We start from the raw sequence: 112549 nt of genomic DNA on the forward strand, positions 1-112549 counted from the left end.
GTTTTCCCTGCCCGGGTTTTTTTTTCGGCCCGTCTGCCCGCGGCGGGGGGCCGCCCCGCCCCCCCCCCCCCGCGGGGGCCCCCCCCCCCGGGGGGGGGGGGCCCCCCCCCCCCCCCGCCACCCTTCCCCTGCCGGCCGCCACTGGAGACCCGCCCATGCGCACCCGCACCCGTACGCCCCGCACCCTCCTCCACGGGCTGCTCCTCGGCCTCCTCGCCCTCCTGGGGCCGTGGGGACTCCTGCTCCCGGCCGCAGGGCCGGCCGCGGCCGCGGACAACGGCACCTGGGGGGTCTTCCCCACGCCCCCGGCCGGTGCGGCGATCACCGACCGCGGGTACTTCTTCCACCAGGGCGCGGCCGGCACCACGGTCAGCGACAGCGCGACGATCCTCAACTCCTCCGACCAGGAGCTGACCTTCCGGGTCTTCGCCACCGATGCCGTCAACACCCCGGCCGGGGGAGCCTTCGCGCTGCTCCCGGTGGAGACCGCGCCCAAGGACGTCGGCACCTGGATAGCGCTGCCGCCGGAGGCGGCGGACACCGTCACCGTGCCCGCCAAGGGCCGCAAGGACATCCCCTTCACCGTGAAGGTCCCTGCGGACGCGACGCCCGGCGACCACGTCGGCGGGATCGTCGCCCTCGGCACCGCTGTGGAGGGCGTGCAGCAGGAAGGCAAGGTCCGGGTCGGGGTGAAGCGCTCGGTGGGGGCCCGTATCCACTTCCGCGTACCGGGGCCGGTGACCCCGGGGCTGAGCGTGGAGGACGTGCGGGTCAGCCGGTCGGCTCCGCTGCTGCCCTGGGTCCGCGACGCCCGCGCGACCGTCTCGTACGCGCTGGTGAACCGCGGCAACGTGGTCGTCGAGCCCAAGGTGACGATCTCGGCCGAGGGGCTGTTCGGGCGCCGGGTCCTGGACCGGCCGGCCCGCGAGCTGAAGCTGGTGCTGCTGCCGGGCCAGCGCGTCGAGCTGACCGAACCGTGGCCGGACGCGCCGCAGCTGGACCGGGTCACCGTCGAGATCGGCGCCGGTGCGAACGCCCACCCCGACCTGGTCTCGCGGGCCGAGGCGGAGTTCGTCGCCGTGCCCTGGCCCGCGGCGGGGGCGGCCCTGGTCCTGGCGGGCGTCGCCCTCGCCCTCCGGGTGCTGCGCCGCAGGCGCCGGCGCACGCAGCAGGAGCCGCAGCCCGAACCGGACCTGGCCGGCGCCCGCTGAACCCCCTGCCTGCCCCGGCCGTCCCGCCCCGGACCGCCCAGCCCCGGCCCGCACGGGAGCCGCCCGGCCGGCCGGGACGGCGGGAACCCCCGGCCGGAGGGGATGGCCGGGGGTTCCGTGAGGGGGGCGCCAGGGCCGCCGGGGCGTCAGGGGCGGCGGCGGGCGCCGGTGGTGGCGGGGGGTGTCAGTGGTTGCGGGGGAAGCCCAGGTCCACGCCCGCCGGGGCGTCCGCGGGGTCGGGCCAGCGGGTCGTGACGACCTTGCCGCGCGTGTAGAAGTGGATGCCGTCGTTGCCGTAGATGTGGAGGTCGCCGAAGAGCGAGTCCTTCCAGCCACCGAAGGAGTGGTAGCCCACCGGCACCGGGATCGGCACGTTCACGCCGACCATGCCCGCCTCGATCTCCAGCTGGAAGCGGCGGGCGGCGCCGCCGTCGCGGGTGAAGATCGCGGTGCCGTTGCCGAACGGCGAGGCGTTGATGAGGGCCACGCCCTCCTCGTAGGTCTCGGCGCGCAGCACGCACAGCACCGGACCGAAGATCTCGTCGCGGTAGGCGTCGGAGTCGGTCTTCACGTGGTCGAGCAGTGACAGCCCGATCCAGTGGCCGTTCTCGTTGCCCTCGACGGTGTAGCCCGTGCCGTCCAGGACCACCTCGGCGCCCTGGGCGGCGGCGCCCTTGACGTACGAGGCGACCTTGTCGCGGTGCGCGGCCGTGATGAGCGGGCCCATCTCGGAGGCCGGGTCGTTGCCCGGGCCGATCTTGATCTTCTCGGCACGCTCGCGGATCTTCTCGACGAGGGTGTCGGCGACGGCTCCGACGGCCACGACGGCGGAGATCGCCATGCAGCGCTCGCCGGCCGAACCGTAGGCGGCGGAGACGGCCGCGTCGGCCGCCGCGTCCAGGTCGGCGTCCGGGAGCACCAGCATGTGGTTCTTGGCGCCGCCCAGGGCCTGCACGCGCTTGCCGTTGGCCGAGGCGGTGGTGTGGATGTGCCGGGCGATCGGGGTGGAGCCGACGAAGGAGACAGCCGCGACGTCGGGGTGGGCGAGCAGGGCGTCCACCGCGGCCTTGTCGCCGTGGACCACGTTCAGCACGCCCGCGGGCAGGCCGGCCTCGGTCATCAGCTCGGCCAGCTTGTTGGACGCCGACGGGTCCTTCTCGCTCGGCTTGAGGATGAACGTGTTTCCGCAGGCCACCGCCAGCGGGAACATCCACATCGGGACCATCGCCGGGAAGTTGAACGGGGTGATGCCCGCGACGACGCCCAGCGGCTGGCGGATGGAGGACACGTCGACCCGGTTGGAGACCGAGGTCGACAGTTCGCCCTTGAGCTGCGTGGTGATCCCGCAGGCCAGCTCGACGATCTCCAGGCCGCGTGCGACCTCGCCCAGCGCGTCCGAGTGGACCTTGCCGTGCTCGGCGGTGATCAGCTCGGCGATGGCGTCGCGGTTGGCGTCCAGCAGGGCGCGGTAGGCGAACAGCACCTTGGTCCGGGCGGCCAGCGAGGACTGCCCCCAGGTCTGGAAGGCCTCCTTCGCGACCTGTACGGCCGCGTCGACCTCGGCGGGCGAGGCGAGCGCGACCTGGGTGGTGACCTCGCCGGTCGCCGGGTCGGTGACCGGGCCGTAGTTGCCCGACGCGCCCTCGACGGTCTTGCCACCGATCCAGTGGTTGACGGTCTTCATGCCTTGCTCCTTCACAGATGGCGACGTCGCTGCGCGGCTTGCCGGTCGTACTCTTCCCGGGCCCGGACCGCAGCCTTGCGGGTCGCGGTCCCGGCGACAGGAACATCCCACCACGCCTGTGCCGGAGGCGGGCCCGACACAGTGTCGGGCGTTCGGGTCTGTACGTAGACACATGTGGGACCCGTCGCCGAACGGGCCTCGGCGAGAGCTTCCCGCAGGTCACGTACGGTGCGGGCGCGGATCACCGCCATCCCCAGGGAAGCCGCGTTCGCCGCGAGGTCCACCGGAAGGGGGTCCCCGCTGTACGAGGCGTCCGGCGCGCGGAAGCGGTACCCGGTGCCGAAGCCCTCGCCGCCCACCGCCCCGGAAAGGCCCCCGATCGAGGCGTACCCGTGGTTGTCGAGGACCACCGCCTTGACCGGGACGCCCTCCTGGACGGCCGTGACGATCTCCGTCGGGTTCATCAGGTACGTCCCGTCGCCGACCAGCGCCCACACCGGGCGGCCGGGCGCGGCCAGCGCCACCCCGAGCGCGGCCGGGATCTCGTAGCCCATGCAGGAGTACCCGTACTCGACGTGGTACTGGTCGGCCGAGCGGGTCCGCCACAGCTTGTGCAGGTCGCCGGGGAGGGATCCGGCGGCGTTGACGAGGATGTCGGTGCCGTCGGCCAGCGCGTCGAGCAGCCCGAGCACCTGGGTCTGGCTCGGGGGGCGCTCCTCGTCCGGGGCGGGGACGGCGTAGGCCCGGTCGACGCGCCGCTCCCAGTCCTGCTTGCGCTCCCGGTACGCGGCCTCGTACGCGGGGTCCACCCGGTACCCGGCGACCGCCTCGCGGAGTTCGTCGAGCCCCTCGCGGGCATCGGCCACCAGCGGCCCGGCGGCCAGTTTGTGGGCGTCGTACGGGTCGAGGTTGAGGCCGACGAAACGGACGGCCCGGTGCTGGAAGAGGGTCGCGGAGGCGGTGGTGAAGTCCGTCAGCCGGGTCCCGGCGGCGATGACGAGATCGGCCTCCCGGGCCAGTTCGCAGGCGGTGGCCGTGCCCGTGTGCCCGATCCCGCCGACGTCGGCGGGATGGTCGTACGGGAGCACCCCCTTGCCCGCCTGCGTCACGGCGACCGGGATCCCGGTGGCCTCCGCGAAGGCGGCCAGGGCCGCCTGGGCCGCGCTGTGCCGGATCCCGCCGCCCGCGACGATCAAGGGGCGCGCGGAACCCCGTACGGCCGCCGCCGCGGCGGCGAGCTCGGCGCGGTCGGGCCGGGGCCGGCGGATGCGCCACACCCGGTCGGCGAAGAACTCCTCGGGCCAGTCGTACGCCTCCGCCTGCACGTCCTGCGGAAGGGCGAGGGTGACGGCGCCGGTCTGCACCGGGTCGGTGAGCACCCGCACGGCCTGGAGGGCGGCGGGGACCAGCGCCTCGGGGCGGGTGATCCGGTCGAAGTGGCGGGAGACGGGCCGCAGGGCGTCGTTGACGGAGACGTCGCCCGCGTAGGGCACCTCCAGCTGCTGGAGGACGGGGTCGGCGGGACGGGTGGCGAAGGTGTCGCCGGGCAGCAGCAGCACCGGGATCCGGTTGACGGTGGCGAGGGCGGCGCCCGTGACGAGGTTGGTGGCGCCGGGCCCGATGGAGGTGGTGACGGCGTGCGCGGAGAGCCGCCCGCACTGGCGGGCGTAACCGACGGCGGCGTGCACCATGGCCTGCTCGTTGCGCCCCTGGAGGAAGGGCATCCCTTCCGGCCCGGTCTCCAGGAGGGCCTGGCCGAGGCCCGCCACGTTCCCGTGCCCGAAGATCCCCCAGGTGGCTGCGATCAGCCGGTGGCGCTGCCCGTCGCGCTCGGTGTACTGGTGGGCGAGGAAGCGTACGAGGGCCTGGGCGACGGTGAGCCTCATCGGTGGTCCTCCGCTCCGGGGAAGGGCAGCCGGGGGTCGACGGCCTGTCCGTCCCAGCTGTCCCGGATCCAGCCGTGGTCGGGGTGGTCCCGGATCAGCCACTCCCGGGTGCGGCCCGGTCCGGCCATCACGTTCAGGTAATACATGTCGTGCCCGGGGGCGGCGACGGACGGCCCGTGCCAGCCGTCCGGGACGAGCACGGCGTCCCCGGTCCGCACCTCGGCCAGGATGTCGGTCTTCCCCGCCGGGGAGGGGCTGACGCGCTGGTAGCCGAGGCCGGGGGTGTCGCCGTGCGGGGCGATCTCGAAGTAGTAGATCTCCTCCAGCCGGGACTCCTCGCCGGGGTGGTCCTCGTCGTGCTTGTGGGGCGGGTACGAGGACCAGTTCCCGCCGGGGGTGAGCACCTCCACGGCGATCAGCCGGTCGCAGTCGAAGCCGTCCGGGGAGGCGGCGGCGAAGTTGTTGACCTGGCGTGAACAGTGCCCGGCGCCCCGCAGTTCGACCGGGACGTCCCCGGCGGCCCCGTACCGGGCGGGCAGTCTCCGCTCGCACCTGGCCCCGGCGAGGGCGAACCGCCCGCCGGCGGCCGAGGTGACCTCCGCATGCCCGTCCCGGGGCAGGTACGCGAAGTCGGTGACAGCGTCGAACACCCCCGTCCGCCCGCGCAGTCGGAAGACCTCCGGTCCGCTGCCGGGGGCGGAGCCCCGGTCCTCGGGTCCCGCCGACGGGCGAGGACCGGGTCCGGGCAGAGCCCGCCGGCGGACCTCGCACCCGCCCGACAGCGGGAGCACGATCCACTCCGACTCCCCGCACGGGTGCGCGTACACCTCCCCCGGCGCCAGCTCCAGCACGAGCAGCCTCGTCCAGGACATCCCCCACTCAGACACCACCGGCATGCCCCAGCACCTCCTCGACCTCGTCGGAGAACGGCATCGCCGTCGAACACGCCAGCCGCGAAGCCACGATCGCGCCCGCCGCGTTGGCGTACCGCACGACCCGCTCCAGGTCCCACCCGGCCAGCAGCCCGTGACACAGCGCCCCGCCGAACGCGTCGCCCGCGCCCAGCCCGTTGACCACCTCGACCGCCACCGGCGGGACGTCCGCCACCGTCCCGTCGCGGTGGACCGCCAGCACACCCTCCGGGCCGCGTTTGACCACCGCCAGTTCCACCCCGGCGGCGAGCAGGGCGCGCGCCGCCGCGTACGGCTCGGACTCCCCCGTGGCGATCGCGCACTCCTCGGTGTTCCCGACGGCCACCGTCGCGCGCGCCAGCGCCCGTTCGTAGTGCGGGCCGGGGTCTTCGCGCCACAGCATCGGCCGCCAGTCCAGGTCGAACACCGTCGTCCCGGACCGGGCCCGCGCGTCGAGCGCGGCGAGGGTCGCCGTCCGCGAGGGATCCTCGCTCAGGCCCGTCCCCGTCATCCAGAACACGCGCGCCGCCCGTACGGCCTCCAGGTCCACCTCGTCCGGGGCGATCTCCAGGTCCGGGGCCTTCGGCAGCCGGTAGAAGTACAGGGGGAACCGGTCCGGCGGGAAGATCTCGCAGAAGGTGATCGGGGTGGGCGGGCCGGAGACCTCCGTCGCCCACCGGTCGTCCACGCCGAACCCGCGCAGTTCGGAGCGGAGATACCCGCCGAAGGGGTCCGCGCCGGTCCGGGTGATCAGCGCCACCCGCCGCCCCAGCCGGGCCGCCGCGACGGCCACGTTCGCCGGGGAGCCACCGAGGAACTTGCCGAAGGTCTCCGCCTCGGCCAGTGGTACGCCGGTCGTCAGCGGGTAGAGATCCACCCCGATCCGGCCCATCGTGATCAGGTCGAACGCGAACGGATCGCCGGTGCCGGTCACAGTCAGTCCTCCCACTCTCTCCCACCCTAAGGTGGCCGCTATGACGTCCTCCCCGCCCGCGTTGACCCGTATCCGCGTCGGTTCGGCTCCGGACTCCTGGGGTGTCTGGTTCCCCGACGATCCGCAGCAGACGCCCTGGGAACGCTTCCTCGACGAGGTCGCCGGGGCCGGGTACCGGTGGATCGAGCTCGGCCCCTACGGGTACCTGCCCACCGATCCCGCCCGGCTCACCGAGGAGACGGACAAGCGCGGGCTGCGGGTCTCGGCCGGGACCGTGTTCACCGGACTCCATCACGGGCCCGCCGTGTGGGAGGACACCTGGGCGCACGTGTCGCGGATCGCGGCGCTCACCCGGGCCATGGGCGCGGCCCATCTCGTCGTGATCCCCTCCTTCTGGCGGGACGACAGGACGGGGGAGGTGCGGGAGGACCGCACCCTCACCGCGGAACAGTGGCGTGAACTGACCACCCAGACCGAGCGGCTGGGCCGGGAGGTCCAGGACCGGTACGGACTGCGGATCGTCGTCCATCCGCACGCCGACACCCACATCGACACCCCGGAGAACGTGGCCCGCTTCCTGGACGCCACCGACCCCGGGCTCGTCTCCCTCTGTCTGGACACCGGGCACTACGCGTACTGCGGCGGCGACAGCGTCGAGGCGATCGAGACCTTCGCGGAGCGGATCGGCTACCTCCACCTCAAGCAGGTGGACCCGCGGATCCTCGCCGAAGTCGTGGCGCAGGAGCTGCCGTTCGGTCCGGCGGTGGGCCGGGGGGTGATGTGCGAGCCGCCGTCGGGGGTGCCCGCGCTGGAGCCCGTACTGGCGGCGGCCCAGCGGCTCGGGGTGGACCTCTTCGCCATCGTGGAGCAGGACATGTACCCGTGCCCGCCGGACCGGCCGCTGCCGATCGCCCGCCGTACCCGTGCCTACTTGCGCTCCTGCGGCGCCTGAAGGAGGAACCGACATGACCAGCACGCTCGGTATCGCCGTCATCGGCACCGGGAAGATGGGCGCCGACCACGTCCGCCGGATCGGCCGGACCGTGGGCGGGGCCCGGGTGGTGGCCGTGGCCGACCCGGACGGGGACCGGGTCAAGGAGGTCGCGGGCCGTCTCGACGGTGCGGGCGCGTACACCGACCCGGCGGCGGCGATAGCCGCGCCCGGGGTGCAGGCCGTACTGATCGCCTCGCCCGGGCCCGCGCACGAGGAGGCGCTCCTGCACGCCCTGGAGCGGGAACTGCCGGTGCTGTGCGAGAAGCCGCTGACGCCGGACCCGGAGGGTGCGCTGCGGGTGATGGAGGCGGAACGGCGGCTGGGGCGGCGCCTGGTGCAGGTGGGCTTCATGCGGCGGCACGACGCCGAGTACGAGCGCCTCAAGGAGCTGTTGGACGCGGGGGCGATCGGGCGGCCGCTCTTCCTGCACTGCCGCCACCGCAACGCCTCCTCGCCGTCCTTCTTCACCAGCGACATGCTGATCAGCGATTCGGTGGTGCACGAGGTGGACGCGGCGCGCTGGCTGCTGGGGCAGGAGGTCACTGCGGTGTCGGTGCTCTCGCCCCGTCCCGCGTCGGCGGCTCCGGAGGGTCTGCGCGATCCGCGGCTGGTGCTGCTGGAGACCTCCGGCGGGGCGGTCGTCGACGTGGAGATCTTCGTCAACTGCGGGTTCGGCTACCAGGTGCAGTGCGAGGCGGTCGGCGAGTCCGGGACGGCCCGGATCGGTGACGGCCACGCGATGGTGGTGCAGTCGGGGGGCCGGTGGGGCGGGGAGATCGACCAGGACTTCACGGTGCGCTTCGCCGATGCCTACGACCGTCAGCTGCGGCGCTGGGTGGCGGCCGCGGCGCGGGGCCGGGTGGCGGGACCGGACGCCTGGGACGGCTACGCGGCGGCGGCGGTCTCGGCGGCGGGGCTGGCGGCCTCGCGCAGCGGCGTACGGACCGTGGTGGAGCAGGTGGAGCGGCCGGCCCTGTACCGCTGAGCCGTTTCGTCCCTCGTTCGGTACATCAGGACCGGGCGACCCCTGTGACGCATCTGTCACAGGGGTCCCCTTCATGTCACGCATGTCCGTATGACGCGGGTTTTCCGTCACAGGCGTTCGACAGCCCCTCCCCTGTCCTGCACCGGCGTCGTTCCCTGGGCACAACCCGAGTGATCGTCACGGTCCACGCGCCGGCTCCCCCGACGGCCTCCCGGCCGGCCCTGCGGCGTGGACAAGGAGGTGTCGTGCATGAGCGACCGACAGCTGTGGTCCTACAAGGAGATTGCCGCCCACATCCGCGTCCAGCCGGACACCGTGCGCTCCTATCGCAAGCACGGTCTCCTGCCCCCTCCCGACCACGTGGAGGGCGGCAAGCCCTACTGGTACGCCGACACCGTCCGCGCATGGGTGGCCCGCCGCCCCGGCAACCGGGGCCGCCGCGAGGACTGACCCGCGGTCCGGCCGGCGGCGGGGCCGCAGCGGGCCCCGGGTCTGCGCCGTCGCCGCCCGGTCCGTTCACCAGGACCTGTCGTCGCCGGCCCGCGCCCTTCCGCCGCCGAGCAGCGCCTTCAAGTCGAACTCGATCCCGGTGACCACGTAGGACAGCGGTACCAGGAAGCCGAAGCCCATGGCTTCCACCGCAGCAGGGCGAGCGCGGCCGCCCAGGCCCACAGGGACCGGTTGAGGTGTCTCCCCTGACCTGGTCGAACTGGATCTCGTAGCCGGCCAGGAAGATCAGCATGGCGAGGCCGAGCCGGCTCAGTACGTCGATGACCTGCCCGCGCGAGGAGCGGTGCGAGAACGGCGGCGGCCGTGATCAGGACGAGGGTTCCCGGATGATCCATATGCGCCGTTTACGTACAGTTCAGAGTGATCTGCCATTCAGAGATCCCGGGCTCCAGATACTCGCTTCGATACCCCCTAGGGGTATAGTCTCTGAGTGTCGGGAGGACGGTGGAGGGATCCGCCGCCCCTCCGGTGCCCGGACACGCCCCTGAAGAGGAGAACGAGATGACCGCCGAGACGGACACCCAGACCACCACCGTCTACCGGGTGACCGGCATGACCTGCGGGCACTGCGAGGGCGCGGTGACCGCCGAGCTCGCCGCCCTGCCGGGCGTCAGCTCGGTCAAGGCCGTCGCCGCGACCGGCGAGGTCACCGTGGTCTCCACCGCCGCACTCGCCGACGAGGACGTCCGCGCCGCCGTGGACGAGGCCGGGTACGAGTTCGCCGGCCGGGCCTGAGCACCTTCCTCCTGCGGCAGCACCCCGCACAGCACGCAGCAGTACCCCGCCGGGCCGTGCCGGCCAGCTGATACTGGTTCCGTACGGCCCGGCCCTCCCCCCTGGAGCCGGAACATGACCAGCACAGTGCACGACGGGCCCATAGCAGCGGTCGAGCTCTCGATCGGCGGGATGACCTGCGCCTCCTGCGCGGCCCGCATCGAGAAGAAGCTCAACCGGATGGACGGCGTCGAGGCCACGGTGAACTACGCCACCGAGAAGGCCCACGTCTCCTACGGCGGGGACGTCCGGGTCGCCGACCTGATCGCGACCGTCGTCAGGACCGGGTACACCGCCGCGGAGCCCGAACCGCCGCAACCGGAACCCGCCGCCGGGGCCCGGGCCGCCGCACCCGACCCCGAACTCGCCGCACTGCGCGGCCGGCTGCTCGTCTCCGCCGCCCTGGCCCTGCCCGTCGTCCTGCTCGCGATGGTCCCCGCCCTCCAGTTCGACAACTGGCAGTGGCTCTCCCTGACCCTCGCCGCCCCGGTCGTCGTCTGGGGCGCGCTCCCCTTCCACCGGGCCGCCTGGACCAACGCCCGGCACGGCGCCGCCACCATGGACACCCTGGTCTCGGTCGGCACCCTGGCCGCCTTCGCCTGGTCCCTGTGGGCCCTGTTCTTCGGCCACGCGGGCATGCCGGGCATGCGGCACGGCTTCGACCTGACGATCTCCCGTACGGACGGCTCCTCCGCCATCTACCTGGAGGTGGCGGCCGGCGTCGTCAGCTTCATCCTCCTCGGCCGCTACCTGGAGGCCCGCTCCAAGCGGAAGGCCGGGGCGGCCCTGAAGGCCCTGATGGAACTGGGCGCCAAGGAGGTCGCCGTCCTGCGCGCGGGCCGCGAGGTGCGCATCCCGGCCGGTGCGCTCGCCGTCGGCGACCGCTTCGTCGTACGCCCCGGCGAGAAGATCGCCACCGACGGCACCGTCGTCGAGGGCCGCTCCGCCGTCGACGCCTCCATGCTGACCGGCGAGTCGGTCCCGGTCGAGGTCTCCGTCGGCGACGCGGTCACCGGGGCCACCGTCAATGCCTCCGGCCGCCTCGTCGTCGAAGCCACTCGCGTCGGCGCCGACACCCAGCTCGCCCGGATGGCCCGGCTCGTCGAGGAGGCCCAGAACGGCAAGGCCGAGGTGCAGCGCCTCGCCGACCGGGTCTCCGGGATCTTCGTTCCGGTCGTCCTGCTGCTCGCGCTCGGCACCTGGGTCACCTGGCTGCTGATCACCGACGACCCCACCGCCGCCTTCACCGCGGCCGTGGCCGTCCTGATCATCGCCTGCCCGTGCGCCCTGGGCCTGGCCACCCCGACCGCGCTCATGGTGGGCACCGGACGGGGCGCCCAGCTCGGGATCCTGATCAAGGGGCCGGAGGTGCTGGAGTCCACCCGCCGCGTGGACACCGTCGTCCTGGACAAGACCGGAACCGTCACCACCGGCCGGATGACCCTGACCGGCGTGCACCCCGCCCCGGGCGTCGCCGAGGACGAACTGCTGCGCCTCGCCGGGGCCCTGGAGCACGCCTCCGAGCACCCGATCGCCCGGGCCGTCGCCACCGGTGCGGCCGGCCGGGCGGGCGCACTGCCCGTCCCCGAGGGGTTCGAGAACCTCGCCGGACTGGGCGTGCAGGGCGTGGTCGAAGGGCACGCCGTCCTGGTGGGCCGGGAGCGGCTGCTGGCCGACCGGTCGATCGAGCTTCCCGCCGGGCTGGTGCGGGCCAAGGCGGCGGCCGAGGCCCAGGGCGCCACGGCCGTCCTGGTGGCCTGGGACGGGGAGGCGCGCGGGGTGCTGACCGTGGCCGACGCGGTGAAGGGGACCAGCGCCGAGGCGATCGTCCGGCTGCGGGCCCTCGGCCTCACCCCGGTGCTGCTGACCGGCGACAACAAGGCCGTGGCCGAGGCGGTGGCCCGCGAGGTGGGCATCGACGAGGTGATCGCCGAGGTGCTCCCGCAGGACAAGGCGGACGTCGTCCGCGGACTCCAGGCGCGGGGCCGTACGGTCGCCATGGTCGGCGACGGGGTCAACGACGCGGCCGCGCTGGCCCAGGCCGACCTCGGCCTGGCCATGGGTACCGGGACGGACGCCGCGATCGAGGCGGGCGACCTGACCCTGGTACGGGGCGACCTGAGGGTGGCCGCGGACGCGATCAGGCTGTCCCGCCGGACCCTGGCCGTCATCAAGGGCAACCTGTTCTGGGCCTTCGGCTACAACGTGGCCGCCCTGCCGCTGGCGGCCGCCGGACTGCTCAACCCCATGATCGCGGGAGCGGCGATGGCCTTCTCCTCGGTCTTCGTGGTGACGAACAGCCTCCGGCTGCGGTCCTTCCGCTAGGGGGTCCGCCGGCCTTCCGCCAGGGGTCCCCTGGACGGAGTCCGGAGGGCTCCCCTCCGCGGAGCGCACACACTTCCTTCACGGGAGACGCAGATCACAGTGATCGCAGCGTAACCATCCGGGGTCGACACGGGTCTAATGAGGCAGTGCCAGGAACGTCTTGGGGGCGTTCCACGGAGGTCTTGGGGGACGTCCGCGGCACCAGCCGGCCGGGACGCGTGCCCGCGGGAAGCTTTGAGCGGCCCTCCCGACCCGAAACGGGTCCCGGCAGACACCGACGCCCCGGTCCGGGTCCCGTGGGGGGAATCCGCTCCGGGGAAAGGAAAGCGCCCCGACCGTCGACCCGTGGGGGGATCGGCGGCGGGGCGCTTTTCGTGAACCTCGCGTGCGGCCTCGGCCGCGGGGGGGAGAGTGCCTCGGGTCAGCGGGCCTCGACCGGAACGAAGTCGCGCAGGACCTCGCCGGTGTAGATCTGGCGCGGGCGGCCGATGCGGGAACCCGGCTCCTTGATCATCTCGTGCCACTGGGCGATCCAGCCGGGCAGCCGGCCGATCGCGAAGAGCACGGTGAACATCTCGGTCGGGAAGCCCATGGCCCGGTAGATGAGACCGGTGTAGAAGTCCACGTTCGGGTAGAGGTTGCGCTCGACGAAGTAGTCGTCGGCCAGCGCGTGCTCCTCCAGCTTGAGCGCGATGTCCAGCAGCTCGTCGCTCTTGCCGAGCGCCGAGAGGACGTCGTGCGCCGCGGCCTTGATGATCTTCGCCCGGGGGTCGAAGCTCTTGTAGACGCGGTGCCCGAAGCCCATCAGGCGGACGCCGTCCTCCTTGTTCTTCACCTTGCGGATGAAGGCGTCGACGTCGCCGCCGTCGTTGGCGATGCCCTCGAGCATCTCCAGGACGGACTGGTTGGCGCCACCGTGCAGCGGACCCCACAGGGCCGAGATGCCGGCGGAGATCGAGGCGAACATGTTCGCCTGCGAGGAGCCGACCAGGCGCACGGTGGAGGTCGAACAGTTCTGCTCGTGGTCCGCGTGCAGGATCAGCAGCTTGTCGAGCGCCGAGACCACGACCGGGTCCAGGTCGTACTCCTGGGCCGGCACGGAGAAGGTCATGCGCAGGAAGTTCTCGACGTAGCCGAGGTCGTTGCGCGGGTAGACCACCGGGTGGCCGACCGACTTCTTGTACGCGTACGCCGCGATCGTCGGGAGCTTGGCCAGCAGCCGGATCGTCGAGAGGTGGCGCTGCTTCTCGTCGAAGGGGTTGTGGCTGTCCTGGTAGAACGTCGACAGCGCGCTGACCACGGAGGACAGCATCGCCATCGGGTGCGCGTCACGCGGGAAGCCGTCGTAGAAGCGCTTCACGTCCTCGTGCAGCAGCGTGTGCTGGGTGATCTCGTTGCGGAACGACGCGAGCTGGTCGACGGTCGGCAGCTCACCGTTGATCAGCAGGTAGGCGACCTCGATGAAGGTCGAACGCTCGGCCAGCTGCTCGATCGGGTAGCCGCGGTAGCGCAGGATGCCCTGCTCACCGTCGAGGTAGGTAATCGCGGACTTGTAGGCCGCGGTGTTGCCGTAGCCGCTGTCCAGAGTGACGAGCCCGGTCTGGGCCCTCAGCTTCGAGATGTCGAAGCCCTGGTCACCGACGGTGCTCTCGACCACCGGGTAGGTGTATTCACCGTCCGCGTACCGGAGTACTACAGAGTTGTCGCTCACGTCATCCCTCACCGACGTAGTGCCTCTTCTTCGAGGTGCCCTGACTGCCTCTACCTTCCCCCATTTGGCGCAGGAGAGTGCACTCGGGGTCGGCGTTTGGTGCTTTTGACGGCACTGAGTGCCGCCAAGCTGCTCATCCTGCCCCCTCCGCACCGGTGGTGGAACCCCAAATGATCGATCATCTAGGTGATGTTTCCCACCGGTATGCGGCCGGACAGTCTGGGCGCGACCGCCGTGTACCTCCTGCCTGCGGAAACCGTACGCACAGCCTGCCCGAGCGCTTTGCGGGACCCGACGAGGACGACCAGTTTCTTCGCCCTCGTCACCGCCGTGTACAGCAGGTTCCGCTGGAGCATCATCCAAGCTCCGGTGGTGACGGGGATCACCACCGCCGGATATTCACTCCCCTGGGAACGGTGGATGGTGACGGCGTACGCGTGGGCCAGTTCGTCGAGCTCCGCGAACTCGTAGCCGATCTCCTCGTCCTCCTCCGTCCGTACCGTCAGGCGCTGTTCGTCGGCGTCGAGGCCGGTGACCACGCCGACCGTGCCGTTGAAGACGCCGTTGGCGCCCTTCTCGTAGTTGTTCCGGATCTGGGTCACCTTGTCGCCCACCCGGAAGACCCGGCCGCCGAAGCGCTTCTCCGGCAGGTCCGGCCGGGCCGGGGTCATGGCCTGCTGCAGGAGGCCGTTGAGGTTCCCGGCGCCGGCCGGGCCCCGGTGCATCGGCGCGAGGACCTGGACGTCGCGGCGCGGGTCGAGTCCGAACCGTGCCGGGATGCGGCGGGCGGCGACGTCGACGGCGAGCCGCCCGGCCTCCTCGGTGTCCTCCTCGGGGAAGAGGAAGAAGTCCGGCAGCCCCTCGGTGACCGGCGGCAGGCCGGTGTTGATCCGGTGGGCGTTGGTGACCACGCCGGACTGCTGGGCCTGCCGGAAGATCCGGGTCAGCCGGACCGCGGGCACGGGGCCGCCCTCGGCCAGCAGGTCCCGCAGCACCTCCCCGGCGCCGACGGAGGGCAGCTGGTCCACGTCCCCGACCAGCAGCAGGTGCGCGCCCGGCGCCACGGCCTTGACCAGCTTGTTGGCCAGCAGCAGGTCCAGCATCGAGGCCTCGTCCACCACGACCAGGTCCGCGTCCAGCGGCCGTTCCCGGTCGTAGGCCGCGTCGCCGCCCGGCTTGAGCTCCAGCAGCCGGTGCACCGTGGAGGCCTCGGCCCCGGTCAGCTCGGCCAGCCGCTTCGCCGCCCGCCCGGTGGGTGCGGCGAGGACGACCTTGGCCTTCTTGGCACGGGCCAGCTCCACGATCGAGCGGACGGTGAAGGACTTGCCGCAGCCCGGTCCGCCGGTGAGGACGGCGACGCGGCGGGTGAGCGCGAGGCGGACCGCGTCCCGCTGCTCGGGCGCGAGTTCGGCCCCGGTCCGTCCCGCGAGCCAGCCCAGCGCCTTGTCCCAGTCCACGTCCTGGAAGGCGGGCATCCGGTCGTCCTCGGCGTGCAGGAGCCGGCGCACCTGCCCCACCAGCGACAGCTCGGCCCGGTGGAAGGGCACCAGGTAGACGGCGGTGAGCGGGTCCGGTCCGCCCTGCGGGTCGGGCACCCGTTCCCGTACGACCCCCTCCGGGTCGGCGGCGAGTTCGGCCAGGCAGTCGATGACCAGGCCCGTGTCCACCTGGAGCAGTTTCACCCCGTCGGCGATCAGCCGCTCCTCGGGCAGGAAGCAGTGGCCCTGGTCGGTGGACTGGGAAAGGGCGTACTGGAGCCCGGCCTTGACCCGCTCCGGGCTGTCGTGCGGGATGCCGACGGCCTGGGCGATCCGGTCGGCGGTGAGGAAGCCGATGCCCCAGACGTCGGCGGCGAGCCGGTAGGGCTGGTTCTTCACCACCGAGATGGAGGCGTCGGCGTACTTCTTGTAGATGCGGACCGCGATGGAGGTGGAGACGCCGACGCCCTGGAGGAAGACCATGACCTCCTTGATGGCCTTCTGCTCCTCCCAGGCGGCCCCGATCAGCTTCGTCCGCTTGGGGCCCAGACCCGGTACCTCCACCAGCCGCTTCGGCTCGGCCTCGATCACGTCGAGGGTGTCGGTGCCGAAGTGCTCCACGATGCGGTCGGCGATCTTCGGGCCGATCCCCTTGATCAGGCCGGAGCCGAGGTAGCGCCTGATGCCCTGGATGGTGGCGGGGAGCACGGTGCGGTAGTTCTCCACCGTGAACTGCTTGCCGTACTGCGGGTGGGAGCCCCAACGGCCTTCCATGCGCAGCGATTCACCGGGCTGCGCGCCCAGCAGGGCGCCGACGACGGTGAGGAGGTCGCCGCTGCCGCGGCCGGTGTCGACACGCGCGACCGTGTAGCCGCTCTCCTCGTTGGCGTAGGTGATGCGTTCGAGCACCCCCTCCAGCACTGCCCGTTGCACCGTCCCGTCGTCTGCCATGGCACGAAGTTACCCCGGGGCGCCGACAGTGCGGCGGGCCTGTGGACGAACCGGTGGCGGCGGGCTCCTGGAAGGACCAAAGGGGGTCCGGCCTCGCGGCCGGACCCCCTCACGGTTACCCCTCCCGTGCCGGACTTCCCGATCCCCCCGGATCCCCTCCCGGAAGTCCCGACGCACCATACGACCCCCGATGCGCGTGGAGGGTTGCACTCCGATCTACAGATTTACCTTTCCGTTACCAACCACCTACCCAAGGTGCTGGCGAATCGGCACGGAAGTAGCGTTTCGGACATGAGCGAATCTTCATTCCAGGACGACGTGCTGGGCGAGCTCGGCGACGACAAGCTGACCGAGATCGCGGGCCTGCTCGGCACGGACACCGACGGCGCCCGCGCGACCGTCGCGCAGACGGTCGGCGCCATGACCGGCGACCTCCAGCAGAAGGCCGGTGCCGACGACGACGACGGCGTGGCGGTGCGCCAGGCGTTCGCGGAGGTCACCGAGCCGCCGCTGCAGGGCGTGGCCACGCTCGGCGGCGTCGGGGGGATGCTCAGCGGCGGGATGATGGCCGGGGTGCTCGCGAAGCTGGCCAAGCCCGTGGCCGGCGCGGTGTCGAAGAAGACCGGCATTCCCGCCCCCACCATCAGCCGCGTCATCGAGATGCTGATCCCCGTCCTGCTGGCGGTCTTCGCCAGGCGCGCCGCCGCCGGCAAGGGTGCCGGCGCCCCGGCCGCGGGCGGCCCGGCCGCGGGCGGCCCGGCCAGGGCGGGCGGCGGCCTGGGCGACCTGCTCGGCCAGATCCTGGGCGGTGGCAGGAAGTAGCGCCTATCCTCGGGCGCCATGGACACGCCCGAGGCAGCATCGGTGCGGCTGCGCGATCCCGAGCCCGGCGACCTGGGCTGGATCGTGCAGCGGCACGGCGCGCTCTACGCCGCCGCGTACGGCTGGAACGCCGAGTTCGAGGGCCTGGTGGCCCGGGTCGTCGCCGATTTCGCCGAGGACCACGACCCGTATCTGGAACGGGTCTGGATCGCCGAGGCGGACGGCCGCCCGGTCGGCTCGGTGATGTGCGTGCGCGAGGGCGGGGCTCCCGGCACCGCCCGGCTGCGGCTCCTCCTAGTCGACCCGGCCGAACGGGGCCGGGGCGTCGGTACGCGCCTGGTCGGTGCGGTCGTCGCCTTCGCCCGTTCGGTGGGCTACCGCGAACTGGTGCTGTGGACGGACGAGGCGCTGCACGAGGCCCGTTCCCTGTACCTGCGGGCGGGCTTCACCCTGGTCGCCGAGCGCCCCCGCCGCTCGTACGGCGCCGCCCTCACGGCGCAGGACTGGCGGCTGCCGCTCCAGCAGGACTTCCCGCGCTGACGCCCGCACCGGGCCCCGTACGGTCCGGGACGCGCCGCGGGACACCCCCCAGCGAGGTGAGCGCCACCCCGCCGACCAGGAGCAGCGCCGCCAGCCAGCGCGTGCCCGAGACCGCTTCCCCCAGGACCAGCGCCGCCGAGGACATCCCGAACACCGGCACCAGCAGCGAGAACGGGGCCACGGCGGAGGCCGGGTAGCGGCGCAGCAGGTACCCCCAGGCGCCGAAGCCGAACACGGTGGAGACCCAGGCGACGTAGCCGATGACGGCGAGGCCGGCCCCGTCCAGGGCGCGCAGCGCGGCCAGGTCCCGCTCGGGCCCCTCCAGCAGCAGCGAGAGCGCGAGCAGCGGCAGCACCGGGACCGTGGACACCCACACCATGAAGTTCAGCGCGTCGGGCGGGGCGGCCCTGCGGGTCAGGACGCTGGAGACGCCCCAGCAGGCCGCGGCCCCGACGACCAGGGCGAAGCCGAGCACGGGTCCGGACGTGCCCCCGTCCGCCGCGGCCACGGCGATGCCCGCGAGTGCGACCCCCATGCCGAGCACCCGGAGCCGGCCGGGCCGTTCGCGCAGCAGCAGCGCCGCGAGGAGGGCGGTGAAGACGGCCTGCACCTGGAGCACCAGGGAGGACAGACCGGCCGGCATCCCGGCGTCCATGCCCGTGAAGAGGAGTCCGAACTTGGCGATGCCGAGGACCGCCCCCACCCCGAGGATCCACTTCCAGGCGACCTTGGGGCGCCCGACGAGGAAGACCGCGGGCAGGGCCGCGACGAGGAAGCGCAGGGCCGACAGCAGCAGCGGCGGGAAGTGGCCGAGTCCGATCTCGATGACGACGAAGTTGAAGCCCCAGACGGCGGCGACGAGTACGGCGAGTGCGGTGTGTACGGGACGCATGCTCCGAGCATCGACGCCCCGATCGTGTAGCACCAGCACGGATCTCTCCGGGATGGATGAAGCGTTGCTACCGGGTGGGGCGGGTGCCACGATGGATCCGTGCTCGATCTCTCCCGGCTGCGCGCCCTGCACGCCGTCTCCGTCCACGGATCGGTCGCGGGCGCGGCGGCCGCCCTCGGCTACACCCCCTCCGCGGTCTCCCAGCAGATCGCCAAGCTGGAGCGGGAGACCCGGACCACCCTGCTGGAGCGGCGGGGCCGGGGCGTCGCGCTGACCGAGGAGGCCCGGCACCTGGCGGGCGCGGCCCAGGAGCTGCTGGCCATCGTCGAGCGCGCCGAGACCACCCTGGAGGAGCGGCGCGGACAGCCGAGCGGGCTGCTGACGGTGGCCGCCTTCGCCTCGGCAGCGCGCGGGCTGCTCCCGGAGGTGCTGGCCGGCCTGGCCCGCCGTCATCCGGCGCTGGACGTACGCCTCACGGAGGTCGACCCCCACCTGTCCGTGGACCTGGTGGCCCGGGGCGTCACCGATCTGGCGGTGGCCCACGACTGGGACATCGCGCCCCTGCCGGCACCCGAGGGGGTCGAGCAGGCGGTGATCGGGGACGACCGGTGCGACCTGGTGGTCCCGGCCGGGCATCCCTTCACGGCCCGGCGGGCCGTGCGCCGGGCCGATCTCGGCGGGCAGCGGTGGGTGTGCCAGCCGCCCGGCCGGGTCTGCCACGACTGGCTGGTGCGGACCCTGCGCACGGCCGGTCTCGAACCCGACATCGCGCACGTGGCCGAGGAGAACCACACGATCGTCGCCCTGGTCGCGGCCGGGCTCGGCGTGGCGGTCGTCCCCCGGCTGGGCACCGGAGCGCTGCCGCCCGGAGCGGTGGCCGTCCGGCTGGAACCGGGCCCCGTACGGCGGCTGTACGCCCTGTGGCGGACGGGCGCGGCCCGCCGCCCCGCGATCACGGAAGCGGTGCGGGCCCTTCAGGAGCACTGGGCCGCCCGGCCGGAGCCGTCCCGGCCCACGTCCGGGGGACCTCCCGAGTGTCCCTGACGCCCCGGGCCCCGGCCCGGCGTAGGGTCCGGCGCGTGCCGTACGAAGCCTCCCGCCGGACCCTGCTCGCCGTGGCCGCCATGGCCGCCGTCACGGCCGCCGGGGTCGTCTCCGCCACCGTGGGGAACAGCCCCGCCCCCGACGACTCGCGCAACCCCGGCGGCGACCCCGCCGGGTCCCCGGGCAGCCGTCCCGACCGGGCGGGGCTGCGCCGCCTGGTGGAGGGGATGAGCCTGGCCGAGAAGGTCGGCCAGCTCTTCGTCTCCCGGGTGTACGGCCATTCGGCGGCCGATCCCGATCCGGCGGACGCCGACAAGAACCTGGAGCTCTTCGGGGTGCGCACCGGTGCCGAGCTGGTGTCCCGCTACCACCTGGGCGGGATCATCTACTTCGCCTGGGCGCACAACATTCGTGACCCGCACCAGATCGCCGGACTCTCGGCCGGACTCCAGGAGGCCGCCCGGGCCACGGGCGCGCGCGTCCCGCTGCTGCTCTCCACCGACCAGGAGCACGGGATCATCGCCCGGATCGGCCGGCCCGCCACCCTGTTCCCCGGGGCGATGGCCCTGGGCGCGCTGCACGGCGCGGCCGGTTCCACCGGGGAGGCCCGCCGGGCGGCGCGCATCGCGGGGGCCGAACTGGCCGCCATGGGCATCCGGCAGGACTACGCCCCCGTGGCCGACGTCAATGTCAATCCGGCCAATCCGGTCATCGGCGTACGGTCCTTCGGTTCGGACCCGCACGCGGTGGCCGCGCTCGTCGCCGCCCAGGTCCGCGGCTACCAGGGCGCCGGGGTGGCGGCGACCGCCAAGCACTTCCCGGGCCACGGGGACACCGAGACCGACAGCCACGTCGGCCTGCCCGTCATGCGGCACACCCGCGCGGTCTGGGAGGAGCTGGACGAGCCGCCCTTCCGGGCGGCGGTGGAGGCGGGCGTGGACGCCGTCATGACGGCGCACATCGTCTTCCCGGCCCTGGACCCCTCCGGGGACCCGGCGACCCTCTCCCGGCCGATCGTCACCGGCATCCTGCGCGAACGCCTGGGGTTCCGGGGGGTGGTGGTCACCGACGCCCTCGACATGGCCGGGGTCCGCCAGAAGTACGGGGACGACCGGGTTCCGGTGCTGGCGCTGAAGGCGGGCTGCGACCAGCTGCTGAACCCGCCGGACCTGGGGCTCGCGCACCGCAGCGTGCTGGCCGCCGTCGAGGCGGGCGAGCTGACGGAGGAGCGGATCGAGGAGTCGGTGCTGCGGATCCTGGAACTGAAGGCCCGCCGGGGCCTGTTCGAGGAGGAGCCGCCCACCGCGGAGCGGGTGGACCGGGTGGTGGGCATCCCGGAGCACCTGGCGGCGGCCGACGCGATCGCGGCCGGTACGACCACCCTGCTGGCGAACCCGGTGGGACTGCTCCCGCTGGACGCGACGGCCGCCCCCCGGCTGCTGGTCACCGGGACCGACCCGGTCTCCCCCAGCGGTACGACGGGACCCCCTACGGCCGTACTGGCCCGGGAGCTGACCGCCCTGGGCTGCCGGGCCACGGCGGCGCCCCCGGCCCGCGCGGTGGCCGGGGCGCCCGGCCACGCGGCGGTCCTGGTGTGCACGTACAACGTGCCCGAGGGGGAGGGTGCGCAGCGCACGCTGGTCACGGACCTCCTGGCCACCGGGGTGCCGGTGGTCGTGGTGGCGGTCCGCAACCCGTACGACCCCGCGCGGCTGCCGCGGTGTGCGGCCGAGCTGGCGACGTACGCGTGGACGGACGTGGAGATGCGGGCGGCGGCCCGGGTGCTGACCGGGGCGGTGCGGCCCTCCGGCCGCCTGCCGGTCCCGGTCCCGGGCCGCTACCCGCTGGGCCACGGGCTGACGTACTAGCCCGCGGCCCGGCGGGGGCCGGTCACGGCCGCAGCTGCGGCTCCCGCTCCGGGTCGGGCTGGTCGAGCCGGGCGTCGGGCGCGGCCAGCGGCGCCGCCTTCCCCGCGTCGGCGAGGGCGGCGGCCGGGGCGACCCCGGCCCACTGGAGGATCTTCGCGGTGGCGAGGGCCCGCTCGCCGTCGAGCAGCTTGGCGACGTTCGCCCCGTGGTTGGCGCCCGGCGCGGTCATCACGTAGCTGTCGCGCACCCCGTAGCCGAGGCGGAACGGTTCGGCGCTCCACGGGTCGTTCTGCCCGTTCACGAACAGCATCTGGTGGGCGTTGTTGCGCACCCAGGTGTCGACGTCCTTCATGGCTCCCGGCTGGAAGGTCATGGGGATGTCGCGGGGCACGAAGTTGCGCGGCGGCTGGTAGCCGTAGCGGCTGAGGCCCTTGAGGTGCGGCTGCTTGATGTCCGGGGAGCCGAGCTGGGTGCCCGCCTGGTAGTAGTACGGGGTGTAGGTCTCCAGGCCCTGGTCGGAGTAGGCGGAGAAGCCGGAGATCGCGTCGATCGTGTCCCAGATCTCCTGGTCGCTCGCGGTCGCGGCGGCCGGGACGGAGGCGCAGTCGGCGAGCAGGCTGTACTGCCAGAAGGCCCACACGTAGTCGAGGACGACGGCCTCGTAGGCCCGGTCGAGGTCCCCGACGGTGGTGAAGGTCCAGCCGTTCTCGGCGGCGGCGGCCGCGTACTTGGCCTCCAGCGGCTCGCGGCGTACGAGCGCCTCGCGCTGCACCGCGTTCAGCTTGTCGCGGCACTCCTTGGTGCCGACCTTGGCGAAGAACCGGTCGTAGGCCGAGTCCTCGCCGTTGGCGATGTCGTTGGGCGCGACGTAGGCGACGACGCCGTCCATGTCGCGCGGGTAGAAGCGCTCGTAGTACGTGGCCGTCATGCCGCCCTTGCTGCCGCCGGTGGCCAGCCACTTCTTGGCGTAGATCTTCTTCAGGGCGGTGAAGATGCGGTGCTGGTCGCTGGCGGCCTGCCAGATGTCCAGGTGGGCCCAGTTGGCCGGGTCGGGCCGGGAGGGCGTGAAGAATCGATACTCCATGGACACCTGGTTGCCGTCGACGATGGTCGTCGGCTCACTGCGGCGCGGGTTGGTGTTGACGTTGTAGCCGGAGGTGAAGAAGACCGTCGGCCGCGAGACGTCCTTGTGCAGCAGGGTCAGGCGCTGCTGGAAGGTGCCCTTCCACGGCTGCCGGTGGTCGACCGGCTGCTCGTAGTTCAGTACGAAGAAGCGGTAGCCGGGGTACGGCTTCTCCTCGATCAAACTCATCCCGGGGATGCCCAGGATCTGGTCCTTGATGTCCGTCGCGGCCGCCGGCCCTGCGGCGGTGGCCGCCTGTGCCGTGGAGCCGGCCGCACCCATGGTGCCGATCAGCACCATGAGCGACAGCAGCCATCCGAGCGTCTTGCGCATGCACCCTCCCCTTGAGTTCACTTCGGTCGCCGTGAACCTAGCGGGGCCAACGTGGCGCTGAACAGACCCAGTTGGGCCGCTCCGTCAGCACAGGATCCAGCCGGAATCAGCCGATCCGCCGCCCACTCCCCCCTTTACATACACACACCGGCTGATAGCGCCGACGGCGACAGGCCCGACATAACGGGTGAACCGCCCGGAGTCGCGTACGGGGACCCCGCCGCGCGGCTGGATGCTCACCGTCATGTGCCGCCGCTCCCCCGGCCCGCGGGCCACCGTCACGGCGCAGGCCTGGGTGCGGCTCTTGTAGACCCGCACCTCACCCGTCGCGAACGGCAGGGTCCTGGCCAGCCGCCCCGCGCAGCCCCCCGTCGCGGCCTGCGCGGGCGGCGCCGGGAACAGCCCGCCGGCGCCCAGCCACAGCGCCGCCCCGAACACCCCCACGGCCACGGCGGTTCGGCCGGGCCCCTTCCTCCCCTGCAACACCCTGTCCCCCGATCAGCCGTACGTACGACGAACGCACCCAGGTACGACGCCCGTACCTCCCCGAAGGTTGCAGCGGGCAAGGATCAGAGGGCGGCCGTCCGGTGGTCGAAGACCGCCTCGCGCGGCAGCAGACCGGTGGCGACCACGAGGGACTGGAGGTGCGTGGTCCGCACGGCGGGCTCGTTGGCCTCCCCGAAGAGGCCGCCGGTGGCGCCCGTACCGCCGTTGCACGGGAGCACGGGCAGGCAGCCGATGTGGGAGTCGTTGACCTTGAGCATGCCGCCGTTGGACACCTCCGCGCAGAACCGCTCGACGACCTGTTCGTCCTGCGTCCACAGGGAGTTGCGCAGCCCGTAGCGGTTGCCGTTCAGGAACCCGATGATCTCGTCGAGCGGGGCGGGCGGCTCGGGGACGACCACGCACAGCAGCGGGAAGAAGGTCTCCTCCCGGAACGCGCGCAGCCGGGCGGCGGCGGCCAGCCCGTCGACCCGGACGACCGCCGGGCGGATGAAGGGCCCGGCTCCCGCAGGGACGTCGTCCACGTCCACGAACTCCCCGCCGCACAGCAGCTCCCCGCCGGCCTCCAGGACCTCGCGGAGGAACGCGCTGAACTCCGCCCGCTTGACCACCGGGCTCAGCACGGTCTCCGGGTCCTCCGGCGGGCCGGGCCGGATGCCGCGGACCCGCTCGGTGACCTCCTTCAGCAGCCGGTCGGCCACCGCCGGGTGCACGACCGCGAACTTCGGCGTCATGCAGATCTGCCCGGAGCCGTAGTACCGCTCACACAGCGCCCGCGCCGCCAGATCGGTCTCGGCGTCGTGCCAGACCACCACCCCGTCGTTCCCGGAGAGCTCCAGTACGGGCTTCTTACCCGCGCCGACGCACTCCCGTTCCAGCTTCAGGCCCTGCTCCGAACCCCCGAAGAAGACGATGTCGTCGCAGTCCGGACTGTCCAGCCACTGCCGGAGCACGGCCCGGGCGTGCGTCGACAGGACGCTCAGGGTGCCGGGCGGGGCCCCCAGGCGCTCCAGGAGCGGGGCCACGATCTCCCGGTAGACGAAGCTGACGCCGAGCGGGGCGGTCGGCGGCGCGTTGACGACGAGGCTGTTCCCGGCGGCCAGCGCCATCACGCCGTAGAAGGAGTTCGAGGTCGGGGCGTTGCGCGGCGGGCTCAGGCACACCACCCCGTCCGCCTTGCGCACCTTGCGGATCCGGCGGCCGGCCACGGTCCGCTCGGGCTCCCGCAGCCGGGCGGCGAAATCGGCGACGGAGTCCGGGTGGAAGGCGCAGGCCACCGAGGCCAGCTCCCAGGCGGCCAGCCGTACCGGGTGCCCCTCGGCGACGAGCAGCGCGGACAGCTCCTCGTACCGCCCGGTGACGGCCCGGTGGACGCCGTGCAGCAGTTCCAGCCGCTCCTCCAGCGGGAACCGCGCCCAGCCGGGCTGGGCGGCGCGGGCGGCCGCGAGGGCGCGCAGGCCCTGCTCCGGGGAGGACAGGGCGACGCGCCCGGCGAGGAGGCGGTCGTCGTACGGCAGGTCCTCGCCGCGTTCCAGGCGCGCCTTGAGCCCGAGGACGGCGTACGGCTCGCGCAGCAGTTGACCGACCCTCGGCCAGTAGACCCAACGCGCTCCTGGCTCCTGCGCGCCGGCCACCCATACCTCGTAAGAGTGCATCCACAACTTCCTAGCGGGAGAACGGGAGTTCACGATCACCCAGGAGATTACGCTAGGTGATCGCAAGCCTGCTCACCGTAGTCTCGAAAGGCCACTCTCATGACGACCGACCTGCTCGACCGCAAGCTGGAGCGCGCCTTCACGCACCTGGACGCCGACGGGAGCGGGGTCATCGACGAGCACGACATCATCGCCCTCGGGTCCCGGCTGCTGTCGGCGCTGGCGGAGCCCGCCACCTCGCCGAAGGCCACCCAGGTGATGGCCGGGCTCGTCGACTTCTGGCAGGAGCTCTTCACCGAGCTGGACCTCGACCGGGACGGCAAGGTCACCCCGGAGGAGTACAAGCAGGGCATGACGCGGCTCTACGCGGACGGCGGCCCGGCCTACGACCGGTCCTTCCGGCCGATGGTGAAGGCCTTCCTGACGGTCGTGGACACCGACGGCGACGGGCGGATCAGCCAGGAGGAGTTCCACAAGGCCCAGGAGGCCTTCGACACGAAGCTGGGCACCGCCGACACGGAGGCGTTCTTCAAGCGGATCGACGCGGACGGGGACGGCACCCTGTCCGTGGACGAACTCCTCACCGCCGTCCGCGAGTACTACACGGGCACCGACGAGGACGCCCCGGGCAACCTGCTCTTCGGCGAGCTCTGACCGAAGGGCCGGGGACCGGGGAGCGGCGGCGGGAGGGCGGGGCGGCGGCCCGCAAGCCCGCCCCGCCGCCGCTCCCGTCAGGCCGCGGCCCGCTCGTCCTCCCCGGCGAAGGTCCGCCACAGCTCGGCGTACCGGCCGCCGCGGGCCAGGAGTTCGGTGTGGGTGCCGTCCTCGACGACCTGGCCGCGGTCCATGACGACGACCCGGTCGGCGCGGGCCGCGGTGGTCAGCCGGTGGGCGACCACCAGCGTGGTCCGCTTGCCCGCCAGCCGGTCGGTGGCCTGGTTGACCTGGGCCTCGGTGGCCAGGTCGAGGGCCGCGGTGGCCTCGTCGAGGAGCAGCACGTCCGGGTCGACGAGTTCGGCGCGGGCGAGCGCGATCAGCTGGCGCTGCCCGGCGGAGAGGTTGCGGCCGCGCTCGGCGACGGTGTGCAGGTACCCGCCGTCGAGGGTGGCGATCATGTCGTGGGCGCCCACCGCGCGGGCGGCGGCCTCCACCTCGGCGTCGCTCGCCGCGGGCCGTCCGTAGGCGATGGCGTCGCGGACGGTCCCCGGGAAGAGGAAGGACTCCTGGGGGACGACTCCCAGACGGTGGCGGTACGCCGTCAGGTCCAGCTCCCGCAGGTCGGCGCCGTCCGCGGTGACCCGGCCGGAGGTCGGGTCGTAGAACCGGGCCACCATCTTGACCAGCGTGGACTTGCCGGCGCCGGTTTCGCCGACGAAGGCGACGGTCTGCCCTGCGGGTATCCGCAGGCTGATGCCGGCGAGCGCCTCGCCCTTCTCGCCGCGCTGCTCGGCGGTGCCGTACTGGAAGCGGACGTCCTCGAAGGCGATCTCACCGCGCAGCTCCGCCACCGCGCGCGGGGCGGCGGGCCGCGGGGTGGTGGGCTCGCGCAGCAGGTCCTGGATGCGGCCGAGGGAGACGGTGGCCTGCTGGTAGCCGTCGAAGACCTGGGAGAGCTGCTGCACGGGGGCGAAGAACAGGTCGATGTAGAGCAGGTAGGCGACCAGCGCACCGGTGGTGAGGGTGCCGGCCTCCACCCGGCCCGCGCCGACGATCAGCACGGCGGCCGCGGCTCCCGAGGAGAGCAGCTGGACGAAGGGGAAGTAGACCGAGATCAGCCACTGGCCGCGGACGCGGGCCTGGCGGTAGGAGTCGCTGCGCTCCGCGAAGCGGGCGGCGCCCGAGCGCTCCCGGCGGAAGGCCTGCACGATGCGGAGCCCGGCGACGGACTCCTGGAGGTCGGCGTTGACGAGGCTGACCCGGTCGCGGGCGAGTTCGTAGGCGGCGACGGACTTGCGGCGGAACACGATCGTGCCGAGCACCAGCACCGGCAGGGTGGCGAAGACGATCAGCGCGAGTTCGACGTCGAGGACGAGCAGCGCGACGAGGATGCCGAAGAAGGTGAAGACGGAGACGACGGCGGTGACCAGTCCGGTCTGCAGGAAGGTGGACAGGGCGTCCACGTCGGTGGTCATCCGGGTCATGATCTTGCCGGTCAGCTCGCGCTCGTAGTAGTCGAGTCCGAGCCGCTGGAGCTGGGCGAAGATCTTGACGCGGAGCGCGTAGAGCACGCGCTCGCCCGTACGGCCCGTCATCCGGGTCTCGGCGAACTGCGCGGCCCACTGCCCGGCGACGACGGCGAGGGCGACGGCGGCCGCCACCCACACGGCGCCGAGGGCGGCCTGCTCCACGCCCTGGTCGATGCCGTACCGGATCAGGATCGGCAGGAGCAGCCCGGTGCCCGCGTCGGCGGCGACGAGGGCCAGACTGATGGCGAGCGGCGTCCAGAAGCCGCCGAGCAGCCGGCGCAGGCCGTAGCTCTCCTCGGCGGCCGCGGCCCGGGTCTCGTCGACCCCGGGCGCGTCGTCGGCGGGCGGCAGCGCGGCCACCTGCGCGAGCAGTTCGGGGCTGGCGGGCATCCCGGCGACGGCTCCGGCCATGGAGTGCCCGGGGCCGGGGGCGACGCCCCCGGCCGGGGCGGTGGCGGGAGCACCGGGACCGGCGGCGCCTGCGGGCTCGTCCTGACGCCGCCACAGCTCGGGGGTGATCCCGCCGGCGACCCTGCGCTTGGCGTTGACCGGCTCGGAGTCGATCTCGGCTTCGAGTTCGATGTCCCGCTCGAAGTCCTGGGCGCGCTTGCCCGCGACGTCCCGTTCGAACGCCTCCATCGCCGGCGCCTCGGGGGAACGCGGCGAGGCGACCCCGAGGGCGTCGGGGTCGGTGAGCAGCCTGCGGTACAGCGCGGAGCGGCGCTCCAGCTCCTCGTGGGTGCCGATGTCGGCGAGCCGCCCGCGGTCGAGTACGGCGATCCGGTCGGCCAGGGCGAGCGTGGAGCGGCGGTGGGCGATGAGGATGGTGGTCCGGCCCGCCATGACGGCCCGCAGCGCCTCGTGGATCTCGTGCTCCACGCGGGCGTCGACGGCGGAGGTGGCGTCGTCGAGGAGCAGCAGCCGCGGGTCGGTGAGCAGGGCACGGGCGAGCGCGAGGCGCTGGCGCTGGCCGCCGGAGAGGGTGAGCCCCTGCTCGCCGACCTCGGTGTCGTACCCGGCGGGCAGGGCCCGGATGAAGCCCTCCGCCTGGGCGGCGCGGGCGGCGGCCTCGATCTGGGCGTCGGTCGCACCGGGGTGTCCGTAGGCGATGTTCGCGCGGATGGTGTCGGAGAAGAGGAAGGAGTCCTCGGGGACCAGCCCGATGGCGGCGCGCAGCGAAGCGTAGGTCAGTTCGCGGACGTCGTGCCCGCCGACGCGGACGGCGCCTTGGTCGGCGTCGTAGAAGCGCGGCAGGAGCAGCGAGAGGGTGGACTTGCCGCTGCCGGAGGCGCCGACCACGGCGACGGTCTCGCCTGCCGCGACGGACAGCGAGAACCCGTCGAGGACCGGCCGCGCGGGGTCGTAGCCGAAGCCGACCCCGTCGAACTCGACGGTGGCGGGCGCGTCGGCGGGCAGGGTGTGCGTGCCCTCCTCGATGGCGGGCGCGGTGTCGATGAGCTCGACGACCCGCTCGACGCCCGCGCGGGCCTGCTGCGCGACGGTGAGGACCATGGCGAGCATGCGCACGGGTCCGACGAGCTGGGCGAGGTAGGTGGAGAAGGCGACGAAGGTACCGAGGGTGACCTGCCCGCGGGTGGCCATCCAGCCGCCGAGGGCCAGGATCGCGACCTGCCCGAGGGCGGGCACGGCCTGGAGCGCGGGGGTGTAGCGCGAGTTGAGGCGGATGGACCGCATCCGCCCGGCGAACAGCCGGCGGCCGGCGGCGCGCAGCTTGCCGGTCTCCTGCTCCTCCTGCCCGAAGCCCTTGACGACGCGGACCCCGGTCACGGCGCCGTCGACGACGCCCGCGACGGCGGCGGCCTGGCTCTGGGCGTACCAGGTGGCGGGGAAGAGCCGCTTGCGGCTGCGCTTGGCGATGAACCAGAGGGCGGGGGCCATGAGCAGGGCGACGACCGTCAGCAGCGGCGACAGCCACAGCATGATGCCCAGGGATATCCCGAAGAGCGCGAAGTTGCCGATGGTCATCGGCAGCATGAAGAGCAGGCCCTGGATCAGCTGGAGGTCGCTGGTCGCCCGTCCGACGACCTGCCCGGTGGACAGCTCGTCCTGCCGGCGCCCGTCGAGCCGGGCGATGGTGTCGTACATGTCGGAACGCAGGTCGTGCTGCACGTCGAGGGCGAGGCGCCCGCCGTAGTACCTGCGTATGTACGTGAGCACGTAGACGAGGAGGGCGGCGCCTATGAGCATCCCGGCCCACGGCCCCATGGGCTTGGTCCGGTCGCCGATGACGTCGTCGATGATGACCTTGGTGACGAGCGGTACGAGGGCCATGACGGCCATGCCGCCCAGCGAGGAGCCCAGTGCGAGCAGGACGTTCAGCTTGTACCGCCAGGTATAGGCGGCGAGCCTCCGGACCCAGCCCTGTTTCTCCCCAGCCGCTGTCTGCGCCGCCGCCACGTGGTGCCTCCCCGTTCGTCCAGTCCTGCCGCCTCCCCCAACGCGCCGACCGGCGGATTTCATCCCGGCGCAACCATCGAACGGGTTTACGCGCCGGTCCGCGACCGGAGGCGGCCCCTCTTCACCCGGTCGGCCCTGACCCCGAGGCGGCACCGGCTACGGTGCCCCCTCGGGGTATCCCGGGGCTCTGGAGTACGGCCGGCTACGCCGCGGGCAGGGGCTTCACCACCGGAGGCTGCGCGAGCGGCTCGTTCTCGCAGCCGAGGGCCTCGGTGACGCGGCGGGCCATGAGGTAGGTCAGGGTCATCCGCCGGTCCTTGGCCGCCTGGTCCGCGACCGTCCGGGAGGGGCTGGAGGTGAACGAGGTGTCCGCGGTGAGCCACACGTTCTGCGACTGCGCCCTGAGTTCACCAGGCATGTCGCACTGGACGAGCAGCGTCGTGCGGTCGCCGCTCGCTGTGCCGCGCGCACCGTTCAGCGAGTAGGAGACATCGTCGGGGAAGGAAGGCACCGCGGAGGTCCGGACGAACCACCCGGCCAGGAAGGTCATACGGACGTCACGTTGCTCGTCCTTCACGCTGTACCCGCAGGCGTTCGTGTAGAAGCTGTGCTTCTCGGGACGCATCACCGGCAACGCGCGCTCCATCTTGTCCACCAGCCAGCCCGTGTCGCCGTAGGCCTTCGTCGCGAAGTCCTCCGTACCGAGGACTTCGCGCACGAGCGCTTCCTCCTCCGAAGACGGACTGATCCCGCACGGGTTCGCGGTCTCCGTTCGGGAGCCGCCCGAGGTGCACGATGCCAGGACCAGCACACAGACGAACGCGGTCGTCGACCGTACGACGGCTTTGAGCACGTCAGGGTCGGAGGTGCGCACGGGCGGCCTCCCTTCCGGTCGAGTAGGCGTTGTTCGCTTCGTTCTGGGCGTGTACGGCCGCCGGGTCGTTGTCGTCGATCTGCCGCTGGTCCCTCCATGCGTCGAACAACATGTTGGTCCCCTGCACACCTGACGCGTAATTGGTGCTGGACTCCTTCTTGCTCTGCTCCTCGGCCGCGTCCTTGACGCCCTCGACCCAGTCGTACTTGGCCGCGTCGATCAACGCGCCTCCGACCGTGCCCACGACCGGGATCTCACCGATGAGTCCGTTCGCGCCGGCAGCCGAGTACTCGGCCGTGCCTTCCGCCCACTGGACCTTGTCGTCTTCCTTGTCCTTGTAGACGTCGGCACCGATGCCGTTGAGGGCGCCGGCAGCCACCCCGATGTCGTGCCCGCGGTTGTCCCAGTCAGCACTGACCGCGTGCGGGGAGTCGGCCTTGTAGGGGGCGGCGGTCGCGAGCTGCTCCGCCGAGTACGCCCGCTCCGCCTCGACCATCAGGGCGTAGGAGGGGCCGTCGTCCGCGATCCCGCGCATCACACGGATCAGGCTGCCCTGCCCGACCGCGATCTGGGCCTTGTCGCCCGAACCGTGGATGGAGTCTCTGCCCTCGACGGCGCCCAGGTCGGTGTTCTTGCCGCCGAGGATGTCGTGCGTGTCCTCGACGTAGTCGACCAGCGCCTTCGCCATCGGCTGGCGCAGGCCCTCCAGGTCCTTCGGGAACTCGTCGCCGCCCATCTCGTCGTCGAGGAGGCGGATCGCCTGGTGCATCACGCGGGCCTGACCCTCGGTGTGGGGGCCGGGCGGGCCCAGCTTCTCGCCGTCCGTGTGGCCGGTGGCCGCCGCCTGGAGGGCGGCGCCGAGGCCGGCCGTCCTGTCGCCGTGCATCTCGATCGGCGGGCCGTAGCCGGTCGAGATCCACGGGTCCGGCATGTCGCGGTCGCCGAGCACGTACTTCAGGTGGTCGTTCTTGTTGCCCGGCGCCTCGGGGTCGAGGAAGTACGTCGCAGCGTCCGGGTCCTTGGCCATGATGCCGAGCAGGCCGTCCAGCGGGTCGGAGACCAGGGTGGGGCGCTGGGAGTCGTAGGCGTGGTCGTACATGTGCGGCTTCGACTTCTCGGCCTCGATGATGCCGTTGCCGACGTCGTTGAGGAACTGCTTGCCGTAGCCGTCGCCGTGGCGCATCAGGGTCAGGAGCGACTGGTAGCCGTACGTCGGGCGCAGGCCCTTGGCGACCAGCTCCGGGCCCTCGGCCTTGAGGCCGGCCATGAAGGGCTTGTAGGCGTAGCCGTCCGGGTCCTTCGTGCCGGAGGCGATCGTCCCGGCGAGGCCGGAATTGATCGACTCGTAGAGCTTCTTCTCGGCTGCGGAGGCACCGCGGTCGTGGGCCGCCAGGTTCATCTGGTCGGCGAGGTGCAGGGTGTCCTTCGCGCCCAGCGCGTGCAGGTACGCCTCGCTGAAGTGCTTGTCCCCGGAGTTCTGCTTGAGGAGGTCGTTGTAGTGCTGCAGCTCCTCCGGGGAGGCGTCGCCCGAGCGGATCTTCGACGTGAGGGCGAGCGCCTCGACGGCCTCGACGTCGTCCACGGGCTTGGAGTTGAAGCCGAACACGGAGGTTCCGTCGGCCCCGGAGGCGTTCAGCAGGGCCGTCTTGACGTCCTGGTCGAACTCGGTGACCGCCTTGACCGTCTCCGCGATCCGGCGCGTCCAGGACCGCTCGACCTCCGGGAGGTCGGGGTCGTGGCGGATCGCGTTCACGGAGGCCGGGTCGGCCTTGCTGAAGTCGTAGCTCGCGGTGCCGGATTCCGAGACCTTCATGCCGGCCTTGACGGCGTCCGCGACGGCGGAGGTCACGCGTCCCTTGAGGTTCGTGAACTGGGCGTGCGCATCGCGCAGGAGCGACTCCATGGCCAGAGCCTCCTTCTGGGCCGCGTCGAACTCCCCGCGCGTGATGGCGGAGTTGCTGCTCGCGGTCTGCGCGCTGCTGCCCAGCCAGCCGTTGCCCGTGGAGACGCTCTGGACCTCCTTCTCGTAGACGTCTTCGAGCGTCTTGAACTTCGCCGCCATCGACTTCCAGCCCTCGGCGGCCGTGGTGAGCGCGGAGAGGTCCGTCTGCATGATCTCTTGGTACGTCGGCATGTCCGTCTCCCCTACATTCCCGCGACCTTGGACTGCACCGGCTGGAAGCTGCGCCCCGTCAGCTGGTCGTTGCCGGTGAACAGGTTCGAGGCCCCGCGCAGGGCCGTCTTCTCCGAGCTGAGCCGCCCCATCAGGCGCTTGACCTGGTCGTCCCAGTGGGTGTGGGCCTTCGTCAGGCCCGTCGCCGTCTCCCAGCCGGTGAAGGCCTTGACGGCCCCCCGGATCGACTCGTCGGCGGCGTCGGCGGCCTTGACCGTGCCGGGTTCCAGGACGTTCTCGATGGTGTTGGCGGCCTTCTTCTTCTGCGGCGGGGCCGTCGCCAGGACGCCCGTACCGCCGGCGCCGGGTTCGGCGGGGACCTGGTTGAGCCGCATCTGCGGCGACGGGCCCTCGGCCGTGGCCTGCTTCTGCTGGGCCCACTCCTGCTCGAACGACACTGCTCCCCCTACGGACGAAGCCGGACCTGACCGCAGCCACCCTACGAGGGGCGCACGGGCGGGCCCTAAACGTGCGTGGGGGCGAACATCCTGAGGGTGGCCGGAAGTACCAGCACCGAGGGCCCGGGAGCGGCGAGGGCCCGCTTCAGGTCGTCCTTCAGCGACTGGGGGGTGGTGGTGGCCGCCGGGACGCCGAAGGACTCGGCCAGCGCGACGAAGTCGGGGCGGGCGAGTTCCGTGCCCGTGGCGCGGCCGAAGGAGTCCGTCATGTACGCGCGCAGGATGCCGTAGCCGCCGTCGTCCACGATCAGCCAGGTGACGTCCAGGTCGTGCTGGCGGGCCGTGGCCAGCTCCGCGACGGAGTACATCGCGCCGCCGTCGCCGGAGACCGCGAGGACCGGGGTGCCCGGTTCCGCGACGCACGCGCCGAGGGCCGCCGGGAAGGCGTAGCCGAGGCCGCCCGCGCCCTGGGCCGAGTGCATGGTGTTGGGGTGCTTCGCGTCGAAGGCCGACCACGCCCAGTAGGACAGGATCGTCATGTCCCAGAAGGACGGGGAGCGGGCGGGCAGGGCCGCGCGGATCGAGGTCAGGAGCTGCTGCTCCAGGCCCACGTCCTGGCCGGCCAGCCGCTCCGCGACCGCGGACAGGACCATCTTCACCCGGTCGGGGGCGTACGGGTCCTCGCGTTCGGGGACCGTCTCCAGCAGGGCCTGGAGCGCCAGACGGGCGTCGGCGTGGATGCCCAGGCCCGGGTGGTTGGACTCCAGCTTGCCGAGGTCGGCCTCGATCTGGACGACCCGGCCGGTGGGGAAGAAGGTGTGGTAGTTCGAGGACAGCTCGCCCAGGCCGGAGCCGACGACCAGCAGGACGTCGGCGTCCTCCAGGAAGTCGGTCATGTGGCGGTCCTCCAGCCAGGACTGGAGGGAGAGCGGGTGGGTCCAGGGGAAGGCGCCCTTGCCGCCGAAGGTGGTGACCACGGGCGCGTTCAGCCGTTCGGCGAGCTGCCGGAGCTTGCCCGCGGCGTCGGAGCGGACGACCCCGCCGCCCGCGACGATCACCGGGCGCGCGGCCTTCGCCAGCCAGTGCGCGGCCACCGCCGTCAGCTCCGGGCGCGGAGCCAACTCGTGCGGGGTCGCGTCCATGCCGGTGACCTGCGGGATGAAGGTCTCGGCGCGCAGGACGTCCTCGGGGATCTCCACCCAGACGGGGCCGTGCGGGGCGGTCAGGGCCGACTCCCAGGCCTCGGCGACGACGGAGGGGATCTGGGAGGGGGTGCGGGCCACGTGCACGGACTTGACCACGTCCCGGAAGGAGGCCGCCTGGTCGCGCAGCTCGTGCAGATGGCCGCGGCGGCCACCGCCCAGGCCCGCGACCGGGACCTGGGAGGCGATGGCGAGGACCGGGGCGGAGGCGGCCGCCGCCTCGGCCAGGGCCGGCAGGGCCATCAGGGCGCCCGGGCCGGTCGACAGCAGCAGGGGCACGGCCTCGCCGGTGATGCGGCCGTACGCGTCGGCGGCGAAACCGGCGTTGTTCTCCGTACGGAGGCCGATGAGCCGCAGGTCGGAGCGGCCGACGGCGTCGAACACGCCGAGCGCGTGCTGGCCGGGCAGGCCGAAGACGGTGGTCGCGCCGAGCGAGCGCAGCGTCTCCACGACCAGGTCCCCGCCCGTGCGGCCCGGCGGCGGCGCGAGGGCGGCCGCCGTCTGGGCCTCGGTGGGACGGAGTACCAGGTCGTGGTCGTGCGTCACAGTGCTCAGTTGCCCTTCGCCTTCGCCGCCGCGATCTGGCGGCTCATGATCGTGGTGAGCTCGTACGCGGTGTGCGAGGCCGCGACCGAGGTGATCTCGGCGTGATCGTACGCCGGGGCGACCTCGACCACGTCGGCGGAAACGAGGTTGCAGGAGGACAGACCGCGGATGATCTCCAGCAGCTCGCGGGAGGTCATGCCGCCGGCCTCGGGGGTGCCGGTGCCGGGCGCGTGGGCCGGGTCCAGGACGTCGATGTCGATGGAGATGTACAGCGGGCGGTCGCCGATGCGCTGGCGCAGCTGGTCCGCGACCTCGTCGGCGCCGCGCCGGTAGACGTCCGCGGAGGTGACGATGCCGAAGCCCATCTTGGCGTCGTCGTCCAGGTCCTGCTTGCCGTAGAGCGGGCCGCGGGTGCCGACGTGGGAGAGCGCCTCGGTGTCGAGGATGCCCTCCTCGACGGCGCGGCGGAACGGGGTGCCGTGGGTGTACTCGGCGCCGAAGTAGGTGTCCCAGGTGTCCAGGTGGGCGTCGAAGTGCAGCAGGGCGACCGGGCCGTGCTTCTTGGCGACCGAGCGCAGCAGCGGCAGGGCGATGGTGTGGTCGCCGCCGAGGGTCATCAGGCGGGAGCCGTTGCCGAGCAGCTCGTCGGCGGCGGCCTCGACCGTCTCGACGGCCTCGTTGATGTTGAAGGGGTTCACGGCGATGTCACCGGCGTCCGCGACCTGCGCGAGGGCGAAGGGGGAGGCGTCCTGCGCGGGGTTGTACGGGCGCAGCAGGCGGGAGGCCTCGCGGATGGCGTTGCCGCCGAAACGGGCGCCGGGGCGGTAGGAGACGCCGGAGTCGAAGGGCACGCCCACGACGGCGACGTCGGCGGAGCCGACCTCGTCCAGGCGCGGCAGCCGGGCGAAGGTCGCCGGGCCCGCGTAGCGCGGGATGCGGGAGGAGTCGACGGGTCCGCGCGGCTGCGTGCTCATGGGGGGTGCCCTTCTGGTGGTCCTGCGGTGCGGTCCTTCGAGCGTAAGCGGGTGCCCCGGGTGCGCGAAGTGTACGTTTCATCCATCGACCTTCCCCGATGTGTACGGAGTAGCCATGGAGGCCCCGCTCACCCCGCCGGTTCCGCTCGGCGCGCTGCTGCCGGACCGGGAGCTGGGGCTGCGCCACCTCGCGGGGCCCGCCGGGGCCGACGTGCACGGGGTGCACGCCTCCGAGATGGCGGATCCGTCCCCGTACCTGCTGGGCGGTGAGCTGCTGCTGACGGCCGGGGCGGAGCTGGCCGGGGCGGATGCCGAGGCGTACGTCGCCCGGCTGTGCGGGGCCGGGGTGGCGGCGCTCGGCTTCGGCGTGGCGCCCGTGCACGAGGCGGTGCCGCCTGGCCTCGCCGAGGCCTGCGACCGGTACGGGCTGCCCTTGCTGGAGATCCCGCCCGGCACCCCCTTCACCGCCGTGGCCCGGGCGGTCTGGCGGCTGATGGCGGGGGCCCGTACGCGGGAGCTGCGCCGGGTCACCGAGGCCCAGCAGTCCCTCGCGGCGGCGGCCGCCCGCCCCGATCCGGTCCCGGCGGTGCTGTCCCGCCTCGCGGCGAGCCTCGGCGGCTGGGCGGCGCTGCTCCCCGCGGCGGCCGAAGCCGCGGCCCCGGTGCCCGCTCCGGCGGCGGGGGCTCCCGCACCGCCCGCCCCCGCGCCGGGGGGCCCGGCAGACGCCCCGGCTGCGGGCGCCCCGGCTGCGGCACCGCCACCGGGGCCGGGGCCGGCAGCGGGGCCGGCACCGGGGTCGGGGCCGGCGCCCGGGGCCGCTTCCGCGCGCCCGCCCGTGCAGGCCGCCGCCGGGCCCGCCCCCGGGGAGGCGGTGCTCGCGGCGGCAGCGGGACTGGCCCGCCGGGTGGCCCCCGGTTCCGCGGCGACCGCCACGGACACCGCGGGCGGGCTGCACCTGGCCGCCTACGCCGTGGGCGTAGGCCGGGTGCTCGTCCTCGCGGCCCCCTCCCGCGCCCCCGGCGACCACACCATCGCCTCCGTCGCCGCGGTCCTGCTGACCCTGCTCACCGCGCACCGCCCGGCCGGGACGGAGGCCGCGGCCCTGACCCGGCTGCTCCTCGACGGGGACCCCTCCACGGCCCTGGCCCCCGGACCCTGGTACGTGGTGCACGCCCGCGGCTCCGGCGACCCGCAGGCCCTGGCGGCGGCGCTGGGCACCGTACTGCTGGACCCGCGCGGGGACCCCGTACGCCTGCTCGCCGAGAGGGAGCCGGATCCGCGGCCGGGCTGGCGCCTCGGGGTGAGCGCCCCGGCCGCGCCCGATGCGCTGCCCGCCGCCGACGCGCAGGCCCGGCGGGCCCTGGAGCGCGCGGAGGCGGCCCGGACCCCGCTGGCCTGGCACGCCGCCCCCGGCTTCGCGGGGCTGGTCGGCGAGGCGGAGGCCCGGGCGCACGCGGCGGCGCTGCTGGCGCCGCTCTCCCCCGTCCTGCGGGACACCCTGCGCGGCTGGCTGGCGCACCACGGCGGTTGGGACCGCAGCGCCGCCGCCCTGGGGGTGCACCGCAACACGGTCCGCCAGCGCGTGGCCCGCTGCGCGGAGCTGCTGGGGCGGGACCTGGACGACCCCGACATCCGGATGGAGCTGTGGTTCGCACTGCGCCGGGAGGAGCCCCCGGCGGGCGGGCCCGGTCCGGACCCGGGGAGCGGGGCCCGGCCGGGCGGCTGACGGCCGGCGCGCCCTCCGTGAGCGTGTCGCGCCGCCGCCCGGCTGGTGGTGCGCGCCGCGGTGCCCTGGTACGCGTGCGTGCGGCTCGGTACGAGCGCGGACCCGGTGCCCGCGGCGCTGCCGGCCGTCCTGATCCTGCGCGGGGACGTGTTCGCCGCGCCCGGCCGGCCCTGGAACGGCTGCCGGCGGTGGCCGTGGGGGTGCTGCTGAGCGCGCCCGTCCTGCACCGGCTGCCGACCGGGGCGATGTCGTTCCCGGTCGTGCTGGTGTGTGGCTGCGCCGGGATGTACCTGCTGGACCAGGGGGGCTCCCCCGACCAGCAGGTGCTGATCACCGCCCTGGTGATCTGCACGACGCCGGCGCCCGGGTCCCCGCCGGCCCGGACGCGTACCGCACCGGGCTGCGCGTGCGCAGGGAGCGGGCCGCCGCCCTGGCCGCGGTCGGCGGGCAGCCGGCGGACGCCGGTCCCGCCGCCGACCTCTTCACCCTGGCGGCACCGCCCGCACGAGTTGTCCGCCACCCTGGAGCGCAGGACGGGCCGCACCCTGCTCCTGCCGCCCCGGCGGCCTCCGGCAGGGGCGGCGGACACCGTGCGCCCCCGCCCGCTGCCGGCCGCGCGGACCGCGCCCGCGCCGCTGCTCCTCACGCGGGAGCTGGAGACCCGGGCGGCCGGGCGGGAGCGGGCACCGGGCGCCCCGGCCGGTCCCGAGGAAGCGGTGCGGACCGTGGCCGCGCCGGCCGACGCGACGGCGGTCGCCCTGGACGCCGTCCTGCGGGCCGGACTGCACCTCACGCACGAGGCGCCGGCCGATGACGCGGGCGCATCGGCGCGCTGACGGCGCCCGGTCGCCCCGCACGGTTCGGCCACCCGCTCTGGACAGGCGGGACAACTCGCCGGTAACTTAATCTGAGCAAGCGCTTAGGCATGAGCGGCGTACCGCCGCGACCGAAGGGAGCCGGCCGTGCGCCGTACCGTTTTCAACGAGGACCACGAGGCGTTCCGCGAGACCATCCGCGCCTTCATCGAGGCCGAGGTCGTCCCGGTCTACGACGAGTGGTTCCAGGCCGGTCAGGCGCCGCGCGACTTCTACTACAAGCTCGGCGAGCTGGGCGTCTTCGGCATCAACGTCCCCGAGGAGTTCGGCGGCGCGGGCCTGGACACGCACAAGTTCGAGGCCGTGCTGTACGAGGAGACCTCGCGCGCGGGCGTGAACTTCGGCGGTTCCGGCGTGCACGTGCTGCTCGCCCTCCCCTACATCAAGATGCTCGCCGACGACGAGCAGAAGAAGCGTTACCTCCCGAAGTTCGTCTCCGGCGAGGAGATGTGGGCCCTGGCGATGACCGAGCCGGGCACCGGCTCCGACGTCGCGGGCATGAAGACCACCGCCAAGCTCTCCGAGGACGGCACCCACTACGTCCTCAACGGCGCCAAGACCTTCATCACCGGCGGTGTCCACGCCGACCGCGTGATCGTCTGCGCCCGCACCTCCGCCCCGCGCGAGGACGACCGCCGCTTCGGCATCTCCCTCTTCGCCGTGGACACCAAGTCCGAGGGCTACTCCATCGGCCGCAAGCTGGACAAGCTCGGCCTGCGCACCTCCGACACCGCCGAGCTGGCGTTCGTCGACGTGAAGGTCCCGGTCGAGGACCTGCTCGGCGAGGAGAACAAGGGCTTCTACTACCTCGGCGCCAACCTGCCGTCCGAGCGCTGGGGCATCGCCTTCGGCGCCTACGCGCAGGCCAAGGCGGCCATCCGGTTCGCCCAGCAGTACGTCACCGAGCGCACCGTCTTCGGCAAGCCGGTCGCGCACTTCCAGAACACCAAGTTCGAACTGGCCGCCTGCCAGGCCGAGGTGGACGCCGCCGAGGCGGTCGCCGACCGCGCGCTGGAAGCCCTGGACGCCGGCGAGCTGACCGCGGCCGAGGCCGCCTCCGCGAAGCTGTTCTGCACCGAGGTCGCCCACCGCGTCATCGACAAGTGCCTCCAGCTGCACGGCGGTTACGGCTACATGAACGAGTACCCGATCGCCCGCCTGTACGCCGACAACCGCGTGAACCGCATCTACGGCGGCACCAGCGAGGTCATGAAGTCCATCATCGCCAAGTCGATGGGGCTGTAAGGCATCTGACCTCCGCTCATGAACGAGGCACTGACGACGCTCCTCGATCTGCTCGACCTGGAGCAGATCGAGGAGAACATCTTCCGCGGTACCAGCCGTTCGGCGCTGGTACCGCGCGTCTTCGGCGGCCAGGTGGCGGCGCAGGCCCTGGTCGCGGCCGGGCGGACCGTCCCCGCGGACCGCACCGCGCACTCGCTGCACTCGTACTTCCTGCGCGCCGGCGACCCGGGCGCGCCCATCGTGTACTCCGTCGACCGGATCCGCGACGGGCGCTCCTTCACCACGCGCCGCGTCGTCGCGGTCCAGCACGGCCAACCAATCTTCCACCTCTCCGCGTCCTTCCAGACCTACGAGGAGGGGCTCGACCACCAGGCCTCCATGCCCCCGGCCCCCGACCCGGAGACCCTGCCCACCGCGGCCGAGTCCCTGCCCGCGTACCGGGAGACCTTCCGCGACCCGGGCACCGTGGAGCGGCTGATCGAGGCGCGCGGCGCGGTCGACCTGCGGTACGCCACGACCCCGCCCTGGGGCAGCGTCGGCGAGCCGGTGGAACCGCGCTGCCAGGTGTGGTTCCGCACCGCCGGGAAGCTGGAGCGCGACGACGCCCTGCTGCACACCTGCCTGGCCACGTACGTCTCCGACATGACCCTGCTGGACTCGGTGCTGCTCGCGCACGGCCGGGGCGGCTGGGCGGTCGGCGACGTGGTCGGCGCCTCGCTGGACCACGCCATGTGGTTCCACCGGCCGTTCCGCGCGGACGAGTGGCTGCTGTACGACCAGGAGTCGCCTTCGGCGGCGGCGGGCCGGGGCCTGGGCCAGGCCCGCATCTGGACCCAGGACGGCCGGCTGGCCGTGACCGTCATCCAGGAGGGTGTCGTACGCGTCCCGCGCGCCTGACCGGGCACCGCCGTCTGCGGGGGCTCATGAGGGCACCGTCCCGGATCAGCTCGCCGGCGCGTTCACCGGCCGCCGGCTCCGGGTGGGGCGACCGTAGCCGCCGCTGACAGCACCGGCCCGGCCCGGCCGGCGGGGCGCCGCCTACGCGAGCAGCCCCGCCTCGGAGAGCAGGTAGGCGACCATCGGGTCGTAGTGGCGCGGGTCGCGGACGTGGTCGTCCAGCGGGACCGCCACCTGGAGCGTGCCCTCGGCCTCGCCGAGGAAGAGCGCCGGGTCGTTGCAGTCCGCGTAGCCCACCGCGTCCAGGCCCCGCTGCGCCGCGCAGCCGGCCCAGCCGTGGTCGGCGACGACCAGGTCGGGCTGGGGGCGGCCCGCCGCGGCCAGTGCGTCCAGGATCGCGGCCATCGGTTCCGGCGAATGGGTGTGCCACAGCGTCGCGCCCCGCTCCAGCACGGCGACGTCCGCGAACTGCCACACCGAGCCCTCGTCGGCCGTCAGTCCGCCCGGGATCACCACGATCCCGCAGCCGACGGCGCGCAGGGCCGCCGCCGTGGCCCGGTGGACGTCCAGCAGGCCGCCGGGGTGCCCGGTGGCGAAGAGCACGCTCTGACGGTCCACCGCGGCCTTGTGCAGCCGCGCCGCCAGCCGGTCCAGGCCGGCCACGGTGAGTTCGGGGTCGATGGTGTCCTGGCCGTACCGGTACGCGGGGTCGTCCACGACCCCGCAGCGCTCCGCCATCACGGCGAGCACGTCCTGCTCGTCGCTCCAGCGGTCGCCCAGTTCCAGGCCGAGCCAGTAGTGCCGGTCGCCGTTGGCGAGCTTGCGGTAGTGGGAGAGGTTGTTCTCGCGCGGGGTGGCGACCTGCCCCGCGATCCGCGTGCGGACCAGGTGGTCGATGAGTTCGGCGCGGCTGGGTACGGGCGTCTCTATCGGCTTCGGCATGGGGGCCATTCTGCCGCCGCCCGGCCGGAGCCGTCCTGCCCGTTTCGCCCAGCGGACGAGCCGCCTCACCCCGACAGCGCCCCGAAGGCCCCGTTGGCGAGGCGGCGCAGCAGCGACTCCGTCGCCTCCCGGCCCAGGGCCGCCAGGTGCGGGGTGGAGTTCAGCAGGCCGAAGACGGCGTGCACCGAGACCCGTACCTCCGCCTCGCCCACCTCGGGGTGCAGCTGCCGTACGACGTCCACCCACAGCTCCACGTACTGGCGCTGGAGCTGCCGGACGAGCTTGCGGTCGGCCTCCCGCAGCCGGTCGAGCTCCCGGTCGTGCAGGGTGATCAGCGCCCGGTCGTCCAGCGCGAAGTCGATGTGCCCGTCGATGAGCGAGGCCAGGACCCCGGCCGGGTCCCCCGCCGCCTCCGCCGCGCGGTGCCGGCCGCCGGTCAGCAGCCGCTCGCTGATGCCGACCAGGAGCTCGGCGAGCATGGCGTCCTTGCCCGCGAAGTGCCGGTACAGGCCGGGGCCGCTGATGCCCACGGCGGCCCCTATCTCGTCCACGCCGACACCGTGGAACCCGCGCGCGGCGAAGAGGCGGGCGGCCTCACTGAGGATCTGCTCGCGACGGGTGGGGGCGGCCGCTCTGGTGCTCATGGGAAACCATTCTAGACAGGGCCGTTAGCGGTCGTTAACCTAAGTCCCACACACGTTAACGACCATTAACAGCGTGCACCGAGCAGGTGGAACGAGCAAGGGAGCTCGACCGATGCAGCAGGCACCAGTGCTGACGAGCGCCGCGGACCCGGCGTCCGAGGCCTGGCGGACCAATGAGGCCGCCCACCGCGAGCTGGCCGAGGGCCTGCGCGCCCGGCTCGACGCGGCCCGCCTCGGCGGCGGTGAGAAGGCCCGCGCCCGCCACACCGCCCGCGGGAAGCTCCTCCCCCGCGACCGCGTGGACGCCCTCCTGGACCCCGGATCCCCCTTCCTGGAGCTGGCCCCGCTGGCCGCCGAGGGCATGTACGGGGGCGCGGCCCCCGCCGCCGGGGTCATCGCGGGCATCGGCCGGGTCAGCGGCCGCGAATGCGTGATCGTCGCGAACGACGCCACCGTCAAGGGCGGCACGTACTACCCGATGACCGTCAAGAAGCACCTCCGCGCCCAGGAGGTGGCCCTGGAGAACCGTCTCCCCTGCCTCTACCTGGTCGACTCCGGCGGCGCCTTCCTGCCCCTGCAGGACGAGGTCTTCCCGGACCGCGACCACTTCGGCCGCATCTTCTACAACCAGGCGCGCATGTCGGGCGCCGGCATCCCGCAGATCGCCGCCGTGCTCGGCTCCTGCACCGCGGGCGGCGCGTACGTCCCGGCGATGAGCGACGAGGCCGTGATCGTCCGCAACCAGGGCACGATCTTCCTGGGCGGGCCGCCGCTGGTGAAGGCCGCCACCGGCGAGGTGGTCACGGCGGAGGAGCTGGGCGGCGGCGAGGTCCACTCCCGGACCTCGGGCGTGACCGACCACCTCGCGGAGGACGACGCGCACGCGCTGCGGATCGTCCGGAACATCGTGGCGACCCTGCCGGAGCGCGGGGCCCTGCCCTGGTCGGTGGAGGCTCCCGAGGAGCCCGAGGTGGACCCGTACGGCCTGTACGGCGCGGTCTCCGCCGACTCCCGCACGCCCTACGACGCCCGCGAGATCATCGCGCGGATCGTGGACGGCTCCCGCTTCCAGGAGTTCAAGGCGGAGTTCGGCCAGACCCTGGTCACCGGCTTCGCCCGGATCCACGGGCACCCGGTCGGGATCGTCGCCAACAACGGCATCCTGTTCTCCGAATCCGCCCAGAAGGGCGCCCACTTCATCGAGCTGTGCGACCAGCGCGGCATCCCGCTGCTCTTCCTCCAGAACATCTCCGGGTTCATGGTCGGCCGGGACTACGAGGCGGGCGGCATCGCCAAGCACGGCGCCAAGATGGTGACGGCGGTGGCCTGCACCCGGGTGCCGAAGCTGACGGTGGTGGTCGGCGGCTCGTACGGAGCGGGCAACTACTCGATGTGCGGGCGTGCGTACTCGCCCCGGTTCCTGTGGATGTGGCCCAACGCCAAGATCTCCGTCATGGGCGGCGAGCAGGCCGCCTCGGTGCTGGCCACGGTCAAGCGCGACCAGATCGAGGGCGCGGGCCAGGAATGGCCGGCCGAGGACGAGGAGGCCTTCAAGGCTCCCGTCCGGGCGCAGTACGAGGAGCAGGGCAGCGCCTACTACGCCACGGCCCGGCTGTGGGACGACGGGGTCATCGACCCGATGGAGACCCGGCAGGTGCTGGGACTGGCCCTGACCGCGTGCGCGAACGCTCCGCTGGGCGATCGCGGCTTCGGCATCTTCCGTATGTGACGTGAGGACCTCACTGATGTTCAGCACTGTTCTGGTCGCGAACCGGGGCGAGATCGCGGTACGGGTCATCCGCACGCTGCGGCAGCTCGGCATCCGCTCCGTGGCCGTCTTCAGCGACGCGGACGCCGACGCCCGGCACGTGCGGGAGGCCGACACGGCCGTCCGGATCGGCCCGGCCGCGGCCGCCGAGAGCTACCTGTCGGTGGAGCGGCTCCTGGACGCCGCCCGCCGCACCGGCGCCGAGGCGGTCCACCCCGGTTACGGCTTCCTCGCCGAGAACGCGGCCTTCGCACAGGCCTGCGCCGACGCCGGGCTGGCCTTCATCGGGCCGCCGGCGGGCGCGATCTCCCTGATGGGCGACAAGATCCGCGCGAAGGAGACGGTGAAGGCGGCGGGCGTGCCCGTGGTCCCCGGCTCCTCCGGCAGCGGCCTGTCGGACGCCGAACTGGCCGCGGCGGCCGGGGAGATCGGCATGCCGGTGCTGCTCAAGCCCTCGGCGGGCGGCGGTGGCAAGGGAATGCGGCTGGTGCGCGACGCGGCCGTGCTGGCCGAGGAGATCGCGGCGGCCCGCCGGGAGGCGCGCTCCTCGTTCGGCGACGACACGCTCCTGGTGGAGCGCTGGATCGACCGGCCCCGGCACATCGAGATCCAGGTGCTCGCCGACTCCCACGGGAACGTGGTCCACCTGGGCGAGCGCGAGTGCTCGCTGCAGCGCCGCCACCAGAAGGTGATCGAGGAGGCCCCCTCGGTCCTGCTCGACGAGAAGACCCGTGCGGCGATGGGTGAGGCGGCGGTCGAGGCGGCCCGCTCGTGCGGGTACGTGGGCGCGGGCACGGTGGAGTTCATCGTCCCCGGCGAGGACCCCTCGTCCTACTACTTCATGGAGATGAACACCCGCCTCCAGGTCGAGCACCCGGTGACCGAGCTGATCACCGGCCTGGACCTGGTGGAGCAGCAGGTGCGGGTGGCCGCGGGCGCCTCCCTCGGTTTCACGCAGCCGGAGGTCCGCCTGACCGGCCACGCGATCGAGGCCCGGGTCTGCGCGGAGGACCCGGCGCGGGGCTTCCTGCCGTCCGGCGGTACGGTGCTGGCCCTGTCGGAGCCGGACGGCGGGGCGGTGCGCACCGACTCCGGCCTGACCGCGGGCGTGCCGGTGGGCTCGGCGTACGACCCGATGCTGTCCAAGGTCATCGCGTACGGCCCGGACCGGGCGGCGGCCCTGCGGGTGCTGCGGGGTGCTCTGGCGGACACCGTGATCCTGGGCGTCCAGACGAACACGGGCTTCCTGCGGAGGCTGCTGGCCCACCCGGACGTCGTCTCCGGCGACCTGGACACGGGCCTGGTCGAGCGCGACCTCGCCGAGCTCCTGCCGGAGGGGGTCCCGGACGAGGTGTACGCGGCGGCCGCCCTGCTGGCGCAGCCGGGATCCCCGGCGGGTCCGGCGGGCTGGGCCGACCCGTTCGACGCCGCCGACGGCTGGCGGCTGGGCGGCACCCCGGCCTGGACCGTGCACCACCTGCGGCTGCCCGGCCAGGACCCGGTGGAGGTCCGCATCCGGCCTCACGGTGCCGCATCCGAGCTGCTCGTCCCCGCCTCCGCGGGAGCCGATGCCGCCGCTCCGGCCGCACCGGCCCGCGGACGGGTCGTCAGCCGTACGCACGACACCGTCACCGTCGAACTCGACGGTGTCACCCACCGGTTCAGCCATGCCGCCTCCCCGGAGGGGACCTGGCTCGGCCGCGACGGGGACTCCTGGCACGTCCAGCGGCACGACCCCGTCGCCGCGTCCCTGAGCGGGGCCGGGCACGCCGGCGCGGACACCCTGGCCGCCCCGATGCCCGGAACCGTCACCGTCGTCAAGGTCGCGGTCGGCGACCACGTCACGGCCGGGCAGAGCCTCCTCGTCGTCGAGGCCATGAAGATGGAGCACGTCATCTCGGCCCCCCACTCCGGCACCGTCACCGAACTCGACGTCTCGCCCGGCAGCACCGTCGCCATGGACCAGGTCCTGGCGGTCGTCACGCCGCAGGAGGAGGGCGCATGAACCGCCTGCCCATGACGGTCCCGGCCCCCGGGCTCCCGGCCCGGGTCCGGATCCACGAGGTCGGCGCCCGCGACGGGCTGCAGAACGAGAAGGCCACCGTCCCCACCGCGACCAAGGCGGAGTTCGTCCGCCGGCTCGCGGCCGCCGGGCTGGGCACGATCGAGGCCACCAGCTTCGTGCACCCCAAGTGGGTGCCGCAGCTCGCGGACGCGGAGCAGCTCTTCCCGCTGCTCGGCGACGTGCGGGCGGAGCTGCCCGTGCTCGTCCCCAACGAGCGCGGCCTCGACCGCGCGCTGGCCCTCGGGGCCACCCGGATCGCCGTCTTCGGCTCGGCCACCGAGACCTTCGCCGCCCGCAACCTCAACCGAACCGTGGCCGAGTCGCTGTCCATGTTCGAGCCCGTCGTGACCCGCGCCCGGCAGGAGAAGGTGCACATCCGCGGCTATCTCTCCATGTGCTTCGGCGACCCCTGGGAGGGCCCGGTCCCGGTCCACCAGGTCGTCCGGATCGCGAAGGCCCTGCTCGACCTCGGCTGTGACGAGCTGAGCCTCGGCGACACCATCGGCGTCGCCACCCCGGGGCACGTCCAGGCCCTGCTCTCCGCGCTGAACGAGGAGGGCGTGGGCACCGACCGGATCGGCGTCCACTTCCACGACACCTACGGACAGGCCCTGTCCAACACCCTCGCCGCGCTCCAGCACGGCGTGACCACGGTCGACGCGTCCGCGGGCGGCCTCGGCGGATGCCCGTACGCGAAGAGCGCCACCGGCAACCTCGCCACCGAGGACCTGGTGTGGATGCTCGACGGCCTCGGCATCGAGACCGGGGTCGACCTGGCCGCCCTCACCGCCACGAGCGTGTGGATGGCCGAACAGCTGGGACGCCCCAGCCCCTCCCGTACCGTCCGCGCCCTCTCCCACAAGGAGTAAGACACTCATGCCGCTCGACCACCGGCTCACCCCCGAGCACGAGGAACTCCGCCGCACCGTCGAGGCGTTCGCGCACGACGTGATCGCGCCGAAGATCGGCGACCTGTACGAGCGCCACGAGTTCCCGTACGAGATCGTCGCCGAGATGGGCCGCATGGGCCTGTTCGGCCTGCCCTTCCCGGAGGAGTACGGCGGCATGGGCGGCGACTACCTCGCCCTCGGCATCGCCCTGGAGGAGCTGGCCCGCGTCGACTCCTCGGTCGCCATCACCCTGGAGGCGGGGGTCTCCCTCGGCGCCATGCCCCTCTACCTCTTCGGCTCCGAGGAGCAGAAGAGGCAGTGGCTGCCGAAGATGTGCTCCGGCGAGGTCCTGGGCGCCTTCGGCCTGACCGAGCCGGGCGCGGGCAGCGATGCCGGCGGCACCCGCACCACCGCCGTCCGCGAGGGCGACGAGTGGGTGATCAACGGTTCGAAGTGCTTCATCACCAACTCCGGCACGGACATCACGGCCCTGGTCACGGTCACCGCCGTGACGGGCCGCAAGGCGGACGGCCGCCCGGAGATCTCCTCGATCATCGTCCCGTCCGGCACCCCGGGCTTCACGGTGGCCGCCCCCTACTCCAAGGTCGGCTGGAACGCCTCGGACACCCGCGAGCTGTCCTTCGACGGGGTACGGGTCCCGCTGGCCAACCTGGTCGGTGAGGAGGGCCGCGGCTACGCGCAGTTCCTCCGCATCCTGGACGAGGGCCGGATCGCCATCTCCGCGCTGGCCACCGGCCTCGCGCAGGGCTGCGTGGACGAGTCGGTGAAGTACGCCAAGGAGCGCCACGCCTTCGGCCGGGCGATCGGCGACAACCAGGCGGTCCAGTTCAAGCTGGCGGACATGGAGATGCGCGCCCACATGGCCCGCATCGGCTGGCGCGACGCGGCGTCCCGGCTGGTGGCCGGCGAGCCCTTCAAGAAGGAGGCGGCGATCGCCAAGCTGTACTCCTCGACGGTGGCCGTGGACAACGCCCGCGAGGCCACGCAGATCCACGGCGGCTACGGCTTCATGAACGAGTACCCCGTGGCCCGCATGTGGCGGGACTCCAAGATCCTGGAGATCGGCGAGGGCACCAGCGAGGTGCAGCGCATGCTCATCGCGCGGGAGCTGGGGTTCACCGCCTGACGGACGCCGCACGGCCGGAGGGGACCCTGCCTGACAGGGTCCCCTTCACGTTTTCATGGAAGGTTAGGCTAACCTTCCTTTCCGAACGGCCCAGTGGCCCCCGGATCGCACGAAAACGGACACCGACATGCCCACGCCCCGCACCTCCCCCCTCTCCCGCCGCAGCCTGATCGCGGCCGGCGGCGCCCTCGGACTCCTCGCGGCACTCACCGCGTGCGGCACCACCGGGGCGGGGAAGGCCGGCACGGGCAAGGAGACGGACGCGAGCGCCGCGGAGGCGTGGACCTTCAAGGACGACCTGGGCACCGAGATCAGCCTCAGGTCCAAGCCGAAGAACGTCGTCGCCTACACCGGCACGGCCGCCGCGCTCCACGACTACGGCGTGCAGGTCAAGGGCGTGTTCGGCCCCACCAGGACCGCCGACGGCAAGGCCGACCCGAACGCCGGCTCGCTGGACATATCCAAGGTCGAGGTCCTCGGCAACGTCTACGACGAGTTCAACGTCGAGAAGTACGCGGCCCTCCAGCCCGACCTGCTGGTCACCAACACCTGGGACGGGAGCCTCTGGTACGTCCCGACGGCCTCCAAGGACAAGATCACGAAGCTGGCCCCGGCCGCCGCGATCGGCGTGGGCGGCAACGTCTCCCTCGACCGGGCGCTGGAGCGCACCGCGGACCTCGCCAAGGCACTCGGCGCCGACCTGAACACCGAGAAGACGGCCGACGCCAAGGCCCGCTTCGAGGCCGCCGCGGCCAAGGTCCGCGAGGCCGTCAAGGCCAACCCGGGCATCAAGGTGCTCGTCGGCTCCGGCTCCGCCGACCTCTTCTACGTCTCCACCCCGAAGACCTCGGCCGACCTGAAGTACTTCGAGACCCTGGGCGTCGAGTTCGTCACCCCGGAGCCGGGCACGCTCGACGCGGGCAACTTCTACGAGAGCCTCAGCTGGGAGAACGCGGGCAAGTACCAGGCCGACCTGGTCCTCCTCGACAACCGCACCGGCACCCTCCAGCAGGAGGAGCTGAAGGCCAAGCCCACCTGGACCGAGCTGCCCGCGGTGAAGGCCGGCCAGGTCGCCCCGCGCGTGACCGAGCCGATCTACTCGTACGACAAGTGCGCCCAGATCCTGGAGGACCTCGCCAAGGCCCTCCAGGGCGCCAAGAAGCTCGGCTGACCCCCGGTTCCCGCACCGCACGGCACCGCGCCCGCGCACCGGGAGCACACGGTGGCGCCCTCCACCGACGAGGACACCAGGTTGGCCGGCGAGGAACAGCTCCTCGCCGAGGCCCGCGCGGGGCAGGCCCCCAGCAAGGAGCCGGCCTCCGGGCTGTGACCGCCGTAGCGGGTGTCCGGCCCGGCCGGACACCCGCTACGTCCACGGCACGTCCGGGGCCCGGTAGTAGGTGATGCCCTGGGCGTCCAGGCGGGGTGCCTGGGCCGCGAGCCGTTCCCGGTAGGCGGCCCAGTCCAGCGCCCCGGCCGGGGACCAGCCGAGCTCGGCGAGGCCGAGGACCCGCGGGAAGGCCATGAGCTCCAGGTCCCCCCGGGTCGCGACGGTCTCCGTCCACAGCGGTGCCTCGACGCCGAGCACCGAGGACTCCGGGAGGCCGGACAGGTAGGAGCCCGGGTCCCAGGAGTAGGACCGCTGCACCGGGACGTAACCCGCCCACGCCAGGCCCGGCTTGGTCTGCGCGTCGTACTTCATGTCCAGGTAGAGCCGGTCCGCCGGGGACAGGATCACCGGGTGGCCGGCCTTCGCCGCCGCCACGACCGCCGCCTTCTCCGCCGCCGGGGTCCTGTCGTGCCCCCAGTACTGGAGCACCGCGCCCTCGGCCGGGCGGGCCGCCGCCAGCTGGTGCCAGGCCACCACCTTCTTGCCGTGCCGGCCCACCACCGCCTGCGCCCGGTCCATGAAGGCCGCGTAGTCCGCCGCCGGGGTCGAGTGCGCCTCGTCGCCGCCGATGTGGAGGTAGCGGCCCGGCGTCAGCTCCGCGAGTTCGCCGAGCACGTCCTCGACGAACTCGTAGGTCCGTTCCTTGCCGACGCACAGCGAACTGAACCCCACCTTGGTCCCGGTGTAGCGGGCGGGGGCCTTCCCGTCGCAGTTCAGTTCGGCGTACGAGGCCAGCGCCGCGTTCACGTGCCCGGGCATGTCGATCTCGGGGACCACGTCCACGTACCGCTCGCCCGCGTAGGCCACCAGGTCGCGGTACTCGTCCTTGGTCCAGTACCCGCCCGGGCCGCCGCCGACCTCGCCGGCGCCGCCGTACTCGGCCAGCCGCGGCCAGGAGTCGACCGCCAGGCGCCAGCCCTGGTCGTCGGTCAGGTGCACGTGCAGGGTGTTGACCTTGTACTGGGCCAGCTGGTCGACGTACCTCTTCACCTGCTCGACCGTGAAGTAGTGCCGCGCGACGTCGAGCATCGCCCCGCGGTAGGCGAAGCGCGGCCGGTCGGTGACCGTGCCGCCGGGAACCGTCCCGGGCCCCGCCGCCGGCACCAGCTGCCGCAGCGTCTGCCCGGCGTGGAAGAGCCCCGCCGGGGTCCGCGCGGTGAGGGTGACCCCGGACGGGCCGGACTCCAGCCGGTACCCCTCCTCCCCCAGCCCGTCGCCCGCCCCGCCCTGGTCGAGCCGGAGCCGGATCCCGTCCCCCGCCACCCCGTCGACCACCGGCAGCGGCAGCCCGCTCGGCCCGCGCAGCTGCTCGGCGAGGAGCTCGCCGACCTGGCGGACCTCCTCCCGCGCGCCGGGGCCCGTACGGATGACCGTGCCCGCCCCGAACGCGTACCCGGGGCCCCCGGCGTTCACGGAGGCAGGCACCGGCAGGAGCCGTTCGAAGGGGGCGAGGGCGGCGGGGCGCCGGTCGCCGGGTCTGGCGTCGTCGCCGTGGGCGGCGGTGCAGGCGGTGGCCAGGAGCGGGGCCAGACCGAGAGCGAGGGGGCCGAGGAGGGTGCCGAGCGTGCGTCGCAGGACTCTCATGCGCCCAGGTATAGGCCACATGACCCGTTCAGGGCGGTGCGAGAATCGTCGGATGGCGGAAATCATCCAGAAGGACGGCACATGGACCTTCGACGGAGACACGGTGCGCATCGTGCCGGGCCGCGACAAGGGGGTCGGACTGCTGCGCCAGAACCTCGGCGAAGTGGCGGTCCCGCTGCGGGCGGTGGCGGGGATCAGTTACGAACCGGGCCGCAAGGCCGGGCGGCTGCGGCTGCGGCTGCGGGACGGCGCCGACCCGCTGCTCCAGGTGACCGGCGGGCGGCTGGGGGAATCCTCCGACCCCTACCGGCTCACCGTGGAGCCGGACCGGACCGGGGTGGCGGAGTACTTCGTGGACGAGGTGCGCAACGCCCTGCTGCTGGACGAGGTGGAGAGCGGGCCGGCGGACGCGTACCTGCTGCCGGGTCCCGCGGTGCCGATCACGGTGAGCGCGGGCGACGGCACGGTGGCCTTCGACGGGGACCGGCTGGTGCTGGAGTGGAACTGGAAGACGGAGGACGCCAAGAGCTCCGGCGGGGCGCGCTCGTTCCGGGTGGCGGACGTGAAGGCGGTGGAGTGGTTCCCGGCGGCGGGACTGGAGAACGGCTGGCTCCGCTTCGGCCTGGCCGGTGCGACGGCGCAGGCACCCGCCCCCAAGTACGACCCCCACGCGGTGGAGCTGTTCGGTTTCAAGAAGGACCCCCTGATGGCGCTGGTCGCGGCGGCGGTGGCGGCACGGCTGCCCCACCCGGCGGCCCCTCCGGCCGATGCGGCGCCCGAGCCCGTCGCGGCCCTGGCGGCGGCCGGGGCGGCCCGGTCCGCGGAGGAGCCCGCCGACCACGACGCCCTGCTGCGCCGGCTGCGCGAGCTGGGTGAGCTGCACCAGTCGGGCATCCTCACGGCCGACGAGTTCGCGGCGGCCAAGCAGGCCGTTTTGCGCCGCTTCTGACCGGATCCATCCATTCCGCTGGTCCAGACCTAAGAGATCCTGCCCGCAATCGGGCAGGATCTTTGCATTCAGCGGATGAAGCCGCCACTATCTACGGGTGCTCGATCGCCGCCCGTCGCATGACGACCTCGTCGACCACCTGGTGCGCAGCACCGCGCTGCAGCGCGGCGAGGCCGCCCGGGTGGTGCTCGACGTGCTGGCGTACTTCGACGAGACGACCGAGGAGTTCGTCCGCCGCCGCCACCGGGAACTGCAGTCCGGCGGAGCGGTCAACGCGGAGATCTTCGAGCGGATCGCGGCCGAGCTGCCGCACCGCGCCGTAGCGCCTCCGGAGCTGTCGCTCCGGCAGCTGCGCCGCATCGTCTACGGCTGAGCCCGTGGCCGCCCCGGCGGCCGCGAGCGGGTACACGAACCGAACTTCAGGAGGGGCAGAACCGTATGTGTGGAATCGTCGGTTACATCGGCAAGCGTGACGTGGCACCACTGCTGCTGGAAGGCCTCCAGCGACTGGAGTACCGCGGATACGACTCCGCGGGCATCGTCGTCAACAGCCCCAAGGCCAGCGCCCTGAAGGTCGTCAAGGCCAAGGGCCGGGTCCGCGAGCTGGAGAGCCGCGTCCCCAAGCGCTTCGCCGGCACCACCGGCATCGCCCACACCCGCTGGGCCACCCACGGCGCCCCGAGCGACCTCAACTCGCACCCGCACCTCGACCCCGAGAACAAGGTCGCCGTCGTCCACAACGGCATCGTCGACAACGCCTCCGAGCTGCGCGCCAAGCTGGAGGGCGAAGGCGTGGTCTTCGCCTCGGAGACCGACACCGAGGTCATCACCCACCTGATCGCCCGCTCCGCCGCCGCCTCCCTGGAGGAGAAGGTCCGCGAGGCGCTCAAGCTGGTCGAGGGCACGTACGGCATCGCCGTCATGCACGCCGACTTCGCCGACCGCATCGTCGTCGCCCGCAACGGCTCCCCGGTGGTCCTCGGCATCGGCGAGAAGGAGATGTTCGTCGCCTCGGACGTCGCCGCCCTCGTCGCCCACACCCGCCAGGTCGTGACCCTCGGCGACGGCGAGATGGCCACCCTCAAGGCCGACGACTTCCGCACCTACACCACCAGCGGTACGACGACCACCGCCACGCCGGAGACCGTGGAGTGGGAGGCCGCCTCCTACGACATGGGCGGCCACGACACGTACATGCACAAGGAGATCTCCGAGCAGCCCGACGCGGTCGACCGCGTGCTGCGCGGCCGGATCGACGACCGCTTCAACACCGTGCACCTGGGCGGCCTGAACCTGGACCCGCGCGAGGCGCGCGGCATCCGCCGGGTCAAGATCCTGGGCTGCGGCACCTCGTACCACGCGGGCCTCATCGGTGCGGGCCTGATCGAGAGCCTCGCCCGGATCCCCGCCGACGCCGAGCCGGCCTCCGAGTTCCGCTACCGCAACCCGGTCGTGGACCCCGACACCCTCTACATCGCGGTCTCCCAGTCCGGCGAGACCTACGACGTGCTCGCAGCCGTGCAGGAGCTCAAGCGCAAGGGCGCCCGCGTCCTCGGCGTGGTCAACGTGGTGGGTTCCGCCATCGCCCGCGAGGCCGACGGCGGCGTGTACGTGCACGCCGGCCCGGAGGTCTGCGTCGTCTCCACCAAGTGCTTCACCAACACGGTGGTGGCCTTCGCGCTGCTCGCCGTGCACCTGGGCCGGATCCGGGACCTGTCGGTCACCGACGGCAAGCGGATCATCGAGGGCCTGCGCAAGCTGCCCGCGCAGATCCAGGAGATCCTCGAGGGCGAAGAGGACATCAAGAAGCTGGCGGCCGAGTACGCCGAGGCCAAGTCCATGATGTTCATCGGCCGCGTGCGGGGCTACCCGGTGGCCCTGGAGGCCTCCCTGAAGCTCAAGGAGATCTCCTACATCCACGCCGAGGCCTACCCGGCCTCCGAGCTCAAGCACGGCCCGCTCGCCCTCATCGAGCCGGCGATGCCGACGGTAGCGATCGTCCCGGACGACTCCCTGCTGGAGAAGAACCGCGCGGCGCTGGAGGAGATCAAGGCCCGCAGCGGCCGGATCCTCGCGGTCGCCCACCGGGAGCAGGAGAAGGCGGACCACACCCTCCTCGTGCCCAAGAACGAGGACGAGCTGGACCCGATCCTGATGGGCATCCCGCTCCAGCTGCTGGCGTACCACACCGCCCTGGCCCTGGGCCGGGACATCGACAAGCCGCGCAACCTGGCCAAGTCGGTCACGGTCGAGTAGGCACACCCGCGTACGCGGGAACGGCCCCCGGGACCCCCGGGGGCCGTTCCCCTTTCCGCTTCCGCACTCCTCTTGCGCACTCGTGCTTCCGGCACGGCCCCGCTTCCGGTGCCGCCCGCGCGGCTCAGCCCGCGGCGACCGCCCCGCGGCGCGAGGCCCTGCCCACCGCCATGGGCCAGTGCGCCAGTGCGGCGGTGGCTCCGTACCAGGCCAGCAGCCCGCAGACCGCGGCCACCCAGCCGGCCGCCTTGCCCAGGAAGCCGCTGTCGGCGAAGGAACCTATCGCCAGCAGCACCAGGGAAAGGGTGAACAGGCCGTACACGACCTGTCCGAACAGTCCGCTCGACGCCCCCATCGTGAGGGTGAGTCCGAGCAGGGCGAAGAGGACGAGGAACATTCCGGCGGCGTCTGCCGAAACCTTTCCGTCGGCCCCCGCGGCCCAGGTGAACCAGAAGGCGCCGAGTCCCGCGAACGCCGTCCCGTTGAAGCCGTTGCCGCCGCGGAATTCGAGGACTCCGAGGACGAACAGGGCGAGACCGCCGACGTAGGTCGCGAGCGACACGGAGTGGGCCGCGGTCACACCGTCGATGATGCCGGTGTGGCCGATACCGAACGCGAGAAGGGTGAGACCCAGGGCGATGTGCCCGAGGGTCGAAGTCGAGGCCGTGCTTCCCGCAGAGACACCATTGTCCACGGCGGGCTCCCTTCGATCTGCAGTTGTTTGCTGCGTCCCAGCAGCATTTATCTACCCTTTACACGAGGGCACAACCGCACAATCGACTTGACGGAGTGTTACGGAATGACAACGACGGGTCGCTGGGCGCGTTTCGCCAGCCGTCCCGCGACCGAACCGAATATCCGGCCCACGAACCCGTGCGTCGAGCCGACCACGATGGCGTCGGCCGAGTACTCGCGGCCGACCTCCTCCAGCTCGTGGCAGATGTCCCCGCCCCGCTCGACCAGGATCCACGGCACTTCGGCCAGGTAGTCCGCGCAGGCCAGCTCCAGACCCAGCACCTCGGTGCGGTGGTCCGGGACGTCCACGAAGACGGGGGGCTCGCAGCCGGCCCACACCGTGGTCGGCAGCCGGTTGGCGACGTGCACGATGATCAGACCGGATCCGGAGCGGCGGGCCATCCCGATCGCGTACGCGAGGGCGCGCTCGCTGGAGGTGGATCCGTCGAATCCCACAACGACTCCGTGCCGGAAGGCCGGATCACAGGGAAGGCGTGGCTGTTCCACCGCACGCACATCGGCGGCCGACGCGGGGTCGGCGAGCCGTTTGCGCTTGCGGTCCGCGGGTTCTGGGGATTCGTGACCGGCCATGGGTGTCTCGGCGAAGAGGTCCTTGGAGGAAGCAACAACGGGGGCGAAATTCAGCGACACCGGGTGACGGAAGCTCTGCCCGGGAAGCATCTTCCCAAGCCATCCCTACCAGGGTACGGCGACACTCCTGTCCTGCACAGGGCTTGCCGCCCTTGGAGAGCGTCCCAGGGAGCATGCCGGAGGGAGCGCGCCTTGGCAATGGCCGCTGCCCCCTACAGCCAGTGACGAGCGGGGGCCGTGCCACCCGTGCGCGCAGTGACCGAGGCCCGCCGCGGGACGTTGAACAGGCGTCCGACCGTCCAGGAAGAGCCCGCAGGGAGCACGCCGTGCCCGGCCATCCGGTACACCCCGTCCACCCCACCCAGCCGACTCGAGGCCTCCGGTCCGCCCGGTCCGCGCACACGACCCCGCACTTCGGCCCGCCCCCTCTTCACCCGTCCGTGCGCCCCGCGAGAGGACCCCAGGACGACCCCGCGGGTGACGTGGTGCGCTGGGCGGCCTTCAGCTGCCTGCTCGTCCCGGTGGTCCTCGTCGTCTACGGAACCTCCTTCGGCGGGGCGGCGGTCGCGACCCTCGGCCTGTTCGCCGTCACGGCCGCCTGCCGGATCCTGCTGCGCCACTCGGAGAGGACGGAGCGCGCCGCGTCGCTCGTCCGCGTGCAGGACGGGCAGCCGTCCGCTCCGCGCGGGCGGCACTCGCGCGGCGGGGCCGCCCCCCAGCGGGGATGCCCGGGCGGCACCGTCGAGTACGCGCCCCCTCAGGACTGACCGGTTCGCACACCCACACCCGCACGTTTTCAGCCAACTTCCCGGCAAGGTGCCCCCCTTGCCGGAATGTCCCCCCAACCCCCCTACCACCAGCGACGACACGGCTCGGGGGATGCCGGGACCCTATGGGTACTGGCCACGGCCGGGTCGCACGCTTCCCACCCCGGTAGCGGAGTGGAACGCTTCCTGATCGAATGCTTTTCGCCAAGTTGCCAAGTCGACATAGCGCTGCGTGCTGAACTTGTCACGCCGACACCACGGGACGCAGTAGATTCGATCATGTATTTACAGCGGGGGATCCACGTGCAAGGCCGAGGGGAAACGTGCAGGTGCGACCAGACCAAGGAGTCGCGACACCCAAGGGGGGCTTAGCGCCATGAGCCAGGATTCCACCGCCGTCGTCGCGGACGCCGGCCGGAAGCTCGCGGGGCGTCGCCGCAGGGAGATCGTCGCGGTGCTGCTCTTCAGCGGCGGACCGATCTTCGAGAGCTCCATTCCACTTTCCGTGTTCGGCATCGACCGGCAGGACGCGGGAGTTCCACGCTATCGACTGCTCGTGTGCGCCGGTGAGGACGGTCCGCTCAGGACCACCGGCGGACTCGAACTGACCGCGCCGTACGGGTTGGAGGCGATCGCCCGGGCAGGCACGGTCGTCGTTCCCGCATGGCGTTCCATCACCTCCCCGCCACCGCCGGAAGCGCTCGAGGCGCTGCGTCTGGCGCACGAGGAGGGAGCCCGGATCGTCGGACTGTGCACGGGGGCCTTCGTGCTCGCCGCCGCCGGTCTGCTCGACGGCCGGCCCGCGACGACGCACTGGATGTACGCGCCGACGCTGGCGAAGCGGTACCCGTCCGTCCATGTCGATCCGCGGGAACTCTTCGTCGACGACGGCGACGTGCTCACCTCCGCCGGTACGGCGGCCGGAATCGACCTGTGCCTGCACATCGTGCGCACGGACCACGGCAGCGAGGCGGCCGGGGCCCTGGCCCGCAGGCTCGTCGTCCCGCCGCGTCGCACGGGCGGTCAGGAGCGCTACCTCGACCGGTCGCTGCCGGAGGAGATCGGCGCCGACCCGCTGGCCGAGGTCGTCGCCTGGGCGCTGGAACACCTCCACGAGCAGTTCGACGTGGAGACGCTGGCGGCGCGCGCCTACATGAGCAGGCGCACCTTCGACCGGCGGTTCCGCTCGCTGACCGGCAGCGCGCCGCTCCAGTGGCTGATCACCCAGCGGGTGCTCCAGGCACAGCGTCTGCTGGAGACCTCCGACTACTCGGTGGACGAGGTCGCCGGACGCTGCGGGTTCCGCTCGCCGGTGGCCCTGCGCGGGCACTTCCGGCGGCAACTGGGCTCCTCCCCGGCCGCCTACCGCTCCGCCTACCGGGCGCGCCGGCCCCAGGCCGAGGTGGCGCAGGTCTCCCAGCTCTCGGAGAGCCCCGTTCCGCACCAGCGCACTCCGCAGCCCCAGCGGGCGGCGGCGGCCCTGGCCGCGGCGGGCTCGACCGTGACGGAGCTGTACGCCCCGGGACGGGTGCTGCGCGAGCACGCGTAGCCTCACCGCGGACACCGTGCCGCGCGGGTCCCCCCGGCCACCGCCGGGGGGACCCGCGCGCGTAAGCTCCCGTTGCCGCCCGTGCCCGCCTCGGCCGCGGCCGGTCCCGGAGGCCGCGTGCCCGGCCCGATCCCGTGGGGACCGCATAAGGTGGGACGCATGAACGATCGCATGGTGTGGATCGACTGCGAGATGACCGGGCTCTCGTTGACGGACGACGCACTTATCGAGGTGGCCGCACTGGTCACCGACTCGGAGCTCAACGTGCTCGGCGAAGGCGTGGACATCGTGATCCGCCCGCCGGACGCGGCCCTGGAGACCATGCCCGACGTGGTGCGCGAGATGCACACCGCCTCCGGGCTGCTCGACGAGCTGGCCGGCGGGACCACCCTCGCGGATGCCGAGGCCCAGGTCCTGGCGTACGTACGGGAACACGTCAAGGAGCCCCGCAAGGCGCCGCTCTGCGGGAACTCGGTCGGCACCGACCGCGGGTTCCTGCTGCGCGACATGGCCGCACTGGAGAGCTACCTGCACTACCGGATCGTGGACGTGTCCTCGGTCAAGGAGCTGGCGCGCCGCTGGTATCCGCGGGCCTACTTCAACAGCCCGCCGAAGAACGGCAACCACCGGGCGCTCGCGGACATCAAGGAGTCCATCGCCGAGCTGCGCTACTACCGCGAGGCGGTCTTCGTGCCGCAGCCCGGGCCCGACTCGGACACCGCCCGGACCATCGCCGCCAAGCACGTCGTGCCGGGCGCGTAGGACCGTACGGCGCCCGCCGGAGAGGGGTGCGGAAAACGGGGGAGCGAGCACCCTCCCGGACCCTGTACCCTTTTCTTCGGCCGGTCGGTTTTCCGACCGGACATGGTGGGTGTAGCTCAGCTGGTAGAGCACCTGGTTGTGGTCCAGGTGGCCGCGGGTTCAAGTCCCGTCACTCACCCTGCAGGAGGGCCCCGGTCCGCGGAAGCGGACCGGGGCCCTCTGCGTTGTCCGGCTCAGGAGGACTCCCGGACCACCAGCTCGGTGGGCAGGACCACCGCCGGCCGGGCCGGCTCCCCCGCCGCACCGGGGCTGCCCGGGTCCTTGCGGTGCGCCGCGATGTGCTCCAGCAGCACCCGCGCCATGGTCCGGCCCATCTCCTCGATCGGCTGCCGGACGCTGGTCAGCGGCGGGTCCATGTGCCGGGCCACCACCGAGTCGTCGAAGCCGACGAGCGCCACGTCCTGCGGCAGCCGGCGGCCGGCCGCGCGCAGCTCCCGGCGGGCGCCGGCGGCCATGACGTCGGAGCCGGCGAAGACGGCGTCGAGCGCGGGCCGGCGCTCCAGCAGCTCGCGCATCGCCCGGCGTCCGCCCTCTTCGGTGAAGTCGCCGGCCGCGACCAGCTCCTCGTCCACCCGGTGTCCGGCCGCGGCCAGGGCCTGCCGGTAGCCGTCGAGGCGGCACTGGGCCCCGTACACGTCCAGCGGCCCGGTGATCGTGGCGATGGCGCGGCGGCCCCGTCCGAGGAGGTGGCGCACGGCCTCGGCGGCGCCGGCCAGGTTGTCGGAGTCCACGTACGGCAGCGTCTCGGCGGCCGAGCGGCGGCCGCTGATCACCGCCGGGATGCCGAGTTCGGCCAGCATCTCGGGCAGCGGGTCGTCGGCGTGCACGGAGACCAGCAGGACCCCGTCGACGCGGTGGCCGGACAGGTACTGGGCCAGGCGGCGGCGCTCGCGCTCACCGCCCGCCAGGGTGAGGACGAGCTGGACGTCGGTCTCGGCGAGCGTGGCGCCGACGCCCCGGACCACGTCGGAGAAGTACGGCTCGGCGAAGAAGCGGGCCTCGGGCTCGGGGATCACCAGCGCGACCGCGTCCGTACGGTTGGCGGCGAGTGCGCGCGCCGCCCGGTTGGGGACGTACCCCAGCTCGGCGACGGCGGCCTCGACCGCGGTCCTGGTGTGCTCGCTGACCTTGGAGGATCCGTTGATCACCCGGGAGACCGTGCCGCGCCCCACCCCGGCGCGCGCCGCGACCTCCTCCAGGGTCGGCCGTCCCCCACTGCGCCCCTGCCCGTTCATTGGCTTCCTCCCGATTGCGAATCTACCTCTTGACGACTGTGGGAGCGCTCCCACAGTGTGTCTCACGACACCCGGCACGTCCCGTCCTTCAGGGAGGATGCACATGCGAGCCCCATCCCGAGCCCGAAGAACCCTCGTCACGGCAGGGGCTGCGGTGGCCACCGCAGCCCTGCTGCTCGCGGGCTGCGCCCAGGATCCGGCCGAGCGGCCCGAGCCGGGCGGCTCCGGCGGCAAGGCGGACGGCAAGGCACGGACGACGCTCACCGTCGGCGTGTTCGGGGCCTTCGGCCTCCAGGAAGCCGGCCTGTACGACGAGTACATGGCGCAGAATCCCGGCATCCGCATCGAGCAGACGTCCATCGAGCGGAACGAGAACTACTACCCGCAGCTCCTCACCCACCTCGGCACCGGCAGCGGGCTCGCCGACATCCAGGCCGTCGAGGTCAACAACATCGCCGAGATCACGGCCACCCAGGCCGACAAGCTGGTGGACCTCGGCAAGGCGCCGGGCGTGGACAAGGCCGCGTACCTGCCCTGGAAGTGGGCGCAGGGCACGGCGAAGGGCGGAGCCACCGTCGGCCTCGGCACCGACGTGGGCCCGCAGGGCATCTGCTACCGCAAGGACCTGTTCGAGGCGGCCGGGCTGCCGTCCGACCGGGCGGCGGTCGGGGCGCTGTGGGCCGGCGACTGGAACAAGTACCTGGAGACGGGCAAGGCGTACAAGGCGAAGGCCGGGGAGGGGAAGGCCTTCGTGGACTCGGCGTCGGGGGTGATGGCCGCTGTGACGGGGAGCAGCGCGCAGCGCTTCTACGACGACCAGGGGAAGGTCGTCTACAAGACCAACCCGGCGGTGCGCGGCGCCTTCGACCTGGCGGCTTCCTTCGCCACCGAGAAGCTGAGCGCCAAGCTCCAGCAGTTCACCCCGGGCTGGGACCAGGGCTTCGCCAACGGTGCCTTCGCGACGGTGTCCTGCCCGGCCTGGATGCTCGGCTACATCCAGGACAAGGCGGGTCCGGCGGGCAAGGACAAGTGGGACGTGGCGCAGGCGCCGAAGCCGAGCAACTGGGGCGGCTCCTTCCTGGTGGTGCCGAAGGCGGGCAAGCACACCGAGGAGGCGGCCAGGCTGGCTGCCTGGCTGACGGCCCCGGCGCAGCAGGCGAAGCTCTTCGAGAAGCGGGGCAGCTTCCCGAGCGCGAGCGCCGCGTACGCGCTGCCGTCGGTGTCGGGCGCCCGGCACGCGTACTTCGGCGGCGCACCGATCGGCGAGATCTTCGCGCGGGCGGCGGAGGGCGTGCCGGTGGCTGCGGTCGGCCCGAAGGACCTGGTGATCGCGCAGAACCTGGCGGACATCGGGATGCTCCAGGTGGACCAGAAGGGCCGCTCGCCGCAGGAGGGCTGGGAGGCCGCGGTGAAGGCGATCGACAACGCCCTGGACCGGTGAGGCACCGGTGACGGACGAGACGGCCGTCCTCTCCCCTTCCTCGTCCTCGGCCCCCTCGGCTTCCCGTCCCCGCCGCGCGCGGGGCGGGGAGGGGGCGCGGGGCGGCAAGGGGAGCGGGCGGGGCCAGGCGTGGCGCTCGCGCCGCTACCGGTGGGACCTGCGCTGGAGCCCGTACGCCTTCGTGGCGCCCTTCTTCCTCTTCTTCGCCGCCTTCGGGCTGTTCCCGCTGCTGTACACGGGCTGGGCGGCGCTGCACCAGGTGGAGCTGACCGACCCGGACAGCATGACCTGGGTGGGGATGCGGAACTTCACGCGGCTGTGGGGGGACGAGTTCTTCTGGAACGCGCTGCGCAACACCGTCACCATCGGGCTGCTGTCGACGGTGCCGCAGCTGGCGATCGCGCTCGGGCTCGCCCACCTGCTCCACTACAAGCTGCGCGGTTCCGCGTTCTTCCGGGTCGCGGTGCTGACCCCGTACGCGACCTCGGTGGCCGCCGCCACGCTCGTCTTCGTGCTTCTCTTCGGCCGGGACTACGGGATGGTCAACTGGGCCCTGTCGGCGGTCGGTTTCGAGGCGGTGGACTGGCAGAACGGCACCTTCGCGTCCCAGCTGGCGGTCTCCACGATCGTGGTCTGGCGGTGGACGGGCTACAACGCGCTGATCTACCTGGCGGCGATGCAGGCGGTGCCCGGGGAGCTGTACGAGTCGGCCGCGCTGGACGGGGCCTCGCGCTGGCAGCAGTTCGTGCACGTCACGGTGCCCTCGCTGCGTCCGACGATCTTCTTCACCTGTGTGGTGTCGACGATCGGGGCGACCCAGCTGTTCGGCGAGCCGCTGCTCTTCAACGGCGGCGCGGGCGCCACGGGCGGCTCGGACCACCAGTTCCAGACGCTGGGGCTGTACCTGTACGAGCAGGGCTGGGTGAACCTGCACCTCGGCCGGGCCTCGGCCATCGCCTGGGCGATGTTCCTGATCCTGCTGGTCATCGCGGGCGCGGCGCGGCTGCTGCGCGGACGGGAGGATTCCTGATGGGTTCCCTGCGCGCGGGCAGGTTCACCTACGTGGTGCTCGCCCTGTTCACCGCCGGATCGCTCTTCCCGCTGGTGTGGACGGCGATCGCGGCCTCCCGCAGCAACACGCGGCTGGCCCAGACCCCTCCGCCGTTCTGGTTCGGGGGGAACCTGGGCCGCAACCTCCAGGTCGCGTGGACCGACGCCAACATGGGCGTCGCCCTGCTGAACACGGTGGTCGTGGCGAGCACGGTCGCCGTCGGGACGGTGCTGTTCTCCACCCTGGCCGGCTTCGCCTTCGCCAAACTCCGCTTCCGGGGCCGGCGGCTGCTGATGTCCCTGGTGGTCGCCACGATGCTGATCCCGCCGCAGCTGAGCGTGGTCCCGCTGTACATGCTGATCGCCGAGCTGTCCTGGACGGACCGGCTCCAGGCGGTGATCCTGCCGACCCTGGTCTCCGCCTTCGGGGTGTTCTTCATGCGGCAGTACCTGGCGCAGGCGCTGCCGACGGAGCTGGTGGAGGCGGCCCGCTCGGACGGGGCGAGCTCGCTGCGGGTCGTGTGGCACGTGGTGTTCCCCGCGGCCCGGCCGGCGATGGCGGTGCTGGCCATGCTGACCTTCGTCATGGCCTGGAACGACTTCTTCTGGCCGATCGTCGCGCTGACCCAGAACGGCAGCCCGACGGTGCAGGTGGCCCTGACGGGGCTGGGCCGGGGCTACGTCCCCGATCAGTCCGTGATCATGGCGGGCGCGCTGCTGGGCACGCTCCCGCTGCTGCTGGTGTTCCTCGTCTTCGGCCGCCAGATCGTCGGCGGCATCATGCAGGGAGCGGTGAAGGGTTGAAGAACACGCCGATGGACACGACGCGGGCCAGGGGCCAACTCCGCTTCCCCGAGAGGTTCTTGTGGGGTGCGGCCACGGCGGCCTTCCAGATCGAGGGCGCGGCCGCGCTGCGGGGGCCGTCGATCTGGGACACCTTCTGCCGGACACCCGGCAAGGTGCACGGCGGCGACACGGGCGACGTGGCGGTGGACCACCACCGGCTGTGGCGCGAGGACGTCCGGCTGATGGCCGCGCTGGGGCTGCGGGCCTACCGGTTCTCGGTGTCCTGGCCGCGGGTGCTCGCCGGCGGGATCGGCTTCTACGACGCGCTCGTGGACGAGCTGCTCTCGTACGGGATCCGGCCCTGCGTGACCCTGTACCACTGGGACCTGCCGCAGGAACTGGAGACCGGCTCGCGCAGCGGCTCCGGGGGCGGCTGGCCCGAACGGGAGACGGCCTACGCCTTCGCGGCGTACGCGGCGACCGTCGCGGAGGCACTGGGCGACCGGGTGGAGCTGTGGACCACGCTCAACGAGCCCTGGTGCAGCGCCTTCCTGGGCTACGCCTCCGGGGTCCACGCCCCCGGCCGCACCTCCCCGGCCGACTCCCTGCGCGCCGCCCACCACCTCAACCTGGCCCACGGTCTGGCCGCGGCGGTCCTGCCCGCCTCGGCGCGGACCGGCATCGCCCTCAACCCGAGCGCCGTACGGCCGTTGACGGACTCGGCGGCCGACCTGGACGCGCGCCGCCGCATCGACGCCCTCGCCAACCGCGTCTTCACCGGCCCCCTGCTGCACGGGGCGTACCCGGAGGACCTGCTGGAGGACACCGCCGCGGTGACGGACTGGTCCTTCGTCCGCCCCGGTGACGAGGCGCTGATCCACCAGCCGCTCGGCTTCCTCGGCGTGAACTACTACACCCCGGCGGTGGTCTCGGCGGCCCCCGCCGGAGCCGGCCCCCGCGCCGACGGTCACGGGGCCACGGGCCACTCCCCCTGGCCCGGTGCGGACGCGGTGGCCTTCCACCAGCCCCCCGGTGAACTGACCGACATGAACTGGTCCGTCGACCCGTCGGGCCTCTACGACCTGCTCATGCGCTTCACCCGGGAAGCGCCGGGACTGCCGCTGATGGTCACCGAGAACGGCGCCGCGTACGCCCCTGACCTGCACGATCCCCAGCGGATCGGCTACCTGGAGAAGCATCTGGCCGTCCTCCACCGGGCGATGGCGGACGGCGCCCCCGTGGAGGGGTACTTCCTCTGGTCGCTGCTGGACAACTTCGAGTGGTCCTACGGCTACAGCAAGCGCTTCGGCATCGTCCACGTCGACTACGCGACCCAGGCCCGCACACCGCGCTCCAGCGCCCACTGGTACGCCCGGCTGGCCCGGACGGGGGCCTTGTAGATTCACCCCCATGACCAGCACGACCCGCACGACCCGCACGACGCCCCCGCGCCCGCTGGACGCGGAAGCCCTCTTCCCCGGCCTGTCGGCCCACCGCCGCACGACGACCCGGCTGCATCCCCGCGCCGGATCACCGGGGGTGGCCGACAGCCACGTCGGCGGGCCGCTGCTGTGGCCCGCCGACGAGCCGTGGCCGGTGTGCGAGGGCCCGCACGGAGGCCCGGACGCCCCCCTCCTGCAACCGCCCCTGCCCCTGACGGCGGTGGCCCAGCTGTACGGCCGGGACGTCCCGGACCTCCCCGCGGGCCCCGCCGGCCACGACCTGCTCCAGGTGTTCTGGTGCCCCTTCGACGCCCACGGGCCGACGGGGTACGGCATGTACGTGCACCTGCGCCGGCGCCGGGCCGCCGATGTGGGCGAGGTCCTGGCGCCGCAGCCGCAGCCCGGGGCGGTGGGCTTCACCGGATACCTGGCCCGGCCCTGCGTACTGCACCCGGAGCGGGTGACCGAGTACCCCTGGATCGAGGCGCTCCCGGGGGAGCTGGGGGAACGCGTCGCGGCGTGGGAGGACGCCCAGGAGGAGGCCTCGTACGAGGCCGAGGAGGAGGACGGTGAGGAGGACGGTGAGGAGGACGGTGAGGAGGACGGTGAGGAAGCCGTAGCCCTGCCGACCTACCTGGGCGACCTGTCCGTGGCCCCGGGCTGGAAGGTGGGCGGCCACGCCAGGTGGAACCTCACCGGGCCCGCGGTCCTGGACTGCCGCACCTGCGGATCGGCGACGGAACTGCTGCTGACGATCGCCACCCGCGAGTGGGAAACCGACGGCACGAGCTGGATCCCGCTGGCGGACGGCCGGCCGGACGACCGCGACGCCTCCCCGACCGGTGTGGTGGTCGGCAACCACGGCAGTCTCAACATCTTCGCCTGCCCCCGGGACCCGTCCCATCCGCACCACCTCAGCGTCCAGTAGGGACCGGGTCCGGGGCAGGAGCCTTGGCAGCGGGGGCCCCGGCGGTTACGGTCCGGGCAGAGGGCAACGGCGCACGCCGGAGAAACGGGAGGGTCGGCGTGCGGCTGGAGGTTGTCCGTGTCCGTGCCCCGTCCCCCTTCCGCACCCGTGCCCGGCCCCGCCCCCGCACCGCCCGCGCCGACGCCTGCGCCGTCGGCCGGCGGTTTCCGCGGCGTGCTCGCGCTCGGCGGCGGCGCCCTGCTCCTGTACGCGTTCCTCGCCCGGCTCCCGGCCGCCCTGTGCCCCATCGGGACGCTCCTGCTCATCAACGAGCGTGACGGCATCGGCGACGCCGGTGCCGTCGCCGCCGCCCTCTGGCTCGGCCAGGCGGTCGGCGGCCCGGTCATCGGCCGGCTCGCCGACCGGCGCGGCCACCGTCCCGTCCTGCTCGTCGCCTGCGGCGCGAACGCCGCCGTCCTCGCCGGCCTGGTCGCCGCCGTCCTCGGCGGTCTGCCGCTGGTCCCCCGGATGCTCCTCGCCGTGGCCGCCGGGCTCACCGTCCCGCAGGTGGGCCCGCTGGCCAGGGCCCGGTGGGCGCGGCTGGCCGGTGCGGACAAGCGGCTGCTCGGGTCCGCGCTCTCCTTCGACACCACCCTGGACGAGGTCGGGTTCGTGGTCGGGCCCGCGCTGGCCGGGGTCCTGGCCGTGACGGTGCATCCCGCGTCGGCGCTCGTGCTCGCGGCCCTGCTGATCCTGGTGGCCGGGACCCTGTTCGCCCTGCATCCGACCGTCCCCGGCCCGGCCGCGCCCCCGCAGGCGGGCGGGCGGCCCGCCGTACGGCTGTGGTCGCCCGGGCTGGTCCTGCTGTTCGCGCTGGCCGTGCTGCAGGGCGCCGCCTGGAGCGGGGCCAACACCGGGGTCAACGCGCTCGCCGAGTCCCTGGGCGAGGCGGGCGCGGCCGGTCCGGTGTGGGCGGCCATGGCCGTGACCAGCTCGATCGCCGGGTTCGTGACGGTGGCCCGGCCCGGCTCGGCGGATCCGGCCGTACGGCTGCGGTGGACCGCCGCGGCCCAGGCGGTGCTGACGCTCCCGCTGCTGGCGGTGTCGGGGCTGCCGGGCGCCGCCCTCGCCCTCGCGGGGATCGGCCTGGCCGTGGCCCCGCACCTGATCGCCCTGTTCGGGCTGGTGGAACGGGCCGGGCCGGCCGTCCGGATGGGCGAGGCCATGACCGTGACCGGAAGCGGGCTGATCCTCGGTCAGGCGGCGGCCGCGGCCGTCGCGGGCCCGCTGGCGGCGGCGTACGGGTACCGGGCGGCCTTCGCCGTGGCGTGCGCGGCCGCCGTGGGCTCCGGCCTGCTGGCGGTGGGCGCGTCGGGGCGGATCCGCTTCGGCGCAGCCGGAGCGGATCCGGCGGCTAGGACGAGGGGGACGAAGCCATCGCCGCCAGGCCCTTCGCCAGGTCCTCGGCGTTCATGACGGGACCGACCTCGACCTCGGCGTTGAACTGCAGGAACAGGTCCTCCACCAGCGCCGGCAGGTGCGAGCTCTCCTGGAGGTCGAAGACGATCCAGCAGGAGCGCACGCCCTCGTGCAGCCCGAAGTAGGCGGCCTCCGGCTTCACCTTGCCCATCAAGGTCTTGATCGTCTCGGGCAGGGTGCCGGACTTGATGGCCTCGTTGCTGGCGGCCGTGTCCATGTGGGCCCTGAGCATGACTCTCATGCGTGACTCCTTCCGTCCTCCCCACCCTCGGCGCGGCCCCCGGGCGCGGCAACATCTGCACCCCCGTACGTGCGGGGCGCGGCGGGGGCGGGGGGCGTCGGCTAGCCCAGGATCCCGACGTCGTAGAAGAACCGGTACCGGTCCGGGTCGTCCGGCAGGAACCAGTGGAAGCCCTCTTCGAAGAAGACCGCGACGACGTTGACGGCGAGGACCAGGCCCAGGAACCAGAGGGCGGACGTCCCCACCGTCCGGTACGGCCCCGGCCGCACCGCCGGGACGCTGCGGTCCGCCGTCGAGTGCGCGAAGGCCAGGGCGATGCCGATGGCGACCACCGAGGCCTGGAAGAGGATCCAGGCCCACACGTACAGGTGCAGGCCGAACACCTCGCTCCCGTACCCCTTGTCCCCCGGCAGGACGTGCAGCATCGTCTGCCGCCAGGAGGCGAAGGAGCCCGCCATGACGGCGACCAGGGACAGGCCCCAGCCCGTCATGTAGTCGCGGGCCGCCACGGCTCCGTGCGTCAGCGCCGTACGGATGACGTACCCCGCGCCCATCGCCGCCAGCAGCATGAACATCCGCTGCACGATGCACAGCGGGCAGGGGTGTTCCCACAGCCCGAACTGGTAGAAGAGGCCCCCGCAGACGACCGCCGTCCAGCCGACGGCGAAGAAGCAGGCGAACCAGTACTGGGCCCGCCCCAGCAGCCCGCCTTCCGGCGGGGCCTCCGGGAGGAGGCTGTTCAGCGCGGCCACGGGTCAGTAGCTCAGGGTCAGCGCGAGGCTGCTGGTGATGTGGTGCGCCATCAGCAGGACGACGGCGACCAGCATGACCCACCACGCCGCGAGCACGACCGTCCGGGACGAGTCCCGGTACATGGCGATCAGCGTGGCGAGGAGCCCGCCGAAGATGAGGGTGTCCATGGCGCGGACCGTACCGACAGGGGGACGGACCGCCTGCTAGGCGCGCCCCCGGGTACGTCGGTTGCCTCGCCGGACCCCGCGCCGGACCCGCGCACCGCCCGCGCCGCCCCGGGTGCGCCCGTCCAGCCCGATCCAGACCCGGACCTCGGTCCCGCCGAGGACCGAGCGGCCCAGGCGCACGTCGCCGCCGGTCGACTCCGCGACCCGGCGCACGATGTCCAGGCCCAGCCCCGTCGACCCGTCGCGGTCGCCGTCGTTGCCCCTGCGCAGCGCGGCGTCCGGGTCGGCGATGCCCGGTCCCGCGTCCGAGACGAGCACGATGACCGCGTCCGAGGCGTCGTGGACGTCCACCGCGAAGGGGGTGCCCTCGGGGGTGTGCCGGAAGACGTTGCCCAGCATGGCGTCCAGGGCGGCCGCGAGCTCGGGCCGGGCCACGGGGATGCGGACCGTGCGGTCGACGCCCGCGAGCCGCACCTCCCTGCCCTCGTCCTCCGCCAGCGCGGACCAGAAGGCCATCCGGTCGCGGATCACTTCCGAGGCGTCGCAGCCCGCGCCCGCACCGGGGCCGGCGAGACCGGTGGCGGGGCGCTGTTCGCGGGCCGTACGGATGATCGTGTCGACCTCGCGTTCCAGCTGTTCCACCGCCGCCCGGGTCTGCTCGGCCGCCGGTCCGTCCCCGAGCGAGGCCGTGTTGAGGCGCAGGACCGTCAGCGGTGTCCGCAGCCGGTGCGAGAGGTCGGCGGCCAGCTCCCGCTCGTTGGCCAGGAGTTCCACGACCTGGTCCGCCATCGCGTTGAACGCGACGGCCGCCGAGCGGAGTTCCTTGGGCCCCTCCTCCGCCACCCGCGCCCCGAGCCGGCCCTCGCCCAGCTGGTGCGCCGCGTCCGCGAGCCGTTCGGCGGGCCGGACGAGCCGGGCGCCGAGCCGGTCGGCGACCCCGACCGAGCCCACGATCAGGGCCAGTCCGACGCCGGCGAGCACCAGCCAGGCGGTCGTGACGCCGTTGCTGACTTCGCTCTCCGGTACGAAGACCTCCACCACGGCGATGTCCCCGGTGCCGAGCGCGGTCGGCTGGAGCAGCGCCGAGCCCCCGCCCGGGACCGAGGCGGTCGTGGCCCGCCCCATCCGCCGGGTCTCGGCCACGGCCCGCTCCCCCGCCCGGCCCTCCCCGATGTCCACGGCCGGGCTGTCGCCGATCGCGGGGACGTGGACGGCCATCCGGCGGGCGGCGCCCATCTGCGTGGACTCCACCGCCTTGCGCAGCTGCGCGGGGTCGGTGGTGATGGACAGGGTCGGCCCGATGGTGGCGGCCTGCCGCTCGGCGTTGGAGAAGGCCCGGTCGCTGGCCATCTCCTGGACGACGAGCCCGAGCGGCACCGCGAAGGCCACGACCACCATCGCCGTGACCGCGAGGCACACCTTGACCAGCGCCCACCTCACAGCGGCGGCTCCAGCTTGACCCCGACCCCCCGCAGCGTGTGCAGGTAGCGGGGCCGGGCGGCGGTCTCGCCGAGTTTGCGGCGCAGCCAGGACAGGTGCACGTCGATGGTCTGGTCGTCCCCGTACGACTGCTGCCAGACCTCGGCGAGCAGTTCGCGCCGGGCCACGACCACGCCGGGCCGCCCGGCGAGGAAGGCCAGCAGGTCGAACTCGCGGCGGGTGAGGTCCAGGGCCGCCCCGTCGAGCTGGGCCTGGCGGCGCAGCGGGTCGATGGCGAGGCCGCCGACGCGCAGGACGCGCGAGGGCGGCTCGGCGGCCGACGCCTGGGAGCGGCGCAGTACGGCGGCCATCCGGGCGGAGAGGTGTTCCACGGAGAAGGGTTTGGTCAGGTAGTCGTCGGCGCCGTCGTTGAGCAGCCGGACGATCTCCGCCTCGTCGTCGCGGGCGGTCGCGATGATCACGGGTACGTCGGTGATGCCGCGCAGCATCTTGAGCGCCTCCGACCCGTCCAGGTCGGGCAGGCCGAGGTCGAGGATGACCACGTCGAAGCGGTGGTGGGCGACCTCGCGCAGGGCCTCCAGGGCCGTGCCGACGCTCCGCACGGTGTGCGAGGCCTCCGTCAGGTGCCGGATGAGGGCGGATCGTACGAACTGGTCGTCCTCGACCACGAGCACACTTGCCATGGCCCGCACCGTAGCCCATTCGGGGGACCGGCCGGGGTGTCGGGACACTCTTGTGGCGGGTGGTGCAGTATGTGCCCTGATGCGACGAGGACTTGTACATGCCATGGCGTGGCTGCTGGCGACCGGGGCGGCGGTGACGCTGTCCTGGTGGGGCGTGCACACGGTCATGTCGGGCACCGCCTACGATCCGCCGCTCGCGGTGCCGCTGGCCACGCAGCCGCTGTCCTCCTCGACGCAGCGGGCACAGCCCTCCGCCCCGCCGGCTTCCCCGTCCCCGTCCCCGTCCCCGTCCGCTCCCGCGTCCCCCTCCCCGAGTCCGGAGGGGTCCGCGTCGCCGTCCGCCGGCACCTCCCCGGCGAAGCCTGCGGAGAAGGGCTCGCCGTCCGGGCAGCGCCCGGCCCGTCAGCCCGACGAGGGCGGCGCCGGGCAGGTGAAGGCCTATCCGGTGTCGGGCGGCCGGGTCGTCTTCGACCTGGGGGAGTCCTCGGCCGAGCTGGTCTCCGCGACCCCGTCGGCCGGCTGGCGCATGCAGGTGTGGAAGCAGGACTACTGGATCCGCGTCACCTTCACCCGGGACGGGCGCGAGGTCTCGGTCTTCTGCACCTGGCACAACCATCCTCCGGCCGTGGAGATCGTCGACCCCTGACCTCCGGTGGACCGCGTCAGCGGAAGACCGAGGGCGGCGGCTGCGGCGAGGCCACCGCCGAGGCGTCCGCGACCGGCGCGGCCCCGCCCGCGAAGTCCGCGAGGGCCCGGCCGTGCTCGACCCGGCCCGGGTGCGGGTCGCTCGCCACCCGGCGGGTGAACTCGGCGACGGGCAGCTCCCGGTCGGCAGCCACCAGCACGGCGTTGCCGAAGCGCTTCCCCCGCCACACCACGGGGTCGGCGGCCAGCGCCAGCTCCGTGAACCGGGACGCGGCCGTGGCGATCTGGCTCCGCAGGTGGTGCAGCGGCGGGCCGTCGGCCAGGTTGGCCACGTACCAGCCGGTGGGCGCCAGGGCCCGGCGCACCTCGTCCAGGAACTCGGTGCTCGTCAGGTGGGCGGGGGTGCGCGCCCCGCTGAACACGTCCGCGATGACCAGGTCCGCCCAGCCGTCCGCGATCTTGGCCAGGCCCGCCCGCGCGTCCACCGTCCGGACCCGCAGCCGCGCCTGCGGGTCCAGCGGCAGGTGTTCCCGTACGAAGGCCACCAGCGCGGCGTCGATCTCCACGACCTGCTGGTTGGAGCGGGGGCGGGAGGCGGCCGTGTACCGGGCGAGGGTGAAGGCGCCGCCGCCCAGGTGCAGCACGTTCAAGGGCCGGCGGGCGGGCGCGGCGAGGTCGATCAGGTGGCCGATCCGGCGCTGGTACGCGAAGTCCAGGTACCCGGGATCGCCGAGGTCCACGTGCGACTGCGGGGCCCCGTCGATCAGGAGGGTCCAGGCGTCGGCGCGCTCGCGGTCGGGTGCGAGCGCGGCCCGGCCGCCGTCCACCTGTCCGGTGACCGCCTCCGCGCCGCCGCGCCCGCGCTGCTTGCCCTTGCCTCTGTCCTTGCTCGCCACACACCCATTGTCGCCGGTCAGCGGCAGTTGTCCGCGGCCTCGATCAGCCGGGCCGCCTCGCCGAGGGCCGCGCGCAGGACCTGGGGGTCGGTGACCGGTTCCACGGCCTCGGGGGGCAGCAGCCAGCCGGTGCCGGCCGGGGCGGGGGCGGCGGCCTCACCGAAGCACATCCCGCGGCCGTCGGTCTGCGTGCAGGCACTGCCCGGCAGGTCCCAGGCGTCGGCGGTGCCCGGCGGGACGAGGAAGCCGAGGGTGTCGCAGGAGCCGTCGTGCAGGACGGGGCCGACGCCGCCGGCCTGCCGGGCGGCGCGGCGGATGATGTCCACGGCCTCGAGCCCCTGCCGGGTGGGCACGGTCACCAGGTCCGGTGCGTCGAAGGGGGCCGCACCGGGCCGGGGCGCGGTGTCCGTTCCAGTGCTCTCCATGCCGGCCTCCACCAAGGGAACCCCTCCTCGATCCGCGTACGAGCCGGGAGCGGGCAGTCGCCTCCCGCTCCGCATGCGTTCAACGCACGGAAACGTCAACAGGTGCGGTGGCAAGACGCTGCAAAGGATGGCAGTTCATGGCGGATGGGGGGTGAGATATCCCTTTTGTAGCCAAACACCGCATGAACACCCCGCCGCTGGCGGTACGTTCATGCGCGCCGGGCCCCGGCCAGCGGCCCCGGCACCGGCGTGTGTTCCTTGCCAGAGAGGTCACATCCATGGCGGCGTCCCCCCACTCACCCAACTCCACGTTCCGGCGGATGCGCGCTCAGCAGTCCCCGGCCGAGTTCGCGGCCCTGGTGCGCAGGGCGGCCAAGGAGATCGGCGAAACGGTTTCCTGCGACGCCCGGTACATCGGCCGGGTCGAGTCGGGCGAGATCCGCTGCCCCAACTACGCGTACGAGCGCGTCTTCCTCCACATGTTCCCCGGTCTCACCCTGGCCGACCTCGGGTTCTCCCCGCGTGAGGCCGTCCGCGGGCGCTCCGCCCAGCGCGCCCCCGCCCCCTTCTCGGCCCTCACCCACCGGCCGGGTACCGATTCCGGTACCGGCACCAGTCCCAAGGAGAGCGACGTGCTGCGTCGCGCGTTCATGGCGGGGGGCTCCGCGACCGTGGCGGCCGCGACGCTCGGCCTGACCCTGCTCGGGGACAGCCGCCGGCTGCCCTCCCGGGCCGGCGAGTCCGAGGCGGCCGCCGTCGAGGACGCCGTACGGCAGATCCGGCTGCTGGACGACCGGCACGGGGCCGACGCCCTGTACCGCAAGGCCGCCGAGCCGCTGCGCACCGCCTACGCCCTGCTCGACGCGGGGGCCCGGCGGCAGTCCACCGAGGACCGGCTGCACGCGGGCGCCGGTGAACTGGCCGTCTCCGTGGGCTGGCTGGCGCACGACTCCGGCCGCTTCGACGACGCCCGCTCCCACTACGCGGAGGCCCTGGCGACGGCCCGGGTCTCGGGCGACGCCGGGCTGGAGGCGCACGCCTTCAGCAACATGGCCTTCCTGGCGAGGGACTGCGGCCGCGCCCGCGAGGCGGTACGGGCCGCCCAGGCGGGCCGCCGCGCCGCCCGCCCCCTCGGCTCCCCCCGGCTGCTGTCGCTGCTCGCGCTCCGCGAGGCGGGCGGCTGGGCCGGGCTGGCCGACCGCAAGGCCTGCGAGGAGGCGCTGACACGCGCCCACACCGAGTTCGCCAAGGGCGGGACGGGCTCCGACCCCGAGTGGATGTCCTTCTTCGGCGAGGCCGAGCTGGAGTACTTGGAGGCGCGGTGCTGGTCGGCCCTCGGGGAACACTCCCGCGCGGCCCGGCACGCCCGCCGGGCCGCGGACCTCCAGGATCCGCACTTCGCCCGGAACGTGGCCCTCTACACCGCGGAACTGGCCGGTGACCTGGCCCGCGCGGGCGCGCCCGACGAGGCCGCCTGGGCCGGCGGGCGCGTGCTCGACCTGCTCACCGAGGTCCAGTCGACCCGGATCCGGTCCATGCTCTCGGACACCGCCCGCACCCTGGTCCCCCACCAGCGCTCCCCGCGCGTGGGCGCCTTCCTCACCCGGCACGCGGCGGTCTGACCGCTCCGGGGCTGCACGGACGGGGCTACGCGTCCAGGTGCCCCGTGTCGTTCCAGCGCTCCAGTGCGGGGGCCCCGTAGGCCCACCCGAGGACCGAGAGGGAGGTGGGCTCCAGGCGGATGCGGGCGCCGAAGGAGGCGTCGAAGCCGAGCCAGCGGGCGGCCAGCGTGCGCAGGACGTGGCCGTGGGCGAAGACCAGCACGTCGCGCTCCGCCGAGCGGGCCCAGCCGACCACCTCGTCCGCGCGGGCCGCGACATCGGCGACGGATTCGCCGCCCGGGACGCCGTCGCGCCAGATCAGCCAGCCCGGGCGGACCGCCTGGATCTCCGCCGGGGTCATGCCCTCGTAGTCGCCGTAGTCCCACTCCATCAGCGCGTCCCACGGATCCGCGCGCACGCCGAAGCCCGCCAGCTCGCAGCTCTCGCTCGCGCGGACCAGCGGGCTGGTGCGGACCTCCACCCCGGGCAGCCCCTTCCACGGGTCGCGGGCCAGCCGCTCGCCGAGCAGTTTCGCGCCCTGCCTGCCCTCCTCCAGCAGGGGCACGTCGGTGCGTCCGGTGTGCTTGCCGAGCTGGGACCACGCCGTCTGGCCGTGCCGGGCCAGCAGGATGCGGGGGGCCATATCTTTTTTCTCCCGGTCCAAATGGATATGCAGGGATGTGCGCGGTTTGGCGCAGTTCCGTCGTCCGTCCATCATCCATCACACGAACGACCGGCCACGGCACCCGCTGCGAGCAGCTGGTTTCCGCGGTAAGTCCACGATTGTCAGTGGCGGATGGGACACTTCCGCGGGTGAGCTCCTACCCGCCCAGCGGCCCTCCCCGGCGAACCGCGCAGCAGACCCCGCAGCCCCCGACGCTGCGGCAGCGGCTCGCCGGCCTGCGGGGCCCGGCCGTGCCGCCCCGCCCGCTCGACGCCCGGGCACTGGCGGCCCTCGCCGCCAACCCCGGCTGCGGCAGACGCGCGCTGCTCGACGGCGCCGGCGTGGACAAGTCCGCGCTCGCCTCGGCCCTCGGCTCGCCGGCCCCCTTCGGGCAGTCGCAGTTCGCGATCGTCCGCGGGAACTCCTTCGAGGCCAAGGTCAAGGGGGACGGCGGCGGCGAACTGCTGCGCCTGGTCCACGAGCACCTCGGCTCCACCGCCGCCCCGCCGGGGCCGGGCGCCCGCGTCCCCGACCTCACCGCCGCCGGCCCCGAGGGCCGGGCCGCCCGCACCGCGCTCGCGCTGCGCGAGGCCACCGCCGCGGGACGGACCGAGGGGGCCTGGTCCCTGCTCGACCATCCGATGCTGGCCCTGGAGGTGGCCGGCACCCCCGCCTACCTGGAGCCGGACGCCGTCGTGGTGCATCCCGACGGCCGCTGGACCGTCGTGGAGATCAAGTCCTTCCCGATGATCGACGGGGCCGCCGATCCCGCGAAGGTGGGCGCCGCCGCCCGCCAGGCCGCCGTCTACGTCCTGGCCCTGGAGAAGACCGCCGAGAAGCTCGACGGCGCCGAGGTCGGGCACGCGGTGCTGCTCGTCTGCCCCAAGGACTTCTCGAACCTGCCCACCGCCGCCCCCGTCGACGTCCGCCGGGAGCGTGCCGTGACCCGGCGCCAGCTGCAGCGGCTGACCCGGGTCGAGGAGCTGGCCGCGGCGCTGCCCGAGGGGCTCAGCTTCGACCCGTCCCGGCCCGCCGAGGAGCTGACCGAGGCGGTCTCCGCGGTGGACGCCTCCTACGCCCCCGAGTGCCTGGCCGCCTGCGAGCTGGCCTTCCACTGCCGCGAATCGGCCCGGGCGGCCGGCCAGGTCACCGCGCTGGGCCGTTCGGTACGGGGCGAGCTGGGCGCGCTGACCACGGTCGGGCAGGCCCTCGCCGCCGCCGGCGGGCCGGAGCCCTGCGGTGACCCCACCGCCGACGCCCTGCGCCACGCGGCCCGGCTGCGCGCCGAGGCGCTGGTACTCGCCACGGAGGCAGCCTCGTGCCCCTGCTGAACACCCTGGCCCGGCTGGAGGCCCTACGGGCGGGCCGCGCCCAGGCGCTGGCGACCGTACGGCACCGGCACCTGAGCGAGCGCCCGCTGGTCCTCGTCCCGCTGACGACCGCGGGTGAGGCGGGGGCCCCGCTGGGCGCGCTGGTGGGCACCGATCCTGCGCAGCCCAGGCTGCTGGTCGTGGCGCAGCCGCGCGACCGCGACCTGCGCTGGGCCTTCCTCGCGGACCTGGCGGACGAGGTGCTGCCGTACGTGGACGCGTACGGGGACGAGGTCGAGCTCGTGGAGCGCAACGAGACCGACCCGGAGACCGGCAAGCGGACCAAGGTCGAGGCGGAGCTGTGCCTGGACGCGCCGCAGCTGATCGTGCCGAGCCGGGCGGGCATCGAGTACCTGCGGCTGCTGGGGCGCTCGATGCGGTTCCGCCGCACCGCCGAGGAGGATCCGGAGAACCCGTACCCGGCTCCGGCGCGGGTCCCGCTGCTGGGGCGCTGGTTCACCCACCTCGCCGAGCGTTCCCGGGTGCCGGGCTCGTCGATGCTGCTGTCGGCCACCGACCTGCTGTCACGGCACTGGGCCACCGGCCAGTCGAACCTGGAGGACCAGCACCTGGGGGCCCTGCTCGCCTGGATAGCCCCGCCGGAAGGGGAGTCCGGGGCCGAGGCGGCGCTGCGGGCGGAGCTGGCCCGGGACGCGGCCGGGCAGCTGCTGTACCCGCCGGCCGGTCCGGCCACCGACCCGGCCTTCGACAACAAGCTGCTGGCTCCCGTGATGGCCCGGTACGACGCGGCGCGCTCGGCGCAGCCGCAGGACGAGCGGGGCGTCGCACGCGCCGTGGAGGAGGTGCGGTCCCTCGTCGAGACGCAGACGCGGCCGGCCTGGGACGCGGTGTGGCGCTCGGTGGAGCTGCTGCGCGCGCTGCCGGCCGGCGAGCTGGCGGAGGAGCGCTGGACCCGCGACCGCTGGTCGTACACGGGCCACCGGGACCGCGTACGGGCGGGCGAGCCCCCGCAGCCGCGCCGCGACGACGCGGTGACGGCCGCTCAGAAGCTGGCCACCCGGGAGACCGAGCAGGTGCGGCTCGACGCCCAGGAGGCCCTGGACGACCCCCTGGTGATGGCGGGCCGGCGCCTCGCGGGCGAGGCCTTCGCCGGCGAGGTGACCGAGGTGGTCATGGAGTGGACGGACTCCAAGCGGCCCAGCCCCCGCCCGCTGGTGACGGTGGCGACGGAGGACCGGCCGCAGCTCGCCGAGGACGGCGGCACGAAGGTGTTCCGCTCTCTGGACGGCCGCCCTCAGTCGGCACGGTTCGTGCGCTTCGAGGAGGACGGCGGCATCGTGCTGCGGCTGCTGGACAAGATGGGGCGCGGCCGGGGTCCGGAGCCCGGTTCGGTGCCGGAGAAGGGCGACCGGGTGTGCTGGACGCTCTTCGAGCACGACGCGCGCGGCGGCCCGAAGCTCCCGGACCCCGAGCGGACCCCGTGGACGCACGGCGGGCCGCCCGGCGCCGCGGGCGCCGTCGTCCACCCCGACACCGTGACCGACGAGGACGTGCTGTGACCGCGACCGCCTCCTTCGATCCGGCCGCGGCCGCCGCGCGGGCGACCGCCGCCATCCTCCACGACACGCTGCACGGGGCCGAGCGGGGCGTCGTCGTCGACTCCCCGCCCGGAGCGGGCAAGTCGACGCTCGTCGTCCGGGCCGCCCGCGAGCTGGCCGCGGCAGGGCGCCGGCTCATGGTGGTCGCGCAGACCAACGCCCAGGTCGACGACCTGGTGCTGCGGCTCGCCGAGAAGGATCCGGGGCTGCGGGTGGGCCGGCTGCACAGCAGTGACGGGGACGCGTACGACCCGGCGCTGCGGGAACTGCCGTCGGTGACGCTCTCCGCCAAGCCGGGAGACCTCGCCGAGCTGCCGGTCACCCTCTCGACGGCGGCGAAGTGGGCCTTCGTCAAGGACGTCGAGCCCTGGGAGCACGCCATCGTCGACGAGGCGTACCAGATGCGCTCCGACGCGCTGCTGGCCGTCGCCGGGCTGTTCGAGCGGGCGCTGTTCGTGGGCGACCCGGGGCAGCTGGACCCGTTCAGCGTGGTGGGGGCGGAGCAGTGGGCGGGCCTGTCCTACGACCCTTCCGCCTCGGCGGTGTCCACGCTGCTGGCGCACAATCCGCAGCTGCCGCAGCACCGGCTGCCCGTCTCGTGGCGCCTCCCGGCGACGGCCGCGCCGCTGGTCTCCCGCGCCTTCTACCCGTACACGCAGTTCCGCAGCGGTACGGGCCCGGGCGAGCGGCGGCTGGCGTACGGGGTCCCCTCGGACGGGTCGGGGCCCGACCGGGTCCTGGACGAGGCCGCCGAGTCCGGCTGGGGCCTGCTGGAGCTGCCGGCGCGGCACACCCCGCGGACGGACCCGGAGGCGGTGCGGGCGGTGGCCCTGGTCGTCCGCCGGGCCCTGGACCGCGGGGCGGTGACCTCGGACGAACGTGCCCAGGCGCCGGCGCCGCTCACCGCCGACCGGATCGCCGTGGGCACGGCCCACCGCGACCAGGCGGCCGCGGTCCGCGCGGCCCTGGCGGCGCTCGGGGTCGCAGGGGTCACGGTGGACACCGCGAACCGGCTCCAGGGCCGGGAGTACGACCTCACGGTGGTCCTGCACCCGCTGTCGGGCCGCCCGGACGCGACGGCCTTCCACCTGGAGACGGGCCGTCTGTGCGTCCTGGCCTCCCGGCACCGGCACGCCTGCGTGGTGGTGGCCCGGGCGGGCATAGCGGAGCTGCTGGACGACCATCCCTCGACGGAACCGGTGCAGCTGGGCGTGACGGTGAAGTTCCCGGACGGCTGGGAAGCGATGATGTCCACGTGGGATTTCTGGTCCAACCATCGCGTCTTGTGGCGGCCGTAAGGCACAGGTGGCCTCAGGGCCCGGCCACTTCGTCCATGAGCATCCGCAGCGTCAGGGAGTGCTTCTCGGGTGGCATGGCAGCCAAGGCAGCCCGCGCATGCGCTACTCCGCCTGCTCGATCACCGGACCGAGCCGGCATCAGGCCCCGGTGCATCTCCACGTGGGTACGGAAGCGAGGAAGCGTTTCGGGGAGTTCCCGAAGCACGTCCTCCTGTGCGCTGACAGCAATGAGGGATCGTTCGAACTCCGTCATGGCTCCTACCACCTGAAGCATGAATCGGCCGTCCGCAGTCCGGAGTCGATGTTGACCAGAGCTCCAGTGAGCACCGTGCAACCAATGCCGGTTGGCTGACTCCGTCCACCAGGGTCACGAGGTCGATGAGGGACCGTGCGAAGCGGTCCAGCTTCCACACACAGGGGATCCGGATTTCAGTCAAGAGGTACCGACCCGCAGCTGGCCGATCTCCCCATCCAGGACTTCCTTGAAGATTTTTAAGGCTTCAAGATTCCAAGCTTCTTCGTCACTCGGCTCAACGGATCCAGTCAAAGCACCACTTGCTCTCTCGGCGACATCATTCGGAGAGACGACGTAGACAGCCATGTCTCGCCCCTTCACCTTGGGGTGCCCCCAGACGAACAGCCGAAAGTCAGCTTCACGGAGGAAGGGGCCCTGCTCCTTCCAGCCTCGCATGGTGGACCATTTCTCGGCACAGGTCTGACCCGTGCTGGTGACCTCCCACCGCCCTGGCACGAAGGGCTGAGCCATCACCTCACGGCATATAGCTGATCCTGAGGCCAGGATACGGACAATTCACAAGCCTTGCCGTTGGACCAGGAGGAACAGCGGAAGTACTTGTGGGACCGAATCTCTCCCGTGTTCAGCTTGCCGACCGAGCTGTTCTCGTACATCTTCCTTCCGCACGGACGGTGGAGAACGCCCGCCATGGGAGATGCGTTGGACTTGATGCCCGGACGATGTCGGCCGAGTGCGATAACCGCCACCTGCAACTTGGCAAATTCCTCATCGCTCAGGATTGGGTCTGCCCATCGCACAGGAATGCCGCCACGAAGAAGTGGCTCACCTTTGTGCATGGCGATTCCTTGCAGGATCGGCTTCTTCAGAATCTTCCCCAAGGTGGCAGTGGTCCACCGAGTCCCCTTGATGTCCGTCTTGGTGCCAGCCTTCTTCTCGCCTGCATTCACACTCCGCTGGTAATCCTGTGACGTGAGGACACCCCGCTTGTTCCAGTCGTCACAAAGGCGGCTCATGCTCCACCCCTGGACACCGATCCGCTCGTAGGCCTCACGGATCAGGGGCCCCGTTACGGGGTCGACAACCAGCTTGTAGCGCTGCCTGCCCTGGTACTCCGTGAGCACCGGGCGGTAGCCGAAGGGCCAAGTCCCACCACCCCAAAGGGATTCGTCACGGTAGTACTGAGTCTGATTCCGACGTTTCTGCACAATGGCTTCCCGGCACTCCTGTGCTTGCGTCGCCTTGATGTAGGCGATCATCCGGCCGTTGCCGGGGGTGATGTCCAAGGAAGGGTCATCGAGACAGATGACGTCCTTTCCTCCCCTTTAGCGCTTATCGGCGAACATCTCCCAGTGGGTCTGATTCCGAGTGATTCGATCAAGGGAAGTGACCATGATCGCGTCCCACTCGTACCAGAGCGGCTCACGCATCCACCTGCCGAGGCTGGGCCGCTCCTCAGGGCTGACCGCACCCGACACGAACGAATCCTCCACGTCCCCCACGACGTCGTACCGGCCTTCGGCAACCACACCAAGCAACATGGTGATCATGTTCTCCGAGGCTGGGAGGCGAATCATTCGGTCCTGGCGCATCGTGCCGAACACCGGGTGGCCTGGCGGCCGTGACGGGAGCGCTGCCCGGTCGGGCACCTGCTCGACTCCCCCGTCGCGGGCGCCGCCGGGCGTCTCCCGTGCCCCGGCGCCCGTACGGACGTTCCAGCTCGTGGCCGTGCAGCCGTGTACGCCCTTGCGCGGCGTTGGACAATGGACGGTGGCCCGGAAGCATTTCGCACGCGCAGCAGGAGGACAGGCATGGCAGAGCCCGAGCGGACCGAGCGGAGGCTGCGGCCCGCGCCGCTGCTCTTCGAGCCCTCGGAGGCCGTCACGGACCCGGAGCACTTCTTCGACCTGGAGTCCATCGACGACCCGCGCGAACTCCTGACCCGGGCCACCGAGCTGACGCTCGCCTTCCGGGCGGCCCAGGAACGGGCGGTGGAGTTCCAGGCCCTGGCCGCGGCCCAGCTGGCGGACCCGCGGCGCTTCGACCGTCTCTCGCCCGCCGCGATCGCCGCCCGGGCGGAATGGACCGAGGACTACGCCCGCAAGATGATCGAGTTCGGCGAATCCCTCCAGCGCGAGTCGGGCCCGGAACAGGCGTAGCCGGCCCCCGCCGCGCGGGCCCTGGGCTCCGCCGCAGCCGCAGGGCAGATTCAGCCCCTCCGGCGTTCGAGGAGCGGGGGTCCCGGGGCGGAGCCCCCGGCAGTGACGGCAACGGAAGGCGGGGGACCGGATCCCGGCGCGGCCCGGCCACGGACCCGCACGGCCCAGCACAGCGGACTGGCATATGCGGGGCGCAACATACCCCAGCACACCCCGGCCCGTCCCGGTTTTCCGTAACTGCGGGAAGCCGGAACGTCACAGCCGGTAGATCTGTGGACATGACGACGCTGACGACGGCTCCCGGACGCCCCGCCCTCGACACCCGTACCGCGCCCGCCACCCACGTCACCCCGCAGGGCGCAGCCTGGCTCTCCTCCGCCTCCGCCCACCCGCGGAGCACGCTCGCGATCTGGGAGACCCGGCCCGACTCACCGGCCGCGCTGCCCTGCGGGACCGTCTTCGACGCCGTCAACGTCCCCCTCGTCCTCGGACGCCGCGTGCTGGACCTGCTCTGGGCCGAGGGCCCCGGCTCGGGGCCGGTCGCCGTGCACCGCGGCCGGATGCTGCTCTTCGCCGCCCCGGGCACCGCCCACCGGCTCCCCGCCCTGCTGCGGTGGGAGGAGTGGGGCGGCGCGCGGACCGCACCGGCGCCGCTGTGCCACGGGGTCGGCGACGCCGTCACCGTGCCGCCGCTGTCCGGCACGTCCGGCGCCGCCTCGCGCTGGCTCGTGGCCCCGGACACGCGCCGCCCCTGGCTGCCCGGGCCCGAGGCGCTGCTCTGGGCCTTCGTCCGGGCGGCCCGCACCCCGGCGCCCACCGGACCTGCGGATATCGATTTTTCGTTCCGCGGGTCCGCCTGCTAATGTCTACGACGTCAGCAGGCGCCGCTAGCTCAGTTGGTTAGAGCAGCTGACTCTTAATCAGCGGGTCCGGGGTTCGAGTCCCTGGCGGCGCACAGACGGAAGAAGGCCTCCACGCGAGTGGGGGCCTTCTTCGTGTGCCGCGTACGGGCCGCCGGTCTCAGGTGGTGATCTTCACCGTGTACGCGCCCGACTGGGTGCGGTCGGCCACCTCGATCCTGATGCGTTCGCCGGGCACCGTGTACGCCTCCCCGACCTCCAGCGGTGCGTCCGCCAGCGGCGGGTACACCGAGCGGTCCCAGCAGGCCTCCGTGTCCGGGTGCCCGTCCAGCACTTCGATGGGGCCGCCGCCCGGGGCCGCCTCGTTGCGCACCCGGTAGACCAGGACCCCTTCGGTGCAGGTGTCCCCGTCGTTGCCGGTGGAGCCCCGCGCCTCGACGGCGATGGCGCTGCCGGGCCCCGTACGGACCACCGCGAGCCGGGTCCCGCCCGTGCCGCCCTGCGGCGGGGCCTGGGCGAGCGGCTGGAGGGTGTGCAGTGAGGAGCCGGACTGCACGCAGTCCACCTGGGAGGCGTCGAGCCAGCCCAGCTTCCACTTGTGCCAGGCGAAGAGGTCCGGGGCCATCCCGAACTGGCTGCCCATGACGTCCCAGTCGCCGACGTAGGTGTCCCAGTCGCCCTTGCCGTCCGTGGGCCGGTGGTAGAGGTCGGGCAGGTCGAAGACGTGGCCGGTCTCGTGGGCCAGCACGTTGCGGTCGGGCGGGTGCTGCTCGAAGACGGTGACGATCCGCCGCAGCTCGGCGCCGTCCGCGACGATCGGGCGGTCGAAGTTGACGACCTTCGTGGCATCGGAGTCCACGCCGGGCGCTTGCGGGTCGGCGACGAAGTACACGACGTCGTACCGGGAGAAGTCCACCTCGGCGTCGGCGGTGGCGACCGCGTCCCGCAGGTAGGAGGCCCGGTCCTCCGGGGCCCAGTCACGCCGTATCCCGTACGCGGCCGAGGGCTTGGGCATCCGGATCCAGTGCTTCTGCGGGTGCGGCACCAGGCGGAAGCGCCCGTAGGAGGCGCGCTCGAAGTAGTCGCTGGTGGCGGGGAAGTAGTCGGCGGTCAGTTCCTCCGGCGTGAGGGTGGTCCGGTGGTCGGGGAAGGAGAGGAAGACCATCACCGCGTTGAGCGTGCGTTCGGGCCGGGGGTAGGCGCCGTTCCAGGTGTCCAGGCCCAGGGAGTGGTGTGCCGCCGTACGGGTCAGCGCGCAGGGGCCGGCCCCGGAGTCGGCCACGGCGGGACCCGCGACCAGGGACATGGAGGCGAGGGCGGCAAGGGAAGTGAGCGCTGCCGCCGTACTTCGCATGCGGGAGCAGTCCACTCCCCCGGGTGTCTCCTGTCGCGGCACATCGACCTCCGGTGGTGGATTCGTACCCTCTGCTCCACCTTGAGGCGATTGTCTGACTAGTGCCCTGTTCCGCTGCCCCACACGAGTGAGGAGCAGGCAAGCCGGTGACCCCCCGGCTTCACGCGATTGCCTACAGAACGTCACGAGCGATCAGCAGGTGGCTCCGCATGCTCAGAGCCGCGCAGAAACGATCGCCCGGGGTCATGCGGACGGTCCGTCAGCACGGCGTCACCCTGGCGCCAATTCGTCAAAGGACCGCGCTCCGACCGGCGACGCCGCTGGATAGGGCCTCCCGGCTGCCTCTATGATCGGCACACTTTCCTGCACGGACACTCACGAACACTGCGGGAGCCAACGGTGAGCGGAACCTCAGAGGGAACCGGTTCGGCGGCCGACAGCATTCGACCGGCCATTACGCAGCGTCACGAAGCGGTGCCTGCCGTGCCCTCGGCATCAGCCGGCCCGGCGCCGCTGTCCCGAGCCGATACCGCACGGAACGACTACCGGGCCGCCTTCAACGCGGCCCACCTCCCCATGGCCGTCGTGGACCGCGACGGCTACGTGGTCGCGGCCAACACGGCCCTCGCCGGGCTGCTCGGCACCGAGCCGCACGCGCTGACCCACCAGTGCGCCGCCGACCTGGTGGACCTGGCTTCGGAGGCCCGCACCTGGGCCGCGTACCAGGAGGTGCTGCGGGGCCGTCAGGCGCGGCTGCGCTGCACGCGCCGCCTCAAGCACCCCGACGGGCATTCGCTGTGGACCGAGGTCACCCTCGGGCCCGTGCCCGGGACGGGGGACGTCCTGCTGTCCGTCGCCGACATCAGCGACCGGCGCGACCTCCAGGCCCGGCTGCGCCACCTCCAGATGCACGACCCGGTCACCCGGCTGCCCAACCGGGCGCTGTTCTTCGAGCGGCTCTCCGCCGCCCTGGAGGCCTCCGGGTACGAACACGGCGGCGGCACCGGCCGGATCGGGCTCTGCTACCTGGACCTCGACGGCTTCAAGGCGGTCAACGACACCCTCGGCCACCGGGTCGGCGACCGCCTGCTGGCCGCCGTGGCCGCCCGGCTGACGCAGTGCGCCGACCAGTCCGGGTACGGGCGCACGGGCGGGCACCTGGTGGCGCGGCTCGGCGGCGACGAGTTCGCCCTGCTCGTGGAGGAGTCCACCGGCACCGAGCAGCTCGCGGACCTGGCACGGAGCGTCCTGGCCGCCGTACAGGAGCCGTTCGACCTGGCCGGGCAGCGGCTGTCGGTCTCCGCGTCGATCGGTGTGGTGGAGCGCGCCGCGTCCGGGACCTCGGCGACGGGCCTGATGCAGGCCGCCGACACGACCCTGTACTGGGCCAAGGCGGACGGCAAGGCCCGCTGGACCCTCTTCGACCCGGAGCGCAACGCGCACCGCATGACCCGGCAGGCCCTCTCCTCGACGCTGCGTCCGGCCGTGGAGCAGGGGGAGTTCGTGCTGGAGTACCAGCCGCTGGTCGACCTGGAGAGCGGGGTGGTGCGCGGGGTGGAGGCCCTCGTGCGCTGGAACCACCCGCAGTTCGGCACGCTGACGCCGAATCGGTTCATCGGGATCGCCGAAGAGGACGGCTCCATCGTCCAGTTGGGGCAGTGGGTCCTGCGGACCGCGTGCCGGCAGGCGCGGCGCTGGCAGATCGAGCAGCCCAGCGACTCCCCCGTCTTCGTGTCCGTCAACGTCGCGGTGCGGCAGGTGTGGGACTCGGACCTGGTGGGCGACGTCGCGGAGATCCTCGCCGAGACGGGTCTGGCCCCGCAGCTGCTGCAGCTGGAGCTGACCGAGTCGGCGGTGATGGGCTCGGCGGGCCGGCCGCTGCAGGCCCTCCAGGCGCTCAGCGACATGGGCGTGCGGATCGCCATCGACGACTTCGGCACGGGCTACTCGAACCTGGCCTACCTCAGCCGGCTGCCGGTGTCGGTGCTCAAGCTGGACGGCTCCTTCGTACGGGGCTTCCGCTACGAGGAGGGCACGCACCCGAACCCGGCCGACGAGACCATCGTCGAGGCTCTGGTGCAGCTCGCCCACCGGCTGGGTCTGACGGTCACCGCGGAGTGCGTGGAGACGGCGGGCCAGGCGGCCCGGCTGCGGCGCGTGGGCTGCGACACGGGCCAGGGCTGGCTGTACTCGCGCGCGGTGGCCCCGGAGCGGATCGCGGAGATGATCGGCTCCCGCCCGGGCGTCGGCGGTCCGGCCTAGATGTATTGCCTCGTCAGGTTGGGGACGCGGCTTGCGGGTGGTTTGCCTGCGAGTGCGGTGTGTCCGCGGTGGTGATTGCAGGAGTGGAGCCGGCCGGGGAACGCTTCGCGGCGTTCGATGTCTGACCGGTAGGGGCGGGCGTAGGCCCATTCGTCGAGCAGGGTGCGGTCGTAGCGTTCGACCTTGCCGTTGGTCTGGGGCCGGTAGGGCCGGGTTCGTTTGTGGGTGATCCCGGCCGCCGCCAGGCTGTAGCGCCAGTCGCGTGAGCGGTAGCAGGAGCCGTTGTCGGTCAGAACCCGTTCGACGGTGATCCCAGCGCCGGTGAAGAAGGCGTGGGCCCGTTGCCAGAAGGCGGTGGCGGTCTCCTTCTTCTCGTCCGCGTGGATCTCGCTGCGGGCGAGGCGGGAGTGGTCGTCGACGGCGGTGCGCAGGTAGCTGTAGCCGGCGTTCCTGCGGGTCTTGCGGCCCGCTTGCCGGCCCAGGACCCTGTGTCCGCCGCCGTCGGCGGATGTTGCCGAGCTTCTTGATGTCGACGTGCACGAGCTCGCCGGGTTTCTCGCGTTCGTAGCGGCGTATGACGTGCCCGGTCGCGCGGTCGAGGTGGGTCAGGCGGGCCAGCCGGCAGCGGGTCAGGACGCGGTGGACGGTCAAGGGGGACCAGGCCGAGCAGGTGGGCGATACGGGCCGGTCCCCAGCAGCGCAGGAGGCGGACCTTGATGATCCGGCGTTCGGTCCGGGCCGGTGTCCGGCGCGGCGTGTGACGGGGACGGCTGGAGCGGTCACCCATGCCCGCTTCGCCCAGGGCGCGGTACCGGTCCGCCCATCGCTGGGCGGTTGTCGGTGAGACCTGGAAGCGTTCGGCGGCCCGGCGCAGGGGCCGGCCGTCCTCGACCACACAGCGGGCCGGAGGCAGATCTCGGGCGGCACGATGCGGCGCGGGTGCCTGGAACGTCGTTGGCTGCCGGATCTTGCGGGGCGTGGGGATGACTTCGATCGAGCGGACTGCGCATCCGCGTTTCAAGCGGCTGGTCAGTGCGCATGAGCTGCATCCGTTCTTCGCGCCGACGCGGGAGGCGGCGGGGGCGGCGGGGGCGGCGGGCTGGTCTGCTTGCCGGGAATCGGATCGCCATCAACGGGGTTGGTGGGGATGAGCCGTTATTGGAGGGCCATGCGAGCGATTCAGGTGTACGAAGTGGGCGGTCCCGAGGTGCTGCAGGAGGCCGAGGTGGACCAGCCGCGGCCGGGTCCGGGCGAGGCGATCGTGGAGGTCGCCGCATCCGGGGTCAACTTCCTCGACGTCTACCACCGCGAAGGCCGGTACAGCCTCCCGCTGCCCTTCACCCCGGGCGCTGAGGGCGCCGGCACGGTCGTCGAAGTTGGACCCGGCGTCGCTGACGTCGCAGTCGGGGACCGGGTCGGTTGGGTGGAGATTCCCGGCACGTATGCCGAGCGGGCCGTCGTGGACTCCTCCCGGCTGGTGCCGCTGCCCGACGACATCGGCTTCGAGACAGCCGCCGCCGTGCTCCTCCAAGGCAGGACCGCGCACTATCTCGTCAAGGACGCCTACCCGGTGCAGGGGGGCGACACGGTGCTCGTGCATGCGGCTGCTGGTGGCATGGGGCTGCTTTTGACCCAGCTCATCACCCATCTCGGCGGCAGGGTGATCGGCACGACGTCGACCACGGCGAAGGCGGAGCTGGCGAAGCGTGCCGGGGCCGCTGAGGTGATCCTTTCCTCCGCAGTCGACGATCTCGCAGCCGAGGTGAGACGGCTCAACGGCGGTCAGGGACTGCCGGTTGTCTTCGACGGCGTCGGCGCGCACACCTTCGATGCGAGCCTCGCCAGCCTGCGAACCCGCGGCCATCTCGTGCTCTTCGGCGCGGCAAGTGGTGCCGTGCCGCCGTTTGATCCGATTCGGCTCGCCCAAGGCGGTTCGCTGACCCTGATCCGGCCCAGCCTCGGGGACTTCATCGCCGATCGGTCCGAACTGCTCCGACGGGCCGCCGATGTGTTCGAGTGGGTGCGCTCCAAGGCGCTCGAGGTCACCGTAACGGGCCGCTACGCATTGTCCGAGGCCGCCCAGGCCCACAGCGATCTGGAGGCTCGGCGTACCACCGGCAAGCTGCTCGTCGTACCCGATGCGGCCGCTGTTGGACGCCGCGAGGAGACGCAGAGCTGATCGCGGGTGACGAGGTCGGGGATCTTGGAGACTGAGATGTCGAGGGCATGGCCGACCGTCCTCGCCAAGATCCCCGACACCGTCAGGCACTCAGCAGGCCAAGATCAAGTTCTGGCGGGTTTCTGGCGCATCCGGGTCACACCCCTTCAAGATCCCTCAGCCGAGACCTGGCTCACCCGTCCACAACCTCCCGGGACAGAACACCTGTACGGGGGCCGCACGGTGTGGGCGCCCAGCACGGTCCCACCGGGCTCCAGGGCCTGCGCACGCACGGCGTCCTCGCGGCCCATCCGTGCGCCGGCCTGACCCGCGAACACCGCCACCAGAACCCCCACGGGCACCAGGACCCACCAGGAGGCGAACCCGGCACCGTGCAGGACGAAGGCCGCCACGGCGAAGAGCGCGACCACCCCGCCGGAGCACAGAGCGGCCCGCCTGGCGCGGCCCGTCCGGTCCGGCGCCTCGCTCACGCCCCGGGCCCCTGGGCGAGGCTGCGGACGAAGGCCGTGAACGCCTCCGGCGCCACCGCGAAGGCGGGGCCGTCGGGCCGCTTGGAGTCCCGGACGGCGACGAGGCAGGGCTGGGGCGCCACTTCGACGCAGTCTCCGCCGGTGCCACCGCTGTAGCTGGACTTGCGCCAGGTGGCACCGCCGAGGGGGGCACACTCGACGCAGTCACCGCCGGTTCCTCCGCTGTGGCTGGACTTACGCCACCGCGCGCCCGTCAGGTTCTGGATGGTCCCCATAACGTTCCTCCCGTACGCGGGCGATCAGCTCCGCCGAGTCCTCCACGGACAGCGCCGTGGCCTGCAAATGATCGTAGCGATGCGCACAGTCGCTGGCCGTTTCGGGATTCGCCGTCACATGGGCCGAGCCATAGCTCTCGGCGTAGACGACATCCGGATCCCTCTCAAACCGGAGGACGTTGAACGCCCCGACTGTGGCCGGGTGTTGTCCGGCCGAGAACGGGAGAATCTGGATCCGCACCTCACGCCGGTCCCGGAACCCCAGAAGGTGGTCCAGCTGCTCCCGCATGATCTCGTGGCCACCGAAGGAACGGTGCAGAACCCCCTCGTCCAGGACCACCCAGACGAGAGGCGGGCGCTCCCTCAACAGGATGCGCTGGCGCTCCATCCTCGCGGCTACCGCCTCCTCCAGCTTCTCGCCCCATCCCGCCTTGAGAACCGCCCATGCGTACTGCTCCGTCTGGAGGAGTCCGTACACCAACTGCGGCTGAAACGAGGAGATGTGCGTGGCGCCGGCCTCCATTGCCGCGTACTCCTGGAACCACGAGGGCAATTGGCTCCGAAGCACCAGCCTGACCAAGCGGGAGAACACCCCGCCCGTCCCCAGCGCCGCGTCCACCCGTTCCGAGAAGTCGCGGGTCGGCACCCTCCGGCCGTTCTCGATCATGCCGATCAGGGAGCCCGTGCAGAAGACGATGGCGCCGAGCTGCGCCTGCTTCAGTCCCGCGTCTTCTCTGAGGCGACGCAGCTCGTAGCTGTAGTAGTCCAGCGGCGACGCGCTGGGGTCGATGTCGCGGGCCTGGGCCATGGGTAACCCCCGAACAGTGCGAGCGGAACAACCTGTGGCCGAGCGTAACGGCCCTGCCACGCACCGACGTCGGGATTCCCGCAACCATGTGACACACCTCCGCCCCACCCCGGAAAGGGGCAGGGCGGAGGCGTCGCTCGGCGCGGGGTGGGGGGAGATCAGCAGGCGCCGAGGTCCTTCCAGACACCCCATTCACCCGTGGTGCCCGGGGTCTCGTTCTGCGTCCACCACTGGGCCTTGTACTTGCGGCCGTTGTGGGAGACCTCGCTGCCGCCGGTGTAGGTGCTGCCCGCGACGTACGCCGGGAGCGAGCCGCAACCGGTCGGGGGCTGCGTGGTCGGCGGGGTCGTGGTCGGCGGGGTGGTCGTCGGCGGCGTGGTGACCGGCGGCTGGGTGGTCCCGCCGAGGGCGCCCGAGATCTGCTTCAGCAGGGTGGCGTTGTTGTCCAGACCGAGCAGGGAGTACATCATCGCGCCGGCCAGGCCGCGCTGCTTGCCGTAGTCGACCCGGGCCTGGATGGACTTCTCGTTCAGGCCGGTGAAGAACTCGCCGTCCTTGTAGAAGTACGAGGACTTGGACCGGTCGTCCCAGAAGGTGGTCGCCGGGTTGTCGACGATCCCGCCCAGCTCCTTGTAGTGGGCGATGCCCACCTGCTGGCTGAGCGGCCGGGCGGCGGAGCCGCCGGTGGCGCTCTGGGCGAGGCCGTTGGTGGTGCCCGCCGGGACGCCCTTCCAGCCGCGGTAGTAGAACTCGTAGCCCAGGGTCAGCTTGTTCGCGGGGAAGCCGCCGGCGATGCCGTACGCCGGGTTGCCGTCGATCCAGGAGTCGATGGCGTTGTCGATGCTGTACTTCTCGGTGCCCGGCGCGATCGGGTCGGTCGGGTCGGCGGCCGAGGGGTGGAGCGGGGACTGGTGGTACGTGGGCCCGTCGCCGTCCCAGGCGCCGTGCATGTCGTACGTCATGATGTTCGCGTAGTCGAGGTACGCGCCGATCTTGTCCGTCTCGATGTACTTGATCTTGTCCTGGCCGGCCGGGAGGGCCGCGGTCAGGAGGTACTTCTTGCCGCCGTTGGCCGCGCCCTCGGCGTCGAGCTGCTTGCGGAACTCCTGGAGCAGGAGGGTGAAGTTCGCCTTGTCCTCGGGGCCGTAGTGGTTGCCCAGGTGGCCGCCGGAGGAGCCGGGGTACTCCCAGTCGATGTCGATGCCGTCGAAGATGCCGGCCGCGGTGCCGGGGCCGCCGAAGCCGCCCTCCACCGGGAGGTCGCCCTTGATGTACTGCTTGATGCAGGAGGCGACGAGCTTCTTGCGGGAGGCGTCGGTCTTGGCCGCGTCGTGGAAGAACTTGGAGTACGTCCAGCCGCCCAGCGAGATGTTGATCTTCAGGTGGGGGTACTTGGCCTTCAGTTCCTTGAACTGGTTGAAGACGCCCACGATCGGCTGGTCCCACTTGTCGGCGACGCCGTCGACGCTGTCCGCCGCGCTGAAGGACTTCTGGTAGTCGGCGTACGAGTCGCCCGCGCCGTCACCGGCGTTGGGGTTGTTGTCGTCGCCCGCCGCCTTGTTCGCCTCGAAACAGGTGAGTTCGGTGGGGTGGATGTTGCCGAACGAGTAATTGATGATGTCCAGCTGGCCCGCTATGCCCCGCGTGTCGAGGTGTTTGGGGTAGAAGGCGTTCCCGTACACGCTCCACTGGTCGTAGTAGGCGATCCGGACGCCGCCGGCCGCGGCGGTGGCTCGGGCGTCGGCAGCCTGGGCGGTGCCGAGGCCCGCGAAGGAGGCAAGCGCTCCGGCTGCCAGCGCGGCCGTGGCGGCGGCCGCGATGAGGGGTTTACGGATGTGCATGAACTGCCTCCGGGGGGTGGGAGGGGAGAGCAAGAGGTCCAGGTGTGAGAAGTGATAGCGATCACCGATCCCCCGAGTCAATGGTTTGGACCAAAGAAGGACTAGACCAGTTGACGGGTAAATCACCTCGTCAGAGAGCTGAGCGCACATCAGAAACCGCTCGCCACCCCGGGTGACGAGCGGTTTAAGGCTGCCTTGAGACATGCTCCCGCAAGGTTTCGGCAACAAACCAGCCGAACTGCGTTCGCGCGCCGTCACAGGGCCGCGGGGACCTCCTCCGGCATGCCGTACGCATCTGCGACGAGCCCGTACGAGCGCAACCGGGCGGCGCCGCTGTGGGCGTTGGCGGTCAGCATCAGCTCGTCGGCGCCCGTCCGCTCCGCCAGGCCGTCGAGTCCGGCGCGGACCGCGTCCGGGGTCCCGTGGACGATATTGGCGAGCCAGCCGTCCACGAACTCCCGTTCCGCCGGGGAGAACGGGTACGCCGCCGCCTCCTCGGGCGTCGGCACCAGCCCGGGCCGCCCGGTACGCAGCCGCAGCATGGACAGGGCGCCCGTGAGCACCTGGGCACGGGCCTCGGCCTCGGTGTCGGCGGCGAGGGCGGAGACCCCGATGACGGCGTAGGGGGCGTCCAGGACGGCCGAGGGGCGGAAGGTCTGCCGGTACAGCTCGAGGGCGGGCAGGGTGCCGGCCGCCGAGAAGTGGTGGGCGTAGGCGAAGGGCAGGCCGAGCCCGCCGGCGAGCCGGGCGCTGAAGCCGGAGGATCCGAGCAGCCAGACGGGCGGCCGCCCGACGGGCCCCTGGACCGGGCCCGGCACGGCGTGCACCCGGGCGTACGGGTGCCCGTCGGGGAAGTCGTCGTCGAGGAAGCGGGTGAGCTCCGCGAGCTGCCGGGGGAACCCGTCCGCGGCCTCGTCCAGCCGTCCGGGCCCGCGCAGTGCGGCCGCCGTGCCGCCGTCGGTCCCCGGGGCCCGGCCGAGACCGAGGTCGATGCGCCCGGGGGCGAGCGCCTCCAGGGTGCCGAACTGCTCGGCCACGGCCAGCGGGGCGTGGTTGGGCAGCATGACCCCGCCCGAACCGAGCCGGATCCGGGAGGTGTGCGCGGCGAGGTGGGCCAGGATCACGGCCGGGGAGGAGCTGGCGACCCCGGGCATGGAGTGGTGCTCGGCGACCCAGTGACGGTGGTAGCCGCGGGACTCGGCGAGGCGGGCGATGGCCACGCTGGTGCGCAGGGACGCGTGGGCGGTGCTGCCGGCGCCCACGGTGACGAGGTCCAGGACCGAGAGCGGGACGGGGGCCCGGCCCCGGGCGGTGGCCCGAATGCCGTCCCGGCTTCCCTGCGGCTGCGCGTCCCCGGTGTCACTCATCGTCGCTCCCGTCCCGTTTACCAGTTCGTACGATGTCCGTACGAAGACCTCGAACCATGGCTGGGTGCCGGGCATTCCCGGCACACCGGGACAGGGCGCGTGACGTTGGCATATGCCAGGGGAGTAGATCCAGGCCGAGGGACATGATTGAGCCATCAATCTCCTCAACAGGCGCTCCACATGGGCCTCTTGATGGCTATCGTGGTAGGGCAAGCGGTAACAACCTGGTAGGGGGAAACCGTGGCGCTGAAGCCCGAGCCGACCGCGCCGTTCCACTCGGTGCAGTACGCACTACGCGTACTCGAAACGATCGCGCGGCACACCGGCGGTGTGACCGATGCGCAGATCGCGCGTGAGACCGGCCTGCCCGCAGTCCATCTCACCCCGATGCTGCTCATGCTGCGCCGGGAGGGGTACGTGCTGCAGGTCTCCGACGGCGCGTACGCCATAGGGGATTCCCTCGTGCTGCTCGGCTCCGGCATCGACCGCCAGCAGGCCCTCACGGACAAGCTGCAGGAGACCCTGGACCGGCTCCGCGACTCGGTCGGCGCGGCCGTCTACATCAGCAGGTACGTGGACGGTGAGGTCCGGATCACCCAGTTCGCGGACAGCCCCCGCACCCCGAAGGTGCACGAGTGGGTCGACTTCCGCTCCGCGGCCCACGCCAGCGCGGTCGGCAAGTGCCTGCTGACCCAGCTCGACCTGAACGGGCGGCGCGACCACCTCTCCCGCCACAAGATCGCCCGGCTCACGTCGAAGACGATCGTGAACGAGCGGATCCTCTTCTCGAAGCTGGACGCCCAGCCCGCCACGGTGCCCGTGCTGGACCTGCAGGAGTACGCCGTGGGCACGGTCTGCGCGGCCGTCCCGATCACCGCCGGGGCGGCCGTGGGTTGCCTGGCCCTGTCGATGCCGGTCGAGCACGCCCACCGGCTGCGGGCCGCGGCCGACGCACTGAACCGCAAGGCCGCACCGCTGCTGCTGTCGCTCACGCTCTGAGGCCCGCGCGCCCGGCCCCGGCGGGCGGGTGCGGACGGCCCGGAAAACACTTCGGGCGGTTCCCGGTGAACCGGAAACCGCCCGAAGGACAGGTGCGCCGCCAGGGACTCGAACCCCGGACCCGCTGATTAAGAGTCAGCTGCTCTAACCAACTGAGCTAGCGGCGCCTGCTGACAGAGAAAATACTACCTGGTCCGAAGGGGTGCCTGCGACCACGGGCCGGCACGGCCCGCCGACCCGGCCGCCCGCGGCCCGGCAGGCCACCCCCTACGGGCGCCGCCCGGCCCGCCTGGTCACGCGCATCCGCATCTCCCCCTCCGGGCGCAGCGTGACCATCGGGTCCGTCCCCGGGTCCGCCGCCCCGGGGAGCGCGCTCAGCCGCGCCCGCCCGGCGATGCCGGCGAGGGCGATCTGTCCGCCGAGCAGTGCGTGGTGGTTGCCGATGCACACCCGGTGCCCGGCCCCGAACGGCATGTACGCGTGCCGGGGCAGCAGCTCCTCCCGCTCCGGCGCGAAACGGTCCGGGTCGAACCGCTCCGGGTCGGGGAAGTAGTCCGCCCGCTGGTGCAGCGCGTAGGGGCTGAAGATCACGCAGGCGCCCGCCGGCAGGCGGTGGCCCAGGATCTCGGCCTCCCGGGACGCCTGCCGGGAGAACATGTAGACCGGCGGATAGAGCCGCATGGCCTCCTTGAACACGGCGAGTGCGTACGGAAGCCGGGGCAGGTCCTCCGCCGTGACCAGCCGGCCGCCGAGCACCTCGTCGGACTCGGCGATCAGCCGCTCGTACGCCTCCGGGTGCCGGGACAGGAGGTGGAAGCTCCAGCTGAGTGCCGTGGCGGTGGTCTCATGTCCGGGCATGAACATGTTCAGCGCCTCGTCGCGGATCTGCCGGTCGGTGAGCGGGGTGCCGTCTTCCGCGCCGCACTCCATCAGCAGGTTCAGCCAGTCGTCCGGCTTGTCGGCCATGGCCCGGCGCTCGGCCAGGAAGGAACGGAAGGTCTCCTCCAGCCGCTGGATGGCCCGGCGGTAGCGCAGGTTCGCGGGCGTCGGCCACTCGATGGTCAGCGGGACGAGCGCGCTGGCCTGGGAGTCGAAGCCGTGGATGGCGTCGGTGAGCGCGTTGCCGAGGTCGTCGGCCTCCCCCAGGACGTCCCGGCTGAAGAGGTTGTGCCCGACGACGCCCAGCACCAGCCGGACCATCTCCCGGCGCACGTCGATCACGCTGCCGTCGGCCCACTCCCCCGCGACCGTGTCGGCCACCTTCGCCGCCGAGTCCGCGTAGTTCCGGATCACCGCGGTGCGGAACCTGGGCTGGATGAGCCTGCGGTTCTTCTTGTGCTCCTCGTTCGTGGCCGTGAGCAGCCCGTCCCCGAGCAGCGGCCTGGCGAAGGCGCGGAAGCGGTCGGTCTTCTCGAAGAGGGGACCGTTCTTGATCAGGATCTCATGGGCCAGTTCGACGGAATTGACGAAATAGCAGTCCTGGCCGGCGATCCGGTAGACGCCGATGTCCCCGCACTCCTCGAAGGTCCGCCGGAACAATGCGAGGCGGTCCTTCTTGAATTCCCGGTGTTGCCGATGACCGCCCGGCCTTTGAGTCTCGGTACCGGAACCGGCAGGACGGGTGCCGCAGTGCTGTGGACCATGTGCATTCCTTCCCCGTGGCAAATCTTCCGCACGCAGACATTCCTGCGCCATTCGAAAAATTAGCCGCCGCGTTCCCGCCCCAGCAATGGCCGGGGCGGGCAGTTAGCTGCCATTTCCGGGGAAAGGGATCCGCTAGCGGGTCCTTCGGCCGCGGAAGGCGGCCAGGACGACCACGGCGCCCAGTGCGGCCACCGCCGCTCCCAGGACCGAGGCCACGTGCATCGCGTGCACGAAGCTGTCGGCCGCGTCCGCGACGAGCTGCGGACGGCCCAGCTCCGCCGCGACCTGCCGGGCCGCCTCCGCCGACCCGCCGGCCGCCTCCGCGGCCGGCCCGGGCAGCCCGGCCAGGCTCGGGGCGATGTCCGAGCGGTAGACGGAGGTGAGCAGCGGGCCCAGGACGGCGACCCCCAGGACCCCGCCGATCTGCCGCATGGAGTTGTTGACCGCGGAGCCCGCGCCGGTGCGGTCCGCGGGCAGGACGGCCATGACCGCCTCGGTGGTCGGAGCCATGGCAGCGCCCATCGCGGCCCCCTGGACGCCGAGGAGCAGCCAGAACCAGGGCATCGGCGTGTCCGCGTCGATGCCCACGTAGGCCAGGAAGGTGCCCGCGGCCGCCAGCATGGCCAGGCTCACCACCGGACCGAGGCCGAAGCGCCGGACCAGGCCCGCCGACAGGGGCGCCCCCGTCAGGACCCCGACCGCCACCGGGAGCAGGTTCAGCCCGGCCTCGAAGGGGGTCTGTTCGCGGACGCCCTGCAAGTAGAAGGCGGTGTAGAACATCGCCCCGGACAGGCTGAAGTAGGTGAGCATCACCGAGACCGTCGCACCCGTGAAGGGGGCGTTGCGGAACAGCCGTACGTCCAGGCTCGGGCTGCTCACCCGCAGTTCGACCAGGACGAAGACCACGAGCACCACGAGGCCGCCGAGGACCGGGCCGAGCACGCCGAGGCTGGTCCACTCGTTGCGGTGGCCGCCCTCGATCAGGCCGTAGACCACGGCGAGCAGGCCGGTGGTGGACAGCAGTACGCCGAGCGGGTCCAGCTTCGTGCGGCTGCTGTTCCTGGCCGCCGGGAGCAGGAGCCACGCGCCGGCCACCGTGACGGCCGCCAGCGGCAGGTTGACCAGGAAGACCGACCCCCACCAGAACCGCTCCAGCAGCGCGCCGCCCACGAGCGGGCCGGCCGCGATGGCCAGGCCGCTGGAACCGGACCGGATGGCGATGGCCATCGCCCGCTCCCGGGCGTCGAAGACGGCCGATATCAGGGAGAGGGTGGCGGGCATGATCAGCGCGCTGCCCACGCCCATGGCTCCGCGCGCCGTGATGAGCTCGGCGGGGCTGGTGGACACGCCCGCCCAGAGCGAGGAGGCGGCGAAGAGCGCGGTGCCGATCAGCAGCAGCCTGCGGTGCCCGTAGCGGTCGCCGAGGACTCCGCCGGTGAACAGCATCACGGCGAAGATCAGGGTGTACGAGCTGATGCTCCACTGGAGCTGGTTGGTCGTGGCGCCGAGGCCCTCCACGGGATCCGCGAGGGTCTTCAGCGCCACGTTGAGGATGGTGTTGTCGAGCCAGACGGCCGCCACTCCAGCACGTCCGCGACGTCGGGGTGGCGCTCGTGCAGGTCCCGGTAGGCCAGCCAGGAGTACGGGCTGCGCAGCGAGAAGTAGAACCGCGGGGGCCTGCGCCGCCGCGACCCGCCGGGCGCGGCGGCGGCGTGCTCAGACAACGAGGCCTCCGTCGATCTGCAGCACGGAACCGGTCACGTACTCGGCCCCGGCCAGGTACGCGACCATGTCCGCGATCTCCTCGGGGCGGCCGAGGCGCCCCAGCGGGATGCCGCGCAGCGCCTGCTCCCGGACCTTGCCGGACAGCCCCGCCGTCATGTCGGTCTCGATGAAGCCGGGCGCGATCGCGTTGGCCCGGATCCCGTACCGGCCGACCTCCTTGGCCAGGGCCTTGGTGAAGCCGATGATGCCCGCCTTCGAGGCGCAGTAGTTGGTCTGCGTGGCGTGGCCGTAGACGCCCGCGACCGAGGAGATGTTGACGATGCAGCCGCTCCTGCGCTTCATCATCTCGAAGACCACCGAGCGGCAGACGTGGTAAGTGCCGTCCAGGTTGACCCGCAGCACCCGCTGCCAGTCCTCGTCCGCCATCATCAGCAGCGGCTGGTCGCGGACGATGCCCGCCGAGGTCACCACGGTGTGGATGCCGCCGAGCCGCTCCTCGGTCTCGGCGACGAGGGCGCGGACCGCGTCCGGGTCCGACACGTCCGCCTGGTGGCCGTAGACGCGGACGCCCAGCTCGGACACCTCCTTCTCCAGCTCCGCGGCGGCGTCCGGCCGCGATGCGTAGCAGAAGGCGACGTCGTGGCCGTCGCGGGCGAGGCGCAGCACCGTGGCCCGGCCGATGCCCCGGGTGCCGCCGGTGACCAGGGCGACCTTGGGTGTGCTGTCCGGCATCCGCTCTCTCCTCACTTCGCGCCGGCGGCCGCGGCCACCGGACCCGGCTGCGCCGCTGCGGTCAGCTCCTGTGCGGGGCGCATCGCCATGACCACCCGGCCCACGCCCATGACGACCTCGCCCCCGACGAGGGACTCCCCCTCGAAGATCACCGTGTCGCTGAGGGCCCGGACCAGCCGGACCCGGTGCTCCAGCACGTCCCCGGGGAACACCGGGCGGTGCAGCACGACGTCGGAGATGCTGCCGAAGAGCATCACCTGGCCCGAGAGCACGTCCGGGTTGGGCTGGTCCCAGGCGGCGAGCACCCCGGCCGCCTGGCACCAGGACTCGACGAGCAGGGTCTGCGGATAGGCGTGGCCCTCGTCGCCGGCCTCCTCGGAAAGCCCCTCGTACCAGGGCTCGTTGCAGGTCACCGCCTTGAGGGCGGTGAGCCGCTCCTCGGGCACCAGCTCGGTCACCCGGTCCACCAGCAGCATCGGGTAGCGGTGCGGCAGCACCCGCTTGATCCCACTGATCGTCAGCACGGCTCGTTCCCTTCGGTGAAGCGCAGGCGCACCGTCGCGGAGCGCCCCCGGTCGGTGCCCGCGACCGCGTCGCACCGCCAGTGCTCCCCCCGGCGCGACCACTTCAGGTCGATGGTGAGGTGGTCACCCGGGAAGACCGGGCTGAGGAACCGGGTCGACTCGATGGCCCGGAGCACGACGCCGCTGCCCGCGGTGGGGGCGGTGGGCGTCGGGATCGTGGCCGACCTGTCCGCGGTGGAGACCCGTCCGGCCGATCCCGGTCCCGTCCGCGTCCGGACCACCGTCCCGGGCGTGCCCACCAGTTGGCAGACCTCCGACCTGGCGCTGCCCGCCCCCTACGTGGGCGCACTGGCGCACGCGTCGGCCGCCCCGGGTGCCCGGTTGCACACGTACGGACGGTAGGCACGCCCGCGGACGGCAGGCACGCCCGCGGGTGGCAGCCGTCCGTACGCGTGCCCGGGTGTCCCGCCGGTCTACCGTTCCAGCAGGTCCAGGCGGTCCTGGGCCGCGTAGGCGGCGAGAAGTCCGGACAACGCGGCTTCGTCCAGGGGCCGGTAGGGCGCGGCGGGGACCGGGCGCCACCACACCGGGTCCGGCCCGCCGGCGCCGGGCTGCGACGGCCGGGGCAGGAAGCCCCTGCGGCGCAGGGCCACCCGGTGGACCTTGTTCGTGGCCGTGACGGGCATGGCCGTGACCACCCGGACGTAGCGCGGGGCCATCTTGGTGCCCAGGTCCGGCTGGGCGGCCAGGAAGGCCCCGAAGGCGTCCGGGTCGAAGACCGCCCCCTCCCGCAGCGCGAGGGCCGCCATGACCTGGTCCCCCGCGACCGCGTCCGGGACGCCGTACACGGCGACCGCCGCCGCGTCCTGCCAGCGGGCCAGGATGTTCTCGATCACCGCCGTGGCGAGGTTCTCGCTGTCGACCCGCAGGCGGTCGTCCGTACGGCCCGCGAAGTAGAGGAAGCCCGCGGCGTCCCGGAAGAACAGGTCCCCCGTCCAGTACCAGCCGTCCCGGGTACGGGCGGCCTGCGCCTCGGCGTTGCGCCAGTAGCCCTCGAAGAGGCTGCGGCCCCGGTTGACCAGCTCGCCGATGGCCTCGTCCCCGTTCAGCAGGCGGCCCGCCGCGTCCAGCCGCGCGGCCGGGCACTCCCGGCCCGTGTCGGGGTCGATCACCGCCAGGTCGTCGCCCCCGCCCGCGCGGCCGAGGGCACCCGGCGGGGTGTCCGGGGTCCGCTGGACGGAGGCGCCGCCCTCGGTGGCCCCGTAGCCCTCCACCAGCCGGACGCCGAACCGTTCGGCGAAGCGGGCCGCGTCCACCGCCCCGGCCTCGGTGCCGAACCCGAGGCGCAGCCGGTGGTCGCGGTCCTCGGGGCGGGGCTCGGTGGCGAGAAGGTACTGGACGGCCCGGCCGACGTAGGTGAAGTACGTCGCCCCGTAGGCCCGTACGTCGTCCAGGAACGCGGAGGCGGAGAAGCGGCGGCGCAGGGCCACAGCGGCGCCACCGGCCAGTGCCGGGAGCCAGTCGGCGATGACGGCGTTGCCGTGGAAGAGCGGCATGCAGACGTAGTGGACGTCGTCGGGGGTGACCGAGAACTGCCGGGCCAGCGCGTGGCCGGCGGCGGCGAGCCTGCCCTGGGTGCAGATCGCGGCCTTGGGCGCGCCGGTGGACCCGGAGGTGAAGTACAGCAGCAGCCGGTCGCGGGGACCGGGCGGGCGCAGGACGGCCTCGCCGGGCTCGGTGCCGGCATGGGGGGCGAGCAACGCCCCGTACTCCTCGGTGCCGGTCACCAGGAGCCGTACGCCGGGCAGGTCGAGCCCGCGCAGGAGGGACAGGTGGGCGGGCTCGGTGACCAGGATCCGGCATTCGGTGTGCAGGACGTCGCGGGCCAGCTCGGGGCCGCGGCGCGTGGGGTTGATCCCGGCGACGGCGGCCCCCGCGAGGGCCGCCGCGCCGAGCCAGTGGGGGAACTCGGGGACGTTGTCGAGCAGCACCCCGATATGCGGTTCGGCCCCGGGCGGCATGAGATCGACGAGGAGCGCGGCGCGGGCGGCGGCCTCCTGGGCGGCCCGGTGACGGCTGAGGACGGTGCGGACGCCGCTCTCGGCGTCCTCGTACATCAGCCCGGGCCGGTGGTCGCCCCACTGGCGCGCGATGAGCTCCGCGACGGTTTCCGGTGCAGTCGTCGTCCGCATGCCGCCGGAGGTTAGCTGACGTTCCGTCAGAACTGAACGTCGGAGCAGGCGTAGAAGGCCATCGGGGTGTCGTTCACGGTCCAGACGGCCAGGATCAGGTGCCGGCCGCTCTTGCCGGCCGGCATCGCGCCCTGGTGGACGGTGGTCATGGACGGCCGGGCGCCGTTGTAGGCGACGGTGAGGAAGGGCTGGGGGTCGAGGGCGGCGCGGGTGAGGGGCTGGCCGGGGTTCCAGCCGTTCTTGGTGACGTAGTACTTGAAGTCGGTGGTGGAGTGGTTGGCGGTGAACTGCCACCGGAAGCCGTAGCTCTGGCCGCTGGTCACCTTGGTGGCCGGCCAGGCGCCGCCGCGCGGGTTGTCGAGCTCCGCGAACTGCGGAAGTCCGCCGGAACATATCTTGCCGTCGGCGGGACCGGCGGCCGGGAAGCCCTTGAAACCCTCGACGCTCTGCGGCTCCCACTGGATGGCGCCGCAGTCGGAGACGGTCCTGTTGGCGCAGAGCTTCTGGCGGCTGATGGGGGTGTCCGTGTAGCCGTGGCTGCTCGCACTGGGGGCGCTGAGCAGGGTGATTCCGGCGACGAGGCCGAGGCCGAGCGTGGCGGCGCCGGCCCGTCCGGGCATGCGGAAGTTACGCATGATGCTCCTTGAACGTGGGGGGAGTTCGGCAAGAGCGTGCGCACGCGTGGGGATGAAGTGCCTCGGTTGAGTTCTTCAGGTCTAGACCAAGTCCCAGATTATTGACGAGAGTTGGCCATGTCCATACCAATGCGGGAACGGGTGGTCCGCTGGATTCCGGCCACCCGTCCCCGCACTGCCGTCCGCCCCGCCCGGAGCGGCGCCCGCCCTACTCGGAGCGCCCGGTGTAGAAGGCGACCGTGAGGTCCTTCACGAGGGCCTTGCGCTCGTAGTCGTCGAGTTCGACGAGCCCCCGGGACGTCAGCCGGTGGACGGTGTCGTCGACGGCGTCCACCACCGAGGTCAGCACGCTGTCCCGGTGCTTCGCGTCGATCGCGGCGACCCGGCGCCGGCGCATGGCCGCGGCCACCTCGGGGGCGTACTCGATCCGGGTCGGCTGGGCCGAGAACACCTCCACGCCCACCGCCTCGGTCTCGGCCGCCAGCATCCGGGTCAGCGCGTCGCCGACGGCCTCGGCGTCGCGCAGGGTCGGCGCGTCCTCGTGGAAGGCGTCGGCGGGGAGCCGGGACAGCACGCGTGCCATGGCCGATTCGACCTGCTGGGCGAGGTACTCGGTGTGGTCCGCGACGGCGAGGGTGGCCCGGGCGGTGTCCTTGACCTGCCAGACGACCTGCACGACCACCTGCAGGGCGAGCCCGCCGGAGTCCACGGCGGGCATCGGCTCGCTGCGCCAGTGGCGCAGCCGTACGTCGACCCGGGTGCGCAGGAGGAGGGGGCTGATCCAGGTCAGGCCGGTACGCCGGACCGTGCCCCGGTAGCGGCCGAAGAGGGTGAGCACCCAGGCCTGGCCGGTCCGGGCCCGGCCGAGCCCGCCGAGGGCGAGCAGGGCGACGATGCCGAGGAAGGCGAGCGGCGGCCAGTGGGTGGCGCTCAGGCCCTGGTAGGCGCGGGGGGTCCCGCCGAAGGCCGCCACGAGGGGGGCGGGGAGGATTCCGGTCCGCCAGAGCACGGTGGCGCAGCCGGTGAGGGCGAGCCCGCCGACGACCACGCCGATCCAGCCGGGCAGGACCGGCCCGCGGTGCTCGCGCAGCCGCTCGTCGCCGCGGGGGGCGCGGCGCGCGGGGGCGGGGCGGGAGGCGCCGGCCGGGCGCGGGGCGGGCGCGGCCCGGGGCACCGGCGTACGGGCCGGAGCGGGCGCCGGGCCGGGCCCGGGTTCGCCGCGGAACGGCAGGTGGACCGGCACCTCGGTGACCGCCGGTCCCCGGCGGGGAGCGGCGGCGGGCAGGTCCTGCGTGTCGTCCTCGGCCGGCGCCAGTCCCCGGGCCACCGCCTGGGCGACGATCTCGACGGCCCCGGGGCCGGGCACGCCGGAGTGCGCGGGCCCGGGCTCCGGACCGGGCTCGGACTCGGATGCGGATGCCCGTTCCGGCTCGGGGGTCAGCGGGTGCGGGATGGCGCCGCCCTCGGCAGCGTCGCCGCGCAGGCGCAGGGTGGCCACGTCCGGCGGGCGCGGGGCCTCGGGGGCCGCGGCCGGCGCCGGGTCGGGGTGCCGGGCGGGTTCGGGGCCCGGATCGGCCTGCGCCCGGGCCGCGGGCACTTCGTACCCGCGGGGCGCCGGGGCGGGGTTCCCGTCGCCCGGGTCGTCCCCGGCCGCGGCGAGGGCGACGGCCGCCGGTGCGGGCGCGGCAGCCGGGTCCTGCTGCGGCTGCGGCAGGCGGACCGGCGCGGGGGCGGGCGGGACCGGAGCGGGCTCCACCGCCCAGCCGGGCAGCCGCACCGCTCCGGTGGTCCGCACCGCCTCCGCCGCGGGGGCGGCCCCGTACGCCGGGCCCGGCCTGGCCGCCGCCCCGGCCGGCCCGCACGGGGCGGCTCCGACGGCAGCCGGGACCAGGGCCGGTGCGGCCTCGACACCGGCCGGGGCGGGGGCCGGGACCGGCTCGGAGGCGACCGGGCCCGGAGCCGGGGCCGCAGCGGGGGCACGTCCGGCAGCGGCCGGGGCCGGGCCCGCATCCGGAGCCGCACCGACCTGGGCTGCGACCGCGCCCGCCGCCGGGTCGGCCAGGCCCAGCTCGGCATCGGCAGCGGCCGGGGCCTGAGACGGTCCCGGAGCCGGGGCAACGAACGGAGCCGGGGCCGAAGGCGCCCCCGGTCCCGCCGGGGTCGAGGCCCATCCCGGAGCCGGAGCCGGGGCTAGGGCCGAGGCCGCTCCCGAAGCCGAGGCCGAGGCCCATCCCGGAGCCGAGGCCAGGGCCGGTCCCGGAGCCGAGGCCGAGGCCGGTCCCGGAGCCGGGGCATGGAACGGAGCCGAGGCCAATGCCGGAGCCAAAGCCGAAGCCGGAACCGAAGCCGGAACCGAGGCCGAAGCCGGAGCCGGGCCCGGGGCCGTGGGCAGCGGGGTGGGGGCGCCGGCAGAGGCGGAGGCCGGGGCGGGTGCGGCCGGGGCCGCGGCCGGCCGGCCCGGCGGGGGCATGTGGAGGGTGCCCGTGGTCGAAGTCGTGCGCGTGGGATACATCGTTACCTCCGTCATGCGAACAGCCGGCGCCAGGTCTCGGGGCCCGGGTAGCCGTCGGCCTCGGCACCGCGCCAGCCCTGGGCGCGCTGGAAGGCCTCGACGGCACGGCGGTCGGCCTCGCTCCAGCGCGGGCCCGGGCCGGACGTGTAGTGCTTGCCGAAGCCCTTCTTCACCAGCTGGCGCCCGAGGGCGGCGACGGCGTCGTGGGCCCGGCCCGGCCGGAAGGTCGCGAGCCCCGGGTAGGCGCGGACCCCGCCCGGCCCCGGCGCCCCCTCGACCAGCGGCCGGATGTCCTTGCCCTGGCGCTGGACCAGCAGGCGCCAGGTGTGCTCGCCCGGGATGCCGTCGGCGTCGGCGCCGGTCCAGCCCTGGGCCTGCTGGAAGGCCTGGGTCGCCAGCCGGTCGTGGTCGCTCCACGTCCGGTCGGCCACCCCCTTCGGGTAGAAGCGGAAACCGCCGCGGTCGATGAGCATCCGGCCCAGCCGGGCCACGTGGTCGTTGGTCACGCCGGGACCGAACTTCGCCGCGCCCGGGAACGGCGTCACGTCCCCCGGCTTCGCACCGCCGCCCGGCGTCTCCGCGGCCGGCGGAGCCTCCGGCACGATCCCGCCGGTCACCCCGTTGAACCGGTACGGGACGTACTTCGCGGCGTTGCTCCAGTACCCGTAGGGCGTCGCCAGCTTCCGCGTCGTCGGCCGGGTCTGCTCGTAGGCGACGTAATGCGTGTGCGCGGCGTCCACCCAGCCGCCGAAGATGACGACGTGCGAGCCGTTGGTGGGGTCCGCCGGGTTGTGGAAGAGCAGCATGTCCCCCGGCAGGAGCTGCTCTTTGGTGATCTTGGTCGCGAACCGGTCGAGGCTGCCGGTCCATTCGTTCGTGCCGAGGTTCCAGACCATGGAGACGTAGCCCGAGCAGTCCTGCCGGTACCCGTCCGTCCAGTACGCGGACATGCTGTACGGGACCTTCGCGTCCAGCCACACCTTCGCCCGGTTGATCATCGTCGCCCGGTCGATCCGCTTGACCGTCCCCGGCGCGGCCGGCGCTCCCGGCTTGCCGACCGGCGCCTTCGGCCCGTGCAGCGGGGACCGGCCGCCCTGCGGGGAACCGGGGTCGTCCAGGGTGACGGCCCCCGGTGCCGGGACGCCCAGGGCCGCCGCGGCTGCGCCGCCACCGCCCAGGACCACCCCCGCGGCGGTGGCCAGGACCAGCGCCCGGCGGGCGCCGCGCGCCGCGGGATGCCCCCCGTCCCGGAGCGGTATGGCCCGCCCGCGGGCGAGGGAGCGGCGGCGCAGGGCGCACCCCTGGCACCCGCAGTCACCCGCGGGCTCGTACTCCTCGAATGCGGGCATCGGCATCTGCTCACCCGTCGGCGGCTGCATCGTCATGCGGTTCCGTCCACTCCCCTGCTCGTCCACTGGTCGGCCGGAACCACATCTGGCGGGTCATCAGATGCGGCACGGCCAGACATATCGTGCACGATAAACTGCCCAAACGTGAGTTAATCGGACAATGCGGGCGTGGCTGGTCACGAGCACCGCCGGAGGTGGGGTAGAGTTTTCCCTGTCACCAAGCGCCGCTAGCTCAGTTGGTTAGAGCAGCTGACTCTTAATCAGCGGGTCCGGGGTTCGAGTCCCTGGCGGCGCACAGACGGAAGAAGCCCCCGCAGCGAAAGCTGCGGGGGCTTCTTCGTTGCGCGACGGGCCCGCGCGGGAGACGGCCTAGGCGACCGGCCCGGCCGGCCGGGCTCCGGAGCCCGTCAGGTAGGCGGAGACCACCACGTTGGCCGTGTATTCCTTGGTCGCCTTGTCGTAGGTCCCCCCGCAGGTCACCAGCCGCAGTTCGGCGCGGCCCTCCACCCGCTGGCCGTACGCCTTGTGCGGGTCGAAGCCCGCGCGCTCGTAGACCCGTACGTCCTCGATGGTGAACTCGGCGACCGAGCCGTCCGACCGCACCACCCGCACCTTGTCGCCCGGCTGCGCCGAACTCAGGCCGTAGAACACCGCCGGCTTGGAGCGGGTGTCCACGTGCCCCACCATCAGCGCGGTCCCGGCGGCGCCGGGCTGGGTGCCGGCGCCCCACCAGCCCACCGTGCCGGGACGGTCCTCCGGCGGCGGCTCGATCGCACCGTCGCCGTCCAGGCCCCGGGAGATCACGGGGGCCTGGATGCCTATGGACGGTACGTCGACCCGCTGGGGCAGCGCCGCGGCGAGGGGGGCGTGCGCCGCCGGCAGCCCCGCGCCCACCGAGCCGCCTGCCTGCCCGGCCGGCGGCGCGGGAACCCCGGTGATCTGCCGGCCCCACAGCCACAGGCCCAGCACCAGCACCGACCAGGCCGCGAAGGTCAGCAGCCGGCCGCCCGCGGAGGGCCTGCCCTCGCTCATCCGCCGCTGCGGCGGCGGCGCAGGGTCAGCGCGCGGCCCGCCACGGCCAGCGTGGCGGCGGCGGCGAGGACGGCGCCGATCACCGTGTGGGACAGGCCCGGTCCGTCGTCGTGCTCCTTCTTGGCCGCGGCGGCCAGCCGGGTCGTCTCGGCGACCTCGGCGGACATGCCGCCGCCACCCGCGTGGACCGGCCAGACCGGGGAGCGGTGCGGATCGGGGTGGTGGTGACCGCGGCGGTGGGAGACCTCGATGGAGCCGTGGACCTTGCCGTCACGGCCGTCGCAGGTCACCCGTACGGAGTGCCGGCCCGGCGATGCGTGCGAGCTGATCATCGTCTCGCCGTAGAGCGGGCTGCGGCCGCCGTCGCGGCCCCGCAGGTCGGCGTCGGACACGAAGACGGCCGACTTCGCGGACCCCGTCGTGCCGTTGCAGCCGTGGACGCGCAGCTTGACCTGCGCACCGGGCTCGGCCGGGTCGGGGTCGGCCGAGATGCTGCCACGGTCCTCCTCGCCCGCGAGGGCCAGGGGCGCGGTCACGGCGGACAGAGCCGTCAGGGCGACGGCCACCCCGGCGGCACGGACGGCGATGGGAACACTGCGCATGGTGAACCTCCTCAACAAGGAGATTCACGCGCCCCGCGCCGCTCCGCATCCGGAGCGGCGCCGTACGAGTCATCCGTGCGCGCGTTGCGGCGCGCGCCGGATCAGACCAGGTCGACCAGGTCGGCGATCGAGGCGACCGTCTTGGTCGGGCGGTACGGGAACTTCTCCGTGTCCGCCTCCGAGGTCAGGCCGGTCAGCACCAGGAAGGTCTGCATGCCCGCCTCCAGCCCGGCCAGCACGTCGGTGTCCATGCGGTCGCCGATCATCGCGCTGCTCTCGGAGTGCGCGCCGATGGCGTTCAGGCCGGTCCGCATCATCAGCGGGTTCGGCTTGCCGGCGAAGTACGGCTGCTTGCCGGTGGCCTTGGTGATCAGTGCGGCGACGGCGCCGGTGGCCGGGAGGGGGCCCTCGGCGGAGGGGCCCGTCTCGTCGGGGTTGGTGCAGATGAAGCGGGCGCCCGCGTTGATGAGGCGGACGGCCTTCGTCATCGCCTCGAAGCTGTACGTCCGGGTCTCGCCCAGGACCACGTAGTCGGGCTCGTGGTCGGTCAGGATGTAGCCGATGTCGTGCAGGGCGGTGGTCAGGCCCGCCTCGCCGATGACGTAGGCCGTGCCGCCCGGACGCTGGTCGTCGAGGAACTTCGCGGTGGCCAGCGCGGAGGTCCAGATGTTCTCGACGGGGACGGCGAGGCCCATTCGGCTCAGCCGGGCCTGCAGGTCACGGGGGGTGTAGATGGAGTTGTTGGTCAGCACCAGGAAGGGCTTGCCGGACTCGCGCAGCCGCTTGATGAAGGCATCGGCGCCCGGGATCGGGGTGCCCTCGTGGATGAGGACCCCGTCCATGTCGGTGAGCCAGGATTCGATCGGCTTGCGCTCTGCCACTGGACTGTTCTCCGCTCTCGGTGGCCGTGACCTCTGACCTGTGATCCCCGGCCTTCGGCCGCTGACCGTGGTCTGTACCACCCTATCGGGGCCGGGCTGCGGACGCTTCGGGCGTCCACAGCCCGGACGCGGAGCCCGGATCAGCCGATCTTGACGTCGTCGACGGTCCAGTACCAGTTGTTGTTCCCGGTGTAGCGGAAGCGGATCTGGACGTCGGTGGCGCCGGCCGGGACCTGCAGGGTCAGGGCCTCGGTCCTGGCGACCGCGTCGGCGGTGTAGCTCTTGACGACGGCGGGGGTGCCGCCGTTGTAGGAGACCAGGACCTGGGCGGTCTGACCGGCTTCCTGGCGGTAGTGCGTCCGGTAGCTGAGGGTCTTCGTGCTGCCGCCCGCAACGGCCCATCTGGGGGTGATCAGGGTGGAGTCGAAGCTGCCCGTGTGGCTCTTGTCGTCCCACTCGTCCGAGTCGGCGACGGCGAACACGTCGCGCGAGCGGACGTTCAGCTCCCGCCACTGGTCGCGCTGCGACTGGCTCCAGAACTCGTCGGTCGCGAAGGTCCAGCCGGCCCATTCGGTGACGCCGCCCGTGCCCATCCGGGAGTTGTCGACGGACCAGCCCGTCGGCGGGGTGCGGGTGAAGCCCTTGGTGCCCGCCGGGATGCCCGTCTCGTCCACGCGGGCCTGGAGGCTGGGCCGCAGGGTGTCGAAGGGGTCGTCGTCGGGGGCGTCCAGCGGGACGCCGTCGATGCCGGGGGCGCTGACGCCGACCTGCGCCAGCGCCGTCGCGGCCACGTCGGCCAGCTTCACGTCCTCGCGTACGGAACCGGCCGGGATACCGGCCCCCCGGGCGATGACGAAGGTGCCGCGCTCCTGGATCGTGGAGCCTCCGTGGCCACCGGATCCGGTGTGTCCGTGGTCGGTGGTGACCAGGATCTTCCAGTTCTCCTGGGCGTACGCGGGGCGGCTCTGCACGGCGGTGAGGAGCCGGCCGACCAGGGTGTCGACGCGGGCGACGGCGTCGAGGTACTGCTGACTGGCCGCGCCGTACGCGTGTCCGGCCGCGTCGATCTCGCCGAGGTAGACGAAGGCGGCGTCCGGGTTCTGGTCGCGCAGTTCGGCGGCGGCCGCGGCGGCGATCTTCGGGTCCTCGTTGCGGTAGCCGTCGCGGTCGCCCTTGAGGGAGAGGCGCTTGTCGACCTTGGCCGAGAAGATGGGGCCGTTCTGGTCGGTGGAGGTGATGGGCTCCCAGTCGGCGGCCGCGTACGTGTTGAGCGCAGGCCGGGCGTTCTCGATGCGGGTGAGGAAGTCGGGGTAGGCGGTGTAGTTCTTGCCGTTGAAGGAGTTGTCCTTCACCCCGTGCTTGTCGGGCCACGCGCCGGTGGCGATGGTGGACCAGCCCGGCCCCGAGGACGTGGCGCCCATCGGGTTCGCGTACAGGGTGCTGCGGGCGGTCAGGCCCTGGGCCATCAGACCGTTCAGGTGCGGGGCGTCGGCGGCCTTGACGCGGTCGAGGACCGCACCGTCGAGGCCGATGACGAGGACCTTGCCGGTGGCGAGGGCCGCGGGGGCCGTCTCCTCCGCGGTGGCGCTGTGGGCGCCGAGGGCGGTGGCGATCAGCGCGGTGGCGGTGGCGGCCACGGCGAGGGTCCGTCCGGGCAGGACAGGGGACACGTACTCCTCCTGGGAGCAAGGGGGGCGGGGAAGGGTGCGGGAGGGCGGGCGGGGTACGGACCGAGGAGGTGCGGGCTTCTTGGTCCAGGCCCATCCCCCGGATTGCGCTGGGGGTACCCCAGGCAAGCGTCAATGTCCCGGTCCTGGGTGGCCAGGACGTAACCGGTCAGCTTCCGGTTGCCGACTTCCACGCGTCGACGTAGCCCGTGAGGTTCGCGTCGATGTCGGCCCAGTCCGGCTCGAAGATCTCCACGCCCGTCATGATCCGGGTGAGTTCGACGGCGTTGGCGTCGGTCGGCTTGACGTCGGTGCGGGCCGGGAAGCCGCCGCCGACCTCGCTGACCAGCTTCTGGGCCTCCTCGCTGAGCAGGTGGTCGAGGAGTTTCCTGCCGTTCTCGCCGTGCGGGGCCTTGTCGACCAGGCCGGCCGCGTAGGGCAGGGCGAAGGTGGTGGGCCCGCCGCCGTCCTTCGCGGGGAACCATATGCCCAGGTTGGGCATGGACTTGGACTGCGCGAAGTTCATCTGGACGTCGCCGTTGGCGACGAGCAGCTCGCCCTTGTCGGTCTTCGGCGCGAGCTTGCTGGTGGAGGAGGACGGACCGACGTTGTTGGCCTGGAGCTTCTTCAGGTACTCCATCGCCGGCTCCTTGCCGCCGAAGTCGTGCATCGCCTTGATGAGGACGGCGGTGCCGTCGCCCGCGACGCCCGGGGTGGAGTACTGGAGCTTGCCCTTGTACTTCGGGTCCAGCAGCTCCTCCCAGGTCCTGGGGGCCTCGGCGAGCTCCTTCTTGTTGTGGACGAATCCGAAGTAGTTGTCGACGACCGAGGTCCACTTGCCGTCGGCGGACTTGCCGGCGCCGTGGACCTTCTCGGAGCCCTGCGGCTCGTACGCCTGGAGCAGGCCCTTGCCGTCGGCCTGCTGGATGAAGGGGGGCAGGGTGATCAGTACGTCGGCCTGGGTGTTGGTCCTCTCCCGCACGGCGCGCTGCACCATCTCGCCCGAGCCGCCCTCCACGTACTTGACCTGGATGCCGGTCTTCCTGGTGAAGTCGGCGAAGACCTTGTCGTACCAGCCGTCGCCCTTGTCGCCCTTGAGGCCGTCGGCGCTGTAGACGGTGACGACCTTCTCCCCGCCCCCGGAGCCGGCGGAGGAGGAGCCGCCGCAGGCGGTGACGGAGACGGTGAGGGCGAGGCCGCCGGTGACGGCGGTGGCGGTGCGCAGGAGGAGTTTGCGGTTGCTGGGCATGGAGCTTCCTTACGGCATAAGGGAGTCGGCGGTGGCGGGCGGCGCTCAGCGGTACGAGGCCTTGGTGCGGACCCGGGAGACGGCCAGCAGGACGAGCAGGGTGGCGGTCATCAGCACCACGGCGACGGCGGAACCGCTGAAGAGCGCTCCGCGGTCGGTGGCGGTGAACACGCGGACGGGCAGGGGCATCCAGTCCGGCGGGTAGAGCATCATCGTGGCGCTCAGCTCGCCCATGGAGAGGGCGAAGCAGAGTCCGGCGGCCGCCGTGAGCGAGGGCAGCAGGAGGGGCAGCCTGACCCGCCACAGCACGTACGCGGGACGGGCGCCCAAAGCCGCGGCGGCCTGCTCGTACGCGGGATCGAGGCGGAGGACCGCGGCCGAGACGGACTGGTAGGCGAACGCCGTGACGAGGACCGTGTGCGCCAGGACCACGATGGAGCCGGTGCCGTTGAGCAGGAACGGCGGCCGGCTGAAGGCGACGAGCACGGCGAGGCCGACCACCACGGACGGCACCGCGACCGGCAGCACGAACAGCGCGTCCAGGACCCGCTTCCCCCGTCTGCCCAGGCCGGCGGCGGCCAGTGCCGCCCACGTCCCGGCGGTGAGGGCGAGCAGGCTCGCGGCGAAGGCGGTGACCAGGCTGGTGGTGAGCGCCTGGAGGGACTCGCCCCGCACGGCGGAGGCGTAGTTCGCGGTGGTCGGGCCGGAGGGGAACGCTCCGGACCAGTGGCCGGCGAAGGAGGCCGCGACCACGACGAGCAGGGGCAGGGCGAAGAGGGGCAGGAAGAGGAGACCGAAGAGGCTCCAGGCGGCCCAGCAGCCGGCCTTGCTATGCACCAGCACGCTTGCCCACCACCCGGTAGAGGCCGAACAGGCCGACGGAGATCACGATGTTGACGACGGCGACGACGCAGGCGGCCGTGTAGTCGGATTCGAGGATGGCCTTGCCGTAGATGAGCATCGGCAGGGTCGTGACGTCCTTGGCACCGGTGAACAGGACGATCCCGAACTCGTTGAGGCACATGACCAGGACGAGGCTGCCGCCCGCGGCGAGGGCCGGCCGGGCCTCGGGCAGGATCACCTGCCGGACGATCCGGGCGGGCCCGGCGCCGAGGCCCGAGGCGACTTCCAGCTGTGCGGTGTCCAGTTGGGAGAACGCGGCGAGCAGCGGGCGCATCACGAAGGGGGTGAAGTACGTGATCTCCGCCAGGAGTACGCCCCAGGGGGTGGCGAGGAACCGGAACGGGCCTTCGGCGGCGCCGGTGACGTCGGTCCAGACCCCGTTGGCCATGCCGACGGTGCCGTAGATGAAGAGGAGGGCGAGGGTGATGAGGAAGGAGGGGAAGGAGAGGAAGACGTCGATGAACTTCGCGACGGCGCGGGCCCCGGGGAAGGGCACGAAAGCGATCACCAGCGCGAGCGCGAACCCGAGGACGAGGCAGCCGGCGGTGGCGCCGACGGCCAGCCAGACGGTGGTTCCGAGGGCCTCGCGGAAGCTCTGCGAGGCGAAGACGGACGCGTACGCGTCGAAGGCGCCGCCGCCGTTTCCGGGGCTGAGCGACTGCTGGACGACCAGCGCGAGGGGATACAGGAACACCAGCGCGAGCAGGGCGACGGGCGGCACGGCCCACAGCCCCCCGGACTTCGTCCGGGGGGACCCCCGGCGCGGCAGCCGAAGCCCTCCCCGCGCGGCGCCCGCCGCCGTGTGCCGGGGGCTCGCCGCATCGTCCGGCCTCGCCCGGGGTCCCCTCCCGGCGGGAGCCGGGGGAGTGCGGGGCGCGGGGTCCGGGGCGGCGCGCCGGGCCTCCCCGGAGGGGGCGGCGGAGGGCTCGCCCGCGCCGGGGGAGGCCGGGGCCGCCTGGGCCGGGACGGTCCGGGCCGTCGGCGCGGCCCGCCGCGGGGTGTCACGCATCGGACACCCCCGCCGCCAGCAGCACCGCGTCCCGCGGCTCGAAGTGCAGGGTGACGCGGTCCCCGAGGGCGGGGGTCTCCCGGAGCTCGGGGAGGTCCGCCTTGACCCGGTGGCCGCCGACGTCGACGTACAGCCGGTGCGTGGAGCCGCGCCACTGGACCTCGGCGAGGGTGCCGCTCAGCGCGTTGGGGCCGGCCCCGAGGCCGAGCAGGTGCGGGCGTACGCACAGGGTGGCC

Annotated in this window: 98 protein-coding genes, 4 tRNA genes and 3 pseudogenes (1 of these 105 cut by a window edge); 46 read left to right on the top strand and 59 right to left on the bottom strand. The window is 72.9% G+C overall.

Annotated elements, in window-relative coordinates; translation table 11 throughout:
• Positions 1-155 precede the first annotated feature (155 nt).
• Positions 156-1211 carry a WxL protein peptidoglycan domain-containing protein gene (locus tag ACFWUZ_RS13025; protein ID WP_384371374.1) on the top strand — a complete coding sequence of 352 codons (1056 nt, stop codon included), beginning with the start codon at positions 156-158 and terminating at the stop codon, positions 1209-1211.
• A 184-nt stretch (positions 1212-1395) separates the two neighbouring features.
• On the opposite strand, the gene ACFWUZ_RS13030 is transcribed toward ACFWUZ_RS13025, so the two are convergent.
• Genes ACFWUZ_RS13030 through iolC form a run of 4 tightly spaced genes read right to left on the bottom strand, consistent with a single transcriptional unit; the run spans position 1396 to position 6641 of the window.
• Positions 1396-2895 (bottom strand): CoA-acylating methylmalonate-semialdehyde dehydrogenase, encoded by a 1500-nt coding sequence (locus tag ACFWUZ_RS13030; protein ID WP_384371376.1) that lies wholly within the window; start codon positions 2893-2895, stop codon positions 1396-1398.
• A gap of 11 nt (positions 2896-2906) precedes the next feature.
• A complete protein-coding gene (gene iolD / locus ACFWUZ_RS13035; RefSeq protein ID WP_384371378.1) occupies positions 2907-4781 on the bottom strand; it encodes a 3D-(3,5/4)-trihydroxycyclohexane-1,2-dione acylhydrolase (decyclizing) in 1875 nt (624 codons plus the stop codon).
• On the bottom strand, positions 4778-5677 hold the full coding sequence (iolB, locus tag ACFWUZ_RS13040) for a 5-deoxy-glucuronate isomerase (RefSeq protein WP_384371380.1): 900 nt from the start codon (positions 5675-5677) through the stop codon (positions 4778-4780). The genes iolD and iolB overlap by 4 nt, the downstream gene beginning before the upstream one ends.
• Positions 5661-6641, bottom strand: a complete 981-nt coding sequence (gene iolC, locus ACFWUZ_RS13045; protein ID WP_384371384.1) for a 5-dehydro-2-deoxygluconokinase — start codon at positions 6639-6641, stop codon at positions 5661-5663. The genes iolB and iolC overlap by 17 nt, the downstream gene beginning before the upstream one ends.
• A 25-nt stretch (positions 6642-6666) precedes the next feature.
• Here iolC and ACFWUZ_RS13050 point away from each other — a divergent pair, with 25 nt between their 5' ends.
• From ACFWUZ_RS13050 to ACFWUZ_RS13060, 3 genes are all read left to right on the top strand, one after another.
• Positions 6667-7578, top strand: coding sequence for a sugar phosphate isomerase/epimerase family protein (locus ACFWUZ_RS13050; protein ID WP_384371386.1), 912 nt, complete (start codon positions 6667-6669; stop codon positions 7576-7578).
• 13 nt (positions 7579-7591) lie between these two features.
• The gene (locus ACFWUZ_RS13055; RefSeq protein ID WP_384371388.1) at positions 7592-8605 is read left to right on the top strand and encodes a Gfo/Idh/MocA family protein; all 1014 of its coding nucleotides are present in this window, start codon (positions 7592-7594) and stop codon (positions 8603-8605) included.
• Positions 8606-8854: 249 nt separating this feature from the next.
• Positions 8855-9055 carry an AlpA family transcriptional regulator gene (locus tag ACFWUZ_RS13060; protein WP_030710687.1) on the top strand — a complete coding sequence of 67 codons (201 nt, stop codon included), beginning with the start codon at positions 8855-8857 and terminating at the stop codon, positions 9053-9055.
• A 66-nt stretch (positions 9056-9121) separates the two neighbouring features.
• On the opposite strand, the gene ACFWUZ_RS13065 is transcribed toward ACFWUZ_RS13060, so the two are convergent.
• Complete coding sequence (locus ACFWUZ_RS13065) at positions 9122-9244, bottom strand: hypothetical protein (protein ID WP_384371796.1); 123 nt, start codon at positions 9242-9244, stop codon at positions 9122-9124.
• A 372-nt stretch (positions 9245-9616) separates the two neighbouring features.
• On the opposite strand from ACFWUZ_RS13065, the gene ACFWUZ_RS13070 reads away from it, so the two are divergent.
• The gene (locus ACFWUZ_RS13070) at positions 9617-9850 is read left to right on the top strand and encodes a heavy-metal-associated domain-containing protein (RefSeq protein WP_384371390.1); all 234 of its coding nucleotides are present in this window, start codon (positions 9617-9619) and stop codon (positions 9848-9850) included.
• A 114-nt stretch (positions 9851-9964) separates the two neighbouring features.
• Positions 9965-12214, top strand: coding sequence for a heavy metal translocating P-type ATPase (locus tag ACFWUZ_RS13075; protein ID WP_384371392.1), 2250 nt, complete (start codon positions 9965-9967; stop codon positions 12212-12214).
• A gap of 421 nt (positions 12215-12635) precedes the next feature.
• Here the strand turns inward: ACFWUZ_RS13075 and ACFWUZ_RS13080 are convergent, their stop codons facing one another.
• Together ACFWUZ_RS13080 and ACFWUZ_RS13085 are read right to left on the bottom strand one after the other, a co-directional pair.
• Positions 12636-13925: a citrate synthase gene (locus ACFWUZ_RS13080; RefSeq protein WP_384371394.1), complete on the bottom strand. Its 1290-nt coding sequence runs from the start codon at positions 13923-13925 to the stop codon at positions 12636-12638.
• Positions 13926-14107: 182 nt separating this feature from the next.
• Complete coding sequence (locus ACFWUZ_RS13085) at positions 14108-16354, bottom strand: ATP-dependent RecD-like DNA helicase (protein ID WP_384371396.1); 2247 nt, start codon at positions 16352-16354, stop codon at positions 14108-14110.
• A 291-nt stretch (positions 16355-16645) separates the two neighbouring features.
• Here ACFWUZ_RS13085 and ACFWUZ_RS13090 point away from each other — a divergent pair, with 291 nt between their 5' ends.
• Together ACFWUZ_RS13090 and ACFWUZ_RS13095 are read left to right on the top strand one after the other, a co-directional pair.
• On the top strand, positions 16646-17176 hold the full coding sequence (locus tag ACFWUZ_RS13090; protein WP_384371398.1) for a DUF937 domain-containing protein: 531 nt from the start codon (positions 16646-16648) through the stop codon (positions 17174-17176).
• Positions 17177-17218: 42 nt separating this feature from the next.
• Positions 17219-17716: pseudogene (locus ACFWUZ_RS13095) on the top strand (GNAT family N-acetyltransferase); the annotation flags it as partial.
• Here ACFWUZ_RS13095 and ACFWUZ_RS13100 read toward each other — a convergent pair.
• Positions 17667-18608: an EamA family transporter gene (locus tag ACFWUZ_RS13100; protein WP_384371400.1), complete on the bottom strand. Its 942-nt coding sequence runs from the start codon at positions 18606-18608 to the stop codon at positions 17667-17669. The pseudogene ACFWUZ_RS13095 and the gene ACFWUZ_RS13100 sit on opposite strands and share 50 nt — an antisense overlap.
• Positions 18609-18707: 99 nt before the next feature.
• Between ACFWUZ_RS13100 and ACFWUZ_RS13105 the strand changes: the two genes are divergently transcribed.
• Together ACFWUZ_RS13105 and ACFWUZ_RS13110 are read left to right on the top strand one after the other, a co-directional pair.
• Positions 18708-19652, top strand: coding sequence for a LysR family transcriptional regulator (locus ACFWUZ_RS13105; RefSeq protein ID WP_384371402.1), 945 nt, complete (start codon positions 18708-18710; stop codon positions 19650-19652).
• A gap of 80 nt (positions 19653-19732) precedes the next feature.
• A complete protein-coding gene (locus ACFWUZ_RS13110; protein ID WP_384371773.1) occupies positions 19733-21520 on the top strand; it encodes a glycoside hydrolase family 3 protein in 1788 nt (595 codons plus the stop codon).
• A gap of 22 nt (positions 21521-21542) precedes the next feature.
• On the opposite strand, the gene ACFWUZ_RS13115 is transcribed toward ACFWUZ_RS13110, so the two are convergent.
• Together ACFWUZ_RS13115 and ACFWUZ_RS13120 are read right to left on the bottom strand one after the other, a co-directional pair.
• Positions 21543-22976 carry a S28 family serine protease gene (locus ACFWUZ_RS13115; protein WP_384371404.1) on the bottom strand — a complete coding sequence of 478 codons (1434 nt, stop codon included), beginning with the start codon at positions 22974-22976 and terminating at the stop codon, positions 21543-21545.
• A gap of 569 nt (positions 22977-23545) precedes the next feature.
• A complete protein-coding gene (locus tag ACFWUZ_RS13120; RefSeq protein WP_384371406.1) occupies positions 23546-25135 on the bottom strand; it encodes an aldehyde dehydrogenase family protein in 1590 nt (529 codons plus the stop codon).
• Between the two features lie 99 nt (positions 25136-25234).
• Between ACFWUZ_RS13120 and ACFWUZ_RS13125 the strand changes: the two genes are divergently transcribed.
• Positions 25235-25789 carry an EF-hand domain-containing protein gene (locus ACFWUZ_RS13125; protein ID WP_384371408.1) on the top strand — a complete coding sequence of 185 codons (555 nt, stop codon included), beginning with the start codon at positions 25235-25237 and terminating at the stop codon, positions 25787-25789.
• A gap of 77 nt (positions 25790-25866) precedes the next feature.
• Here the strand turns inward: ACFWUZ_RS13125 and ACFWUZ_RS13130 are convergent, their stop codons facing one another.
• The 6 genes from ACFWUZ_RS13130 to speB all read right to left on the bottom strand — a co-directional run bounded on the left by ACFWUZ_RS13130 (position 25867) and on the right by speB (position 35906).
• The gene (locus ACFWUZ_RS13130) at positions 25867-29739 is read right to left on the bottom strand and encodes an ABC transporter ATP-binding protein (RefSeq protein WP_384371410.1); all 3873 of its coding nucleotides are present in this window, start codon (positions 29737-29739) and stop codon (positions 25867-25869) included.
• Positions 29740-29941: 202 nt separating this feature from the next.
• The gene (locus ACFWUZ_RS13135; protein WP_384371412.1) at positions 29942-30613 is read right to left on the bottom strand and encodes a hypothetical protein; all 672 of its coding nucleotides are present in this window, start codon (positions 30611-30613) and stop codon (positions 29942-29944) included.
• Entirely contained in the window at positions 30594-32747 is a 2154-nt protein-coding gene (locus tag ACFWUZ_RS13140) for a hypothetical protein (protein ID WP_384371414.1), read from the bottom strand. Before ACFWUZ_RS13140 ends, ACFWUZ_RS13135 begins: the two co-directional genes overlap by 20 nt.
• An 11-nt stretch (positions 32748-32758) precedes the next feature.
• Positions 32759-33184 (bottom strand): hypothetical protein, encoded by a 426-nt coding sequence (locus ACFWUZ_RS13145; protein WP_384371416.1) that lies wholly within the window; start codon positions 33182-33184, stop codon positions 32759-32761.
• Between the two features lie 65 nt (positions 33185-33249).
• The gene (locus ACFWUZ_RS13150; RefSeq protein WP_384371418.1) at positions 33250-34932 is read right to left on the bottom strand and encodes a thiamine pyrophosphate-binding protein; all 1683 of its coding nucleotides are present in this window, start codon (positions 34930-34932) and stop codon (positions 33250-33252) included.
• 5 nt (positions 34933-34937) lie between these two features.
• On the bottom strand, positions 34938-35906 hold the full coding sequence (speB, locus tag ACFWUZ_RS13155) for an agmatinase (protein WP_384371420.1): 969 nt from the start codon (positions 35904-35906) through the stop codon (positions 34938-34940).
• 115 nt (positions 35907-36021) lie between these two features.
• Between speB and ACFWUZ_RS13160 the strand changes: the two genes are divergently transcribed.
• From ACFWUZ_RS13160 to ACFWUZ_RS13175, 4 genes are all read left to right on the top strand, one after another.
• A complete protein-coding gene (locus ACFWUZ_RS13160) occupies positions 36022-37632 on the top strand; it encodes a PucR family transcriptional regulator (RefSeq protein ID WP_384371422.1) in 1611 nt (536 codons plus the stop codon).
• 74 nt (positions 37633-37706) lie between these two features.
• Positions 37707-38468, top strand: coding sequence for a hypothetical protein (locus ACFWUZ_RS13165; protein WP_384371424.1), 762 nt, complete (start codon positions 37707-37709; stop codon positions 38466-38468).
• 126 nt (positions 38469-38594) lie between these two features.
• Positions 38595-39752: an acyl-CoA dehydrogenase family protein gene (locus ACFWUZ_RS13170; protein ID WP_384371426.1), complete on the top strand. Its 1158-nt coding sequence runs from the start codon at positions 38595-38597 to the stop codon at positions 39750-39752.
• A gap of 18 nt (positions 39753-39770) precedes the next feature.
• Entirely contained in the window at positions 39771-40649 is an 879-nt protein-coding gene (locus tag ACFWUZ_RS13175) for an acyl-CoA thioesterase (RefSeq protein ID WP_384371428.1), read from the top strand.
• A gap of 141 nt (positions 40650-40790) precedes the next feature.
• Here ACFWUZ_RS13175 and ACFWUZ_RS13180 read toward each other — a convergent pair whose 3' ends face one another.
• Together ACFWUZ_RS13180 and ACFWUZ_RS13185 are read right to left on the bottom strand one after the other, a co-directional pair.
• Positions 40791-41591, bottom strand: a complete 801-nt coding sequence (locus tag ACFWUZ_RS13180; RefSeq protein WP_384371430.1) for a phosphatase — start codon at positions 41589-41591, stop codon at positions 40791-40793.
• A gap of 65 nt (positions 41592-41656) precedes the next feature.
• Positions 41657-42235 (bottom strand): TetR/AcrR family transcriptional regulator, encoded by a 579-nt coding sequence (locus ACFWUZ_RS13185; protein ID WP_384371432.1) that lies wholly within the window; start codon positions 42233-42235, stop codon positions 41657-41659.
• Between the two features lie 112 nt (positions 42236-42347).
• On the opposite strand from ACFWUZ_RS13185, the gene ACFWUZ_RS13190 reads away from it, so the two are divergent.
• From ACFWUZ_RS13190 to ACFWUZ_RS13210, 5 genes are all read left to right on the top strand, one after another.
• Positions 42348-43964: a carboxyl transferase domain-containing protein gene (locus ACFWUZ_RS13190; RefSeq protein ID WP_384371434.1), complete on the top strand. Its 1617-nt coding sequence runs from the start codon at positions 42348-42350 to the stop codon at positions 43962-43964.
• Between the two features lie 16 nt (positions 43965-43980).
• The gene (locus ACFWUZ_RS13195) at positions 43981-46008 is read left to right on the top strand and encodes an acetyl/propionyl/methylcrotonyl-CoA carboxylase subunit alpha (RefSeq protein ID WP_384371436.1); all 2028 of its coding nucleotides are present in this window, start codon (positions 43981-43983) and stop codon (positions 46006-46008) included.
• A complete protein-coding gene (locus ACFWUZ_RS13200) occupies positions 46005-46937 on the top strand; it encodes a hydroxymethylglutaryl-CoA lyase (protein WP_384371438.1) in 933 nt (310 codons plus the stop codon). The genes ACFWUZ_RS13195 and ACFWUZ_RS13200 overlap by 4 nt, the downstream gene beginning before the upstream one ends.
• Before the next feature lie 7 nt (positions 46938-46944).
• Complete coding sequence (locus ACFWUZ_RS13205; protein WP_384371439.1) at positions 46945-48105, top strand: acyl-CoA dehydrogenase family protein; 1161 nt, start codon at positions 46945-46947, stop codon at positions 48103-48105.
• Positions 48106-48232: 127 nt separating this feature from the next.
• A complete protein-coding gene (locus ACFWUZ_RS13210; protein WP_384371441.1) occupies positions 48233-49276 on the top strand; it encodes an ABC transporter substrate-binding protein in 1044 nt (347 codons plus the stop codon).
• A 195-nt stretch (positions 49277-49471) separates the two neighbouring features.
• Here the strand turns inward: ACFWUZ_RS13210 and ACFWUZ_RS13215 are convergent, their stop codons facing one another.
• Entirely contained in the window at positions 49472-51079 is a 1608-nt protein-coding gene (locus ACFWUZ_RS13215; RefSeq protein ID WP_384371443.1) for a beta-N-acetylhexosaminidase, read from the bottom strand.
• A gap of 52 nt (positions 51080-51131) precedes the next feature.
• Here ACFWUZ_RS13215 and ACFWUZ_RS13220 point away from each other — a divergent pair, with 52 nt between their 5' ends.
• From ACFWUZ_RS13220 to glmS, 3 genes are all read left to right on the top strand, one after another.
• Positions 51132-52028 (top strand): DUF4429 domain-containing protein, encoded by an 897-nt coding sequence (locus tag ACFWUZ_RS13220; protein ID WP_384371445.1) that lies wholly within the window; start codon positions 51132-51134, stop codon positions 52026-52028.
• Positions 52029-52125: 97 nt separating this feature from the next.
• On the top strand, positions 52126-52401 hold the full coding sequence (locus ACFWUZ_RS13225) for a hypothetical protein (RefSeq protein WP_030008735.1): 276 nt from the start codon (positions 52126-52128) through the stop codon (positions 52399-52401).
• A gap of 65 nt (positions 52402-52466) precedes the next feature.
• Positions 52467-54284, top strand: coding sequence for a glutamine--fructose-6-phosphate transaminase (isomerizing) (glmS, locus tag ACFWUZ_RS13230; RefSeq protein WP_384371447.1), 1818 nt, complete (start codon positions 52467-52469; stop codon positions 54282-54284).
• Positions 54285-54408: 124 nt separating this feature from the next.
• On the opposite strand, the gene ACFWUZ_RS13235 is transcribed toward glmS, so the two are convergent.
• Both ACFWUZ_RS13235 and ACFWUZ_RS13240 read right to left on the bottom strand, forming a co-directional pair.
• Complete coding sequence (locus ACFWUZ_RS13235) at positions 54409-54978, bottom strand: acetate uptake transporter (protein WP_384371449.1); 570 nt, start codon at positions 54976-54978, stop codon at positions 54409-54411.
• 98 nt (positions 54979-55076) lie between these two features.
• A complete protein-coding gene (locus ACFWUZ_RS13240; protein WP_384371775.1) occupies positions 55077-55610 on the bottom strand; it encodes a universal stress protein in 534 nt (177 codons plus the stop codon).
• Positions 55611-56050: 440 nt separating this feature from the next.
• Here ACFWUZ_RS13240 and ACFWUZ_RS13245 point away from each other — a divergent pair, with 440 nt between their 5' ends.
• The 4 genes from ACFWUZ_RS13245 (at position 56051) to ACFWUZ_RS13260 (ending at position 58866) form a co-directional block, all read left to right on the top strand.
• Entirely contained in the window at positions 56051-56377 is a 327-nt protein-coding gene (locus ACFWUZ_RS13245) for a hypothetical protein (protein ID WP_384371451.1), read from the top strand.
• Positions 56378-56753: 376 nt separating this feature from the next.
• Positions 56754-57926: a helix-turn-helix domain-containing protein gene (locus ACFWUZ_RS13250; RefSeq protein WP_384371453.1), complete on the top strand. Its 1173-nt coding sequence runs from the start codon at positions 56754-56756 to the stop codon at positions 57924-57926.
• Between the two features lie 159 nt (positions 57927-58085).
• On the top strand, positions 58086-58688 hold the full coding sequence (gene orn / locus ACFWUZ_RS13255) for an oligoribonuclease (protein WP_384371455.1): 603 nt from the start codon (positions 58086-58088) through the stop codon (positions 58686-58688).
• Positions 58689-58793: 105 nt separating this feature from the next.
• Positions 58794-58866 (top strand) — tRNA-His (locus ACFWUZ_RS13260).
• Between the two features lie 55 nt (positions 58867-58921).
• Here ACFWUZ_RS13260 and ACFWUZ_RS13265 read toward each other — a convergent pair.
• The gene (locus ACFWUZ_RS13265) at positions 58922-59983 is read right to left on the bottom strand and encodes a LacI family DNA-binding transcriptional regulator (RefSeq protein ID WP_384371457.1); all 1062 of its coding nucleotides are present in this window, start codon (positions 59981-59983) and stop codon (positions 58922-58924) included.
• A gap of 103 nt (positions 59984-60086) precedes the next feature.
• Here ACFWUZ_RS13265 and ACFWUZ_RS13270 point away from each other — a divergent pair, with 103 nt between their 5' ends.
• From ACFWUZ_RS13270 to ACFWUZ_RS13295, 6 genes are all read left to right on the top strand, one after another.
• Positions 60087-61424 (top strand): ABC transporter substrate-binding protein, encoded by a 1338-nt coding sequence (locus ACFWUZ_RS13270; RefSeq protein WP_384371459.1) that lies wholly within the window; start codon positions 60087-60089, stop codon positions 61422-61424.
• Positions 61425-61431: 7 nt separating this feature from the next.
• The gene (locus ACFWUZ_RS13275; RefSeq protein WP_384371461.1) at positions 61432-62454 is read left to right on the top strand and encodes a carbohydrate ABC transporter permease; all 1023 of its coding nucleotides are present in this window, start codon (positions 61432-61434) and stop codon (positions 62452-62454) included.
• A complete protein-coding gene (locus ACFWUZ_RS13280; protein WP_384371463.1) occupies positions 62454-63278 on the top strand; it encodes a carbohydrate ABC transporter permease in 825 nt (274 codons plus the stop codon). Before ACFWUZ_RS13275 ends, ACFWUZ_RS13280 begins: the two co-directional genes overlap by 1 nt.
• Positions 63279-63289: 11 nt before the next feature.
• On the top strand, positions 63290-64660 hold the full coding sequence (locus ACFWUZ_RS13285; protein ID WP_384371465.1) for a GH1 family beta-glucosidase: 1371 nt from the start codon (positions 63290-63292) through the stop codon (positions 64658-64660).
• A 10-nt stretch (positions 64661-64670) separates the two neighbouring features.
• Positions 64671-65630, top strand: a complete 960-nt coding sequence (locus ACFWUZ_RS13290; protein ID WP_384371467.1) for a hypothetical protein — start codon at positions 64671-64673, stop codon at positions 65628-65630.
• A 123-nt stretch (positions 65631-65753) separates the two neighbouring features.
• Positions 65754-67085: an MFS transporter gene (locus ACFWUZ_RS13295; protein WP_384371469.1), complete on the top strand. Its 1332-nt coding sequence runs from the start codon at positions 65754-65756 to the stop codon at positions 67083-67085.
• On the opposite strand, the gene ACFWUZ_RS13300 is transcribed toward ACFWUZ_RS13295, so the two are convergent.
• From ACFWUZ_RS13300 to ACFWUZ_RS13320, 5 genes are all read right to left on the bottom strand, one after another.
• Positions 67024-67329 carry a hypothetical protein gene (locus tag ACFWUZ_RS13300; RefSeq protein ID WP_384371471.1) on the bottom strand — a complete coding sequence of 102 codons (306 nt, stop codon included), beginning with the start codon at positions 67327-67329 and terminating at the stop codon, positions 67024-67026. The genes ACFWUZ_RS13295 and ACFWUZ_RS13300 overlap by 62 nt on opposite strands.
• A gap of 101 nt (positions 67330-67430) precedes the next feature.
• Positions 67431-68081, bottom strand: a complete 651-nt coding sequence (locus ACFWUZ_RS13305) for a disulfide bond formation protein B (RefSeq protein WP_384371473.1) — start codon at positions 68079-68081, stop codon at positions 67431-67433.
• Positions 68082-68084: 3 nt separating this feature from the next.
• Complete coding sequence (locus ACFWUZ_RS13310; RefSeq protein WP_384371475.1) at positions 68085-68249, bottom strand: DUF5993 family protein; 165 nt, start codon at positions 68247-68249, stop codon at positions 68085-68087.
• 36 nt (positions 68250-68285) lie between these two features.
• Entirely contained in the window at positions 68286-69689 is a 1404-nt protein-coding gene (locus ACFWUZ_RS13315; RefSeq protein ID WP_384371478.1) for an ATP-binding protein, read from the bottom strand.
• Positions 69686-70372 (bottom strand): response regulator transcription factor, encoded by a 687-nt coding sequence (locus ACFWUZ_RS13320; protein ID WP_384371480.1) that lies wholly within the window; start codon positions 70370-70372, stop codon positions 69686-69688. The genes ACFWUZ_RS13315 and ACFWUZ_RS13320 overlap by 4 nt, the downstream gene beginning before the upstream one ends.
• 79 nt (positions 70373-70451) lie before the next feature.
• Between ACFWUZ_RS13320 and ACFWUZ_RS13325 the strand changes: the two genes are divergently transcribed.
• Positions 70452-71018: a hypothetical protein gene (locus tag ACFWUZ_RS13325; protein WP_384371482.1), complete on the top strand. Its 567-nt coding sequence runs from the start codon at positions 70452-70454 to the stop codon at positions 71016-71018.
• Between the two features lie 16 nt (positions 71019-71034).
• Here ACFWUZ_RS13325 and ACFWUZ_RS13330 read toward each other — a convergent pair whose 3' ends face one another.
• Together ACFWUZ_RS13330 and ACFWUZ_RS13335 are read right to left on the bottom strand one after the other, a co-directional pair.
• Positions 71035-71913, bottom strand: a complete 879-nt coding sequence (locus tag ACFWUZ_RS13330) for a spermidine synthase (protein WP_384371484.1) — start codon at positions 71911-71913, stop codon at positions 71035-71037.
• A 17-nt stretch (positions 71914-71930) separates the two neighbouring features.
• The gene (locus ACFWUZ_RS13335) at positions 71931-72338 is read right to left on the bottom strand and encodes a hypothetical protein (RefSeq protein ID WP_384371486.1); all 408 of its coding nucleotides are present in this window, start codon (positions 72336-72338) and stop codon (positions 71931-71933) included.
• Between the two features lie 278 nt (positions 72339-72616).
• On the opposite strand from ACFWUZ_RS13335, the gene ACFWUZ_RS13340 reads away from it, so the two are divergent.
• A complete protein-coding gene (locus tag ACFWUZ_RS13340) occupies positions 72617-73960 on the top strand; it encodes a tetratricopeptide repeat protein (protein WP_384371487.1) in 1344 nt (447 codons plus the stop codon).
• Between the two features lie 25 nt (positions 73961-73985).
• Here the strand turns inward: ACFWUZ_RS13340 and ACFWUZ_RS13345 are convergent, their stop codons facing one another.
• Complete coding sequence (locus tag ACFWUZ_RS13345) at positions 73986-74582, bottom strand: histidine phosphatase family protein (RefSeq protein ID WP_384371490.1); 597 nt, start codon at positions 74580-74582, stop codon at positions 73986-73988.
• A gap of 170 nt (positions 74583-74752) precedes the next feature.
• Between ACFWUZ_RS13345 and ACFWUZ_RS13350 the strand changes: the two genes are divergently transcribed.
• Genes ACFWUZ_RS13350 through ACFWUZ_RS13360 form a run of 3 tightly spaced genes read left to right on the top strand, consistent with a single transcriptional unit; the run spans position 74753 to position 78830 of the window.
• Positions 74753-75934: a hypothetical protein gene (locus ACFWUZ_RS13350; RefSeq protein WP_384371492.1), complete on the top strand. Its 1182-nt coding sequence runs from the start codon at positions 74753-74755 to the stop codon at positions 75932-75934.
• Positions 75922-77493 carry a hypothetical protein gene (locus ACFWUZ_RS13355; protein ID WP_384371494.1) on the top strand — a complete coding sequence of 524 codons (1572 nt, stop codon included), beginning with the start codon at positions 75922-75924 and terminating at the stop codon, positions 77491-77493. Before ACFWUZ_RS13350 ends, ACFWUZ_RS13355 begins: the two co-directional genes overlap by 13 nt.
• Complete coding sequence (locus ACFWUZ_RS13360; RefSeq protein WP_384371496.1) at positions 77490-78830, top strand: AAA domain-containing protein; 1341 nt, start codon at positions 77490-77492, stop codon at positions 78828-78830. The genes ACFWUZ_RS13355 and ACFWUZ_RS13360 overlap by 4 nt, the downstream gene beginning before the upstream one ends.
• Before the next feature lie 433 nt (positions 78831-79263).
• Here the strand turns inward: ACFWUZ_RS13360 and ACFWUZ_RS13365 are convergent, their stop codons facing one another.
• The 3 genes from ACFWUZ_RS13365 to ACFWUZ_RS13375 form a co-directional block, all read right to left on the bottom strand.
• The gene (locus ACFWUZ_RS13365; protein WP_384371498.1) at positions 79264-79431 is read right to left on the bottom strand and encodes a hypothetical protein; all 168 of its coding nucleotides are present in this window, start codon (positions 79429-79431) and stop codon (positions 79264-79266) included.
• A gap of 164 nt (positions 79432-79595) precedes the next feature.
• Positions 79596-80369: a recombinase family protein gene (locus ACFWUZ_RS13370; protein WP_384371500.1), complete on the bottom strand. Its 774-nt coding sequence runs from the start codon at positions 80367-80369 to the stop codon at positions 79596-79598.
• A 39-nt stretch (positions 80370-80408) separates the two neighbouring features.
• Positions 80409-80633: a recombinase family protein gene (locus tag ACFWUZ_RS13375; protein ID WP_384371502.1), complete on the bottom strand. Its 225-nt coding sequence runs from the start codon at positions 80631-80633 to the stop codon at positions 80409-80411.
• 261 nt (positions 80634-80894) lie between these two features.
• Between ACFWUZ_RS13375 and ACFWUZ_RS13380 the strand changes: the two genes are divergently transcribed.
• The 3 genes and pseudogenes from ACFWUZ_RS13380 (at position 80895) to ACFWUZ_RS13390 (ending at position 82197) form a co-directional block, all read left to right on the top strand.
• On the top strand, positions 80895-81242 hold the full coding sequence (locus ACFWUZ_RS13380) for a hypothetical protein (protein WP_384371504.1): 348 nt from the start codon (positions 80895-80897) through the stop codon (positions 81240-81242).
• A gap of 278 nt (positions 81243-81520) precedes the next feature.
• Positions 81521-82133, top strand: a pseudogene (locus ACFWUZ_RS13385) (bifunctional DNA primase/polymerase).
• Positions 82124-82197, top strand: a tRNA-Lys gene (locus ACFWUZ_RS13390). The pseudogene ACFWUZ_RS13385 and the gene ACFWUZ_RS13390 overlap by 10 nt, the downstream one beginning before the upstream one ends.
• A gap of 65 nt (positions 82198-82262) precedes the next feature.
• Here the strand turns inward: ACFWUZ_RS13390 and ACFWUZ_RS13395 are convergent.
• Complete coding sequence (locus ACFWUZ_RS13395; protein WP_384371506.1) at positions 82263-83498, bottom strand: M6 family metalloprotease domain-containing protein; 1236 nt, start codon at positions 83496-83498, stop codon at positions 82263-82265.
• A 357-nt stretch (positions 83499-83855) separates the two neighbouring features.
• On the opposite strand from ACFWUZ_RS13395, the gene ACFWUZ_RS13400 reads away from it, so the two are divergent.
• Positions 83856-85718 (top strand): putative bifunctional diguanylate cyclase/phosphodiesterase, encoded by a 1863-nt coding sequence (locus ACFWUZ_RS13400; protein ID WP_384371508.1) that lies wholly within the window; start codon positions 83856-83858, stop codon positions 85716-85718.
• On the opposite strand, the pseudogene ACFWUZ_RS13405 reads toward ACFWUZ_RS13400, so the two are convergent.
• A pseudogene (locus ACFWUZ_RS13405) lies at positions 85715-86631 on the bottom strand (IS481 family transposase). The gene ACFWUZ_RS13400 and the pseudogene ACFWUZ_RS13405 overlap by 4 nt on opposite strands.
• Before the next feature lie 255 nt (positions 86632-86886).
• Here ACFWUZ_RS13405 and ACFWUZ_RS13410 point away from each other — a divergent pair.
• A complete protein-coding gene (locus tag ACFWUZ_RS13410) occupies positions 86887-87897 on the top strand; it encodes a quinone oxidoreductase family protein (protein WP_384371510.1) in 1011 nt (336 codons plus the stop codon).
• 146 nt (positions 87898-88043) lie between these two features.
• On the opposite strand, the gene ACFWUZ_RS13415 is transcribed toward ACFWUZ_RS13410, so the two are convergent.
• The 5 genes from ACFWUZ_RS13415 to ACFWUZ_RS13435 form a co-directional block, all read right to left on the bottom strand.
• Positions 88044-88367 carry a hypothetical protein gene (locus ACFWUZ_RS13415; RefSeq protein ID WP_384371512.1) on the bottom strand — a complete coding sequence of 108 codons (324 nt, stop codon included), beginning with the start codon at positions 88365-88367 and terminating at the stop codon, positions 88044-88046.
• Entirely contained in the window at positions 88364-88642 is a 279-nt protein-coding gene (locus tag ACFWUZ_RS13420) for a DUF397 domain-containing protein (RefSeq protein WP_384371514.1), read from the bottom strand. The genes ACFWUZ_RS13415 and ACFWUZ_RS13420 overlap by 4 nt, the downstream gene beginning before the upstream one ends.
• The gene (locus tag ACFWUZ_RS13425) at positions 88602-89450 is read right to left on the bottom strand and encodes a helix-turn-helix transcriptional regulator (RefSeq protein WP_384371516.1); all 849 of its coding nucleotides are present in this window, start codon (positions 89448-89450) and stop codon (positions 88602-88604) included. The genes ACFWUZ_RS13420 and ACFWUZ_RS13425 overlap by 41 nt, the downstream gene beginning before the upstream one ends.
• 158 nt (positions 89451-89608) lie before the next feature.
• Positions 89609-91291: a glycosyl hydrolase family 18 protein gene (locus tag ACFWUZ_RS13430; protein ID WP_384371518.1), complete on the bottom strand. Its 1683-nt coding sequence runs from the start codon at positions 91289-91291 to the stop codon at positions 89609-89611.
• A 254-nt stretch (positions 91292-91545) separates the two neighbouring features.
• Entirely contained in the window at positions 91546-92658 is a 1113-nt protein-coding gene (locus tag ACFWUZ_RS13435; RefSeq protein WP_384371520.1) for an LLM class flavin-dependent oxidoreductase, read from the bottom strand.
• Positions 92659-92898: 240 nt separating this feature from the next.
• Between ACFWUZ_RS13435 and ACFWUZ_RS13440 the strand changes: the two genes are divergently transcribed.
• The gene (locus ACFWUZ_RS13440) at positions 92899-93657 is read left to right on the top strand and encodes an IclR family transcriptional regulator (RefSeq protein WP_384371523.1); all 759 of its coding nucleotides are present in this window, start codon (positions 92899-92901) and stop codon (positions 93655-93657) included.
• A gap of 93 nt (positions 93658-93750) precedes the next feature.
• Here the strand turns inward: ACFWUZ_RS13440 and ACFWUZ_RS13445 are convergent.
• The 7 genes from ACFWUZ_RS13445 to ACFWUZ_RS13475 all read right to left on the bottom strand — a co-directional run bounded on the left by ACFWUZ_RS13445 (position 93751) and on the right by ACFWUZ_RS13475 (position 98458).
• Positions 93751-93824, bottom strand: a tRNA-Lys gene (locus ACFWUZ_RS13445).
• Positions 93825-93924: 100 nt separating this feature from the next.
• Positions 93925-95352 carry a cytochrome P450 gene (locus tag ACFWUZ_RS13450; RefSeq protein ID WP_384371525.1) on the bottom strand — a complete coding sequence of 476 codons (1428 nt, stop codon included), beginning with the start codon at positions 95350-95352 and terminating at the stop codon, positions 93925-93927.
• A gap of 81 nt (positions 95353-95433) precedes the next feature.
• The gene (locus ACFWUZ_RS13455; RefSeq protein WP_384371527.1) at positions 95434-96846 is read right to left on the bottom strand and encodes an MFS transporter; all 1413 of its coding nucleotides are present in this window, start codon (positions 96844-96846) and stop codon (positions 95434-95436) included.
• Positions 96837-97025 carry a hypothetical protein gene (locus ACFWUZ_RS13460; protein WP_384371798.1) on the bottom strand — a complete coding sequence of 63 codons (189 nt, stop codon included), beginning with the start codon at positions 97023-97025 and terminating at the stop codon, positions 96837-96839. Before ACFWUZ_RS13460 ends, ACFWUZ_RS13455 begins: the two co-directional genes overlap by 10 nt.
• Complete coding sequence (fabG, locus tag ACFWUZ_RS13465) at positions 97018-97758, bottom strand: 3-oxoacyl-[acyl-carrier-protein] reductase (RefSeq protein ID WP_384371529.1); 741 nt, start codon at positions 97756-97758, stop codon at positions 97018-97020. The genes ACFWUZ_RS13460 and fabG overlap by 8 nt, the downstream gene beginning before the upstream one ends.
• Positions 97759-97769: 11 nt before the next feature.
• On the bottom strand, positions 97770-98282 hold the full coding sequence (locus ACFWUZ_RS13470; RefSeq protein WP_266936534.1) for a 3-hydroxyacyl-ACP dehydratase FabZ family protein: 513 nt from the start codon (positions 98280-98282) through the stop codon (positions 97770-97772).
• Positions 98276-98458 carry a hypothetical protein gene (locus ACFWUZ_RS13475; protein WP_384371531.1) on the bottom strand — a complete coding sequence of 61 codons (183 nt, stop codon included), beginning with the start codon at positions 98456-98458 and terminating at the stop codon, positions 98276-98278. Before ACFWUZ_RS13475 ends, ACFWUZ_RS13470 begins: the two co-directional genes overlap by 7 nt.
• Here ACFWUZ_RS13475 and ACFWUZ_RS13480 point away from each other — a divergent pair.
• The gene (locus ACFWUZ_RS13480; protein ID WP_384371533.1) at positions 98445-98684 is read left to right on the top strand and encodes a hypothetical protein; all 240 of its coding nucleotides are present in this window, start codon (positions 98445-98447) and stop codon (positions 98682-98684) included. The two genes, ACFWUZ_RS13475 and ACFWUZ_RS13480, sit on opposite strands and share 14 nt — an antisense overlap.
• 71 nt (positions 98685-98755) lie before the next feature.
• On the opposite strand, the gene ACFWUZ_RS13485 is transcribed toward ACFWUZ_RS13480, so the two are convergent.
• The 4 genes from ACFWUZ_RS13485 to ACFWUZ_RS13500 all read right to left on the bottom strand — a co-directional run bounded on the left by ACFWUZ_RS13485 (position 98756) and on the right by ACFWUZ_RS13500 (position 104976).
• On the bottom strand, positions 98756-100474 hold the full coding sequence (locus ACFWUZ_RS13485) for an AMP-binding protein (RefSeq protein WP_384371535.1): 1719 nt from the start codon (positions 100472-100474) through the stop codon (positions 98756-98758).
• A 26-nt stretch (positions 100475-100500) separates the two neighbouring features.
• Positions 100501-101094, bottom strand: coding sequence for a lytic polysaccharide monooxygenase (locus tag ACFWUZ_RS13490; protein WP_384371777.1), 594 nt, complete (start codon positions 101092-101094; stop codon positions 100501-100503).
• 223 nt (positions 101095-101317) lie between these two features.
• Complete coding sequence (locus ACFWUZ_RS13495) at positions 101318-102904, bottom strand: SPFH domain-containing protein (protein ID WP_384371537.1); 1587 nt, start codon at positions 102902-102904, stop codon at positions 101318-101320.
• 728 nt (positions 102905-103632) lie between these two features.
• Positions 103633-104976 carry a peptidoglycan-binding protein gene (locus ACFWUZ_RS13500; RefSeq protein ID WP_384371779.1) on the bottom strand — a complete coding sequence of 448 codons (1344 nt, stop codon included), beginning with the start codon at positions 104974-104976 and terminating at the stop codon, positions 103633-103635.
• 215 nt (positions 104977-105191) lie between these two features.
• On the opposite strand from ACFWUZ_RS13500, the gene ACFWUZ_RS13505 reads away from it, so the two are divergent.
• A tRNA-Lys gene (locus ACFWUZ_RS13505) sits at positions 105192-105265 on the top strand.
• A 74-nt stretch (positions 105266-105339) separates the two neighbouring features.
• Here ACFWUZ_RS13505 and ACFWUZ_RS13510 read toward each other — a convergent pair.
• The 8 genes from ACFWUZ_RS13510 to ACFWUZ_RS13545 form a co-directional block, all read right to left on the bottom strand.
• Positions 105340-106002, bottom strand: coding sequence for a class F sortase (locus tag ACFWUZ_RS13510; protein ID WP_384371539.1), 663 nt, complete (start codon positions 106000-106002; stop codon positions 105340-105342).
• On the bottom strand, positions 105999-106604 hold the full coding sequence (locus ACFWUZ_RS13515; protein ID WP_384371541.1) for a hypothetical protein: 606 nt from the start codon (positions 106602-106604) through the stop codon (positions 105999-106001). Before ACFWUZ_RS13515 ends, ACFWUZ_RS13510 begins: the two co-directional genes overlap by 4 nt.
• A 101-nt stretch (positions 106605-106705) precedes the next feature.
• Positions 106706-107485 (bottom strand): HAD-IIA family hydrolase, encoded by a 780-nt coding sequence (locus ACFWUZ_RS13520; protein ID WP_384371543.1) that lies wholly within the window; start codon positions 107483-107485, stop codon positions 106706-106708.
• Between the two features lie 140 nt (positions 107486-107625).
• Entirely contained in the window at positions 107626-109155 is a 1530-nt protein-coding gene (locus ACFWUZ_RS13525; RefSeq protein WP_384371545.1) for an alkaline phosphatase family protein, read from the bottom strand.
• Between the two features lie 166 nt (positions 109156-109321).
• Positions 109322-110401: a 2-aminoethylphosphonate ABC transporter substrate-binding protein gene (locus ACFWUZ_RS13530; protein WP_384371547.1), complete on the bottom strand. Its 1080-nt coding sequence runs from the start codon at positions 110399-110401 to the stop codon at positions 109322-109324.
• A 45-nt stretch (positions 110402-110446) separates the two neighbouring features.
• The gene (locus ACFWUZ_RS13535) at positions 110447-111244 is read right to left on the bottom strand and encodes an ABC transporter permease (protein ID WP_384371549.1); all 798 of its coding nucleotides are present in this window, start codon (positions 111242-111244) and stop codon (positions 110447-110449) included.
• Positions 111231-112313, bottom strand: coding sequence for a 2-aminoethylphosphonate ABC transporter permease subunit (locus ACFWUZ_RS13540; RefSeq protein ID WP_384371551.1), 1083 nt, complete (start codon positions 112311-112313; stop codon positions 111231-111233). Before ACFWUZ_RS13540 ends, ACFWUZ_RS13535 begins: the two co-directional genes overlap by 14 nt.
• Positions 112306-112549: the final stretch of an ABC transporter ATP-binding protein gene (locus tag ACFWUZ_RS13545; RefSeq protein WP_384371553.1), read on the bottom strand. It continues 806 nt past the right edge of the window; the window shows 244 of its 1050 coding nt (coding positions 807-1050); the start codon falls outside the window, past its right edge; the stop codon is at positions 112306-112308. Before ACFWUZ_RS13545 ends, ACFWUZ_RS13540 begins: the two co-directional genes overlap by 8 nt.

It is taken from the genome of Streptomyces sp. NPDC058646 (assembly GCF_042716875.1).
Classification (GTDB): domain Bacteria; phylum Actinomycetota; class Actinomycetes; order Streptomycetales; family Streptomycetaceae; genus Streptomyces.

What these genes read in the sequence shown, in the direction of transcription:
- ACFWUZ_RS13025 (WP_384371374.1), top strand. Translation starts at nt 156, where the DNA reads ATGCGCACCCGCACCCGTACGCCCCGCACCCTCCTCCACGGGCTGCTC.
- ACFWUZ_RS13030 (WP_384371376.1), bottom strand. Translation starts at nt 2,895, where the DNA reads ATGAAGACCGTCAACCACTGGATCGGTGGCAAGACCGTCGAGGGCGCG.
- iolD (WP_384371378.1), bottom strand. Translation starts at nt 4,781, where the DNA reads ATGAGGCTCACCGTCGCCCAGGCCCTCGTACGCTTCCTCGCCCACCAG.
- iolB (WP_384371380.1), bottom strand. Translation starts at nt 5,677, where the DNA reads ATGCCGGTGGTGTCTGAGTGGGGGATGTCCTGGACGAGGCTGCTCGTG.
- ACFWUZ_RS13050 (WP_384371386.1), top strand. Translation starts at nt 6,667, where the DNA reads ATGACGTCCTCCCCGCCCGCGTTGACCCGTATCCGCGTCGGTTCGGCT.
- ACFWUZ_RS13055 (WP_384371388.1), top strand. Translation starts at nt 7,592, where the DNA reads ATGACCAGCACGCTCGGTATCGCCGTCATCGGCACCGGGAAGATGGGC.
- ACFWUZ_RS13060 (WP_030710687.1), top strand. Translation starts at nt 8,855, where the DNA reads ATGAGCGACCGACAGCTGTGGTCCTACAAGGAGATTGCCGCCCACATC.
- ACFWUZ_RS13070 (WP_384371390.1), top strand. Translation starts at nt 9,617, where the DNA reads ATGACCGCCGAGACGGACACCCAGACCACCACCGTCTACCGGGTGACC.
- ACFWUZ_RS13075 (WP_384371392.1), top strand. Translation starts at nt 9,965, where the DNA reads ATGACCAGCACAGTGCACGACGGGCCCATAGCAGCGGTCGAGCTCTCG.
- ACFWUZ_RS13085 (WP_384371396.1), bottom strand. Translation starts at nt 16,354, where the DNA reads ATGGCAGACGACGGGACGGTGCAACGGGCAGTGCTGGAGGGGGTGCTC.
- ACFWUZ_RS13090 (WP_384371398.1), top strand. Translation starts at nt 16,646, where the DNA reads ATGAGCGAATCTTCATTCCAGGACGACGTGCTGGGCGAGCTCGGCGAC.
- ACFWUZ_RS13100 (WP_384371400.1), bottom strand. Translation starts at nt 18,608, where the DNA reads ATGCGTCCCGTACACACCGCACTCGCCGTACTCGTCGCCGCCGTCTGG.
- ACFWUZ_RS13110 (WP_384371773.1), top strand. Translation starts at nt 19,733, where the DNA reads ATGGCCGCCGTCACGGCCGCCGGGGTCGTCTCCGCCACCGTGGGGAAC.
- ACFWUZ_RS13115 (WP_384371404.1), bottom strand. Translation starts at nt 22,976, where the DNA reads ATGCGCAAGACGCTCGGATGGCTGCTGTCGCTCATGGTGCTGATCGGC.
- ACFWUZ_RS13120 (WP_384371406.1), bottom strand. Translation starts at nt 25,135, where the DNA reads ATGCACTCTTACGAGGTATGGGTGGCCGGCGCGCAGGAGCCAGGAGCG.
- ACFWUZ_RS13125 (WP_384371408.1), top strand. Translation starts at nt 25,235, where the DNA reads ATGACGACCGACCTGCTCGACCGCAAGCTGGAGCGCGCCTTCACGCAC.
- ACFWUZ_RS13140 (WP_384371414.1), bottom strand. Translation starts at nt 32,747, where the DNA reads ATGCCGACGTACCAAGAGATCATGCAGACGGACCTCTCCGCGCTCACC.
- speB (WP_384371420.1), bottom strand. Translation starts at nt 35,906, where the DNA reads ATGAGCACGCAGCCGCGCGGACCCGTCGACTCCTCCCGCATCCCGCGC.
- ACFWUZ_RS13160 (WP_384371422.1), top strand. Translation starts at nt 36,022, where the DNA reads ATGGAGGCCCCGCTCACCCCGCCGGTTCCGCTCGGCGCGCTGCTGCCG.
- ACFWUZ_RS13175 (WP_384371428.1), top strand. Translation starts at nt 39,771, where the DNA reads ATGAACGAGGCACTGACGACGCTCCTCGATCTGCTCGACCTGGAGCAG.
- ACFWUZ_RS13180 (WP_384371430.1), bottom strand. Translation starts at nt 41,591, where the DNA reads ATGCCGAAGCCGATAGAGACGCCCGTACCCAGCCGCGCCGAACTCATC.
- ACFWUZ_RS13185 (WP_384371432.1), bottom strand. Translation starts at nt 42,235, where the DNA reads ATGAGCACCAGAGCGGCCGCCCCCACCCGTCGCGAGCAGATCCTCAGT.
- ACFWUZ_RS13190 (WP_384371434.1), top strand. Translation starts at nt 42,348, where the DNA reads ATGCAGCAGGCACCAGTGCTGACGAGCGCCGCGGACCCGGCGTCCGAG.
- ACFWUZ_RS13195 (WP_384371436.1), top strand. Translation starts at nt 43,981, where the DNA reads ATGTTCAGCACTGTTCTGGTCGCGAACCGGGGCGAGATCGCGGTACGG.
- ACFWUZ_RS13200 (WP_384371438.1), top strand. Translation starts at nt 46,005, where the DNA reads ATGAACCGCCTGCCCATGACGGTCCCGGCCCCCGGGCTCCCGGCCCGG.
- ACFWUZ_RS13205 (WP_384371439.1), top strand. Translation starts at nt 46,945, where the DNA reads ATGCCGCTCGACCACCGGCTCACCCCCGAGCACGAGGAACTCCGCCGC.
- ACFWUZ_RS13210 (WP_384371441.1), top strand. Translation starts at nt 48,233, where the DNA reads ATGCCCACGCCCCGCACCTCCCCCCTCTCCCGCCGCAGCCTGATCGCG.
- ACFWUZ_RS13215 (WP_384371443.1), bottom strand. Translation starts at nt 51,079, where the DNA reads ATGAGAGTCCTGCGACGCACGCTCGGCACCCTCCTCGGCCCCCTCGCT.
- ACFWUZ_RS13220 (WP_384371445.1), top strand. Translation starts at nt 51,132, where the DNA reads ATGGCGGAAATCATCCAGAAGGACGGCACATGGACCTTCGACGGAGAC.
- glmS (WP_384371447.1), top strand. Translation starts at nt 52,467, where the DNA reads ATGTGTGGAATCGTCGGTTACATCGGCAAGCGTGACGTGGCACCACTG.
- ACFWUZ_RS13240 (WP_384371775.1), bottom strand. Translation starts at nt 55,610, where the DNA reads ATGGCCGGTCACGAATCCCCAGAACCCGCGGACCGCAAGCGCAAACGG.
- ACFWUZ_RS13250 (WP_384371453.1), top strand. Translation starts at nt 56,754, where the DNA reads ATGAGCCAGGATTCCACCGCCGTCGTCGCGGACGCCGGCCGGAAGCTC.
- orn (WP_384371455.1), top strand. Translation starts at nt 58,086, where the DNA reads ATGAACGATCGCATGGTGTGGATCGACTGCGAGATGACCGGGCTCTCG.
- ACFWUZ_RS13265 (WP_384371457.1), bottom strand. Translation starts at nt 59,983, where the DNA reads ATGAACGGGCAGGGGCGCAGTGGGGGACGGCCGACCCTGGAGGAGGTC.
- ACFWUZ_RS13270 (WP_384371459.1), top strand. Translation starts at nt 60,087, where the DNA reads ATGCGAGCCCCATCCCGAGCCCGAAGAACCCTCGTCACGGCAGGGGCT.
- ACFWUZ_RS13280 (WP_384371463.1), top strand. Translation starts at nt 62,454, where the DNA reads ATGGGTTCCCTGCGCGCGGGCAGGTTCACCTACGTGGTGCTCGCCCTG.
- ACFWUZ_RS13285 (WP_384371465.1), top strand. Translation starts at nt 63,290, where the DNA reads ATGGACACGACGCGGGCCAGGGGCCAACTCCGCTTCCCCGAGAGGTTC.
- ACFWUZ_RS13290 (WP_384371467.1), top strand. Translation starts at nt 64,671, where the DNA reads ATGACCAGCACGACCCGCACGACCCGCACGACGCCCCCGCGCCCGCTG.
- ACFWUZ_RS13300 (WP_384371471.1), bottom strand. Translation starts at nt 67,329, where the DNA reads ATGAGAGTCATGCTCAGGGCCCACATGGACACGGCCGCCAGCAACGAG.
- ACFWUZ_RS13310 (WP_384371475.1), bottom strand. Translation starts at nt 68,249, where the DNA reads ATGGACACCCTCATCTTCGGCGGGCTCCTCGCCACGCTGATCGCCATG.
- ACFWUZ_RS13320 (WP_384371480.1), bottom strand. Translation starts at nt 70,372, where the DNA reads ATGGCAAGTGTGCTCGTGGTCGAGGACGACCAGTTCGTACGATCCGCC.
- ACFWUZ_RS13325 (WP_384371482.1), top strand. Translation starts at nt 70,452, where the DNA reads ATGCGACGAGGACTTGTACATGCCATGGCGTGGCTGCTGGCGACCGGG.
- ACFWUZ_RS13335 (WP_384371486.1), bottom strand. Translation starts at nt 72,338, where the DNA reads ATGGAGAGCACTGGAACGGACACCGCGCCCCGGCCCGGTGCGGCCCCC.
- ACFWUZ_RS13340 (WP_384371487.1), top strand. Translation starts at nt 72,617, where the DNA reads ATGGCGGCGTCCCCCCACTCACCCAACTCCACGTTCCGGCGGATGCGC.
- ACFWUZ_RS13345 (WP_384371490.1), bottom strand. Translation starts at nt 74,582, where the DNA reads ATGGCCCCCCGCATCCTGCTGGCCCGGCACGGCCAGACGGCGTGGTCC.
- ACFWUZ_RS13365 (WP_384371498.1), bottom strand. Translation starts at nt 79,431, where the DNA reads ATGGCTGTCTACGTCGTCTCTCCGAATGATGTCGCCGAGAGAGCAAGT.
- ACFWUZ_RS13375 (WP_384371502.1), bottom strand. Translation starts at nt 80,633, where the DNA reads ATGATCACCATGTTGCTTGGTGTGGTTGCCGAAGGCCGGTACGACGTC.
- ACFWUZ_RS13380 (WP_384371504.1), top strand. Translation starts at nt 80,895, where the DNA reads ATGGCAGAGCCCGAGCGGACCGAGCGGAGGCTGCGGCCCGCGCCGCTG.
- ACFWUZ_RS13410 (WP_384371510.1), top strand. Translation starts at nt 86,887, where the DNA reads ATGCGAGCGATTCAGGTGTACGAAGTGGGCGGTCCCGAGGTGCTGCAG.
- ACFWUZ_RS13420 (WP_384371514.1), bottom strand. Translation starts at nt 88,642, where the DNA reads ATGGGGACCATCCAGAACCTGACGGGCGCGCGGTGGCGTAAGTCCAGC.
- ACFWUZ_RS13425 (WP_384371516.1), bottom strand. Translation starts at nt 89,450, where the DNA reads ATGGCCCAGGCCCGCGACATCGACCCCAGCGCGTCGCCGCTGGACTAC.
- ACFWUZ_RS13430 (WP_384371518.1), bottom strand. Translation starts at nt 91,291, where the DNA reads ATGCACATCCGTAAACCCCTCATCGCGGCCGCCGCCACGGCCGCGCTG.
- ACFWUZ_RS13435 (WP_384371520.1), bottom strand. Translation starts at nt 92,658, where the DNA reads ATGAGTGACACCGGGGACGCGCAGCCGCAGGGAAGCCGGGACGGCATT.
- ACFWUZ_RS13450 (WP_384371525.1), bottom strand. Translation starts at nt 95,352, where the DNA reads ATGGCGCAGGAATGTCTGCGTGCGGAAGATTTGCCACGGGGAAGGAAT.
- fabG (WP_384371529.1), bottom strand. Translation starts at nt 97,758, where the DNA reads ATGCCGGACAGCACACCCAAGGTCGCCCTGGTCACCGGCGGCACCCGG.
- ACFWUZ_RS13480 (WP_384371533.1), top strand. Translation starts at nt 98,445, where the DNA reads ATGGCCCGGAGCACGACGCCGCTGCCCGCGGTGGGGGCGGTGGGCGTC.
- ACFWUZ_RS13485 (WP_384371535.1), bottom strand. Translation starts at nt 100,474, where the DNA reads ATGCGGACGACGACTGCACCGGAAACCGTCGCGGAGCTCATCGCGCGC.
- ACFWUZ_RS13490 (WP_384371777.1), bottom strand. Translation starts at nt 101,094, where the DNA reads ATGCCCGGACGGGCCGGCGCCGCCACGCTCGGCCTCGGCCTCGTCGCC.
- ACFWUZ_RS13500 (WP_384371779.1), bottom strand. Translation starts at nt 104,976, where the DNA reads ATGCCGATGCCCGCATTCGAGGAGTACGAGCCCGCGGGTGACTGCGGG.
- ACFWUZ_RS13510 (WP_384371539.1), bottom strand. Translation starts at nt 106,002, where the DNA reads ATGAGCGAGGGCAGGCCCTCCGCGGGCGGCCGGCTGCTGACCTTCGCG.
- ACFWUZ_RS13515 (WP_384371541.1), bottom strand. Translation starts at nt 106,604, where the DNA reads ATGCGCAGTGTTCCCATCGCCGTCCGTGCCGCCGGGGTGGCCGTCGCC.
- ACFWUZ_RS13530 (WP_384371547.1), bottom strand. Translation starts at nt 110,401, where the DNA reads ATGCCCAGCAACCGCAAACTCCTCCTGCGCACCGCCACCGCCGTCACC.
- ACFWUZ_RS13540 (WP_384371551.1), bottom strand. Translation starts at nt 112,313, where the DNA reads ATGCGTGACACCCCGCGGCGGGCCGCGCCGACGGCCCGGACCGTCCCG.